98 protein-coding genes, 1 tRNA gene and 2 pseudogenes (2 of these 101 cut by a window edge) are annotated in these 113,698 nt (G+C 72.6%); 56 read left to right on the forward strand and 45 right to left on the reverse strand.

Annotated features, from left to right (window positions below):
* From trpC to lgt, 6 genes are all read left to right on the forward strand, one after another.
* Positions 1-317: the end of an indole-3-glycerol phosphate synthase TrpC gene (trpC, locus tag ACIG3E_RS12215; RefSeq protein WP_399614527.1), read on the forward strand. Its footprint begins 493 nt before the window's first position; 317 of the gene's 810 nt are visible here — the last part of the coding sequence; its start codon lies off the left edge, out of view; the stop codon is at positions 315-317.
* A gap of 8 nt (positions 318-325) precedes the next feature.
* Positions 326-508, forward strand: coding sequence for a tryptophan biosynthesis modulator TrpM (trpM, locus tag ACIG3E_RS12220; protein WP_399614530.1), 183 nt, complete (start codon positions 326-328; stop codon positions 506-508).
* A gap of 295 nt (positions 509-803) precedes the next feature.
* Positions 804-2,087, forward strand: coding sequence for a tryptophan synthase subunit beta (gene trpB, locus ACIG3E_RS12225; RefSeq protein ID WP_399614533.1), 1,284 nt, complete (start codon positions 804-806; stop codon positions 2,085-2,087).
* The gene (trpA, locus tag ACIG3E_RS12230) at positions 2,084-2,911 is read left to right on the forward strand and encodes a tryptophan synthase subunit alpha (RefSeq protein ID WP_399614535.1); all 828 of its coding nucleotides are present in this window, start codon (positions 2,084-2,086) and stop codon (positions 2,909-2,911) included. Before trpB ends, trpA begins: the two co-directional genes overlap by 4 nt.
* 63 nt (positions 2,912-2,974) lie before the next feature.
* Positions 2,975-3,757: a thioredoxin domain-containing protein gene (locus tag ACIG3E_RS12235; protein WP_399614538.1), complete on the forward strand. Its 783-nt coding sequence runs from the start codon at positions 2,975-2,977 to the stop codon at positions 3,755-3,757.
* Between the two features lie 114 nt (positions 3,758-3,871).
* Positions 3,872-4,828, forward strand: a complete 957-nt coding sequence (gene lgt, locus ACIG3E_RS12240) for a prolipoprotein diacylglyceryl transferase (protein ID WP_399614540.1) — start codon at positions 3,872-3,874, stop codon at positions 4,826-4,828.
* Between the two features lie 22 nt (positions 4,829-4,850).
* Here lgt and ACIG3E_RS12245 read toward each other — a convergent pair whose 3' ends face one another.
* The 6 genes and pseudogenes from ACIG3E_RS12245 to ACIG3E_RS12270 all read right to left on the reverse strand — a co-directional run.
* Entirely contained in the window at positions 4,851-5,684 is an 834-nt protein-coding gene (locus tag ACIG3E_RS12245; protein WP_399614543.1) for an HpcH/HpaI aldolase/citrate lyase family protein, read from the reverse strand.
* On the reverse strand, positions 5,681-6,871 hold the full coding sequence (locus ACIG3E_RS12250; protein WP_399614545.1) for a CaiB/BaiF CoA transferase family protein: 1,191 nt from the start codon (positions 6,869-6,871) through the stop codon (positions 5,681-5,683). Before ACIG3E_RS12250 ends, ACIG3E_RS12245 begins: the two co-directional genes overlap by 4 nt.
* Before the next feature lie 85 nt (positions 6,872-6,956).
* Entirely contained in the window at positions 6,957-8,315 is a 1,359-nt protein-coding gene (locus ACIG3E_RS12255; RefSeq protein WP_399614547.1) for an ADP-ribosylglycohydrolase family protein, read from the reverse strand.
* The gene (locus ACIG3E_RS12260) at positions 8,315-9,478 is read right to left on the reverse strand and encodes an ADP-ribosylglycohydrolase family protein (RefSeq protein WP_399614550.1); all 1,164 of its coding nucleotides are present in this window, start codon (positions 9,476-9,478) and stop codon (positions 8,315-8,317) included. The genes ACIG3E_RS12255 and ACIG3E_RS12260 overlap by 1 nt, the downstream gene beginning before the upstream one ends.
* A 24-nt stretch (positions 9,479-9,502) precedes the next feature.
* Positions 9,503-10,801 (reverse strand): ADP-ribosylglycohydrolase family protein, encoded by a 1,299-nt coding sequence (locus ACIG3E_RS12265; RefSeq protein ID WP_399614846.1) that lies wholly within the window; start codon positions 10,799-10,801, stop codon positions 9,503-9,505.
* A pseudogene (locus ACIG3E_RS12270) lies at positions 10,781-11,770 on the reverse strand (ADP-ribosylglycohydrolase family protein); the annotation flags it as partial. The pseudogene ACIG3E_RS12270 and the gene ACIG3E_RS12265, both read right to left, overlap by 21 nt.
* 282 nt (positions 11,771-12,052) lie before the next feature.
* Between ACIG3E_RS12270 and ACIG3E_RS12275 the strand changes: the two are divergent.
* From ACIG3E_RS12275 to ACIG3E_RS12300, 6 genes are all read left to right on the forward strand, one after another.
* The gene (locus ACIG3E_RS12275; RefSeq protein WP_399614552.1) at positions 12,053-12,784 is read left to right on the forward strand and encodes a VIT1/CCC1 transporter family protein; all 732 of its coding nucleotides are present in this window, start codon (positions 12,053-12,055) and stop codon (positions 12,782-12,784) included.
* A 376-nt stretch (positions 12,785-13,160) separates the two neighbouring features.
* Positions 13,161-17,672 (forward strand): glutamate synthase large subunit, encoded by a 4,512-nt coding sequence (gene gltB, locus ACIG3E_RS12280; RefSeq protein WP_399614848.1) that lies wholly within the window; start codon positions 13,161-13,163, stop codon positions 17,670-17,672.
* A complete protein-coding gene (locus ACIG3E_RS12285) occupies positions 17,665-19,125 on the forward strand; it encodes a glutamate synthase subunit beta (protein ID WP_399614554.1) in 1,461 nt (486 codons plus the stop codon). Before gltB ends, ACIG3E_RS12285 begins: the two co-directional genes overlap by 8 nt.
* Positions 19,126-20,449: 1,324 nt before the next feature.
* Positions 20,450-21,751, forward strand: coding sequence for a sugar ABC transporter substrate-binding protein (locus tag ACIG3E_RS12290; protein WP_399614557.1), 1,302 nt, complete (start codon positions 20,450-20,452; stop codon positions 21,749-21,751).
* Between the two features lie 19 nt (positions 21,752-21,770).
* The gene (locus tag ACIG3E_RS12295) at positions 21,771-22,763 is read left to right on the forward strand and encodes a carbohydrate ABC transporter permease (RefSeq protein WP_399614560.1); all 993 of its coding nucleotides are present in this window, start codon (positions 21,771-21,773) and stop codon (positions 22,761-22,763) included.
* On the forward strand, positions 22,760-23,593 hold the full coding sequence (locus ACIG3E_RS12300; protein WP_399614563.1) for a carbohydrate ABC transporter permease: 834 nt from the start codon (positions 22,760-22,762) through the stop codon (positions 23,591-23,593). The genes ACIG3E_RS12295 and ACIG3E_RS12300 overlap by 4 nt, the downstream gene beginning before the upstream one ends.
* Before the next feature lie 157 nt (positions 23,594-23,750).
* On the opposite strand, the gene ACIG3E_RS12305 is transcribed toward ACIG3E_RS12300, so the two are convergent.
* Positions 23,751-24,629: a chitosanase gene (locus ACIG3E_RS12305; RefSeq protein ID WP_399614565.1), complete on the reverse strand. Its 879-nt coding sequence runs from the start codon at positions 24,627-24,629 to the stop codon at positions 23,751-23,753.
* A gap of 124 nt (positions 24,630-24,753) precedes the next feature.
* On the opposite strand from ACIG3E_RS12305, the gene ACIG3E_RS12310 reads away from it, so the two are divergent.
* From ACIG3E_RS12310 to ACIG3E_RS12325, 4 genes are all read left to right on the forward strand, one after another.
* Positions 24,754-24,972: a hypothetical protein gene (locus ACIG3E_RS12310; protein ID WP_172385470.1), complete on the forward strand. Its 219-nt coding sequence runs from the start codon at positions 24,754-24,756 to the stop codon at positions 24,970-24,972.
* A 14-nt stretch (positions 24,973-24,986) separates the two neighbouring features.
* Positions 24,987-26,087: a hypothetical protein gene (locus tag ACIG3E_RS12315; RefSeq protein ID WP_399614850.1), complete on the forward strand. Its 1,101-nt coding sequence runs from the start codon at positions 24,987-24,989 to the stop codon at positions 26,085-26,087.
* Positions 26,088-26,152: 65 nt separating this feature from the next.
* Positions 26,153-27,037, forward strand: coding sequence for a 4,5:9,10-diseco-3-hydroxy-5,9,17-trioxoandrosta-1(10),2-diene-4-oate hydrolase (gene hsaD / locus ACIG3E_RS12320; protein ID WP_399614568.1), 885 nt, complete (start codon positions 26,153-26,155; stop codon positions 27,035-27,037).
* Positions 27,034-27,795 carry a VWA domain-containing protein gene (locus tag ACIG3E_RS12325; RefSeq protein WP_399614571.1) on the forward strand — a complete coding sequence of 254 codons (762 nt, stop codon included), beginning with the start codon at positions 27,034-27,036 and terminating at the stop codon, positions 27,793-27,795. Before hsaD ends, ACIG3E_RS12325 begins: the two co-directional genes overlap by 4 nt.
* Positions 27,796-27,820: 25 nt before the next feature.
* Here the strand turns inward: ACIG3E_RS12325 and ACIG3E_RS12330 are convergent, their stop codons facing one another.
* Positions 27,821-28,744, reverse strand: coding sequence for a tyrosine-protein phosphatase (locus ACIG3E_RS12330; RefSeq protein WP_399614573.1), 924 nt, complete (start codon positions 28,742-28,744; stop codon positions 27,821-27,823).
* Positions 28,745-28,871: 127 nt separating this feature from the next.
* Positions 28,872-29,768 carry a hypothetical protein gene (locus ACIG3E_RS12335; RefSeq protein WP_399614575.1) on the reverse strand — a complete coding sequence of 299 codons (897 nt, stop codon included), beginning with the start codon at positions 29,766-29,768 and terminating at the stop codon, positions 28,872-28,874.
* A 250-nt stretch (positions 29,769-30,018) separates the two neighbouring features.
* Here ACIG3E_RS12335 and ACIG3E_RS12340 point away from each other — a divergent pair, with 250 nt between their 5' ends.
* The 4 genes from ACIG3E_RS12340 to ACIG3E_RS12355 all read left to right on the forward strand — a co-directional run bounded on the left by ACIG3E_RS12340 (position 30,019) and on the right by ACIG3E_RS12355 (position 36,086).
* The gene (locus tag ACIG3E_RS12340; RefSeq protein WP_399614577.1) at positions 30,019-30,834 is read left to right on the forward strand and encodes a S1 family peptidase; all 816 of its coding nucleotides are present in this window, start codon (positions 30,019-30,021) and stop codon (positions 30,832-30,834) included.
* 186 nt (positions 30,835-31,020) lie between these two features.
* Positions 31,021-31,608 (forward strand): LuxR C-terminal-related transcriptional regulator, encoded by a 588-nt coding sequence (locus ACIG3E_RS12345; RefSeq protein WP_399614579.1) that lies wholly within the window; start codon positions 31,021-31,023, stop codon positions 31,606-31,608.
* A 7-nt stretch (positions 31,609-31,615) separates the two neighbouring features.
* A complete protein-coding gene (locus tag ACIG3E_RS12350; RefSeq protein WP_399614581.1) occupies positions 31,616-32,785 on the forward strand; it encodes a sensor histidine kinase in 1,170 nt (389 codons plus the stop codon).
* Positions 32,786-32,993: 208 nt separating this feature from the next.
* Positions 32,994-36,086 (forward strand): endo-alpha-N-acetylgalactosaminidase family protein, encoded by a 3,093-nt coding sequence (locus tag ACIG3E_RS12355; protein WP_399614584.1) that lies wholly within the window; start codon positions 32,994-32,996, stop codon positions 36,084-36,086.
* Positions 36,087-36,216: 130 nt separating this feature from the next.
* On the opposite strand, the gene ACIG3E_RS12360 is transcribed toward ACIG3E_RS12355, so the two are convergent.
* Positions 36,217-37,965, reverse strand: a complete 1,749-nt coding sequence (locus tag ACIG3E_RS12360; protein WP_399614587.1) for a beta-galactosidase family protein — start codon at positions 37,963-37,965, stop codon at positions 36,217-36,219.
* Positions 37,966-38,122: 157 nt separating this feature from the next.
* On the opposite strand from ACIG3E_RS12360, the gene ACIG3E_RS12365 reads away from it, so the two are divergent.
* From ACIG3E_RS12365 to ACIG3E_RS12390, 6 genes are all read left to right on the forward strand, one after another.
* Complete coding sequence (locus tag ACIG3E_RS12365) at positions 38,123-39,022, forward strand: helix-turn-helix domain-containing protein (RefSeq protein WP_399614590.1); 900 nt, start codon at positions 38,123-38,125, stop codon at positions 39,020-39,022.
* Between the two features lie 11 nt (positions 39,023-39,033).
* Positions 39,034-39,366, forward strand: coding sequence for a chorismate mutase (locus ACIG3E_RS12370; protein ID WP_399614591.1), 333 nt, complete (start codon positions 39,034-39,036; stop codon positions 39,364-39,366).
* A gap of 84 nt (positions 39,367-39,450) precedes the next feature.
* A complete protein-coding gene (pepN, locus tag ACIG3E_RS12375) occupies positions 39,451-41,952 on the forward strand; it encodes an aminopeptidase N (protein ID WP_399614594.1) in 2,502 nt (833 codons plus the stop codon).
* Between the two features lie 143 nt (positions 41,953-42,095).
* Positions 42,096-42,953, forward strand: a complete 858-nt coding sequence (locus tag ACIG3E_RS12380) for an SDR family oxidoreductase (protein WP_399614597.1) — start codon at positions 42,096-42,098, stop codon at positions 42,951-42,953.
* A 244-nt stretch (positions 42,954-43,197) separates the two neighbouring features.
* Positions 43,198-44,586, forward strand: coding sequence for a pyridoxal phosphate-dependent decarboxylase family protein (locus ACIG3E_RS12385; protein WP_399614600.1), 1,389 nt, complete (start codon positions 43,198-43,200; stop codon positions 44,584-44,586).
* Positions 44,583-46,028: a lysine N(6)-hydroxylase/L-ornithine N(5)-oxygenase family protein gene (locus ACIG3E_RS12390; protein ID WP_399614602.1), complete on the forward strand. Its 1,446-nt coding sequence runs from the start codon at positions 44,583-44,585 to the stop codon at positions 46,026-46,028. The genes ACIG3E_RS12385 and ACIG3E_RS12390 overlap by 4 nt, the downstream gene beginning before the upstream one ends.
* Before the next feature lie 18 nt (positions 46,029-46,046).
* On the opposite strand, the gene ACIG3E_RS12395 is transcribed toward ACIG3E_RS12390, so the two are convergent.
* Together ACIG3E_RS12395 and ACIG3E_RS12400 are read right to left on the reverse strand one after the other, a co-directional pair.
* Positions 46,047-46,439, reverse strand: a complete 393-nt coding sequence (locus tag ACIG3E_RS12395) for a hypothetical protein (RefSeq protein ID WP_399614604.1) — start codon at positions 46,437-46,439, stop codon at positions 46,047-46,049.
* Positions 46,440-46,468: 29 nt separating this feature from the next.
* Positions 46,469-48,268 carry a bifunctional metallophosphatase/5'-nucleotidase gene (locus ACIG3E_RS12400; protein WP_399614606.1) on the reverse strand — a complete coding sequence of 600 codons (1,800 nt, stop codon included), beginning with the start codon at positions 48,266-48,268 and terminating at the stop codon, positions 46,469-46,471.
* Between the two features lie 146 nt (positions 48,269-48,414).
* Between ACIG3E_RS12400 and ACIG3E_RS12405 the strand changes: the two genes are divergently transcribed.
* Positions 48,415-49,119: an SIMPL domain-containing protein gene (locus ACIG3E_RS12405; protein WP_399614608.1), complete on the forward strand. Its 705-nt coding sequence runs from the start codon at positions 48,415-48,417 to the stop codon at positions 49,117-49,119.
* Positions 49,120-49,271: 152 nt separating this feature from the next.
* Entirely contained in the window at positions 49,272-50,702 is a 1,431-nt protein-coding gene (gene pyk, locus ACIG3E_RS12410; protein WP_399614610.1) for a pyruvate kinase, read from the forward strand.
* A 12-nt stretch (positions 50,703-50,714) separates the two neighbouring features.
* Here the strand turns inward: pyk and ACIG3E_RS12415 are convergent.
* Positions 50,715-51,488, reverse strand: a pseudogene (locus ACIG3E_RS12415) (transcriptional regulator).
* 109 nt (positions 51,489-51,597) lie between these two features.
* Positions 51,598-51,671: transfer RNA gene (locus ACIG3E_RS12420), tRNA-Leu, on the reverse strand.
* Between the two features lie 102 nt (positions 51,672-51,773).
* On the opposite strand from ACIG3E_RS12420, the gene ACIG3E_RS12425 reads away from it, so the two are divergent.
* Positions 51,774-52,427 carry a response regulator gene (locus ACIG3E_RS12425; protein ID WP_366790698.1) on the forward strand — a complete coding sequence of 218 codons (654 nt, stop codon included), beginning with the start codon at positions 51,774-51,776 and terminating at the stop codon, positions 52,425-52,427.
* A 140-nt stretch (positions 52,428-52,567) separates the two neighbouring features.
* Here ACIG3E_RS12425 and ACIG3E_RS12430 read toward each other — a convergent pair whose 3' ends face one another.
* From ACIG3E_RS12430 to ACIG3E_RS12460, 7 genes are all read right to left on the reverse strand, one after another.
* Entirely contained in the window at positions 52,568-53,284 is a 717-nt protein-coding gene (locus tag ACIG3E_RS12430) for an ABC transporter ATP-binding protein (protein WP_399614613.1), read from the reverse strand.
* Positions 53,281-54,219 carry an ABC transporter ATP-binding protein gene (locus tag ACIG3E_RS12435; protein WP_399614616.1) on the reverse strand — a complete coding sequence of 313 codons (939 nt, stop codon included), beginning with the start codon at positions 54,217-54,219 and terminating at the stop codon, positions 53,281-53,283. Before ACIG3E_RS12435 ends, ACIG3E_RS12430 begins: the two co-directional genes overlap by 4 nt.
* Positions 54,216-56,039 (reverse strand): branched-chain amino acid ABC transporter permease, encoded by a 1,824-nt coding sequence (locus ACIG3E_RS12440; protein ID WP_399614618.1) that lies wholly within the window; start codon positions 56,037-56,039, stop codon positions 54,216-54,218. The genes ACIG3E_RS12435 and ACIG3E_RS12440 overlap by 4 nt, the downstream gene beginning before the upstream one ends.
* Positions 56,040-56,044: 5 nt before the next feature.
* Entirely contained in the window at positions 56,045-56,974 is a 930-nt protein-coding gene (locus ACIG3E_RS12445; protein WP_399614620.1) for a branched-chain amino acid ABC transporter permease, read from the reverse strand.
* A 205-nt stretch (positions 56,975-57,179) separates the two neighbouring features.
* Positions 57,180-58,415, reverse strand: a complete 1,236-nt coding sequence (locus ACIG3E_RS12450) for a branched-chain amino acid ABC transporter substrate-binding protein (protein ID WP_399614622.1) — start codon at positions 58,413-58,415, stop codon at positions 57,180-57,182.
* 1,182 nt (positions 58,416-59,597) lie between these two features.
* The gene (locus ACIG3E_RS12455; protein WP_399614624.1) at positions 59,598-60,071 is read right to left on the reverse strand and encodes a PaaI family thioesterase; all 474 of its coding nucleotides are present in this window, start codon (positions 60,069-60,071) and stop codon (positions 59,598-59,600) included.
* A 57-nt stretch (positions 60,072-60,128) separates the two neighbouring features.
* Positions 60,129-62,408 carry an FdhF/YdeP family oxidoreductase gene (locus ACIG3E_RS12460; RefSeq protein WP_399614626.1) on the reverse strand — a complete coding sequence of 760 codons (2,280 nt, stop codon included), beginning with the start codon at positions 62,406-62,408 and terminating at the stop codon, positions 60,129-60,131.
* Between the two features lie 183 nt (positions 62,409-62,591).
* On the opposite strand from ACIG3E_RS12460, the gene polA reads away from it, so the two are divergent.
* From polA to ACIG3E_RS12480, 4 genes are all read left to right on the forward strand, one after another.
* Positions 62,592-65,321, forward strand: a complete 2,730-nt coding sequence (gene polA / locus ACIG3E_RS12465) for a DNA polymerase I (RefSeq protein ID WP_399614629.1) — start codon at positions 62,592-62,594, stop codon at positions 65,319-65,321.
* 337 nt (positions 65,322-65,658) lie between these two features.
* Positions 65,659-67,440, forward strand: coding sequence for a lytic transglycosylase domain-containing protein (locus ACIG3E_RS12470; RefSeq protein WP_399614632.1), 1,782 nt, complete (start codon positions 65,659-65,661; stop codon positions 67,438-67,440).
* A gap of 258 nt (positions 67,441-67,698) precedes the next feature.
* A complete protein-coding gene (locus tag ACIG3E_RS12475) occupies positions 67,699-67,833 on the forward strand; it encodes an SPW_0924 family protein (protein ID WP_399614634.1) in 135 nt (44 codons plus the stop codon).
* Between the two features lie 11 nt (positions 67,834-67,844).
* The gene (locus ACIG3E_RS12480) at positions 67,845-68,843 is read left to right on the forward strand and encodes a DUF3068 domain-containing protein (RefSeq protein ID WP_399614636.1); all 999 of its coding nucleotides are present in this window, start codon (positions 67,845-67,847) and stop codon (positions 68,841-68,843) included.
* 3 nt (positions 68,844-68,846) lie between these two features.
* On the opposite strand, the gene hrpB is transcribed toward ACIG3E_RS12480, so the two are convergent.
* The gene (gene hrpB / locus ACIG3E_RS12485) at positions 68,847-71,387 is read right to left on the reverse strand and encodes an ATP-dependent helicase HrpB (RefSeq protein ID WP_399614638.1); all 2,541 of its coding nucleotides are present in this window, start codon (positions 71,385-71,387) and stop codon (positions 68,847-68,849) included.
* A gap of 89 nt (positions 71,388-71,476) precedes the next feature.
* Positions 71,477-72,373 carry a class I SAM-dependent methyltransferase gene (locus tag ACIG3E_RS12490; protein WP_399614641.1) on the reverse strand — a complete coding sequence of 299 codons (897 nt, stop codon included), beginning with the start codon at positions 72,371-72,373 and terminating at the stop codon, positions 71,477-71,479.
* A gap of 295 nt (positions 72,374-72,668) precedes the next feature.
* Between ACIG3E_RS12490 and rpsA the strand changes: the two genes are divergently transcribed.
* On the forward strand, positions 72,669-74,174 hold the full coding sequence (gene rpsA / locus ACIG3E_RS12495; protein WP_138959141.1) for a 30S ribosomal protein S1: 1,506 nt from the start codon (positions 72,669-72,671) through the stop codon (positions 74,172-74,174).
* A 169-nt stretch (positions 74,175-74,343) separates the two neighbouring features.
* On the opposite strand, the gene ACIG3E_RS12500 is transcribed toward rpsA, so the two are convergent.
* Positions 74,344-75,309, reverse strand: a complete 966-nt coding sequence (locus tag ACIG3E_RS12500) for a right-handed parallel beta-helix repeat-containing protein (RefSeq protein ID WP_399614645.1) — start codon at positions 75,307-75,309, stop codon at positions 74,344-74,346.
* A 240-nt stretch (positions 75,310-75,549) separates the two neighbouring features.
* Entirely contained in the window at positions 75,550-75,750 is a 201-nt protein-coding gene (locus ACIG3E_RS12505; RefSeq protein ID WP_399614648.1) for a type II toxin-antitoxin system VapB family antitoxin, read from the reverse strand.
* Positions 75,751-75,876: 126 nt separating this feature from the next.
* Between ACIG3E_RS12505 and ACIG3E_RS12510 the strand changes: the two genes are divergently transcribed.
* The 4 genes from ACIG3E_RS12510 to ACIG3E_RS12525 all read left to right on the forward strand — a co-directional run bounded on the left by ACIG3E_RS12510 (position 75,877) and on the right by ACIG3E_RS12525 (position 78,431).
* Positions 75,877-76,815: a PAC2 family protein gene (locus ACIG3E_RS12510; RefSeq protein ID WP_399614649.1), complete on the forward strand. Its 939-nt coding sequence runs from the start codon at positions 75,877-75,879 to the stop codon at positions 76,813-76,815.
* Positions 76,816-76,838: 23 nt separating this feature from the next.
* Positions 76,839-77,441 carry a dephospho-CoA kinase gene (coaE, locus tag ACIG3E_RS12515; RefSeq protein ID WP_399614652.1) on the forward strand — a complete coding sequence of 201 codons (603 nt, stop codon included), beginning with the start codon at positions 76,839-76,841 and terminating at the stop codon, positions 77,439-77,441.
* 114 nt (positions 77,442-77,555) lie between these two features.
* On the forward strand, positions 77,556-77,936 hold the full coding sequence (locus tag ACIG3E_RS12520) for a DUF3592 domain-containing protein (protein ID WP_399614654.1): 381 nt from the start codon (positions 77,556-77,558) through the stop codon (positions 77,934-77,936).
* A gap of 108 nt (positions 77,937-78,044) precedes the next feature.
* Positions 78,045-78,431, forward strand: coding sequence for a tetratricopeptide repeat protein (locus tag ACIG3E_RS12525; protein ID WP_242716612.1), 387 nt, complete (start codon positions 78,045-78,047; stop codon positions 78,429-78,431).
* Between the two features lie 27 nt (positions 78,432-78,458).
* Here ACIG3E_RS12525 and ACIG3E_RS12530 read toward each other — a convergent pair whose 3' ends face one another.
* Positions 78,459-78,716 (reverse strand): DUF6343 family protein, encoded by a 258-nt coding sequence (locus ACIG3E_RS12530; RefSeq protein ID WP_399614657.1) that lies wholly within the window; start codon positions 78,714-78,716, stop codon positions 78,459-78,461.
* Between the two features lie 76 nt (positions 78,717-78,792).
* On the opposite strand from ACIG3E_RS12530, the gene ACIG3E_RS12535 reads away from it, so the two are divergent.
* Complete coding sequence (locus tag ACIG3E_RS12535) at positions 78,793-79,794, forward strand: acyltransferase domain-containing protein (RefSeq protein WP_399614659.1); 1,002 nt, start codon at positions 78,793-78,795, stop codon at positions 79,792-79,794.
* Between the two features lie 149 nt (positions 79,795-79,943).
* Here the strand turns inward: ACIG3E_RS12535 and ACIG3E_RS12540 are convergent, their stop codons facing one another.
* On the reverse strand, positions 79,944-80,363 hold the full coding sequence (locus ACIG3E_RS12540) for an RNA-binding S4 domain-containing protein (protein ID WP_399614662.1): 420 nt from the start codon (positions 80,361-80,363) through the stop codon (positions 79,944-79,946).
* Positions 80,364-80,473: 110 nt separating this feature from the next.
* Between ACIG3E_RS12540 and ACIG3E_RS12545 the strand changes: the two genes are divergently transcribed.
* The 3 genes from ACIG3E_RS12545 to ACIG3E_RS12555 all read left to right on the forward strand — a co-directional run bounded on the left by ACIG3E_RS12545 (position 80,474) and on the right by ACIG3E_RS12555 (position 84,514).
* Complete coding sequence (locus ACIG3E_RS12545; protein WP_399614665.1) at positions 80,474-81,874, forward strand: M20/M25/M40 family metallo-hydrolase; 1,401 nt, start codon at positions 80,474-80,476, stop codon at positions 81,872-81,874.
* Complete coding sequence (locus ACIG3E_RS12550) at positions 81,871-83,418, forward strand: YfcC family protein (protein ID WP_399614667.1); 1,548 nt, start codon at positions 81,871-81,873, stop codon at positions 83,416-83,418. Before ACIG3E_RS12545 ends, ACIG3E_RS12550 begins: the two co-directional genes overlap by 4 nt.
* Before the next feature lie 124 nt (positions 83,419-83,542).
* Entirely contained in the window at positions 83,543-84,514 is a 972-nt protein-coding gene (locus ACIG3E_RS12555) for a glycoside hydrolase family 6 protein (protein ID WP_399614670.1), read from the forward strand.
* A 28-nt stretch (positions 84,515-84,542) separates the two neighbouring features.
* Here the strand turns inward: ACIG3E_RS12555 and ACIG3E_RS12560 are convergent, their stop codons facing one another.
* From ACIG3E_RS12560 to ACIG3E_RS12580, 5 genes are all read right to left on the reverse strand, one after another.
* Positions 84,543-84,986 carry a GNAT family N-acetyltransferase gene (locus ACIG3E_RS12560; protein WP_399614673.1) on the reverse strand — a complete coding sequence of 148 codons (444 nt, stop codon included), beginning with the start codon at positions 84,984-84,986 and terminating at the stop codon, positions 84,543-84,545.
* Positions 84,983-85,393 (reverse strand): RidA family protein, encoded by a 411-nt coding sequence (locus tag ACIG3E_RS12565; RefSeq protein ID WP_399614675.1) that lies wholly within the window; start codon positions 85,391-85,393, stop codon positions 84,983-84,985. The genes ACIG3E_RS12560 and ACIG3E_RS12565 overlap by 4 nt, the downstream gene beginning before the upstream one ends.
* 84 nt (positions 85,394-85,477) lie before the next feature.
* A complete protein-coding gene (locus tag ACIG3E_RS12570; RefSeq protein WP_399614678.1) occupies positions 85,478-86,488 on the reverse strand; it encodes a TolB family protein in 1,011 nt (336 codons plus the stop codon).
* Entirely contained in the window at positions 86,485-87,765 is a 1,281-nt protein-coding gene (locus tag ACIG3E_RS12575) for an MFS transporter (RefSeq protein WP_399614680.1), read from the reverse strand. The genes ACIG3E_RS12570 and ACIG3E_RS12575 overlap by 4 nt, the downstream gene beginning before the upstream one ends.
* 22 nt (positions 87,766-87,787) lie before the next feature.
* Complete coding sequence (locus ACIG3E_RS12580; protein WP_399614682.1) at positions 87,788-88,765, reverse strand: metallophosphoesterase family protein; 978 nt, start codon at positions 88,763-88,765, stop codon at positions 87,788-87,790.
* A 210-nt stretch (positions 88,766-88,975) separates the two neighbouring features.
* Between ACIG3E_RS12580 and ACIG3E_RS12585 the strand changes: the two genes are divergently transcribed.
* Complete coding sequence (locus ACIG3E_RS12585) at positions 88,976-89,392, forward strand: hypothetical protein (protein WP_399614684.1); 417 nt, start codon at positions 88,976-88,978, stop codon at positions 89,390-89,392.
* A 48-nt stretch (positions 89,393-89,440) separates the two neighbouring features.
* On the opposite strand, the gene ACIG3E_RS12590 is transcribed toward ACIG3E_RS12585, so the two are convergent.
* Entirely contained in the window at positions 89,441-89,917 is a 477-nt protein-coding gene (locus ACIG3E_RS12590) for a DUF3574 domain-containing protein (protein WP_399614687.1), read from the reverse strand.
* A 233-nt stretch (positions 89,918-90,150) separates the two neighbouring features.
* Between ACIG3E_RS12590 and ACIG3E_RS12595 the strand changes: the two genes are divergently transcribed.
* Positions 90,151-91,173, forward strand: a complete 1,023-nt coding sequence (locus tag ACIG3E_RS12595) for a phosphatidylinositol-specific phospholipase C domain-containing protein (protein WP_399614690.1) — start codon at positions 90,151-90,153, stop codon at positions 91,171-91,173.
* 27 nt (positions 91,174-91,200) lie between these two features.
* Here ACIG3E_RS12595 and ACIG3E_RS12600 read toward each other — a convergent pair whose 3' ends face one another.
* A complete protein-coding gene (locus ACIG3E_RS12600; RefSeq protein WP_399614692.1) occupies positions 91,201-92,166 on the reverse strand; it encodes an endonuclease/exonuclease/phosphatase family protein in 966 nt (321 codons plus the stop codon).
* Between the two features lie 130 nt (positions 92,167-92,296).
* Here ACIG3E_RS12600 and ACIG3E_RS12605 point away from each other — a divergent pair, with 130 nt between their 5' ends.
* From ACIG3E_RS12605 to ACIG3E_RS12620, 4 genes are all read left to right on the forward strand, one after another.
* Positions 92,297-93,658 (forward strand): amidohydrolase, encoded by a 1,362-nt coding sequence (locus ACIG3E_RS12605; protein ID WP_399614695.1) that lies wholly within the window; start codon positions 92,297-92,299, stop codon positions 93,656-93,658.
* Between the two features lie 46 nt (positions 93,659-93,704).
* Positions 93,705-94,916, forward strand: a complete 1,212-nt coding sequence (locus tag ACIG3E_RS12610) for a cytochrome P450 (RefSeq protein ID WP_399614697.1) — start codon at positions 93,705-93,707, stop codon at positions 94,914-94,916.
* A 135-nt stretch (positions 94,917-95,051) separates the two neighbouring features.
* Positions 95,052-95,753 carry a DUF899 domain-containing protein gene (locus ACIG3E_RS12615; protein ID WP_399614700.1) on the forward strand — a complete coding sequence of 234 codons (702 nt, stop codon included), beginning with the start codon at positions 95,052-95,054 and terminating at the stop codon, positions 95,751-95,753.
* A 137-nt stretch (positions 95,754-95,890) separates the two neighbouring features.
* Positions 95,891-96,103: a hypothetical protein gene (locus ACIG3E_RS12620; protein WP_399614851.1), complete on the forward strand. Its 213-nt coding sequence runs from the start codon at positions 95,891-95,893 to the stop codon at positions 96,101-96,103.
* 73 nt (positions 96,104-96,176) lie between these two features.
* Here ACIG3E_RS12620 and ACIG3E_RS12625 read toward each other — a convergent pair whose 3' ends face one another.
* Both ACIG3E_RS12625 and ACIG3E_RS12630 read right to left on the reverse strand, forming a co-directional pair.
* Positions 96,177-96,545 (reverse strand): hypothetical protein, encoded by a 369-nt coding sequence (locus tag ACIG3E_RS12625; protein WP_399614702.1) that lies wholly within the window; start codon positions 96,543-96,545, stop codon positions 96,177-96,179.
* A 136-nt stretch (positions 96,546-96,681) separates the two neighbouring features.
* A complete protein-coding gene (locus ACIG3E_RS12630; RefSeq protein ID WP_399614703.1) occupies positions 96,682-97,365 on the reverse strand; it encodes an ATP-binding protein in 684 nt (227 codons plus the stop codon).
* Between the two features lie 207 nt (positions 97,366-97,572).
* On the opposite strand from ACIG3E_RS12630, the gene ACIG3E_RS12635 reads away from it, so the two are divergent.
* The 3 genes from ACIG3E_RS12635 (at position 97,573) to ACIG3E_RS12645 (ending at position 99,761) form a co-directional block, all read left to right on the forward strand.
* A complete protein-coding gene (locus ACIG3E_RS12635; protein ID WP_399614705.1) occupies positions 97,573-98,433 on the forward strand; it encodes a helix-turn-helix domain-containing protein in 861 nt (286 codons plus the stop codon).
* 99 nt (positions 98,434-98,532) lie between these two features.
* On the forward strand, positions 98,533-98,748 hold the full coding sequence (locus ACIG3E_RS12640; RefSeq protein ID WP_399614855.1) for a DUF397 domain-containing protein: 216 nt from the start codon (positions 98,533-98,535) through the stop codon (positions 98,746-98,748).
* A gap of 167 nt (positions 98,749-98,915) precedes the next feature.
* Entirely contained in the window at positions 98,916-99,761 is an 846-nt protein-coding gene (locus ACIG3E_RS12645; protein ID WP_399614857.1) for an SAM-dependent methyltransferase, read from the forward strand.
* Here ACIG3E_RS12645 and ACIG3E_RS12650 read toward each other — a convergent pair.
* From ACIG3E_RS12650 to ACIG3E_RS12660, 3 genes are all read right to left on the reverse strand, one after another.
* Positions 99,751-101,238: a glutamate synthase subunit beta gene (locus tag ACIG3E_RS12650; protein WP_399614708.1), complete on the reverse strand. Its 1,488-nt coding sequence runs from the start codon at positions 101,236-101,238 to the stop codon at positions 99,751-99,753. The genes ACIG3E_RS12645 and ACIG3E_RS12650 overlap by 11 nt on opposite strands.
* A gap of 210 nt (positions 101,239-101,448) precedes the next feature.
* Complete coding sequence (locus tag ACIG3E_RS12655) at positions 101,449-101,928, reverse strand: DUF1772 domain-containing protein (protein WP_399614710.1); 480 nt, start codon at positions 101,926-101,928, stop codon at positions 101,449-101,451.
* 313 nt (positions 101,929-102,241) lie between these two features.
* Complete coding sequence (locus ACIG3E_RS12660) at positions 102,242-102,934, reverse strand: DUF2293 domain-containing protein (RefSeq protein ID WP_399614712.1); 693 nt, start codon at positions 102,932-102,934, stop codon at positions 102,242-102,244.
* 98 nt (positions 102,935-103,032) lie between these two features.
* Between ACIG3E_RS12660 and ACIG3E_RS12665 the strand changes: the two genes are divergently transcribed.
* Positions 103,033-103,665, forward strand: coding sequence for a uridine kinase (locus tag ACIG3E_RS12665; RefSeq protein WP_399614714.1), 633 nt, complete (start codon positions 103,033-103,035; stop codon positions 103,663-103,665).
* Between the two features lie 236 nt (positions 103,666-103,901).
* Positions 103,902-104,321, forward strand: coding sequence for a CBS domain-containing protein (locus tag ACIG3E_RS12670; RefSeq protein WP_399614716.1), 420 nt, complete (start codon positions 103,902-103,904; stop codon positions 104,319-104,321).
* 25 nt (positions 104,322-104,346) lie between these two features.
* On the opposite strand, the gene corA is transcribed toward ACIG3E_RS12670, so the two are convergent.
* The 3 genes from corA to ACIG3E_RS12685 all read right to left on the reverse strand — a co-directional run bounded on the left by corA (position 104,347) and on the right by ACIG3E_RS12685 (position 107,521).
* Entirely contained in the window at positions 104,347-105,501 is a 1,155-nt protein-coding gene (gene corA / locus ACIG3E_RS12675; protein ID WP_399614718.1) for a magnesium/cobalt transporter CorA, read from the reverse strand.
* A gap of 101 nt (positions 105,502-105,602) precedes the next feature.
* Positions 105,603-106,619, reverse strand: coding sequence for a carbohydrate kinase family protein (locus ACIG3E_RS12680; RefSeq protein ID WP_399614720.1), 1,017 nt, complete (start codon positions 106,617-106,619; stop codon positions 105,603-105,605).
* Positions 106,616-107,521, reverse strand: a complete 906-nt coding sequence (locus ACIG3E_RS12685) for a pseudouridine-5'-phosphate glycosidase (RefSeq protein ID WP_399614722.1) — start codon at positions 107,519-107,521, stop codon at positions 106,616-106,618. Before ACIG3E_RS12685 ends, ACIG3E_RS12680 begins: the two co-directional genes overlap by 4 nt.
* A gap of 126 nt (positions 107,522-107,647) precedes the next feature.
* Here ACIG3E_RS12685 and ACIG3E_RS12690 point away from each other — a divergent pair, with 126 nt between their 5' ends.
* Positions 107,648-108,016 (forward strand): cupin domain-containing protein, encoded by a 369-nt coding sequence (locus tag ACIG3E_RS12690; protein ID WP_399614725.1) that lies wholly within the window; start codon positions 107,648-107,650, stop codon positions 108,014-108,016.
* A 110-nt stretch (positions 108,017-108,126) separates the two neighbouring features.
* On the opposite strand, the gene ACIG3E_RS12695 is transcribed toward ACIG3E_RS12690, so the two are convergent.
* From ACIG3E_RS12695 to ACIG3E_RS12705, 3 genes are all read right to left on the reverse strand, one after another.
* Entirely contained in the window at positions 108,127-109,407 is a 1,281-nt protein-coding gene (locus ACIG3E_RS12695; RefSeq protein ID WP_399614727.1) for an MFS transporter, read from the reverse strand.
* A gap of 184 nt (positions 109,408-109,591) precedes the next feature.
* The gene (locus ACIG3E_RS12700; protein ID WP_399614729.1) at positions 109,592-110,170 is read right to left on the reverse strand and encodes a methylated-DNA--[protein]-cysteine S-methyltransferase; all 579 of its coding nucleotides are present in this window, start codon (positions 110,168-110,170) and stop codon (positions 109,592-109,594) included.
* Between the two features lie 78 nt (positions 110,171-110,248).
* Positions 110,249-111,151, reverse strand: a complete 903-nt coding sequence (locus tag ACIG3E_RS12705) for a glycerophosphodiester phosphodiesterase (protein ID WP_399614732.1) — start codon at positions 111,149-111,151, stop codon at positions 110,249-110,251.
* Positions 111,152-111,423: 272 nt separating this feature from the next.
* On the opposite strand from ACIG3E_RS12705, the gene ACIG3E_RS12710 reads away from it, so the two are divergent.
* Positions 111,424-112,311 carry an MHYT domain-containing protein gene (locus tag ACIG3E_RS12710; protein ID WP_399614734.1) on the forward strand — a complete coding sequence of 296 codons (888 nt, stop codon included), beginning with the start codon at positions 111,424-111,426 and terminating at the stop codon, positions 112,309-112,311.
* A gap of 51 nt (positions 112,312-112,362) precedes the next feature.
* Positions 112,363-113,698, forward strand: partial view of an excinuclease ABC subunit UvrB gene (gene uvrB / locus ACIG3E_RS12715; protein ID WP_399614736.1) — the 5' portion only. 809 nt of this gene lie beyond the right edge of the window; only the first 1,336 of its 2,145 coding nucleotides appear in the window; the start codon lies at positions 112,363-112,365; its stop codon lies beyond the right edge, outside the window.

The following is a 113,698-nucleotide window of genomic DNA, read 5'->3' on the forward strand; positions in this document are numbered from 1 at the left end:
AGGTCCACGACGAGGACGAGGCCGAGCGGGCCCTCGACGCGGGCGCCCGCGTCATCGGGGTGAACGCGCGCGACCTGAAGACCCTCAAGGTCGACCGCGCCACGTTCGAGCGCGTCGCGCCCGAGCTGCCCGACTCCGTGGTGAAGATCGCCGAGTCCGGCGTGCGCGGGCCGCACGACCTCATCGCCTACGCGAACGCGGGCGCCGACGCGGTGCTCGTGGGCGAGTCCCTCGTCACCGGCCGCGACCCGAGGGCCGCCGTGTCCGACCTGGTCGCGGCGGGCGCCCACCCGGCCCTGCGGCACGGCCGGAGCTGACACCCGCCATGTCCGCCGAACGCCTCGCCGCCACGCGCGACCCGTACGCCCGCCTCGCCCGCGGGTGTCGGCCGCGTGGCTGCCGGGCGCCTGCGCGGCGGGTGCACGGGCGGCGCGTGCGGTACATCATCGGGGACGAGCCCGGGCAGGTCAACGGCATGCGATGGCGCCCTCGCGGCGCGCGTCCCTGACCCCTGCGCGCGGCTGGTTCGGCACCGCCGGACCGGTCTGCCGGGGTTGCTCGCCGTCGCGGCGGAATCTCATTCCCCAAGCCCACCCCTTCCCGAGACCGGGGGCTCCGCCCCCTGGACCCCGGGGAGGGTGGGTGACTCGCGGTACCCGGAATCGCACCTCAGCCACGGGGCTTCGCCTCGTCGCCCGGGAGCAAACGGGTGGGCGGGTGGGAGAGATCCGCCGCGCAGCGGCGGTGCGGGCGTGCAGACGGATGGCCAGCGTTCACCCCAGCAGACATGAGGTATGCAGCACATGCCCAGCGAGTTCTTCATCCCCGACCCGGAGGGTCAAGTCCCCAGCGCCGAAGGCTACTTCGGCGCCTTCGGCGGCAAGTTCATCCCGGAGGCCCTGGTCGCGGCAGTCGACGAGGTGGCTGTCGAGTTCGACAAGGCGAAGGCCGACCCCGAGTTCGCCCGGGAGCTCGACGACCTGCTCGTGAACTACACGGGCCGCCCCAGCGCCCTCACCGAGGTGCCGAGGTTCGCCGAGCACGCCGGTGGCGCCCGCGTCTTCCTCAAGCGGGAGGACCTCAACCACACCGGCTCCCACAAGATCAACAACGTACTCGGGCAGGCCCTGCTCACCCGGCGGATGGGCAAGACCCGGGTGATCGCCGAGACCGGGGCGGGCCAGCACGGCGTCGCCACGGCGACGGCCTGCGCGCTGTTCGGCCTCGACTGCACCATCTACATGGGCGAGATCGACACCCAGCGCCAGGCGCTGAACGTCGCCCGCATGCGGATGCTCGGCGCCGAGGTCATCGCGGTGAAGTCCGGCAGCCGCACCCTGAAGGACGCCATCAACGAGGCCTTCCGCGACTGGGTCGCCAACGTGGACCACACCCACTACCTGTTCGGGACCGTGGCCGGGCCGCACCCCTTCCCCGCCATGGTGCGGGACTTCCACCGCGTCATCGGGGTCGAGGCTCGGCGGCAGATCCTGGAGCGGGCCGGACGCCTGCCCGACGCCGCGATCGCCTGCGTCGGCGGCGGCTCCAACGCCATCGGCCTCTTCCACGCCTTCATCCCGGACGCCGACGTCCGGCTCATCGGGTGCGAGCCCGCGGGCCACGGCGTGGAGACCGGCGAGCACGCGGCCACGCTGACCGCGGGCGAGCCGGGCATCCTGCACGGCTCGCGGTCCTACGTCCTCCAGGACGAGGAGGGCCAGATCACCGAGCCCTACTCCATCTCCGCGGGGCTCGACTACCCGGGCATCGGCCCCGAGCACGCCTTCCTCAAGGACAGCGGCCGCGGCGAGTACCGGGCCGTCACCGACGACGCCGCCATGCGGGCCCTGCGCCTGCTCTCCCGCACCGAGGGGATCATCCCGGCGATCGAGAGCGCCCACGCGCTCGCGGGCGCCCTGGAGGTCGGCCGGGAGCTCGGCAAGGACGGCCTGATCGTCGTCAACCTCTCCGGGCGCGGCGACAAGGACATGGACACGGCCGCGCGCTACTTCGGCCTGTACGAGACCGACGCCGAGGTCGCCGCGGACGCCGCGGGCACCGCCGAGATCGAGGAGGACGCCAAGTGAGCGGCAACGTCCAGCTGTTGAGCGACACCCTCGCCGCCGCCAGGGCCGAGGGCCGCGCGGCGCTCATCGCGTACCTGCCCGCGGGCTTCCCGACCGTGGACGGCGGCATCGAGGCGATCAAGGCCGTCTTCGACGGCGGGGCGGACGTCGTGGAGGTGGGCCTGCCGCACAGCGACCCCGTCCTCGACGGGCCGGTCATCCAGACCGCCGACGACATCGCCCTGCGCGGCGGCGTCAAGATCGCGGACGTCCTGCGCACGGTGCGCGAGGCCCACGCGGCGACGGGCAAGCCGGTCCTCGTCATGACGTACTGGAACCCCATCGACCGCTACGGCGTGGAGCGCTTCACCGCCGAGCTCGCCGAGGCGGGCGGCGCGGGCTGCATCCTGCCCGACCTGCCCGTCCAGGAGTCGGCGCTGTGGCGCGAGCACGCGGCCAAGCACGACCTGGCCACCGTCTTCGTCGTCGCGCCCAGCAGCAAGGACGAGCGGCTCGCCACCATCACGGCGGCGGGCTCCGGCTTCGTGTACGCCGCCTCCCTGATGGGCGTCACCGGCACCCGCGCCTCGGTCGGCGCGCAGGCCGCGGACCTGGTCCGGCGCACCCGCGCCAGCACCGACCTGCCGGTCTGCGTCGGCCTCGGCGTCTCGAACGCCGAGCAGGCCGCCGAGGTGGCGGGCTTCGCCGATGGCGTCATCGTCGGCTCGGCCTTCGTCCAGCGCATGCTCGACGCCGAGGACGAGACCGCGGGCCTGGCGGCGGTGCGCGACCTCGCGGGCGAGCTGGCCCGGGGCGTGCGCGAGGGCTTGTCGTACGGGCGGTAGCTCGTACGGGTGGACCTGGACCGGGGAGGCGCGCTCGCGCCTCCCCGGTTCGTTTGGTCCCGTATGAGCGAGAAGAACCGTGAGGGTAAGCGCACGGCCCGGGAGCGCCTGGCCGAGGAGCGCGAGCGGCAGAAGAGAAGCGACAAGCGGCGCCGCGCGCTGCTGGTGGGCGCCGCCGTCGTCGGCGTCCTGGCCCTGGCCACGGTCGGCGGCCTGCTCGCGGCCAACGCGGGGAAGGACGACAAGGAGAAGGACGCCTCGGGCCCCCTCGTCGCCCCCACGGGCGCGGCGGGCAAGGACAAGCTGGCCATCCAGTCGGGCAAGGACGGCGCCAAGTCCACCCTCACCGTCTGGGAGGACTTCCGCTGCCCGGCCTGCAAGCAGTTCGAGGACGGGTACCGCTCGACGATCAACGACCTCGTGGGCAAGGGCAGCCTGAAGGTCCAGTACCACCTCGCGACCCTCATCGACGACAACATGGGCGGCTCCGGCTCCCTGCGCGCCGCCAACGCCGCGGCCTGCGCCCAGGACGCGGGCAAGTTCGCGCCGTACCACGACGTGCTGTTCGAGAACCAGCCCATGGAGACCGACGACGCCTTCGCGGACAACGACAAGCTGATCGAGCTCGCGGGCAAGGTCGAGGGGCTCGACACCGCCCCCTTCAAGAAGTGCGTCACCGACGGCACGCACAACAGCTGGGTGACCAAGTCCGACAAGGCCTTCGAGGACGCGGGCCTGCGCGGCACGCCCACGGTCCTGCTCGACGGGAAGAACATCTTCGGGGACCAGAAGAACCCGCTGACCCCCGCCAAGCTCAAGGCCGCCGTGGAGAAGGCGAACGGCTAGCGGGCGCCCGCCCGGCGGCGAGAGGATCTTGACCCGCCGCCGGGCCCCTGTTACGGACCCGTTGTCGGGCTGGTTGCCGCCGCCCCCGCCCGGCAGGGTAGCGTCGACCTTGCCATGGAATTTGCCTACATCCCCAGTCCCTCGCGCGGAGTGGTCGACCTCGGCCCCATCCCGCTGCGCGGCTACGCGTTCTGCATCATCATCGGCGTGTTCGTCGCCGTGTGGCTCGGCAACAAGCGGTGGGTCGCCCGCGGTGGGCAGCCCGGCACCGTGGCCGACATCGCTGTCTGGGCGGTGCCCTTCGGCCTGGTCGGCGGCCGCCTCTACCACGTGATCACGGACTACCAGCTGTACTTCGGCGACGGCCGTGACTGGGTGGACGCCTTCAAGATCTGGGAAGGCGGCCTCGGCATCTGGGGCGCGATCGCGTTCGGCGCGGTCGGCGCCTGGATCGGCTGTCGCAGGCGCGGCATCCCGCTGCCCGCCTGGGCCGACGCCCTTGCCCCCGGCATCGCCTTCGCCCAGGCGATCGGCCGCTGGGGCAACTGGTTCAACCAGGAGCTGTACGGCAAGGCGACCGACGTCCCCTGGGCGCTGAAGATCACCAGCTCCGAGGACGGCCGCGTCCCTGGCACCTACCACCCGACGTTCCTGTACGAGTCGCTGTGGTGCGTCGGCGTCGGACTGCTCGTCATCTGGGCGGACCGGCGCTTCAAGCTGGGCCACGGCCGGGCCTTCGCGCTGTACGTCGCGTCGTACTGTGTAGGCCGCTTCTGGATCGAGTACATGCGTGTCGACGACGCGCACGAATTCCTCGGCCTGCGCCTGAACAACTGGACCGCGCTCCTGGTCTTCGTGCTCGCCGTGGTGTACCTCGTGCTGTCGGCCCGGCTGCGGCCGGGGCGCGAGGAGGTCGTCGAACCGCTTCCCGCCACCGGCGCCCCCGGCGGTGCCGAGGGCGAGCCCGTGGACGCCCTGACCAAGGCCGGTGCGCAGAAGACCGAGGTGGACAAGCCCGGGGCCGAGAAGGCCAAGTCCGACGGCGAGGCGGAGTCCGCCTCCAAGGGCTGAGGCGATTCCGCCGCGGGGGCGGCTACGGCGTGCGGTGGGCCAGGGCGAGCGTCCTGTGGGCCTGCTCCACCACCGCGCGGTCCACGAAGCGGCCGTCGGGGAGCGCCTGTGCCCCCTGCTCCGCGGCGGCCGCCTTGAGCACTTCCTCCGCCCGTTCGACCTCCTGCGGTGTCGGCAGATAGGCGCGCTCGATCACCGGCAGCTGGCGCGGGTGGATCGCCGCGCGGCCGAGCAGCCCCAGGGCGCGGCCGCGGGCGCAGGACGCCGTGAGGCCGTCCAGGTCGCGGACGTCGGGGTAGACCGACTGGGCGGGCGGCGGCAGTCCGGCCGCCCGGGCCGCCACGACCACGCGGGAGCGGCACCAGTCCAGACCCGCCTCGTCCCGTACGCCGAGGTCGGCGCGGAGGTCCGCCTCGCCGATGGACAGGCCGCGCAGCGCCGGGTGGGCGGTCGCGACGGCGAAGGCCCGCTCCACGCCCAGGGCCGACTCAAGGAGGGCGTACAGGGCGGGGGCGCCGCCGTCTCGGGGAGCGGCCCGTTCGGCGGTGCGGACCACGTCGGCGGCCGAGGCGACCTTGGGCAGCCGCAGGCCCGCGAGGCCGGGCAGCGGGGCAAGGGCCGCCAGATCGGCGTCGGACGGGGGAGTGCCGAGGGCGTTCACGCGGACGTGGACCGGCACGGGGCACGGCTCGGCGAGCAGCTCGGCGGTGGCCGCGCGGGCGTAGGCCTTGCGGCCTTGGGCCACCGCGTCCTCCAGGTCGACGATCACCACGTCCGCGCCCGCCACCAGCGCCTTGGCCACCACCTCGGGCCGGTCGCCGGGGACGTACAGCCAGGTCAGCGGGTGCGGTCTCACAGGGCGCCCGCCGTGCGCAGCGAGGCGATCTCCGCGGGCGTCAGGCCGAGCCCGGTGAGGATCTCGTCGGTGTCGGCGCCGTGCGGGCGGCCCGCCCAGCGGATCGCGCCGGGCGTCTCGGAGAGGCGGAACAGCACGTTCTGCATGCGCAGCGGGCCGAGCTCGGGGTCGGGGACCGTGGTGAGGGTGCCCAGGGCCGCGTACTGCGGGTCCGTCATCACGTCCCGTACGTCCTGGACCGGGGCCACCGCCGCCTCCGCCTTCTCGAAGGCTTCGATGACCTCGGCGCGGGTGTGCCGGGCGATCCAGGAGCCGACGGCCTCGTCGAGGACGTCCGCGTGCGCGGCGCGTCCGGCGCCCGTGGCGAACCACGGCTCGCCGGTCAGCTCGGGGCGGCCGACCAGGCGCAGGACGCGGTCCGCGATCGACTGGGCCGACGTGGATACCGCGACCCAGCCGCCGTCGGCCGTGCGGTAGGTGTTGCGGGGCGCGTTGTTCGTCGAGCGGTTGCCGGTGCGTGGCTGTACGTGGCCCAGCTGGTCGTACCAGAGCGGCTGCGGGCCGAGGACCGTGAGGATCGGCTCGATGATCGCCATGTCGACGACCTGGCCCCGGCCCGTGTGCTCGCGGGCCGCAAGGGCCGTCATCACCGCGTACGCCGTGGCGAGCCCCGCGATGGAGTCCGCGAGGCCGAACGGCGGCAGCGTGGGCGGCCCGTCGGGCTCGCCGGTCACCGCGGCGAAGCCGCTCATCGCCTCGGCGAGGGTGCCGAAGCCGGGGCGGCGGGCGTACGGGCCGAACTGCCCGAAGCCCGTGACGCGGGCCAGGACCAGGCGCGGGTTGGCCGCGCTCAGCTCCTCCCAGCCCAGGTCCCACTTCTCCAGGGTGCCCGGGCGGAAGTTCTCCACGAGCACGTCCGCGTCGGCGGCCAGGCGCAGCAGGGTGGCCCGGCCGCCGGGCGTCGACAGGTCGAGCGTCATCGTGCGCTTGTTGCGGCCGAGCAGCTTCCACCACAGGCCGACGCCGTCCTTCGCCGGGCCGTGGCCCCGTGATGGGTCGGGGCGCGTGGGGTGCTCGACCTTGACGACGTCCGCGCCGAAGTCGCCGAGGAAGGTGGCGGCCAGGGGCCCGGCGAAGAGCGTGGCGAGGTCGACGACGCGCAGGCCGTCCAGCGGCGGCCGCGTCACCGGTCCGCCGCCGCGTGCGGGGCCTCGGGCGCGTACGCGAGGAGGTCCATGGTGGTGCTGCCCAGGGCGACGATGTGGGGGGCCATCAGGGAGACGTCTCCTCTACGGGGTGATGGTGGGTCAGTTCGGTGGTCAGGTCGGCGAGTTCGTCGAAGCCGATGCCGTCGAAGGCGCCGACGGACGTGGCGAGGCGGTTCTTCAGCGGGGCGGTCCAGCGGGCCGGGAGCGCGTCCGGGTGCCCGGCGAGCAGGCCCGCGACCGAACCGGCCGTGGCGCCGTTGGAGTCCGTGTCCCAGCCGCCGGAGACCACGCGCGTGATGGAGCCGGTGAAGTCGCCGTCGGCGTGGGTGAGGGCGGCGGCGAGCAGGGCCGCGTTCGGCACGACGTGGACCCAGTGGTAGTGGCCGTACGCGGTGTGCAGGGCGTCGGCGACGTCGTCGAAGCGGCGTGTCGTACGGGCCAGTTCGATGCCGTGCCCGACCGCGCGGGCGAGGCGGGACTCCGGCGGGACCACCGTCAGGCCCGCCGCCAGGCAGTGGTGGACGTCGCCGCTCCCGGACGCGGCCCGCGCGATGGTGGCCGCCGCGAACATCGCGCCGTACACGCCGTTGCCGGTGTGGGTCAGGCACGCGTCGCGCCGGGCCTGTTCGGCGGCCGCCGCGGGGTCGCCGGGGTGGGTCCAGCCGTGCACGTCGGCGCGGATCAGGGCGCCGATCCACTCGCGGAACGGGTTGCGGTGCCGGGCCGTGCGGGGCGGTGCGACGCCGTTGAGGAGGTTGCGGTACGCGACGCGCTCGGCGGTGAAGGTGCGGGCGGCGGGGAGCTCGTCGAGCCAGAGCGCGGCCACGTCCGACGGGGTGAAGGCGGGGCCGTGGCGGCGCAGGAGCAGCAGGTTGAGGAGCGGGTAGTTGAGGTCGTCGTCCTCCGGCATGCCGTCGATGTTCTCGGCCAGGGAGGTGGGGGCGGAGCGCCGGTTCCAGGGGTGGCGGGCGATGAGCTCGGGCGGGACGCCTCTGGCCGTGAACCAGGTGTGCAGGGGCCAGTTGCCCGCGGCTTCGGCGAGGGCGCGGATGGCGTGCCGGGGGAGCTTCTCCACGGGTTTGCCCAGGAGGCAGCCTGCGGCTCTGCCGAGCCAGGCCGCGTGGACGCGGTCGCGGTGCCCACGCGGGGGCGCCCCGGGTTCATCGCGCTGCGCGCTCGTCCTCAAGCGCCGGACGGGCTGGATATCCGCTTCCGGGCCGTCCAGTTCCGCCAGGAGGTCTTCCGCCAGGGCCCGCAGGTGGGGCGGGGCCGGGTGGGGGGACGTGCCCGAGTGGGGTGGGGTCGGGTCGCCGCCCGCTGCCAGCCACCGAGCCCGGACCCCGGTGACGTCGCGGCCCTCCTCCTCCGCCTGGCGGAGTTCGTGGGCGATGAGGTCCTCGGGCTGGAGCCAGGTGAGGCGCATCAGGGGGTGTCGCCCGTCAGGGACGCGAACGCTTGCTCGTGGGCGCGGCGGCGGGCCCGGTCCTTGGCGAAGACCTCCTCGGCGACCGCCGTCAGGGCGCGGGCCGGGGCGTGCAGGTCCAGACGGCTGGCCTCGGCCACCCGCTTCGCCCAGTCGGGCGGGACGGCGGCCTCGCCGCGCAGGGCGCCCGCGAGCGCGCCGCTCATGGTGGCGATCGAGTCGCAGTCGCGGCCGTAGTTCACCGAGCCGAGCACGGTGGCGCGGTAGTCGCCGTCGCCGATCAGCAGCATGCCGAGCGCGACGGGGAGTTCCTCGATGGCGTGCAGCCGCGAGGGGCGGCGGGCGCCCAGGGACGGGGCGCGGTAGTCGGGGCCGACGGTGTCGAAGGGGGCGACCGCCGCGCGCAGCGGGCGCAGCGCCGTCTCATACGCGCGGTGGCGGGCCGCCGTGTCGGCCACCGCCTCGATCGCCGCCCGCGTGCCGTCCTTCGCCAGGGCCAGACAGGTGTCGATCACCGTGGTGGGCGTGGCTCCGGGGGCGCAGGCCGCCGCCACGGCCGCCGCGAAGACGCCCGCCGCCTCCCGCCCGTACGACGACTGGTGCGCGCCCGCCACGTCCAGGGCCTCGGCGTACGCGGCCTCGGGGTGGGCGGCGTTGACCAGGCCGACCGGCGCCATGTACATCGCCGCGCCGCAGTTGACGATGTTGCCGGTGCCCGCCTCGCGCGGGTCCACGTGGCCGTAGTGCAGTCGGGCGACGAGCCACTTCTCGGCGAGGAAGAGGCGGTGCAGGGGCAGGGTCTCGGCTTCGAGCTCCGGGATCCAGCGCGGGTTCGTCATCAGGTCGGGGACCAGGTGGTCGGCGACCGCGTACGCGTCCAAGTGGTCGCGTACGGCCGTGTACACGCGGACGAGCGCGTGCGTCATCAAGGTGTCGTCGGTGACGTGGCCGTCGCCCTTGTGGTACGGGGCCACGGGCCGGGCCGTGCGCCAGGCGTCGCCGTGCCAGGGGCCGACGACGCCGTGCACCGGGCCGCCGTGCCGGTCCGCGATCTGCTCGGGGGAGTAGCCCTCGACGGGGCCGCCGAGCGCGTCGCCGACGGCCGCGCCCACGAGGGCGCCGGTGACACGGTCCGCGAGCGGCGTCCTGTTCGGTGATGGCATGTCTGGATCGCCCTCCTGGGGTGGTCAGTTCGTACGGGTCAGATGTCCGGCCAGCTCCACCAGGTCGGTACCCGCGAGGCGGGGCAGGGCACAGCCCGACAGGGTGCGGCAGGACGCGCGCCAGCTGTCGGGGATCGCGGCGGCCGTGCCCAGGACGCCGGTCAGGGCACCGGCGAGCGCGGGCGCCGAGTCCGCCACGCGGGACAGGCAGGCGGCGGCGGGCACCGCCTCGCGGACCCGGCCGCGGGCCGCGGTGGCCAGGGCCAGGGCGACCGGGACGGTCTCGGCGGCGGCGATGCCGTAGCTGTAGACGTGGTCGACGATCTCGTGCTCCAGGAGCGGGACCAGGGCGAACGTGGCGTCGGCGGCGGGCGCGCGGGTGCGGGCGAGCTTCACGGCGTGCCGGGCGTTGCGCCCGATCTCGGTGTGCTCGGGGAGCTGGGCGAGGGCGGCGTCCACCGCGGCGTCGGGCCCGCCGCCGCCGAGGGCGGCCGCGACGGCCGCGGCCATCGCGCGGGCGCCGTGCACGCCGTCGCCGTCCTGGGTGTAGCGGGCGTCGAACTCGGCGAGCCCGGCGGCCCGTTCGGGGTCGCCGGGGTGGACGAGGGCGAGGACGCAGGCGCGTACGCAGGCCGCGTCGTCGAAGAAGTGCGGGTTGTCGTGGCCGGTGGCGGGCGGGGTGAGGCCCGCGGCCAGGTTGCCGAGGCCCGCGCGCACGGAGATGCGGGCGCGCAGGGGCAGGACGGCGGACTCCACCTCCGGGGCGCGCGCCGCGGCGGCGGCCACCTCGCTGGCGAGGGTGTTCCAGGACAGGGCGAGGGTGGCGCGGGTGCGGCGGTCCCTGGTGAGGGCGGGGTCGAGGGTGCCGTCGGCCGCGCGCAGGACGCATTCGGCGGTGAGCGCGGCCCATTCGGCGTCGTCCGAGGGGCCGAGGCGCAGGGGCTCCGGGGGCTGGTTGAGGGCGATGGGGACGGGGAGGGTGGTGGTGGCGTTGTGCTCGGCGAAGGTGTCCAGTTCTCGGGTGAGGCGGCGGGTCCAGTCGGGCATGCGGGTCGCCCTGTGCCGGGCTGAGGGCCAACCGGCGGCGTCGCCTGCGGCTAGGCCTAGGAGCAGGCCCTCGACCTGGGCTCCGTCCAGGGCCCGGCGTGCGGGGCTGCGCCCCGGGCCCCCCACCGTGCGGGCCGGTGGTGGGGCTGTGCCCACCCCTCCCCAAGCTCTCGGCTTCGCTCGAGCAGGGGATGCCCCACTCGCCCTCTGGGCGGACCAGTTGCCCACAGCCGGGGCGGGAGTGCTGTCGCAGTCCGGCGTCAGGAGTTCCGCCACCTCCAGTACGTGACGGCCGCTCATGGAGGGGAGGCAGGTGCCCCTTACCGGGCCGATTGCTGTGGCCCACTCCGGGGGGATCGCGGCCGCGCCGCAGGTCGCTCCGGCGAGGGCGCCCGCCACCGCGGCGGTCGTGTCGGCGTCACGGCCCATGTTGACCGCGGTGAGGACGGAGGTCGCGAAGTCGCCCTCGGCGGCCGCGTACGCGCCGAAGGCGAGGCCCACCGCCTCGGGGGCCAGGTCCGTCCAGGGGTAGCCGCCGATGACGACCGCCGAGCGGACCGCGCGTTCGCCCCGGTGGGCCACGGCGACGGCGCGGCGCAGGGAGCGCGCGGTCCAGGAGTCGTAGGGGATGACGGACAGGGCCGCCGCGACCACCGTCTCCACCGGGGCCCCGGCCATCGCCGCCGCGACGCCCGCCGCGACGGCCCGGCCGCCGTGGATGCCCTCGCCGTCGTGGCTGACGGTGCCGTCGACGGCGACCAGGCGGGCCGCCTCGGCGGGGCACCCCGCGGCGAAGACGCCGAAGGGCGCGGCCCGCATGGCGAGGCCGTCGCTCCAGGCGTGCCGGTGCTGGGCGGAGATGGGGGCGGCCAGGCCCCTGCGCAGGTTCTCCAGGGTGCCGCGTTCGCTGAACCCGGCGCCCCGGAAGGGGCCTTCGTCCAGGTCGGCGATCCACCGGTGCCAGGCGTGCTCGACGTGCGCGACGGTGAGGGCGGAGCCGTGCCGGGCGAGCAGCAGGCCGGAGAAGATCGCGTACTCGGTGTCGTCGGTGCCCGCCGGGTGCTCGGCGACGTACCCGGTGATGCGGCCCCAACGGCGGCGGATCTCGGACGGCTTCAGATTCTCGGCGGGCGCGCCGAGGGCGTCGCCGACGGCGAGGCCGAGCATCGCCCCGCGGGCCCGCTCGCGCAGGCCGCCCGCGCCGTCGGGCGCCGGGACCGGGGGAACACAGGCGATGGACGCCATGCCCTGCCTCCCATCGCGCTGAGTACCGCTGAGTCGTGCTGGGAGCATCCCTGCCACGCCGGGCCACTCATGTGAGCATGCGGGCGCTCAGTATCACTCCTTCGGCATGTCCGCGACGGCTCCACGCGGGCCGCCCGCGAGGGCTCACAGGGGTGTGTTTTCGCAGGTAAGTACGGCCTTCCTTGCTGGCGAGAGCGATTTTTCGCGCGTACTTTCGAGATCGCCGACGAGATGTCAGAGCGATGCCGAGACGTACAGAGCCAGTCCTGAGGGGGCCGCACCATGGCGATCATCGAGACCGAAGCGACGCTGCACGAGGCGCACCGTGACAACCACACCCACCGTGACGTCAACGGTGGCTGGCTGCGCCCGGCCGTCTTCGGGGCCATGGACGGCCTGGTGTCCAACCTCGCCCTGATGACGGGCGTCGCGGGCGGGGCCGTGTCGCAGCAGACCATCGTGATCACCGGGCTCTCCGGGCTCGCGGCCGGGGCGTTCTCCATGGCCGCGGGCGAGTACACGTCCGTCGCCTCGCAGCGCGAGCTGGTGCAGGCCGAACTGGACGTGGAGCGCCGCGAGTTGCGCAAGCACCCCAAGGACGAGGAGAAGGAGCTGGCCGCGCTCTACGAGTCCCGCGGCGTCGAGCCCGCGCTCGCCCGCGAGGTGGCGCGGCAGCTGTCGAAGGACCCCGAGCAGGCCCTGGAGATCCACGCCCGCGAGGAGCTCGGCATCGACCCGGGCGACCTGCCCTCGCCGGTCGTGGCGGCGGTCTCGTCCTTCGGGGCGTTCGCCCTCGGCGCGCTCCTGCCCGTGCTGCCGTATCTGCTGGGCGCCAGCGCGCTGTGGCCCGCGGTGCTGCTCGCGCTCGTCGGCCTGTTCGCGTGCGGCGCCGTCGTCGCCAAGGTGACCGCCCGCTCGTGGTGGTTCAGCGGGCTGCGGCAGCTCGTGCTCGGCGGGGCGGCGGCGGGTGTGACGTACGCCCTGGGCAGCCTGTTCGGGACGGCCGTAGGATGACCGGTCGCAGGGGTATGCGGAATGCCGTACAAGTATCCGTTTCCGGGCTGTTTCGATCCGGTGGCAGCCGGGCATGAGCCGTAAGCGCTGCGGGCAATGAGGCCTGTGGTCGCTCCCGGCCGACGGTCACCGATCTGCCTGTTCCGGCCCCCCTTCGCCGCTCTCCATCCCCAGGGCGCTGTCCAGATACTGGAATGAAGTATCCGCTTTTCGAGAAGCGGCCCATCATGTAACCTGCACGAAATTTCGCCAGGGCCAACGTCGTCCCTCGCCGCCCGCGCCCCCAGAGCCTGGGAGGTGCCCCACCACGACGACGGGAGTGCCGATGCGTTCCGACGCCTGGTCGCCCATGGACGGTCGCCCCGCCCCGCAGGGCATGTACGACCCCCGGAACGAACACGACGCCTGCGGCGTCGGCTTCGTGGCCACCCTCACCGGTGAGGCGAGCCACGAGCTCGTCGAGCAGGCGCTGACCGTACTGCGCAACCTGGAGCACCGCGGCGCCACCGGCTCCGAACCGGACTCCGGGGACGGCGCGGGCATCCTGCTCCAGGTCCCGGACGCGTTCCTGCGCGAGGCCGCGGGGTTCGAGCTGCCCGCCGCGGGCGCGTACGCCGTCGGCATCGCCTTCCTGCCCCCGCACGGCACGGACGAAGCCGTCTCACACATCGAGACGCTGGCCGCCGAGGAGGGCCTGACCGTCCTCGGCTGGCGCGAGGTGCCGGTCGCCCCGACGCTGCTCGGCGCCACCGCCCGCGCCACCATGCCGGTCTTCCGCCAGCTGTTCGTCACCGCCGGTGACAACACCGGGCTCGCCCTGGACCGCAAGGCCTTCGTCCTGCGCAAGCGGGCCGAGCGCGAGGCCGCCACCTACTTCCCCTCGCTCTCCGCGCGCACGATCGTCTACAAGGGCATGCTGACCACCGGCCAGCTGGAGCCCTTCTTCCCGGACCTGTCCGACCGCCGCTTCGCCACCGCGGTCGCCCTCGTCCACTCGCGCTTCTCCACGAACACCTTCCCGAGCTGGCCGCTCGCGCACCCCTACCGCTTCGTCGCCCACAACGGCGAGATCAACACCGTGCGGGGCAACCGCAACTGGATGCGGGCCCGGGAGTCGCAGCTGGTCAGCGAGCTGTTCGGCAGCCAGGAGCAGCTGGAGCGGACCTTCCCGGTGTGTACGCCGGACGCCTCCGACTCCGCGTCCTTCGACGAGGTCCTCGAACTGCTCCACCTCGGCGGCCGCTCCCTGCCGCACAGCGTGCTCATGATGATCCCGGAGGCGTGGGAGAACCACACCTCCATGGACCCCGCCCTGCGCGCCTTCTACCAGTACCACTCCACGATGATGGAGCCCTGGGACGGCCCCGCCTGCGTCACCTTCACCGACGGCACCCAGGTCGGCGCGGTCCTCGACCGCAACGGCCTGCGCCCCGGGCGCTACTGGGTCACCGACGACGGCCTCGTCGTCCTCGGTTCCGAGGTCGGCGTCCTCGACATCGACCCCGCCAAGGTCGTCCGCAAGGGCCGCCTCCAGCCCGGCCGGATGTTCCTCGTCGACACCGCCGAGCACCGCATCGTCGAGGACGACGAGATCAAGGCCCGGCTCGCCGCCGAGCTGCCGTACCAGGAGTGGCTGGAAGCCGGCGAGATCGAGCTCTCCGACCTGCCCGAGCGCGAGCACATCGTGCACACGCACGCCTCCGTCACCCGCCGCCAGCAGACCTTCGGCTACACCGAGGAAGAGCTGCGCGTGCTGCTCGCCCCGATGGCCAAGTCCGGCGCCGAGCCGATCGGCTCGATGGGCACGGACACGCCGATCGCGGCCCTCTCCGAGCGGCCCCGGCTGATCTTCGACTACTTCACGCAGCTGTTCGCCCAGGTCACCAACCCGCCCCTGGACGCCATCCGCGAGGAGCTCGTCACCTCCCTGCACTCCTCGCTCGGCCCGCAGGGCAACCTCCTGGAGCCGACCGCCGCCTCCTGCCGCTCGGTCACGCTGCCCTTCCCGGTCATCGACAACGACGAGCTGGCCAAGCTCATCCACATCAACGCCGACGGCGACATGCCCGGCATGAAGGCCGCGACCCTGTCCGGCCTGTACCGGGTGCACGGTGGCGGCGACGCCCTCGCCGCCCGCATCGAGGAGATCTGCGCCGAGGCCGACGCCGCCATCGAGGCCGGGGCCCGCCTGATCGTGCTCTCCGACCGGCACTCCGACGCCGAACACGCGCCGATCCCCTCCCTCCTGCTCACCGCGGCCGTCCACCACCACCTCATCCGCACCAAGCAGCGCACCCAGGTGGGCCTGCTCGTCGAGGCGGGCGACGTGCGCGAGGTCCACCACGTCGCGCTGCTCATCGGCTTCGGCGCCGCGGCCGTCAACCCCTACCTGGCGATGGAGTCCGTCGAGGACCTGGTGCGCGCGGGCACCTTCCTGCCCGGCATCGAGGCCGAGCAGGCCATCCGCAACCTCATCCACGCCCTCGGCAAGGGCGTCCTGAAGGTCATGTCCAAGATGGGCATCTCCACCGTCGCCTCGTACCGCGGCGCGCAGGTCTTCGAGGCCGTCGGCCTGGAGGAGTCCTTCGTCGAGAAGTACTTCAACGGCACCACCTCCAAGATCGGCGGCGTCGGCATCGACGTCGTCGCCCAGGAGGTCGCCGCCCGCCACGCCAAGGCCTACCCGGCCTCCGGCATCGCGCCCGCGCACCGCGCCCTGGACATCGGCGGCGAGTACCAGTGGCGCCGCGAGGGCGAGCCGCACCTGTTCGACCCCGAGACGGTCTTCCGCCTCCAGCACTCCACCCGCAACCGCCGCTACGACGTCTTCAAGCAGTACACGGACCGCGTGAACGAGCAGTCCGAGCGGCTGATGACGCTGCGCGGCCTGTTCGCCCTCAAGAGCGACCGGCAGCCCGTGCCCGTCGACGAGGTCGAGCCGGTCTCCGAGATCGTCAAGCGCTTCTCCACCGGCGCCATGTCGTACGGCTCCATCTCCCGCGAGGCGCACGAGACCCTCGCCATCGCCATGAACCAGCTCGGCGCCAAGTCCAACACCGGCGAGGGCGGCGAGGACCCGGAGCGCCTCTACGACCCGGCGCGCCGCTCCAGCATCAAGCAGGTCGCCTCCGGCCGCTTCGGCGTCACCTCCGAGTACCTGGTCAACGCCGACGACATCCAGATCAAGATGGCCCAGGGCGCCAAGCCCGGCGAGGGCGGCCAGCTGCCCGGACACAAGGTCTACCCGTGGGTCGCCAAGACCCGGCACTCCACGCCGGGCGTGGGCCTCATCTCCCCGCCGCCGCACCACGACATCTACTCCATCGAGGATCTCGCCCAGCTGATCCACGACCTCAAGAACGCCAACCCGGCGGCGCGCATCCACGTCAAGCTGGTCTCCGAGGTCGGCGTCGGCACCGTCGCCGCGGGCGTCTCCAAGGCGCACGCGGACGTCGTCCTCATCTCCGGCCACGACGGCGGCACCGGCGCGTCCCCGCTGACCTCCCTGAAGCACGCGGGCGGCCCCTGGGAGCTCGGCCTCGCCGAGACCCAGCAGACGCTGCTGCTCAACGGCCTGCGCGACCGCATCGTCGTACAGACCGACGGCCAGCTGAAGACCGGCCGCGACGTCGTCATCGCCGCGCTGCTCGGCGCCGAGGAGTTCGGCTTCGCCACCGCGCCGCTCGTCGTCTCCGGCTGCGTCATGATGCGCGTCTGCCACCTGGACACCTGCCCGGTCGGCATCGCCACGCAGAACCCCGCGCTGCGCGACCGCTTCAGCGGCAAGGCCGAGTACATCGTGAACTTCTTCGAGTTCATCGCCGAAGAGGTCCGCGAGCTCCTGGCCGAGCTCGGCTTCCGCTCCATCGAGGAGGCCGTCGGCCACGCCGAGCTCCTCGACACCACCCGGGCCGTCGACCACTGGAAGGCCCAGGGCCTCGACCTGGCGCCGCTGTTCCACGTCCCGGACCTGGCCGAGGGCGCGGTGCGCCACCAAGTCGTCGCGCAGGACCACGGCCTGGAGAAGGCGCTCGACAACGAGCTGATCCGGCTCGCCGCCGACGCGCTCTCCGCGCACTCCCAGGAGGACGCCCAGCCGGTCCGCGCCCAGGTCGCCATCCGCAACATCAACCGCACCGTCGGCACCATGCTCGGCCACGAGGTGACGAAGAAGTTCGGCGGCGCGGGCCTGCCCGACGACACCATCGACATCACCTTCACCGGCTCGGCGGGCCAGTCCTTCGGCGCCTTCCTGCCGCGCGGCGTCACGCTGCGCCTGGAGGGCGACGCCAACGACTACGTGGGCAAGGGCCTCTCCGGCGGCCGCGTGATCGTCCGCCCGGACCGGGGCGCCGACCACCTCGCCGAGTACTCCACCATCGCGGGCAACACCATCGCCTACGGCGCGACCGGCGGCGAGCTGTTCCTGCGCGGCCGCACCGGCGAACGCTTCTGCGTGCGCAACTCCGGCGCCACGGTGGTCTCCGAGGGCGTGGGCGACCACGGCTGCGAGTACATGACCGGCGGCCACGCCGTGGTCCTCGGCGAGACCGGCCGCAACTTCGCGGCGGGCATGTCGGGCGGCATCGCGTACGTGATCGACCTCGACCGCGCCAACGTCAACGCCGGGAACCTGGCGGCCGTCGAGCCCCTGGACGACACCGACAAGCAGTGGCTGCACGACGTCGTGCGCCGCCACCAGGAGGAGACCGGCTCCACGGTCGCCGAGAAGCTGCTCGCCCAGTGGGACGTGGCCGTGACCCGCTTCAGCAGGATCATCCCCAGCACGTACAAGGCAGTGCTCGCCGCCAAGGACGCCGCCGAGCGAGCCGGACTCTCCGAGTCCGAGATCACCGAGAAGATGATGGAGGCGGCGACCAATGGCTGATCCCAAGGGCTTTTTGAACCACGGCCGCGAGGTCGCCAAGACCCGCCCGGTCGGCGAGCGCGTGCAGGACTGGAACGAGGTCTACGTTCCCGGATCGCTCCTGCCGATCATCTCCACGCAGGCCTCGCGCTGCATGGACTGCGGCATCCCCTTCTGCCACAACGGCTGCCCGCTGGGGAACCTGATCCCCGAGTGGAACGACTACGCCTACCGCGAGGACTGGTCCGCCGCCTCCGAGCGGCTGCACGCCACGAACAACTTCCCGGAGTTCACCGGGCGGCTCTGCCCGGCCCCCTGCGAGGCGGCGTGCGTCCTCGGCATCAACCAGCCCGCCGTCACCATCAAGAACGTCGAAGTCTCGATCATCGACAAGGCGTGGGAGACCGGGGACGTGGCGCCGCAGGCGCCGGAGCGGCTGAGCGGCAAGACGGTCGCCGTCATCGGCTCGGGCCCGGCCGGTCTCGCCGCCGCCCAGCAGCTCACCCGGGCCGGTCACACCGTCGCCGTCTACGAACGCGCGGACCGCATCGGCGGCCTCCTGCGCTACGGCATCCCCGAGTTCAAGATGGAGAAGCGGCACATCAACCGGCGCATCGAGCAGATGCGCGCGGAGGGCACGAAGTTCCGCACCGGCGTGGAGGTCGGCCGCGACATCGACGCGGCGAAGCTGCGCAAGCGGTACGACGCCGTGGTCATCGCGGCGGGCGCCACGACGGCCCGCGACCTGCCGGTGCCAGGACGCGAGCTCAAGGGCATCTACCAGGCCATGGAGTACCTGCCGCTCGCCAACAAGGTCCAGGAGGGCGACTACGTCACCACGCCCGTCTCCGCCGAGGGCAAGCACGTCGTCGTCATCGGCGGCGGCGACACCGGGGCGGACTGCGTGGGCACCGCGCACCGCCAGGGCGCGGCGTCCGTGACCCAGCTGGAGATCATGCCCCGGCCCGGCGAGGAGCGGAGCGCGGGGCAGCCCTGGCCGACCTTCCCCATGCTGTACAAGGTGACCTCCGCCCACGAGGAGGGCGGCGAGCGCGTCTACTCCGTCTCCACGACCCACTTCGAGGGCGACGAGGACGGCAACGTGCAGTGGCTGCACCTGGTCGAGGTCGCCTTCGTGGACGGCAAGCTCACCCAGAAGCCGGGCACGGAGCGGCGCATTCCGGCGCAGCTCGTCACCCTCGCGATGGGCTTCACCGGTACGGACCGGGAGAACGGTCTGGTGGACCAGTTCGGCGTCGACCTGGACGAGCGTGGCAATATTGCCCGTGACGGTGACTTCCACACCAGCGTGCCCGGCGTCTTCGTCGCCGGTGACGCGGGCCGTGGCCAGTCCCTGATCGTCTGGGCGATCGCCGAGGGGCGCTCGGCCGCGCGGGGAGTGGACCGCTTCCTCACCGGTGCGAGTGACCTTCCGGCCCCGATCCGTCCCACGGACCGGTCCCTGACGGTCTGACCCTGATTGTCCCGTACAACGGCGTACGGAACTGAGTGCGGCGCCTGCCATGTCCCCGACCGGACCTATGGCAGGCGCCGCGCACCCTTCTCCGGGGCCGGGCCTGCCTCTGCCGGGGCGGTGGACAGGGCGCCGCGCTCCGCGCGCCTGACGCGGGCCCACCCACCCACCCGCCCTCACCAGGCACGGGCCCTGGCCCTACGGGAGCGCGGGCCCAGCTCAAGGCGCTGCCAGCACCTCACACCCGGCAGCCCCGGGGCAGCCCCCCGCCGGGTGACGCGTGAGGCCACGACCGAGGCACCGGCAACACCTCACACACGGGCTCCCGCGCTCCACCTCGGGCCGTGTTCCCTGCCGCGGGGCGGTCCCACCGCCCGCCCCCACCGGAGTGTGCCCAGGGAGGCAGCGTGGTGAGGGTGGGCCCGACGCCCGTCCCCGCTGGCTTTGGTTCGGAGGGGCCTGTAGAGGGCGGCAGACCGACCGGTTTCGGCCACTCCGCAACCTCGCCCTTGAGGGGACCATTTCCTGGAGGGTGATCTGCGCCGGACTCTTGCTTCGGCCGTTCGGCGGGCCACCTGTCCGGCGGTCACCTGGCACGGGCCGAGGTCCGCCCCAAGGGGCGTGTCCCCGTCGCGCCGTGATCCTCGGTGGCTGGATCACACCCCCGGCGCGGCAGCACCCATGCACCCGGCCACGCCGCTCCCCGCCGACCCCACGCTCCGTGCGTTCGGCGCGCCGGATGCTGTTCCCTGGCGAGGGCTGGGGGGAGGCCTGGCCGGGCGGGCCTGATGGACCCCAACTCGACCCAGGGCAGGGGCGGGTGGGTGGGGACACCCCCGGGATGGGCCCTACCCCCGGGCCCGGGCACCCCGGCGCCCCCGCCGAGCCCACCGTGGGTAACCCCATCGCCCGCCCCGCCCGGGCACAGGGCGCCCGGCCCGGCCCGCGACGGCCCCGTCGCGGCGCCCCGCGGCGGGCCCCGGCCCCGCAGGGCCGGGGCGCGGTGGGCGGGTGGGTGGGAAAGGACCCCGGCGCGGCCGTGCGTGAGGGATGCCGTCCGAGGCCAGCGGCCCGGTGGGGGTCGTGGGGTGGGGCGGGTCCGGAGGGGCCCGGTGTCGCCCGGCGGGCGGGAGATGTGGGGCAAACGGGTGGGACCGCGGAGCCGTTCCGCCGCACGGCGACACCGTAGGACACCGTCGAGGCACAGCGATAGCGCACCGCGCAACGGTGATTACGGTTCGGCCGCTTCCCCGAAAGGGTCTAGACCGCCAACACCCTGCGTGAGCACAATCGCTCCCACCACAGGAACCTGAAGGGGGCCGGCATGAAGCGACGTGTCATCGCGGCGGGTTGTATCGCCCTGACGCTCGGTCTGACCGCAACCGCGTGCGGCGATGACGGCGACGGGGACAACGGCGACAAGGCCGACGGCAAGGGCAAGACGCTCACCGTCTGGATCATGGAGGGGACCAACCCCGACCCCCGGCCCTTCTTCAAGGAGGTCGGCGCGGCCTTCGAGAAGAAGACCGGCGCCAAGATCAAGGTCGAGTACCAGCAGTGGGCCACCGCCCAGAAGAAGTTCACGACGGCCATCGAGGGCGGCGAGGACCAGGTCCCGGACGTCGCCGAGGTCGGCACGACGTGGGTGCCGCAGTTCGCCGAGACCGGCGCGCTCGTCGACGTCACCGACGACCTGAAGAAGTCGGGCCTGTCGAACGACCTGGTGGAGGGCCTGAAGGACGCGGGCACCCTGGACGGCAAGCAGTACGGCATGCCGTGGTACGCGGGCGTGCGGTCGATCGTGTACCGCAAGGACGTCTTCGAGAAGCACAAGCTGAAGCCGCCGACGACCTGGAAGGAGCTCCAGGAGACGGCGAAGACGCTCAAGGAGAAGGAGCCGGACAAGATCGCCTTCCCGGTGGCGGGCGGCGCGGAGATGTTCGCGACGGCCTTCGTCTGGGGCGCGGGCGGTGAACTCGCCACCCAGCAGGGCGACAAGTGGAAGTCCGCGATCAACTCGCCCGAGGCCGTGAAGGGCCTCACGTACTACACGGACCTGGCGAGGAAGGACAAGGTCTCCCCGGCCAAGGTCAACACCTGGACGGAGAAGGAGGTCGGCGACGCCTGGAACAAGGGCGAGATCTCCATGTCGGTCGGCGGCAACTGGACCCCCAAGGCCATCATCGAGGCGAACCCGAAGCTCAAGGGCAAGCTCGGCGCCGTGCCGATCCCCGGCCAGAACGGCGGCATGAGCAAGTCCTTCCTCGGCGGCTCGTACCTGTCCGCGTTCAACACGGACAAGAAGGAACTCGCCTGGGAGCTGGTCAAGTTGATGACCACCGGCGAGTTCGCCGCCAAGTGGGCCAAGCAGACCAACTACTTCCCCGGGCAGAACTCCGAGCTGAAGAAGATCGAGGCCCAGAAGGACCCGCTGGTCGAACCGTTCGCGAAGCAGATGATCGAGGCCGGGGCCACCGTTCCGAAGACGAAGGCGTACGGAGAGATCCAGGCCTCGCAGGTCATCACCGGCATGGTCCAGTCGATCCTCACGGGCAAGTCGTCCGTCCAGGAGGCCGCGGACAAGGCGGCGAAGGACATGGACGACATCTTCGCCAAGGACAAGTAAGCGAAAGACGAGTCACGCCGTGAAAGACACGCTCGTCAGCGACGGGCCGGAGGTCACGCCTTCGGTCCGCCCGCCATCCGACGACGGGGGCGCCGAAGTCGCGCGCCGCCGCAAGAAACTGGTTACTCTCACCCGGCCCTGGCTGCTGCTCACGCCCTCGCTGATCGTCCTCGTGGGGCTGCTCCTGTGGCCCCTGATCCAGGTCGGCAAGCTGTCGCTGCAGGACTACAAGGTCAAGTTCGGCGGTGGCGAGGGCACGTACATCGGGTTCGACCACTACAAGGACCTGCTGACCGGCGACCTGCTGTGGAAGACGGTCCTGCCGAACACGGTGTTCTTCGCGTTCGCCTGCGTCGGTCTGACCGTGGCGCTCGGGACGCTCGTGGCCCTGCTGCTCAACCGGCTCGGCCCGACGTGGAAGCTGATCTGCTCGGTGTCCATCCTGGCCGCGTGGGCGATGCCCGCGGTCACCGGAACGTATGTGTGGATCTGGCTGTTCCAGCCGCAGGACGGCATGGTCAGCCAGGTCGCGGACTCGCTCGGCCTGATCGACGCGGAGACCACCAACTGGTTCACCGAGCGGCTGCCGTTCTACGGGATCGCGACGATCAACGTCGTGCACCACGGCTTCCCGTTCGTCGCGATCACCGTGCTCGCCGGGCTGCTCACCATCCCGAAGGAGCTGTACGAGGCGGGCGAGATCGACGGCGCCAACGCCTGGCAGCGGTTCTGGAAGATCACCGTGCCGAGCATCAGGCCGGTCTTCCTGGTGGTGACCATCCTGTCCACCATCTGGGACTTCAAGGTCTTCACGCAGGTCTTCCTGATGCCGGGAGGCAGCGGCTCCAATCCGGACGTCTACAACCTCGGCGTCTACTCGTACATCGAGGCGTTCGCCAAGAACGACTACGGCACGGGCGCCGCGGCCGCGGTCCTGCTGACGGTGCTGCTTCTCGTGATCACCGTCATCTACATCCGTACGCTGTTCCGGCAGGGGGAGGAGGAACTGTGAGTGTCCGCCGTACCACGCTCGCTTCGCGCATCGGCCTGCCGGTCGCGGTCATCGCGCTCCTGGTCTTCACGCTGTTCCCCGTCTACTGGATGGTCTCCACGGCGCTGGACCCGAAGGCGCTCACGCGCGGCTCGGACCTGCTGCCGAGCGGCCTGACCTTCGACCACTTCGACTTCGTCTTCGACCGGGGCAACTTCGGCCAGTACCTGCTGAACTCGGCGATCGTCGGCGTCGCCACGATCGCCGCGGCGGCCGCGCTCTCGCTGTTCGCGGCGATCGCGGTGGCCCGGTTCAAGTTCAAGTTCCGCACCTCCGTGCTGATCATGGTCCTGATCGTGCAGATGGTGCCGCTGGAGGCGCTCGTCATCCCGCTGTTCATCCAGATGCGGGACTTCGAGATGCTCAACTCGCTGCTCGGCCTCTCGGTCGTGTACATCGCGCTCTCGCTGCCGTTCGCGATCTGGACCCTGCGCGGCTTCGTCGCGGCGGTGCCCAAGGAGGTCGAGGAGGCGGCGTACATCGACGGCGCGTCCTGGTTCCGCATGTTCTGGTCCGTGCTGCTTCCGCTGGTCGCGCCGGGCCTGGTGGCCACCTCGATCTTCGCCTTCATCACGGCGTGGAACGAGTTCGTGTTCGCGTACACCTTCATGAAGGGCAGCGACAAGTACACGGCGGCCGTGGGCATCTTCCAGTTCTTCGGTGAGAACACCACGTCCTGGGGGCCCGTCATGGCCAGCTCCACGCTGGTCACGCTGCCGGTGATGATCTTCTTCGTGATCGTGCACCGCCGCCTGGGCTCCGGCCTCGCGGCCGGGGCGGTCAAGGGCTGAGCCCCGCCTGTACGCCCGTCCCGGGCCCGGATTCCCGTGTGGGGTTCGGGCCCGTGGCGTGCCCGGCGCCGCTGGATGTGCCGCGTTGTGTCGTCGGGCGTCTGCGGGTTCGATGTGGCTTGTCGCGCAGTTCCCCGCGCCCCTTCGGGGCGCCTGCCTAGCGGGGGACCCGGTATGTCTCGCCGTACACCTGCCACGTCAACGGCGTGCGCAGGTCCAGGTTCCGCTCGCGGAGGAAGCGGCGCTGGGCTGTGTCTATGCGGGTGGTGTCGTGGTGGGACTTCTCGGTCTTCATCAGGGTGCGGCGTACGTCGAGGAAGGTGTCGAGGTACGTCTTCTCCGGGCCGCCGTCCGTGGGGGTGTTCGCCTTCTTGCGCGCGGCCTCGCGCAGGCCGTGGAAGGACGTCGGGCCGGTGCCGGGGCCGTGCATGACCATCGCGTCGTAGTACACGAACTGCCCGAGCGTGCCGAGCCCGTCGAGCTTGGCGAGGCGGACCGCCGGGTCGAAGTACAGGCGGTCGCGCACCGCGTCCTGGGCCCGCCGGAAGGCGGCCTGCCGGGCCTCCCGCGCCCACGCCCGGGTGAAGGGCCGCCCCAGGCCCGCGTGTGAGTCGCTGCCGTCGGCCGCGCGCAGGGCGGGCAGGAAACGGGCCAGGCCGTTGTCCGGGCGGGCCTTCGTGTAGTCCTCGACGAGCTCCAGGAGGTCGTGGGTGCCGGTGCAGAAGCCGATGATGCCCGCGGTGTAGCCGCGGCCGTCGCCTATGTCCTCGATGTAGCCGTACTGGTCGCGCCAGTCGAGCGTGGAGTTCTCCGCGCTCGCGACGAGCTGCATCGCGAGCTCCTTCTTCGCGGGCGCCGCGAGCCCCGGCGGCAGGTCCGCGAGCCGCTTGTCGTCCGTGCGCCGGTCGGCCGAGGAGCCGTCCTCGTCGTACGGCCGCGCGGCGGCGGGCCGGTCCTTCCCGGCGTCCTCGGAGCACGCGACCGCGGTGAAGGTGAGGGGGACGACCGCGAGAAGGAGCAGACCAGCGCGTTTCATTCGGCCAAGCGTACGGGTGCGGGCGTCGGCGGACGGCGGCCCGTCCCCGCTATTGACTATTATTCAATTCCGCTCCACGCTCGGGACGCGAACCCGCAGCAGCCGCGCGTCGTGGGAGGTCCCCGTGAGCACCCGAGCAGTGGAGCAGCTGAAGACGGAGCTGGGGGCCGAACCCCCGGAAGGCGTCGGGCGGTTGGCGCCCGAGCACATCGAGCGGCTCGCCACCGCGCTGCGCCGCGAGCGCGAACGCCGGGCCTCCGGGCTCGGCGAGGCGGCCGAGGAGGCCCTGAAGCTCGTGCCCGCCCTGGCCCGCGGCCCGGTCCGCCGGATCCTCTTCCGCTAGGGGGCGTGGACACCATGGACACGCTGCGCGCCAGGGCCGAGACCCTGAAGACCGCCCGCCTCCTCGACGTCGACCCCGCCGACCTCGCCTTCCTGGGGGAGCTGCCCGCCGACGACGTACGCCGCTTCCGCGCCGACTGCGTGGCCGCGCTCTTCGACCGGTCGCCGGAGATGCTCGACCGCATCGCCTCCGCGACCAAGCTGGTGCCCGCCGGGGTCGCCGCCGCCATCTCGCAGAAGGCGCTCGGGCCCCGGCTCGCCGCGGCCGTCGCCGGGCGCCTCGACCCGGCCCGCGCCGCCGACATCATCGACAAGCTCCCCGTCGCCTTCACGGCCGAGTCCTGCGGGCACCTCGACCCGCGGCGCATCAGCGGCATCGTCGACCGGCTCGACGAGGGCCTCGTCGTCCGCATCGCCCTCGAACTCGCCGGGCGCGAGGACCACCTCACCATGGGGCGGTTCGTCGGCCATCTGCGGGACTCCGCCCTGAGCCGCATCCTGCCGCAGGTCAGCGACGCGGCCGTGCTGCGCACCGGCTTCCTCGTCGACGAACCCGAACGCCTGGGCCGGATCGTGGAGTTGATGGGCGAGGAGCGGCTCGCGGCCGTCATCGACTCCGCCGCCGCGGACGGCCTGTGGCCCGAGGCGCTCGCCGTCGCCGGGACGGTCACCGGCGAGCAGCGCGGGCGGATCGCCTCGCTCGCGGCGGCGCAGCCCGCCGAGCACCTCGACGCGCTCGTCACGACCGTGGCCGCCGAGGGCCTGTGGGAGTCGCTGCTCCCGCTGGTCGCGCTGCTGTCCGAGGAGGAGCGGCGCACCGTCGCGGCCCTGCCCGCGCTCCGGGAGCCGGGCGTCCTCGAAGGCGTCGTGCCCGCCGTGGTCTCCACCGGCCTGTGGGCCGAGTTCCTGCCCCTCGTGGAGGTCCTGCCCGAGCCCTCGCGGCGCGTCGTCGCGGAGCGGGCCGGGGCCCTCGGTGACGAGGACCTCGACGGGCTCGCCCGGGAGGTCGACAAGCGCGACCTGTGGGACCTCGTGCTGCCCCTGGTCGAGCTGATGTCGGACGAGGCGAAGACCAGGATCTTCGCCCTGCCGTCGTTCCGCGACGCCACGCCCTGACCGTCCCGGCCGCCGCCACCCGTCCCGGTGCGGGGCGGGTCGGCGGGTGGGGGAGGATGGGGGGCGTGACGAGCGAGACGAGCGGGGCGGACCTCACGCGTGCAGGCACCTCGCGCGTGGCCGAGGCCAAGGGCCTGCGGCTGCGCTACCACGAAGCAGGCCCCCAGGACCCCGCCGCCCCCGTCCTGGTGATGCTGCACGGCGGCGGCCCCGGCGCCTCCGCCTGGTCGGCCTTCGGGCCGCTGCTGCCCGGCCTCGCCCGCCACTTCCGTACGCTCCTCGTCGACCAGCCCGGCTTCGGCGCCTCCGACAAGCCCGAGCTCGACCGGGACTTCTTCTCCTTCAGCGCCGCCGCCGTCGCCGCGCTCCTGGACGAACTGGGCATCGCCCGCGCCCACTTCGCTGGCACCTCGCTCGGCGGCGGCGCCTGCGTGCGCCTGGCCCTCGATCACCCGGACAAGGTCGACAGGCTGCTGCTCATGGCGCCCGGTGGCCTCTCCCTGAACGTCTTCTCCGCCGACCCGCCCGAAGGCGTACGACGGCTCATCGAGTTCGGCGCCGCGCCCGAGCCGACGCGCGAGGGGATGCGGGCGTTCCTGACGACCCTCGTCCACGACCCGTCGTACGTCACCGACGACCTCGTCGACGAGCGGTACGCCGCCGCCCTGGACCCGTGCGCACGGCGCGGCGCCCAGCACGTCGGCGCCGCGTTCGCCCGGTGGCCCGAGGGCGCGCTGCTGTGGCGCGAGGCGCACCGCGTCACCCGGCCGACGCTCCTGACCTGGGGGCGCGAGGACCGCGTGAACCCGCTCGACGGCGCGTTCGTCGCCCTGAAGGCCATGCCCGACGCGCGCCTGCACGTCTTCCCGCGCTGCGGCCACCTGGCCTTCGCCGAGCGGGCCGAGGAATTCCTGCGCCTGGCCGTCGACTTCCTCACGGGCCCGGCATGACCGCGGCGATCAGCCTCCGCAAGGTCGAGGAGACGGCACCCGCCCTCGTCAGCCTCTACAAGACGGCGGGCACCTCCGTGCGCGCCCACGGCCTGGCGGGCGAGCGGGCCGCCGTCTATCTGGTGCTCGACTACTCCGGCTCCATGCGGCCGTACTACAAGGACGGCAGCGTCCAGGCGCTCGCCGACCGCGTCCTTGGCCTGTCCGCGCACCTGGACGACGACGGCGTCGTGCCCACCGTGTTCTTCTCCACGGACGTGGACGCCGTCGCCGAGGTCGAACTGGCCCGCCACCAGGGCCGGATCGAGGAGATCGCCGCAGGCCTCGGCCACATGGGCAAGACCAACTACCACCTGGCCATGGACGCCGTCATCGACCACTACCTGGACGCGGTGGAGCACGCGCGGAGCACCGGCGGCGGCCCGCCCGCGCCCGCGCTCGTCGTCTTCCAGACCGACGGCGGGCCCCTGGACAAGGCCGCCGCCGAGCGGTACTTGTGCAAGGCCGCGAAGCTGCCGATGTTCTGGAAGTTCATCGGGTTCGGCGACCCCGGGAGCAGGCAGTTCGACTATCTGCGGCGCCTGGACGACCTGGCCGTGCCCCAGCGGCGGGCCGTCGACAACGCCGGGTTCTTCCACGCGGGCGAGAAGCCGCGCGCGGTGCCCGACGACGTCCTGTACGACCACCTGGTGGGGGAGTTCCCGCGGTGGCTGAAGGCGGCGCGGGAGCTCGGGATCGTCGCCCCGCGCGCGGCCTGACCGCCTGCCGGAGGCCCGCCGCCGCTCAGCCGACCAGGCGTTCGCGCAGGCCGAGCAGGGTGCGCGGGTCCAGGCCGAGGCCCCGGGTCAGATAGCCGCCGAAGCCGCCGTAGCGCCGGGTCGCCTCGGTGAGCGCCGCGTCCAGGTAGTCCGTACGGACCTCCTGGAGCGGGATGAGGAGCTCCGGCTTGAGCATGATGCCCGCCTGCTTGAGCGCCGCGCGCACCCCGGCGTCGTACGCGGCGCGGAAGGTGTTGGACGCCAAGTAGTCGTCCGTGGCGGTCCGTTCGGGCACGCCGACCGCGCGCAGCAGGACGTACGTCAGCCAGCCGGTGCGGTCCTTGCCCGCCGTGCAGTGGTAGAGGAGCGGCGCGGCGCCCGGGGCCGCGAGGTCGCGCAGCGTGGCCGCGAAGTGCGCGCGGCCCGTGGCGTCCGTGACGAACGCGCGGTACACGTCCCGCATGAAGGCCTCGGCCCTGCCGCCGCCGAGCAGCTCCTCCTGCCGGACCGGGTCGCGGGTGCCGAGCACGGTCATGAGCTGCCGGAAGAGGCCGTTGTCGGGCACCGGCCGCGCGGTGGCGGCGAGCCCGGCGGGGAGCCGGTCCGGGCCGTCGTAACGGACCTCGTCCGGGACGCGGAAGTCCACCACCGTGCGCAGCCCGAGCCCGGCAAGCACGGCGACGTCCGCGTCGGTGAGCCGGGTGAGGGCGTCGGCGCGGTAGACGAGGCCGCGGCGGACCCGCTCGCCGTCGTAGGTGCGGTGGCCGCCCACGTCACGGACGTTGACGGCGCCCTGGAGCGGGATCTGCCCGACCTCTGGGAGCTGCCAGGCCGCCGTCCGCGGCGGCGCGTGCGAGGAGTCCGCCGCGGGCGCCGCGGGCGCGGCGCCGAGGCCCAGTGCCACGACGACGGCCGTGGCCGCCGTGAGGGTGCGAGTGCTGCCGCGCATCGGTCCGCCTTCCGCCGCGCCGTGGCCGTCCGGTCGTGGCGGACGGTAGCGAGGGGGTCTTGAAGGGGGAAGGCGGACGGCCAGGGTTTTTGACGGGCTGTCAGCTATGCCCGCCGCGGAGCCGTGTTCAGGTGTCGCAGTCCAGGAGGGCGTGGCAGAGGGCGCAGCGCGCGCGGAGCCTGCCGCGGGCGGGGAGGCGGATCCGCTGGTGGCAGGTGGGGCAGGGGAATGAGACCCGCAGCGGGCCCGCCGCGTCGGGCCGGGAGAAGGAGTACGACCCCTCGGTCCGGGGCCCCGAGCCGTGGTCGAGGGCGTAGCGCCGGTCCTTGGCGTAGCGGCGTCGCCCCGCCCAGCCCGCCGCGGTCAGCGGGGGCTGCCGCTCGTCGCGGCGGGCCTGCGCCAGGCCCCGCGTGTACGCGGTGTACGCCTGCGGGCTGGTGAACCACGTCTCGGGCGCCTCGCCGAACGCGAGGGCCCGCTTGGCGAGCACGTAGCCGAACTCCTCCGGCGTGAGGTAGCCGAGCTTCTGCGAGGACGCGCCGTCCTCGCGGTAGGCGTCCAGGAGGAGCCAGCCCGCGCCGAGGTAGGTCGTCGCGGTGTCCGTGAGGATCTCGTTGGCGCGGGTGCCGGGGAAGGTCAGGCCGAGGCGGTGCAGGTAGACGTGCATCACCTCGTGCGCGAGGGCCGCGCCGACGTCCCGGCGATGGCGCCGGAAGCGGTCGTTCAGCTCGATGAAGTACTCCGGCCCCGCGGTCAGTTCGACGAACGCGGCGTGTTCCATCTCGCGGAACGACACGATCACGCGGGCGTCGGGGAGCCGCAGGTGCCGCACCAGCTCGCGGGCCACCCGCTGCGCGCCCAGATGCAGGTCGTCCTCGTCGCCGAAGGCCACGTCCGCGGGCGCCACGCTGGTGTCGAAGGAGTGGACGGTGTCGTACGAGAGCCGCTTGTACAGCGCGGTGACGGCCGCGCGGACCGTCTCCAGATGGGGGTAGCCGTGCTCCACGGGCCGGTCGTTGGCCACGTCGTCCCCCCTGGGCCGCGGCGGGATCCGCTGCCGGACCCCGCGTGGATCATCCCAACTCGTCCCTACTGTACGGGTGTTGTTCGCGGTCGTAAGCAGCCCGAAATCCAATGCCTGGCCGAAAACCGCCCCTTGTCGGCCGTGCGTGGGCCTCCTCATAATCCAACAACGCTTTGGCGGGCTCATGCCACGCAGCGCTCCGGCGCGTGCGGCGTGGGCCCGTCGCGCTGCGCAACCCCCCACACCTCCCATGAAGGGAATCACGTTGAAGACCGACAAGCTTCGTGGAGTCAAGAGAGCCGCCGTCCTCGGGTCGATCGCCCTCGCCGGGTTCAGCCTCCAGCCCGTCGCCGCCCAGGCGGCCCCGCACCCCGGCCCCACCCCCGGCCAGCAGGTCGTCGGCGGCACGCGCGCCGCGCAGGGTGAGTTCCCGTTCATGGTCCGCCTGTCGATGGGCTGTGGCGGCTCCCTGCTGAAGCAGGACGTCGTCCTCACCGCCGCGCACTGTGTCGACGGCTCCGGCGCCAACACCTCCATCACCGCCACCGGCGGCGTCGTCGACCTCCAGAGCCCCAGCGCCATCAAGGTCAAGTCCACCAAGGTCCTCCAGGCCCCCGGCTACAACGGCAGCGGCAAGGACTGGGCGCTCATCAAGCTCGCCAAGCCGATCAACCAGCCCACGCTGAAGATCGCCACGGACACCAAGTACAACAACGGCAACTTCACCATCGCGGGCTGGGGCGCCGCCCGCGAAGGCGGCGCGCAGCAGCGCTACCTGCTCAAGGCCACCGTGCCGTTCGTGAGCGACGCGGACTGCTCGCGCGCGTACAACGGCGAGATCATCCCCGGCGAGGAGATCTGCGCGGGCAAGCTCGGCGTCGGCGGCGTCGACACCTGCCAGGGCGACTCGGGCGGCCCCATGTTCCGCAAGGACGACGCGGGCCAGTACATCCAGGTCGGCATCGTCAGCTGGGGCAACGGCTGCGCCCGCCCGGCCTACCCCGGCGTCTACACCGAGGTGTCGACCTTCGCGGCCGACATCACCAAGTACGCCAGCCAGCTCTGACGCACCGCGCCGCCGCCGCGATGCGGACGCGGTGAGCGACGCGTGACGGAGCCGGGCCCCCACCGGGGCCCGGCTCTCCGCATGCCGTCACCGGGCCCCCGCCCGCCCGTACGGGAGTACGACCCCGACCGCGTACATATGGGACACTCGTCGCGTACGAGACAGGCGACGGCGAGGCAGCGGCACATGGCGATCACGGTGGTCATCGCGGACGACCAGGAGATGGTCCGCACCGGCTTCCGCATGATCCTGGAGAGCCAGCCCGACATCCCCGACGTCCTGCTCCTGGACATCCGCATGCCCCGTCTCGACGGCCTGGCGGCCACCCGCCGCCTCACCGCCCGCGGCAGCCGCCCCCGCATCGTCATCGTCACCACCTTCGACCTCGACGAATACGTCCACGCCGCCCTGCACGGCGGCGCCTGCGGGTTCCTCCTGAAGAACGCAAGCCCCGCCATGCTCGTCGAGGCCGTGCGGGCCGCCGCCGTCGGCGACGCCCTCGTCTCCCCCGCGATCACCGTGCGCCTGCTGCGCGAACTGGCCCCCCGCAAGGCGGCCCCCGGTCCCGCCGAACCCCTCACCCAGCGCGAGCGGGACGTCGTCCGCGCCCTCGCCCGCGGCCGCACCAACGCCGAGATCGCCGCCGAGCTGTACGTGTCCCTGTCCACGGTCAAGTCCCACCTCGCGAACGTCCAGGCCAAGCTGGCCGCCCGCAACCGCGTGGAGATCGCCGCCTGGGCCTGGGAGAGCGGACTCGCCACCAAGGCCCCGTGAGCCCGCCGTGCGCCCCGCCCTGAGACCACCCGCCCTCGACCGGCACCCCGCGCTGCGCCCCGCCGCCCGGCTGCTGCTCGCCGCCGCCCTCGTGCTCCTGGTCCTCGTCGAGAGCCTCACCCTCACCCGCAACCCCACCGAGCCGCGCGCCGCCCTGCTGACCGCGGGCGTCGTCACCTGCCTGTGCGCCGTGCCGTGGCCCCGCCCCTCGCTCACCGCCCGCGCCTGGACCGCCGCCGGAGTCTCCTGGGCCGCCACCCTGTACGTCTTCACCGGCGGACGGCCGCTCGCCGTCTGGGGCCTGGGCGAGGCCGTCGCCCTGCTCGTGCTGCTCACCGGCGTCCTGCTGCGGCTGCCCGCCCGGCGCGCCGCCGTGCTCGGGCCGCTGCTCGCGCTCGCCTGCGCGGCGGCACCCGTGCGCGACGCCGCGCCCGGCCGCTTCACGCTCCTGTTCTCCGCGCTCGCCGCCGTGGTGAGCGCCTTCTCGCTGCTGCTGCGCGGCACGGAGGCCCAGCGGGTGCGCGACACGAAGGCCGCGCGCGCCGCCGAACGCCTCGACCTCGCCCGGGAGCTGCACGACCTCGTCGCCCACCACGTCACCGGCATCGTCGTCCAGGCCCGCGCCGCCTCCTACACCGCGGGCACCGCGGGCCACGCGCCCGCCACCGCCGACACCTTCACCCGCATCGCGGACGCGGGCGACGCGGCCCTCGGTGCGATGCGCCGCCTGGTGCGCGTCCTGCGCGAGGGCGAGGCGCGCACGGCGCCCCTGCCGGGGCTCGCCGAGCTGCGCGCGCTCGCCCAGCCCGGTGCCGTCGCCGGGCCGCCCGTGACGGTTGAGGTGGAACACGGCCTGGAGGAACGCCTTCCGGCCGATCTCGCGGCCACGGCCCACCACGTGGTGCGCGAAGCGCTCACCAATGTACGCAAACACGCCGCCGGGGCTGGCGCCGTCCGCGTCACGGTTCGTTCGGCCGAGGGCGGCCTTGAGGTGCGGGTCGTCGACGACGGTGCCTTGCCCGCACCGGCGGGCCCCGGTGACCGGGGTGGGTTCGGTCTTGTCGGCCTGGGGGAGCGTGTGCGGGCCCTCGGGGGGCGGCTCACCGCGGGGCCGCGCCCGGACGGGGGCTGGGAGGTTCGCGCCGTACTGCCGTACGGGCAGGGGGAGGCGGCCTGACTCACGGGCTTGGCGTTTCGTCTGCGGGTCCGTTGTGGCGGGTCGCGCAGTTCCCCGCGCCCCTTCGGGGCGCTTCCGCTTTGGGGCGCTGCAGACGCTGAAGTCCCGCGCTTAGTCCAAGACCTTCCGCTTCTTTGTCCATGGGCGGCCCCCGCGGCCCCGGCGCATCGTGACCGTCACGGATTACCTCCCACCAAGGGGTGCGTTCATGCTGCCGTCACAGCCGTCCGGGCCGAGCCGCAGAGCCGTCGTCGCCACCGGAGCACTCGCCTCACTGGGCGCCGCCGTGGGCGCGACCACGGCGCACGCCGCGCACGCCGGGCCCGCCGCCGGTCCGCGCGCCGCCGAGGCGGTGCTGCGCTCGGCCGCCCTCGACGTCCGCGTCGCCACCGCCTTCCCCCGCGTCGTGTCGTACACCGACCGCGCGAGCGGCGCCGTGCTGCACGCACAGGCCGACCCCGTCACCACGCTCCTCATCGACGACAAGGAACACACCCCTCAGGTCACCGCGACGACCCGCGACGACCGCGCCGCCTACGTCCTCACCTTCGAGGGCGGCACCCGCATCGACGTGGAGATCTCCGTCGAGGGCCGCCACGTCCACTGGCGCGTCACCCGCATCCGGGACACCGCGGCCCTGCGCGTCGGCACCCTCCGCGTGCCCGGCCTCGCCCTGCTGTCCGTCCGCAGCGACCAGCCCGGCGCGACCCTCCTCGCCGCCCGCGTACAACTCGACAAGGCCAAGAGCGGCGACACCCTCGTCCGGCTCGCCGCGGACACCCCCGCCCAGGCACCCACGGGCTGCGCCTACGCCGTGCTCGCGCACGACCGGCTCGGCGGCGCCGTCGAGACCAACACCGGCTACGACAAGCCCACCGCCGAGACCAGCTGGGACAACGGCCGGCTGTGGCGCCAGACCCTCCGCGCCGACGGCCGCACCGAAGCCCGCCTCACCCCCGGCCAGTGGACCCACCGCGCCGCCACCGCGCCCCTCGACGCCACCGAACCCCTGCCCTACGCCACCGTCGTCATCACCGGCGACCGCAACGGCGACGGCACCGTCGACTGGCAGGACGCCGCGATCGCCTTCCGCGACATCATGGTGAACCCCCTCGGCGCCGACGAGCAGCACCTGCGCGTCGTCCCGCACATCCCCTTCAACTTCGCCTCGCAGGCCACCAACCCCTTCCTCGCCACCCTCGACGAGGTCAAACGCATCCACCTGGCCACCGACGGCCTGCGCCAGTACACCCTCCTCAAGGGCTACCAGTCCGAGGGCCACGACTCCGCCCACCCCGACTACGCGGGCAACTACAACACCCGCGCCGGCGGCCTCGACGACCTCAACACCCTGCTCCGCGAAGGCGCCGAGTGGAACAGCGACTTCGGCGTCCACGTCAACGCCACCGAGTCCTACCCCGTCGCCCGCGCCTTCTCCGAGAAGCTCGTCGACAAGACCAACCCGCAGTGGGACTGGCTCGACCAGAGCTACCGCATCGACCAGCGCCGCGACCTCGTCTCCGGCGACATCGTCCGCCGCTTCGCCGACCTGCGCCGCGAGACCCACCGGGCGCTCGACACCCTCTACATCGACGTGTTCCGCGAGTCCGGCTGGACCTCCGACCGGCTCCAGCGCGCCCTGCGCGAGCAGGGCTGGACCCTCACCACCGAATGGGGCCACGGCTTCGAACGCTCCGCCGTCTGGTCCCACTGGGCCACCGAGACCGACTACGGCCCCGACACCTCGCGCGGCATCAACTCCCAGCTGATCCGCTTCATCCGCCACCACCAGAAGGACGTCTTCGCCGACAAGTGGCCCACCCTCCTCGGCATCGCCCGCATGGGCAACTACGAGGGCTGGGTCGGCAAGACCGACTGGACCGCGTTCTACGACCTGATCTGGACCCACGCGCTGCCCGCCAAATACCTCCAGGCCCACCCCATCAGAACGTGGACCGACCACGAGATCACCTTCTTCGGCGCGGGCGCCACCTCCGTGACCGACACCGACGGCACCCGCCGCATCACCACCGACGGCCACCCGGTCTACGACGACGGCACCTACCTGCTGCCCTGGGAACCCCGCCGCGCCACCGACCCCGCGAAGCTCTACCACTACAACCCCCGCGGCGGCAGCAGCCGCTGGACCCTGCCGCGCGGCTGGGCGGGCACCCGCACGGTGCACCTGTACCGCCTCACCGACCAGGGCCGCGTCCACGAGCGCGCCCTGCCCGTCCGCGCCGGGCAGATCACCGTCGACGCCCGCGCCGCACAGCCCTACGTCGTCTACCGCACCCGCCCCCGCGCCCTGCCCGACCCCGACTGGGGCCAGGGCACCCCCCTGCGCGACCCCGGCTTCCACGCGGGCACCCTGGACGCCTGGCAGGTCACCGGGCCCGCCACCGTCGTCCGCAGCGCCCTGGGCGACCACGAACTGGTCATCGCCCCCGGCGCCGCCGCCCGCGTCACCCAGCGCCTGCGCCGCCTCGCCCCCGGCTCGTACGTCGCCTCCGTCCAGGTCGAGGTCGGCGAACGGGCGGGCGAGGAGCGCACCGCGACCCTGGAGGTCCGCACCGCCGACGGCGTCACCGCCGCGAACCACACCGCCACCTCCACCGCCGGGAACCACGTCGCCGCCGACCGCAAGCACGGCACCCGCTTCCAGCGCCTGTTCACCCCCTTCACCGTGCCCGAGGGCGGCGGGCCCGTACGGCTCGCGCTGCGCGCCGCCGCCGGGCGGGCCCGCGTCCGCTTCGACAACGTCCGCGTCGTGCCCGCCGCGCCCGGGCCCCGCCCTCCCCGAGGCGTCCTGTGCCGCGAGGACTTCGAGCACGTGCCCCAGGGCTGGGGGCCCTTCGTCAAGGGCGACGCCGGGGGCGTCACCGACCCGCGCACCCACATCGCGCAGCGGCACGCCCCCTTCACCCAGCGCGGCTGGAACGGCAAGGCCGTCGACGACGTCGTGGACGGCGGCCAGTCCCTCAAGTCCCGCGGCGAGAACGAGGGCCTCGTCTACCGCACCGTGCCGCACACGGTCCGCTTCGTCGCCGGGAAGCGGTACCGGGTGTCCTTCCGCTACGCGAACGAGACCGCGGGCCAGTACGCCTGGGTCACCGCCGTCGACACCCCCACCCCCCGCGAACTCTCCCGCGAGCCCCTCCCGGTGGCCCTCACCCCCACGACCCTCTCCTACGAGTTCACCGCGCCGGGGGAGGGCGAGGCCTGGGTGGGCCTCCGCAAGGTCGGCGACCACGGGACGGCGGAGTTCGTCCTGGACACCTTCGAGGTGCGGGAGGCCTGAAACGCCGGAGGGGCTGGATCTTTCAGCCCGTCCGGCGTTTGAGGACGAGGCGCGAAGCGCCGATCAAGCGGGGGCACGGGGGCGCAACCCCCGGACCGGGAAGGGGCGGGCCTGGGGCGTCCCACGCGGGCTACCGCAGCCGCACCTCCGCCGGACCCCCCACCCCCTCCACCTCAAGCACCCACACCGCGTTGCCCCCCTCCCGCAGCACCGGCCCCGGCACATACAGCCCCCGCTGCGGCCCTACCCCCCAATACCGCCCGAGACAGAAGCCGTTCACCCACACGAAGCCCCGCGTCCACCCCGGCAGCTCAAGCACCGCGTCCCCCGCCCCGGCCACCTCCACCACACCCCGGTACAGACCGGCCCGCCCCGCCCCCGCGCCGCCCCCGGCGGACGGCACCGAGGCTGCAGCGCCGAACGCGCCGAGCGGCACCCCCACCGCCCGCACCCCGTGCACGTACTGCCGCTCGTGCAGCACCCCACCCGTGAGCCCCTTCGCCTCCCCGAGCCGCGGCCCGTAGCTGACCCGCCCCAGCGACTCCACCCACAGCTCGACCCGCGCACCCCCGGGCACCGGGGCGGGCAGCGCGGGGGAGTCCTCGGTCAGCACCCCGGCCCGCACTCCGTCGACGTACACCACGGCCCGGTCCCGAAGGCCCGGCACGCTCAGCGGATACGGCCCGCGCGGCGCGGGCAGCGTGAAGGAGTAGCGCACAAGGCCCCGGTCGACCCCCAGCTCCTCGAACGTGGGCGGCACCGCGTACTCGGCCTCCGGCCCGCCGAGCCGGGCGGCCACCGCGTCCAGCGGAGCCCACGCGTCGAGCCGCGCCACGACGGGCGCGCCAAGGGCCGCGGGAGCGGGCGGCGGCTCGGGCGGCGGCTCGTCCGCGTACGCGGCGAGGACCTCGCGGAACAGCCAGAACTTCGCCGTGGGCCGCCCGCGCTCGTCGACCGGCGCGTCGTAGTCGTAGGACGTCACATCCGGCCGCAAGGCCCCGTCGTGCAGCGCGCCGCCGTCCCGGTTCGCCCCCGCCCACCCGGCGAAGCTCGTCCCGCCGTGCGCCATGTACAGGTTCACCGACGCCCCGCACTCCAGGATCTCCCGCAGCGCCCCGGCCGCGTCCCCCGGCTCGCGCACGACGTGCTCCGCACCCCAGTGGTCGAACCAGCCGCACCAGAACTCCATGCACATCAACGGCCCCACGGGCCGGTGCCGCCGCAGCACGTCGAAGCCCGCCCGCGCCCCCGAGCCGAAGTTCACCGTCGCCAGGACACCCGGCACGCTCCCGCCCGTCAGCATGTGGTCCTCCGGCCCGTCGGACGTGCACAGCTCCGCCGTGACCCCCAGGCCGCGCAGCAGCTCCGTGAGCGCGCGCAAGTACACCCCGTCCGAGCCGTAGCTGCCGTACTCGTTCTCGACCTGCACCAGGACCACCGGGCCGCCCCGGTCGTACTGACGCGCCACGACCTGCGGAAGCAGCCGCGCGAACCAGCGCTCCACCCGCGCCAGATAGCGCGCGTCCCGCGTGCGCACCCGCGCCCCCAGCTCCCCGGTCAGCCACGCCGGAAGCCCCCCGTTGTCCCACTCGGCACAGATGTACGGGCCCGGCCGCACGATCGCCCACAGGCCCTCGCGGTGCGCGGCGTCCAGGAACCGGCCGAGCGCCTCCACGTCGTCGAACTTCCCCGGACGCGGCTCGTGCACGTTCCACGGCACGTACGTCTCCACGCAGTTGAGCCCCATCGCCCGCAGCATCGCAAGCCGGTGCCCCCACTGCGCCTCGTGCACCCGGAAGTAGTGCAGCGCCCCGGACAGCAGCCGCACCGGCCGCCCGTCCACCTCGAAGCCGTCCTCGCCCACCCTGAAGCCGTTCACCCTGTCCCCTCCCGGTCCGCCGACAGCCGCCACGATTGCCTCTGGCGGGCGGCCCGGTCCATGGACAAAGATCGAGCCCGATTGGACTAGGCGCGCCCGGACGCGAACGGACCCCTCCGGACGCGGCCGGACACGACGGACCGGGAGGGCGGCAGGGATGTACCACACCTGGATGCGGTACTTCACCCCGAGCCCCGTCCACCACCGTCTCGGCCTGGTCTGCCTCGGCGTCGGCCTCCAGCACGGCACCCTGCCCACCGTCGGCCCGCGCACCCTCGACCACCACGTGGCCCTCGTCGTCAGCGCGGGCGGCGGCTGGTACGCCACCCCCGACGGGCACCGCACCCCCGTCACCGCGCCCGCCCTGATCTGGCTCGTGCCCGGCGTGCCCCACCACTACGGCGCCGACCCGCACACCGGCTGGGACGAGTGCTTCGTCGACTTCACCGGGCCCGCCACCGCCACCTACACCGAACTCGGCTACATCGAACCCCAGCGGCCCGTCGTCGCCCTGGCCGACCCCGCCGCCGCCCGCGCCGTCGTCGCCCGCGTCGCCCGCGCCGCCCGCCGCGGCAACCCGCTCCTTGAGGTCGAGACCGCCGCCGCCGTCCACGAACTCCTCGTCGCCTTGCGCCGCGCCCGCGCCGACCTCGCCCCCGACGGCGACCCCGTCCTGCAGGCCCTGGCCCGCGACGCCTTCCAGCCGCTCTCCATCGCCGAACACGCCGCCCGGCACGGCATGACCCCCGCCGAGCTGCGCACCGCCGTACGCCGCGGCGCCGGCTGCAGCCCCAAGGACTACCTCCTCGGCATCCGCCTCGGCCGCGCCAAGGAACTCCTCGCCGCCACCGAACTGCCCGTCGCCGCCGTCGCCCGCCGCGTCGGCTACGACGACCCCGCCTACTTCTCCCGGCTCTTCACCCGCCGCGTCGGCACGGCCCCGGTGCGCTTCCGCGCCCAGCAGGGCCGCACCGTGCCCGGCGGCTGGTCACGGCAGGTCCCCGACCCGGACGACCCGCCCATCCTCACCTCCGGCGGCCCCGGCACGGCAACGTAGGCTCCCATGCCATGACCACGAACCACCACGCCGACCACGCCGAGCCTGCCGACCCCGCCGTGCTCGCCGAGCTGAGCCGACTGCGCGACAGCATCGACAACATCGACGCCGCGGTCGTCCACATGCTCGCCGAACGCTTCAAGTGCACCCAGCAGGTCGGCCACCTCAAGGCCAACCACCAGTTGCCCCCCGCCGACCCGGCCCGCGAGTCCCGCCAGATCGCCCGCCTGCGCGAACTGGCCGAGAACGCCAAACTCGACCCCGCCTTCGCGGAGAAGTTCCTGAACTTCATCATCGCCGAGGTCATCCGCCACCACGAGACCATCGCGAACGAGAAGGCCTGAGCGGCGCACACCCCCGCGCACAAGCCCCTCCCCGGCCGGGCCACCCCCTGCCAGGTGCCCCGCCGCATCAGGCACCATGGCCAGATGCCCGCACTGACGCGCGACGAAGCGCAGACCCGAGCCCAGCTCCTCGACGTACAGCGGTACGAGATCGCCCTCGATCTCACCACCGGCGAGGAGACCTTCGACTCCCGCACGGCGATCACCTTCACCGCCGCCGCGGACGGCGACACGTTCGTCGAGTTGAAGCCCGCGCACCTGCGCTCCGTCACGCTCGACGGCACCCCCCTCGACCCGGGCACCCTGGTGGACAACAGGCTCCCCCTGACCGGCCTCACCGCGGGGGAGCACCGGCTCACCGTCGACGCCGCCATGCGCTACTCCCGCACCGGCGAGGGCCTGCACCGCTTCACCGACCCCACCGACGGCGAGACGTACGTCTACACCCAGCTCTTCCTCGACGACATCCAGCGCGTCTTCGCCGCCTTCGACCAGCCCGACCTGAAGGCCGTCTTCCAGCTGGCCGTCACCGCCCCCACGAGCTGGACCGTCCTCGCCAACAGCGTCACCGAGCACACCGGCGACGGCGCCTGGACGGCCGCCCCCACACCCCCGCTGCCCACCTACCTCGTCGCCGTCGCCGCGGGCCCCTGGCACTCCGTGCGCACCGAACACCGCGGCCTGCCCTTCGGCCTCCACTGCCGCCGCTCCCTCGCCCCCCACCTCGACGCCGACGCCGACGAACTCCTCGACGTCACCCGCGCCTGCTTCGACCGCTACCACGAGAAGTTCGCCGAGCCCTACCCCTTCGACTCCTACGACCAGGCGTTCGTCCCCGAGTTCAACGCCGGCGCCATGGAGAACCCCGGCCTCGTCACCTTCCGCGACGAATTCGTCTACCGCTCCGCCGTCACCGACACCCAGCGCCAGACCCGCGCCATGGTCGTCGCCCACGAGATGGCCCACATGTGGTTCGGCGACCTGGTGACCCTGAAGTGGTGGGACGACATCTGGCTCAACGAGTCCTTCGCCGAGTACATGGGCTACCAGACCCTCACCGAAGCCAGCCGCTTCAAAGACACCTGGGTCGACTTCGGCGTCGCCCGCAAGTCCTGGGGCTACGACGCCGACCAGCGCCCCTCCACCCACCCCGTCGCCCCCGCCCCCGACGCCGTGCCCGACACCGCCTCCGCCCTGCTCAACTTCGACGGCATCTCCTACGCCAAGGGCGCCAGCGCCCTGCGCCAGCTCGTCGCCTGGCTCGGCGAGAAGGACTTCCTCGCGGGCATCAACGCCCACTTCGCCCGCCACAAGTTCGCCAACGCCACCCTCGCCGACTTCATCGACAACCTCGCCTCCGCCACCGACCGCGACGTCCACGCCTGGGCCGAGGCCTGGCTGCGCACCACCGGCGTCGACACCTTCACCCCGACCGTCAGCCACAGCGGCCGCTCCTGGACCCTGCGCCTGGACCGCGACGGCAGCCGCCCCCACCGCGTCGCCGTCGGCGTCTACGACCGCGACCTCTCCGACGGCCGCCAGCTCGTCCTGCGCGAACGCTACGAGACCGACCTGCCCGAACAGTCCCCGCCCACCCCGCGCGACGGCGGCTGCCCCGCCCTCATCGTCCCCAACGACCACGACCTGACGTACGCCAAGATCCGTCTCGACCCGGTCTCCCAGGACACCGCCCTGCGCTCCCTGTCCAGCGTGCCCGACCCGCTCACCCGCGCCGTCCTGTGGAACGCGCTGCGCGACATGGTCCGCGACGGCGACCTCGAACCCGCCCTCTACCTCGACACCGCCCGCACCCACCTGCCCGCCGAGACCGACCTCGCCCTCGTCTCCGGCGTCCTCACCTTCGCGGGCACCGTCATCGCCGACCACTACACCCCCCGCGCCCGGCGCCCCGCCGCCCTCGCCACCCTCGACGCCCTGTGCCACGACATCGTCCGCCACACCGAGGACGGCTCCGACCCCGGCCTGCGCCTCATCGCCGTACGCGGCCTCATCGACGCCGCCACCCAGGCCGAGCCCCTGCACACCTGGCTCGCCCAGGGCGCCGTGCCCGGCGGCCCCGAACTCGACCCCGAGCTGCGCTGGCGCGCCCTCGCCCGCCTCGCCGTCCTCGGCGAGGCCGACGAGGACACCATCGCCGCCGAACTGCGCCGCGACCCCAGCGCCACCGGCCAGGAAGGCGCCGCCCGCTGCCGCGCCGCCCTGCCCCACCCCGACGCCAAACGCCGCGCCTGGGACGCCCTGTTCACCACCGACGCCCTGTCCAACTCCCTGTTCATCGCCACCGCCCAGGGCTTCTGGCAGCCCGAACAGGACGACCTCGTACGCCCCTACCTGGCCCGCTACTTCGACGACGCCGTCGACCTCGCCGCCCGGCGCGGCCCCGCCATCGCCGACGCCACCGGCCGCCACGCCTTCCCCTCCACCGCCGACGACGAGACGCTGCGCCTCGGTGAGGCCTGCCTGGCCCGCACCGACCTCACCCCGGCGCTGCGCCGCCGCCTCGCCGACCAGCTCGACGACCTGGCCCGGGCCCTGCGCGTGCGCCGCAAGGCCGAACAGGGCTGACCCCGCCGCTCGGCCTAGGACCGATGCCCTAGGCCGAGCTCCGCCCTCACGACGATCCGGAGAACCCCTCCGGTTGCCTAGGGTCGTGCACACAGCGGACCGGACCAACGGCCCGGCCCACCCGCACACCCCAGGAGCCCACCATGATCGTCGTCAGCGGAGCCACCGGAAACGTCGGCAGCGCCCTCGTCCACCAGCTCACCGCCACCGACACCCCCGTACGCGCCCTCGTCCGCGACCCGAACCGCGCCCACCTGCCCGCCACCGCCGAGCTCACCCGCCTCACCGTCAGCGCCGAACCCGCCGACATGACCGCCCAGTTCGACGGCGCCGACGCCCTCTTCCTGCACGCCTCCGTCACCGGCACCCACACCGCCGCGTTCCTCGCCGCCGCCCGCACCGCCGGTGTCCAGCACGTCACCGTCCTCTCCAGCATCGCCGTCGAGGACGCGCCCGACGAGCACGAGTCGTTCATCCACACCTGGCACCGCACCCTCGAACAGGACGTCCGAGACAGCGGCCTCGACTGGACCTTCCTGCGCCCCGGCGTCTTCGCCACCAACACCCTCCAGTGGGCCTGGCAGATCCACGCGGGCGACACCGTACGCGGCCCCTACGCCCGAGGCGTCAACTCGCCCATCCACGAAGCCGACATCGCCGCCGTCGCCCGCCACAGCCTCCTGGAACGCCACACCGGCGCCGTCCACGTCCTCACCGGCCCCGAAGCCATCACCACCGAGGAACAGATCGCCGCCCTCGGTCACGCCCTCGGCCGCCCGCTCACCTACACCGAGATACCGCCCCAGGACGTCGTCCCCGACATGTTCCCCCTCATCCCCGCCGACCTCGTCCCCGGCTTCGTCGCCTCCCTCGCCGCCACCGTCGACACCGCCCCGCCCCTGACCACCACCGTCCAGACCGTCACCGGCACCCCGGCCCGCACGTACGCCCAATGGGCCAAGGACCACGCGGACGACTTCCGTACGACGTCCGGCGTTTGAGAACGAGGCGCGCAGCGCCGACGGACGGGGAACCAGGGGGCGGAGCCCCCTGGTCCCGGGAAGGGGCGGGCTCGGGGAAGCCCCCGGCGAGGCCCGCCCCACCCCCTAGCATCTCCACCCCGCGCAGACACGATTTCCCCGCACAGCCGTACCCCTTTCGGGTTCCGAAACCCCCACCCCACCGCACACCCCACCCCCACCCACCAGGCTGGTGACCCCGTCCGCCCACCGGAGGTCACCACCCATGCGCACCCCGCCGCCCCTCGCCGGGGGCGCCCACGGCCCCGACGCCCTCCACCCCCTGCTCACCGTCGCCCTGGACGCCCTCCGCGACGGCGCGGCAGCCCGCGGCGGCCCCCTCCCGCCCGGCGGCCCCACCACCGTCGCCGCCCGTGTCCACGCCGCCGCCCACCCCCTGCTGCCCACCCACGGCACCGGCGCCCACACCGCCCTGCGCACCCTCGTCCACGCCACCGCCCACGGCGCCGCCGACCCCGCCGAACCCCTCTGCGCCGCCCACCTGCACTGCCCGCCGCTCGCCCTCGCCGCGGCCGCCGACCTCGCCGCCTCCGCGCTCAACCCCTCCCTCGACTCCTGGGACCAGGCCCCCGCCGCCTCCGCCCTCGAAGCCCTCCTCACCACCACCCTCGCCACCGAGGTCCACGGCCGCGGCGACGCCCTCATCACCACCGGCGGCACCGAGTCCAACCAACTCGCCCTGCTCCTCGCCCGCGAACGCGCCAGGGCCCACGGCCGCCCCCTGCGCATCCTCACCGGCGCCAACGCCCACCACTCCCTGCACCGCGCCGCCTGGCTCCTCGGCCTGCCCGCCCCCCACACCGTCCCCGCACCCACCGGCGTCCTCGACCCCGACGCCCTCGCCACGGCCCTCACCACACACGCCACCCACCCCACCGACCTCCTCGTCACCGCCACCGCGGGCACCACCGACGCCGGTCTCATCGACCCCCTCCCCGCCATCGCCGACCTGTGCGCCACCCACGGCGCCCGCCTCCACGTCGACGCCGCCTACGGCGCCGGACTCCTCTTCAGCGACACCCACCGCAGCAAACTCAACGGCCTCGACCGCGCCGACACCGTCACCCTCGACCTGCACAAACTCGGCTGGCAACCCGCCGCCGCCGGAATCCTCACCGTCCGCGACCCCGCCGACACCCACGCCCTCACCCACCGCGCCGACTACCTCAACGCCGACGACGACACCGAAGCAGGCCTGCCCGACCTCCTCGGCCGCTCCCTGCGCACCACCCGCCGCCCCGACGCACTCAAGATCGCCATCACCCTCAAGGCCCTCGGCCGCACCGGCCTCGGCGCCCTCGTCGACCACGTCTGCGCCCAAGCCCACCGCCTCGCCGACGCCATCGCCGCCCACCCCCGCTTCGACCTCTACGCCGCCCCCACCATCAGCACCGTCCTCTTCCGCCCCACCCACGCCAACGACGACCACATCGCCCACATCCGCCGCACCCTCCTCACCGACGGCACCGCCGTCCTCGGCCGCGCCCAACTCGACGGCCGCCGCTGGCTCAAAGCCACCCTCCTCAACCCCCACACCACCCCCGACGACCTCACCACCCTGCTCAAGCTCGTGGAAGGAACCACCCCCCGATGACCCCGACGCGCCCACCAGGCACCCCCGACCAGGCCCCCCAGCCACCCACCACCCCCGACAACCCCCACGACCTGGTCGGCATCGGCATCGGCCCCTTCAACCTCTCCCTCGCCGCCCTCGCCCAGCCCCTCGGCCTCGACGCCGCCTTCTACGAACAGCGCCCCGCCTTCCACTGGCACCCCGGCCTCCTCATCGACGGCGCCACCCTCCAAGTCCCCTTCCTCGCCGACCTCGTGACCCTCGCCGACCCCGCCAACCCCTGGTCATTCCTCAACTACCTCAAGACCCGCGAACGCCTCTACCCCTTCTACTTCGCCGAGCGCTTCCACATCCAGCGCGCCGAATACGACGCCTACTGCCGCTGGGTCAGCGACAACCTCCCCCAGCTCCACTACGGCCACCAGATCGACGCCGTCCGCTGGAACCCCGAACACGACCTGTTCGACGTCGACTTCACCCAACTCGACGCCGACGGCGAAGCCGAAGCCCTCGGCCGCACCCACGCCAAGAACATCGTCCTCGGCATCGGCACCGCCCCCCACGTCCCCGAACCCCTCAAGCCCCTCGCCGACGCCCCCACCGTCCCCGTCATCCACGCCGCCGACTACCTCCTGCACCGCGACCGCTTCCTCACCGCCGACCACATCACCGTCATCGGCTCAGGACAGTCCGGCGCCGAAGTCTTCCTCGACCTGCTCCGCCACCGCCCCCCGGGCGCCGAAAAGCTCCACTGGCTCGCCCGTACCCCCGCCTTCGCCCCCATGGAGTACTCCAAGCTCGGCCTCGAACACTTCACCCCCGACTACACCCGCTACTTCCACGCCCTGCCCGAAACCGTCCGCGACCAGCTCGTCCCCGGCCAGTGGCAACTCCACAAAGGCATCGACGCCGACACCATCGCCGCCATCCACGACGAGCTCTACCAGCGCACCCTCCACGGCGGCTGGCCCGACGCCGTCCTCACCCCCGGCGTCAACGTCCGCACCGCGGGACGCGTCGCCACCACCCGCGTCGAACTCCACCTCGAACACGTCGAACAAGGCACCCGCTCCCGCCTCACCACCGACGCCGTCATCCTCGCCACCGGCTACCGCGAACGCCCCCTCGACCGCCTCCTCGCCGGACTCACCCCCTACCTCCGCCGCGACTCCGCCGACCGCCCCCGCATCGACGAACACCACCGCCTCGCCCTCGACCCCTCCATCACCGGCACCATCTACGTACAGAACGCCGAACGCCACACCCACGGCGTCGGCGCCCCCGACCTCGGCCTCGCCGCCTGGCGCAGCGCCGGCATCCTCAACTCCCTCACCGGGAAAGAGCCCTACCCCCAGCCCCAACGCACCGCCTTCACCCACTTCGGACTCCACCAACCGACGCACCGCGCCACCCCCCGCCCCGGCGGAGAACAGCGCGGCACCCTCGTCCACCTGAAGAACTGACCCCAAAACCCCGGGCCCTCAGCCCCCGGCCACCTCCGCCAACGCCCCCACCGGCGCCACCACCCGCCCCGACCGCGGACACGACCACACCGCCACACTCCCGACCACCCGCGCACCCAACGGATGCCCCAGCGGATGGTCGGGACACTCCGGCCACGTCGCGGGCAACAACAACGCCGCCAACGCCTCCACCGCCCAGTCCCTCACCTGCTCCGCCAACTCCGCCACCTGCTCCGCAGGACCCACCCCCGCGGGCACCGAAACCCCCACCCCCGAACCATCCGCCTCATACAGCATCACCAGCGGATCCCCGTCGAAGTCCACCTCCTCACGGACGATCGGCTGCACCGCACACGTGGCCGACAGATCACGCCGCACCACCGCCAGCGCGGCCGCAAGATCCTCATGCATCGCGACACCCCCCCCACCTCAGAACACCCTCAGAACACCGGAATCCCCGCACGCGTCAACCGCCAGTCCACCCGCGCGAATTCCGCCGGGTCGACCGTGCCCTTCGCCTTCACCCACGCGATGATCGTGTTACGGATCTCATCCGAATGCGCCCACACCTGCTTCGCCCTCGCTACATGCGGGAAATTTCCACCCCCACTCGCCCGGTAGTTGTTCACCGCCAACACGAACTCGGCCGCCGGATCCACCGGCTTCCCCTCGAACCGCAACCCCACGATCCGCGAACCCACCGGCTGCGCGATGTCCACGTCGTACGCCACCCCGTACAACGCGTCGTAGTTGTAGTCCGGCACCCCCTCCGCGTTCGTCAGCCGCGCCGGATCCACCGGCGCCTCCGGCGCCGTCCGCACGTAATAGCGCGCCGAGAACTCCAGATAGTCCTTCAACTGCGCACCCGTCAGCACCCGCGCCTCCAGCGTGTTCTCGAACGGATACAGACCCGCCGCGTCCCGGATCGTCACCTCACCCGCCGGAATGCCCGCCGTACGCGAGAAGCACGACGCCTGCGACAGCACAGGAAGCTTCCCGTACGGACCACCCGCGAGCGCCGCCCGCACCGTCTCCGCCTGCACATGACTGATCAGATCAATGATCGGCACATCCTTGTACGGACCCTCCGCCGTACTCATCGCCGCCTTCGACGTACCAATGACCTGATTGACGTACGCCACGACCTTCCGGTGCTCACCCGCCAACAGCCGCGTAATCCGCTCGTCCTCCGCCACCGCGTTGGAGTTCAGGACCTTCGCCCCCACCTTCTCCACCCGCCAACGGCCCTTCGACCACACCACGTCGAAGTCGAACAACGTCAACCGCTGCCCCCACTTCAACGGCTCCGAAAGCACCACCTTCTTGCCCGTCGCCTTGTTCTCCACCCAGTACTCGGGAATCTCGGTGTGCGCGTGCCCCACCAGAATCGCGTCGACCCCCGGCACCTGCTCCGCCACCAACGCCGCCGCGTTCTCCACATACGGCAACTGATCCCCGTACGACGACGTGCCACTCGACCCCGAATGCGCCGACACGATCACCACGTCCGCACCCATCGAACGCAGCCGCGGCACCCACTTCGCCGCCTGCTCCTCAAGCCCCGGAAACGTCATCTTGCCCTGAACGTGCGCCTTGTCCCAGATCGCGATCCCCGGATTCGTCAGACCGAGCACCGCCACCCGCACATCCCGGCCGTGCGGCGTCCGCAACCGATGCATGCTGTACGGCGGGAAAGCAGGCCGCTGCGACTTCGCATCCAACGCGTTCGCCCCAAGGAGCGGGAAATCACACTGCTCCTGGAACTTCCGCAACACCGGAATCCCATAGTTGAACTCATGGTTCCCGAGCGCCGCCGCGTCATACCCGATCGCATTCATCGCCCGCGCCATCGGATGCACCGGACCCCGCGCCGCGGTGATCGGATCCACCTTCGCGTAGTAGTACGACAACTGCGTACCCTGAATCGTGTCACCCGCGTCGATCAACAGCGTATTGCGACGCCCCTTCTCCGCACGCACCCGCGACACCAACGTCGAGATCTTCGCCAGCCCCACATCATTGTGGTCCCTGTCGTCGAACTCCCGGTCCGTGAAGTAATCCCAGTTGAAGACGTTCCCGTGCAGATCCGTCGTCCCCATCACCGTGAACGCATACCGCCTCGGCTCCTTGCCCGGCCGCGCGGCGGGCGCCGCCTCGGCGGACACCGCGGGACCCGCGAGCGCCACCCCCGCACCCGCGGCGGCGGAACTCCCCAGGAAAGACCTTCTGTCGAGCGGCATGACGACTCCCTCATGAACCTTCGTGATCTACGCGCACGCTGGCGACGCGCGTAGATTCTGGCTCAGAAGCCCCCCACGACAACACCCCCACGAGGTTTCGATCCGATGACCACCCCACATCCCGCCCCAGTGCCACAGTGGAACCCATGACCACCCACGAACAGACACCCACCACCCCCTACGGCACCCCCGACGCACCCCGCCTAGCAGTCCGCGGCGAAGCCCGCCTCGAAGTCGACCCCGAAATCGCCCGCATCGGCATCACCGTCACCGCCCGCGGCACCGACCGCCGCGACGCCCTCACCCACCTCACCCGCCGCAACACCGACGTCATCACCCTCATCAAAACCTACGGCGAGGCCGTCGAACACATCGAAACAGGCGCCTTCTCCATCACCCCCGAACTCACCAAACGCGGCAAAGGCGAACGCGTCCGCACCTACCACGGCCGCGTCCACATCAGCGCCGAACTCGCCGACTTCACCGCCCTCGGCGAACTCACCACCCGCATCGCCGACCACGACCTCACCCACGTCGACGGCCCCTACTGGTCCCTGCGCCCCACCTCGCCCGCCCACCGCACCGCCCGCCAACAAGCCGTCAAAGAAGCCGTCCAACGCGCCCGCGAATACGCCGAAGCCCTCGGCACCACCCTCGACGCCCTCGTCGAACTCGCCGACATCGGCACCGACCACACCCCCGACTACGCCTACCCCGCACCCCCCGGAATGGCCCGCGCCGCCTTCGCCGGCGGCCCCGAAGCCACCCCCGCACTCGACCTCGAACCCCAACGCCAATCCGTCTACGCCCAAGTCAACGCACGCTTCACCATGAACCCCCCGCAACTGTGAGCCACCCACACCACTCCGACGACCCTTGAACATGCTCATCAGAGCAGGTCCGCGCACACTTCAACAGTTGTCAAAAGCCTTTCATCCAACGGTTGTTGAGTAGTCACGCCCAACCAATCCACTACCGACCAGTAAGGCCTACTGTCGAAGACATGCGCCGAGCGAAAATCGTTTGCACCCTGGGACCCGCCACCGACACCTACGACCAGATCAAGGCCCTGGTCGAAGCCGGAATGGACGTGGCACGCTTCAACCTCAGCCACGGCAGCTACGCCGACCACGAGGACCGCTACCAGCGCGTGCGCAAGGCCGCCGACGAGACCGGCCGCAGCGTCGGCATCCTCGCCGACCTTCAAGGCCCGAAGATCCGCCTCGGCCGCTTCACCGAAGGCCCCGTACTCCTCGAACGCGGCGACGAGTTCACCATCACCGTCGAACCCGACGTCCCCGGCGACCGCCACATCTGCGGCACCACCTACACCGGCCTCGCCGACGACGTCACCGCCGGCGAACGCATCCTCGTCGACGACGGCAAAGTCACCCTCGAAGTCACCGCCGTCGACGGCCCCCGCGTCACCACCACCGTCATCGAAGGCGGCATGGTCTCCGACAACAAGGGCCTCAACCTCCCCGGCGTCGCCGTCTCCGTCCCCGCCCTCTCCGACAAGGACGAAGCCGACCTCCGCTGGGCCCTGCACACCGGCTTCGACGTCATCGCCCTCTCCTTCGTCCGCAGCGGCCGCGACATCGACGACGTCCACCGCATCATGGACGAGGAGAACCGCCGCCTCCCCGTCATCGCCAAGGTCGAAAAGCCCCAGGCCGTCGATGCCATCGACGACATCGTCGCCGCCTTCGACGGCATCATGGTCGCCCGCGGCGACCTCGGCGTCGAAATGCCCCTGGAACAGGTCCCCATCGTCCAGAAGCGCGCCGTCAAACTCGCCAAGCGCAACGCCAAGCCCGTCATCGTCGCCACCCAGATGCTCGACTCGATGATCGACAACTCCCGGCCCACCCGCGCCGAGGCCAGCGACGTCGCCAACGCCGTCATCGACGGCACCGACGCCGTCATGCTCTCCGGCGAGACCAGCGTCGGCAAATACCCCATCGAGACCGTCCGTACCATGGCCCGCATCGTCGAAGCCGCCGAGGAAGACATCCTCGCCAAGGGCCTCCCGGCCCTGACCGAACGCAACAAGCCCCGCACCCAGGGCGGCGCCGTCGCCCGCGCCGCCGCCGAGATGGGCGACTTCCTCGGCGCCAAGTTCCTCGTCGCCTTCACCCAGTCCGGCGACACCGTCAAGCGCCTCTCGCGCTACCGCTCGCCGATCCCCCTCCTGGCCTTCACCCCCGACCCGGCCACCCGCTCCCAGCTCAACCTCACCTGGGGCGTCGAGACCTTCCTCGGCCCGCACGTCGACTCCACCGACGCGATGGTCGCCCAGGTCGACGAGCACCTCCTCAAGATCGGCCGCTGCCAGCCGGGCGACACGGTCATCATCACGGCGGGCTCCCCGCCCGGAGTCTCCGGCTCCACGAACCTGGTGCGCGTGCACCACATCGGTGAGCCCTCCCGCTGACCCCGGGCGGGTTCAGTACTTCGGCCCGACGTACGCGTCCATGAGGGCTACGGAGGCCTTGCGGGCGACGGAGACCGTCACGGCGGCGCGGCTCTGGTTCAGGGTCTTCCACTCCACGCCGAGCCGGTCGAGGGTGCCGGTGAAGAGCCCGACTATGTCGGTGGACGTGTTCGTGAAGAAGTACCGGGGGTACTCATAGCGCTTCCGCTCACCCGCGACGACCCGGGTCGTCCAGTTGGTGATCCGGCACCCGTCGGAGTGGATGAGCCCCCGGATGAATTCCCAGGGGTGAGCGTCGACGATGTCCTGTTGCCAGGATTCGAGAGCGATGGTTCGTTCGTGCTTCCTGCCGGGGCCGTGCTGCGGGAAGAGACACGGCCAGTGCTTGCTGTAACACGTGACGTTCTGGCAGCCCTGCCGCTGGGCGCGGAAGACCTTGTTGTCGGGGCGCAAGGTCTGCATGGCCTCGGCGCAGGCATCGATCAGCCCCGGTCAGGCGTCCGCGCAGGCGATACGCAGGAAGTAGACCCCGCGGTGAAGGTAGCTCAGGCAGCCGTCGCCGAGGTAGAGGCCGAGCAAATAGGAGTACGCGGCCTGGTCGGTCGGCTTGCCGGGAACGTCGTCGCATCTGGGGCAGGCGGCCGCTCGGCCTTTCAGCGGTTCGACGCGGGTCTGCCAGGAACGAATCGCTGCGCGCGAGATCCCGATTTCCTTGCTGACGGAGTTCAGACTCCGACCCTGCGCCACCAGCGCTAGCGCGCGCTTGCGTGTGCCCATGTCGTACATGCGGCTGATCCTGACGGCGCCGCGCACGGGGCGAGTGAATTCGAAGGCGCGTTCACTGCCAGGAGTGAAGATCGCCAATCGTGCTCACGCCTTCGATCTAAAGGCAAAGTGCCCCGGGTGGGATTCGAACCCACACTGAATACCTTTTGAGGGTATCGTCTCTACCGATTGGACTACCGGAGCTTCTTCGAACCGAAGGTTAGCTTACCCCCTCGGTGCCTCAAACATACAGGAGCTAGGTAGGCTCGGGGCAAGCAACAACTTGCCCCGTCCCGAGGAGCCCCCGTGACCCCGCCCGAGTCGCCCAAGGCCGTAGACGCGTCCGACGACCAGTCGCACGTCCCGCCCCTGACGACCCGCGTCGTCATCGCTGAGGACGAGGCACTCATCCGCCTCGACCTCAAGGAGATGCTGGAGGAGGAGGGCTACACGGTCGTCGGTGAGGCCGGTGACGGTGAGACCGCGATCGAGCTGGCCCGGGAGCACAAGCCGGACCTGGTGATCCTGGACGTGAAGATGCCCGTCCTGGACGGGATCTCCGCGGCGGAGAAGATCGCGGAGGAGTCGATCGCCCCGGTCCTGATGTTGACGGCGTTCTCGCAGCGGGACCTGGTGGAGCGCGCCCGGGACGCGGGCGCCATGGCGTACCTGGTGAAGCCGTTCAGCAAGAGTGACGTCGTACCGGCGATCGAGATGGCGGTGTCGCGGTTCACGGAGCTGAAGACGCTGGAGAAGGAGGTCGCGGACCTCACGCAGCGCCTGGAGACGCGGAAGCTGGTGGACCGGGCGAAGTCGATCTTGCAGACGGAGTACGGCCTGACGGAGCCCGCGGCGTTCCGGTGGATCCAGAAGACGTCGATGGACCGTCGGCTGTCGATGCAGCAGGTGGCGGAGGCGGTCATCGAGGACGCCGAGGAGAAGAAGGCGTCGAAGGGCTGAGGGGGGTGCCCCGTCAGGGGCGCGGGGAACTGCGCGAGCAATTCCCACCGGCGGGAAGCCGGACACGGAGCGGAGCGAGGAGGGCGGCCACCCTGATGGGGTGGCCGCCCTCCTCGCTGCGTCGGGCCCAGGGGCCAGGCCTAGTCCTCGCCGAGGTAGGCCTTGCGGACGGATTCGTCGTGGAGGAGGTCGCGCCCGGTGCCGGAGAGGGCGATGCGGCCGACTTCCATGACGTGGCCGTGGTCGGCGAGGGAGAGCGCGGCTTGGGCGTTCTGTTCGACGAGGAGAATGGTGGTGCCTTGGGCCTTGAGTTCGCTGATGGTCTGCATGATTTTCTGCATCATGATCGGGGAGAGGCCCATGGAGGGTTCGTCGAGCATGAGGAGTTTGGGGCGTGACATGAGGGCGCGGCCCATGGCGAGCATTTGTTGTTCGCCGCCGGAGAGGGTGCCTGCGGCTTGTTTGCGGCGTTCGCCGAGGATGGGGAAGAGTTCGTAGGCGCGTTGGATGTCTTTGTCGATTCCTTCTTTGTCGTCGCGGAGGTAGGCGCCGAGGAGGAGGTTTTCGACGATGGTGAGGCGGGGGAAGATGTGGCGGCCTTCGGGGGAGTGGGCGAGTCCGAGGGCGACGATTTTGTGTGCGGGGATTCCGTGGAGGGGTTGTCCGTCGAAGTTGATTTTTCCGGCGGAGGGTTTGAGGAGGCCGGAGAGGGTGCGCAGGGTGGTGGTTTTGCCTGCGCCGTTGGTGCCGATGAGGGTGACGATTTGGCCGGCTTCGACGGTGAAGGAGATGCCTTTGACGGCTTCGATCTTGCCGTAGGCGACTCTGAGGTCTTCGACCTCTAGGAGTGCGGTCACTTGGCTGTTCCTTCCGGGCCGGTGGCGCGGGGGGCGCTGTCTTCCTCGGTGTGGGGTGGGTCCGGCGGGGTGTCGCTGGGGGTGGTGGGGGCTTCTTGGTGGGCTTCGGCGGCTTCGACTTCGGCGATTTCGGCGGCGCCGGGTGCGCCTTCGAAGGGGGTGCCGAGGTAGGCGGCGATGACGCGTTCGTCGGCTTGGACGGTTGCGGAGGTGCCTTCGACGAGTTTTTCGCCTTGGACGAGGACGGCGACGCGGTCGCAGAGGTTGAAGATGAATCGCATGTCGTGCTCGATGACGAGGACGGCGATGCCTTGGTCGCGGATGGCGAAGACGAGTTCTTCGGCGGCGCGGGTTTCTTGGGGGTTCATGCCCGCGGTGGGTTCGTCGAGGAGGAGGAGTCCGGGTTCGCTGGCGAGGGCGCGGGCGATCTCCAGTTTCCTCTGTTCGCCGTAGGGGAGGTTGCGGGAGAGGTGGTCGGCTTTGTGGGCGAGGCCGATGAATTCGAGGAGTTCCATGGCTCTGGTGTGGGATGCGGCTTCGGCCTTTTTGAAGCCGGGGCCGCGTAGGAGTGCGGACCAGAGGCCTTCTTTGGTTCGGGTGTGGCGTCCGACGAGGACGTTTTCCAGGACGGTCATGTTGGCGAAGAGCCGGATGTTCTGGAAGGTGCGGGCGATGCCTGCGTCGGTGACGAGGTGGGGTTTGGAGGGCAGGACGGTGCCTTTGTAGGCGACGGTGCCTTCGGTGGGGACGTAGAGGCCGGTGAGGCAGTTGAAGAAGGTGGTTTTTCCGGCGCCGTTGGGTCCGATGAGGCCGACGATTTCGCCGGTGTTGACGGTGAGGTCGACGGAGCGTACGGCGGTGAGGCCGCCGAAGCGCATGGTGACGCCGGTGGCTTGGAGGACGGTGGTTGTGGTGGTGGTCGTCATGGTGGTCACGCCCCCGCCTTGCTGACGCCGACGGTGCCTTCGGGGAGTTTCTGCTGGTCGGGTACGTCGAGTTGGTCGGTCTCGTGGTACTCGAGCTGGGCGCGCTTGTTGGCGACGAGGCCTTCGGGCCGGAAGCGCATGAGCAGGATGAGGGCGAGGCCGAAGAGGAGGAGTTGGTAGTCCTCGAGGAACTGGAGTTTGGCGGGGATGAGGTAGAGGAGGGCGGCGCCGATGAGGGGGCCGCTGATGGTGCCCATGCCGCCGAGGATGACGGCGGCGAGGAGGAAGGCGGAGTTGGGTGGGACGGTGTTGGCGAAGAGGTATTGCTCGGGGGTGATGCTGTAGGAGACGTGGGCTTGGACGGTGCCCGCGAATCCGGCGAGGGTGGCGCCGAGGGCGAAGGCGATGAGTTTGACGCGGAAGCCGTTGATGCCCATGGCGGTGGCGGCGGTTTCGTCTTCGCGGATGGCGACCCAGGCGCGGCCGATGCGGGATTCGCCGCTGCGGCGGAAGACGAGGACGACGACGGCGGTGAAGAAGAGCATCAGCAGGTAGTAGTTGGCGGGTCTGCTGAGGGTGAAGCCGAGGATTTCGTGTTCGGTGCCGAGGTCCCAGCCGAGGATTTTGAGGTCGGGGATGTTGGGGATGCCTTGGGCGCCGTTGGTGAGGTCGGGGCCGGCGCTTCCGTTGAGGTTGTTCATGGTGATGCGGAAGATCTCGCCGAAGCCGAGGGTGACGATGGCGAGGTAGTCGCCGCGGAGGCGCAGGGTGGGGGCGCCGATGATGACGCCGAAGGTGAGGGAGACGGCGGCGCCGGTGAGGACGGCGGCCCAGAAGGGGAAGTGGACGTCGAAGGTGGAGGCGGGGGAGCCGGAGACGAGGGCCGCGGTGTAGGCGCCGACGCCGAGGAACGCGACGTAGCCGAGGTCGAGGAGTCCGGCGAGGCCGACGACGACGTTCAGGCCGAGGGCGACGGTGGCGAAGATGAGGATGTTGACGCCGATGAGGGCGTAGCTGGCGTCGCTCTGGGTGAAGGGGAAGAGGGCGGCGGCGATGATGGCGGCGGTGAGGGTGACGTTGCGGTGTTTGGTGGTGAGGGTGTTGAGGCGGGGGATGAGTCCGGCGCGGTGGAGTGCGGTGGCGCTGAATCCGGCGGTGATGAGGAAGCCGATGAAGAGTTCGGTGTAGGCCTCGATGCCGTAGGCGAGGACGTAGAGGCCGATGCCGAAGGAGGCGGCGATGATGAGGATTTCGATGGCTTCGGGGAGTGGTTTGGCGCGTTTGGGTGCGGGTGCTTTGAGGCTGTGGCGCAGGCGTTGCCAGGGGTTGGTGGTGTTGTCGGTGTCGGGGGTGTCGGAGGGGAGGCCGAGGGCGCCGATGGTGGCGATGAGGGCGCCGATGCCGGAGACCCAGGCGCCGGGTTCGAGGTTGACGATGCCGCCGAGGTGGTCGGAGATGGCGCCCATGGTGTAGCCGGTGGTGCCGAGGACGCCGAGGGTGAGGAGGAGGGTGGGGCTGTTGGTGCCGCCGGGGAGGAGCCAGTTGAGGCCGCGGATGCGGTAGGTGGCGAGGGTGAAGAGGAGGGTGAGGGCGGCGCCGGTGAGGGTGATGAGTTGGAGGCCGCCGGGGTAGCCGGTGACGGTGAGGTCGCCAGGGAAGTCGTCGGTCCAGGTCCAGGCGAGGAAGGTGCCGATGAGGGCTGCGGTGGAGCCGATGAGGACGAGGAGGCGGGCGAGGGGTTCGGGGAGGGGGAGGGTGGAGGTGGGGGCGCCGGTGTGGTTCTTGGCGAGCTGGGGGGCGTCCGGGGTGTTGGGGGTTTTGGTGGTCATGGGTATCACGCCCGATCCGCGACGCGTTCGCCTAGGAGCCCTTGGGGCCTGAGGAGGAGGACGAGGATGAGGAGGGCGAAGGCCCATACGTCCTTCCAGGCGCCGCCGCCGAACTGTTCCATGCCGGGTACGTCGCCCATGTAGCCGGTGGCGAGGGCTTCGGCGACGCCGAGGACGATGCCGCCGAGCATGGCGCCGTAGATGTTGCCGATGCCGCCGAGTACGGCTGCGGTGAAGGCTTTGAGGCCCATGATGAAGCCCATTTTGAAGCCGACTTGGCCGTTGTGGAGGCCGTATCCGACGGCGGCGATGGCGGCGAAGGCGGCGCCGATGGCGAAGGCCATGACGATGATGCGGTCGGTGTTGATGCCCATGAGCTTGGCGGTGTCGGGGTCTTGTGCGGTGGCCTGCATGCCGCGTCCGGAGCGGGTTTTGTTGACGTACCAGCCGAGGATGAGCATGCAGGCGGGGGCGGCGATGACGAGGAAGAAGTCGCCGCGTTGGATGTCGGCGCCGAAGACATGGACGGGGTCGCCGCTGAATTGCGGGAAGGAACGGTCCTTCTTGGCTTCGGGGTACCACTTCCATACGGCTTGTTGGAGCAGGATGGACAGGCCGATGGCGGTGATGAGGGGGGCGAGTCGTGGTGCTCCGCGCAGGGGGCGGTAGGCGAAGCGTTCGGCTGCGGTGCCGACGGCGACGGAGCAGATGATGCCGCCGATGATCATGATGGGGATCGCGGCGAGCAGGGAGAATCCGTCGGGGAGCCACAGGGAGACGGTGAGGGCGCCGAAGCCGCCGACCATGAAGATCTCGCCGTGGGCGAAGTTGATGAGCTGGACGATTCCGTAGACCATCGTGTAGCCGATCGCGATGAGACCGTACATCGCGCCGAGGATGAGTCCATTGGCCAGCTGTTGCGGCAGTTCGTTCACCGCAGGGCCTCCGTTGGATGGTTCGGATATGGCACCGCGCGGGAGCGCTGGTAGCGCGTCCCGCGCGGTCTTGGGTCAGTGGGGGGTGCTTAGGCAGGCACCCTGAAGTCCGCTGCGGTGGGGTAGCGCCCCGAAGGGGCGCGGGGAACTGCGCGACCAGCCACAGACGGCCCGCAGCTTCGGCACCGAGCGTCCGGCGGAGCGTTTAGCGGGGCTTGTAGGCGGCGCTGAACTTGGATTCCCACTTGTTGTCCTTGTTGACCTGGTAGGCGGTCATCATGGTGTTCGTGGTGTCGCCGTACTGGTCGAAGGAGACGTCGCCGGTGACGCCTTGGAACTTGACCTTGCTCATCGCTTCGAGGACCTTGACGCGGGCGTCGGAGGGGAGTTCTCCGTCGTTGTCGTCGACGGCGAGCTTTACCGCTTCGATGATGGACCAGGTGGCGTCGTAGGTGCCGCCGCCGTAGGTTTCCATGTTCTCTTTGTAGTTCTTGTTGTATTCCTCGATGAACTTCTTGGCGGAGGCCAGTTCTTCGACGGGCTTGCCGACGGAGGTGCCGAGGTCGCCGATGGCCTTCTTGTTGAGCTTGGGGAACTCTTCGCTCTTCATGCCGTCGCCGCCCATGAGGGGGATCTTGGCGCCGGATTCCTTGAGCTGCTGGCTGAGGGGGGCGGCGGCGGGGTATTCGCCGCCGTAGTAGACGGCTTCGGCGCCCTTGCCCTTGACCTGGGAGACGACGGACTTGAAGTCGCGGTCCTCGGGGTTGACGTGGTCCTGGCCGACGATCTTGCCGCCGAGGTCGGTGAAGGTGTCCTTGAAGGACGCGGCGAGGCCGGCGCCGTAGGTCTTCTGGTCGTCGAGCAGGTAGACCTTCTTGATCTTCGCCTTCTGGAACAGGTACTGGGCGGCGAACTGGCCCTGGACCTGGTCGGTGGTGGCGGTGCGGAAGAAGGTCTTGAACTGGCGCTTGCGGTCGCCCTTCTTCCAGCCGTCGCCCTGGGTGAGCTCGGTGCCGGTGTTGGCGGGCGAGATCTGGGTGAGGTCGGCGTCGTTGAAGGGCTTCTGCATCGACTGGGAGACGCTGGAGTTCAGCGGGCCGACGACGCCGAGGACGTCCTTGTCGCTGATGAACTTCTGGGCGTTCTGGCCGCCGACGGAGGGCTGGGCCTGGTCGTCGAGGGGCTGGAGCTTGAACTCGACCCCGTCGACGGTGTTCTCCTTGTTGGCCGTCTTGACGGCCAGTTCGGCGGAGTTGCGCATGCCGATGCCCAGGGCGGAGAGGTCGCCGGTGAGGGGGGCGTCGAAGCCGATGACGACGGTCTTCTTGTCTCCGCTGCTGTTGTCGTCGTCCTTGTCCTTGTCGCGCGACCCGCAGGCGGTGAGGGTGAGGGCGCCGGTGGTCAACACCGTGGTGAGGATGAGCGCGGAACGGTTTCGCACGAGTGGTCCTTTCCCCAGGCGCGGCCCTCTGCTGAGGTGCCGTGAAGATCGCCGGGCCGTACTGGTGGTGGTACAGGGCCGTGCAATTCAGTTCGCGCCCGGCGGCGCGGTGACTGGCCGTGACTCTAAGGGCGCATTTGATCCTGGAGGAGTGGTCGGACCTAGGCTGTGACGTTCTTGTTATGCCACGGAGTATTCCGCGCTGGAACGCAGGGGGTGGTTGTGGCGGAATCTGCACGCTTCGGCGCATCCGGGCGCGCGAGAAGGGGCAGGACTGTTTCCTGGTTTTACTCATGACGCCGGTGTTCGGGGGAGTGTGGGGCCCGGGCGCCCCGGAATGATCTCTTTCGCGGGCGGCGACGCTATTCGATCTTGATTTCAAGATCACGTCCGGATTACGGAGTGTTACGCGAAAGAAAGGGAGGCGGGCATTCCGTGGCATGTTTCCGCATACGCGAATGTGCGCGGTCAGGAGCGTTTTCGCGGAGCACACCTGTTTTTCCAGTGAAGACACCCCCCACCGAAGCCCTCACGGGACGCGACTGACCCCACCCCACCGCGTCCGCCGCGACGGGTCCCCCCGGCCGCCCGCCCCGCCGCGCGAAACACCCCGCCCACCCGCCCCCGACGGGGCGGATGGGCGGGGTGGTCGATCCCGCCGGTGCGGAGAGCCACGAACGGCGGGGCAGGGCACGGCATTTCAGCCTGCCCGGTGGTCGGTCCGGCCGGTGGCGGCGAGCGGCGAACGGCGGGTTCGGGCACGTCATTTCACCCCGTCCGGTGGCGGGCCCCGTCGGTGGCGTGGGGCCGCGAACGGCGGGATCGGGCACGGCATTTCGGTCCGTCGGGTGGTGGGTCTCGTTGGTGGTGGGGGGCGGTGAACGGCGGGGCAGGGCACGTCATCTCAGCCCGCCTGGTGGTCGGTCCCGTCGGTGGCGGGGAGCCGCGAACGGCGGGATCGGGCACGTCATCTCAGCCCGTCCGGCGGTCGATCCCGTCGGTGACGGAGAGCCGCAAGCGGCGGGATCGCGCACGGCATCCCAGCCCGTCCGGCGTTTGAGGACGAGGCCGGAGGCCGATGTGGTGACGGGCGGGAGGGGACGGCGCGTCCGCCGACCGAGGGCGGGGGCCGAAGGCCGACGAAGGGGCGGGTGGGCGGGGAGAAGAAGAGCCCAGCCGGAGTCAGGCCGCGGGCCCGGCCTCGGGGGCGTCCCGGAGCAGGCAGGTGAGCCGCGCACTGCACACCCGCTTCCCACTCTCCTCACTGACGACGACCTCAAACGTGGCCGTGGACCGCCCCAGATGCACCGGCGTGGCCACCCCCGTGACGAGCCCGGAGCGCACGCCCCGGTGGTGCGTGCAGTTCAGATCGACGCCCACGGCGATCTTCCGGCTGCCGCCGTGCAGCATCGCGCCGATGGACCCGAGCGTCTCCGCGAGCACCGCGGACGCGCCGCCGTGCAGCAGTCCGTACGGCTGGGTGTTGCCCTCCACGGGCATCGTGCCGACCACGCGCTCGGCGGAGGCCTCCAGGATCTGTACGCCCATGCGGTTGCCGAGGTTCCCGGCGGAGAACAGGGCACGCAGGTCGACGCCGAGTCCGGCGTACTCGTCGATGACCTCTTGCGGGAACTTCGTTGGCTGCTGCTCGCCCATGGGGCCGGGCTCCGTTCGTCGTCGACGTCTGAAGGACAGCTGTGGCTGAGCGAACGCTCAGTCGGTGATCGATTGTTCCAGGCGTACGACGACGGACTTGCTGGCGGGGGTGTTGCTGGTGTCGGCCGTGGCGTCCAGCGGCACGAGGACGTTGGTCTCCGGGTAGTACGCCGCCGCGCAGCCGCGGGCCGTGGGGTAGTGCACGACGCGGAAGCCGGGCGCGCGCCGCTCCACGCCGTCCTGCCACTCGCTGACGAGGTCCACGTAGGCGCCGTCGGCGACGCCGAGCGCCCGGGCGTCGGCGGCGTTGACGAGGACGACGCGGCGGCCGTTCTTGATGCCGCGGTAGCGGTCGTCGAGGCCGTAGATCGTGGTGTTGTACTGGTCGTGGGAGCGCAGGGTCTGGAGGAGCAGACGGCCCTTGGGCAGGGCCGGGTACTCCACGGGCGCGGCGGTGAAGTTGGCCTTGCCGGTGGCGGTGGGGAAGCGGCGCTCGTCGCGCGGGGCGTGCGGCAGGGTGAAGCCGCCGGGGGAGGCCACGCGCGCGTTGAAGTCCTCGAAGCCGGGGATCACGCGCGCGATGCGGTCGCGGATCGTGGCGTAGTCCTTCTCGAACTCTTCCCAGGGCGTGGCCGACGCAGGGCCGAGGACGCGGCGGGCCAGGCGGCACACGATGGCGGGCTCGGAGAGGAGGTCGGGGCTCGCGGGCTTGAGGCGGCCGCGGGAGGCGTGGACCATGCCCATGGAGTCCTCGACGGTCACGAACTGTTCGCCGCTGCCCTGGAGGTCGCGCTCGGTGCGGCCGAGCGTCGGCAGGATCAGGGCGCGTGCGCCGGTGACGACGTGCGAGCGGTTGAGCTTGGTGGAGACGTGCACGGTCAGGCGGGCGCGCCGCATGGCCGCTTCCGTGACGTCGGTGTCGGGGGAGGCGGAGACGAAGTTGCCGCCCATGGCGAAGAACACCTTCGCGTCGCCGTCGCGCAGCGCGCGGATGGCGCGGACGACGTCGAGGCCGTGGTGGCGCGGCGGTGCGAAGCCGAACTCCTTCTCCAGGGCGTCCAGGAAGGCGGGGGCGGGCCGTTCGAAGATGCCCATCGTGCGGTCGCCCTGCACGTTGGAGTGGCCGCGGACGGGGCAGACGCCGGCGCCGGGGCGGCCGATGTTGCCGCGCAGGAGCAGGAAGTTGACGACCTCGCGGATGGTGGGCACGGCGTGCTTGTGCTGGGTCAGGCCCATCGCCCAGCACACGACGGTCCGCTCGGAGGCGAGGACCATGCGCAGGGCCCGCTCGATGTCGGCGCGCTCCAGGCCGGTGGCGGCGAGCGTCTCGTCCCAGTCGGCGGCGCGCGCGGCGGCGGCGAAGTCCTCGTAGCCGTGGGTGTGTTCGCGTACGAAGGTCTCGTCGACGGCGCCTTCGGTCTCTAGAACGAGCTTGTTGAGGAGGCGGAAGAGGGCTTGGTCGCCGCCGAGGCGGATCTGGAGGAACAGGTCGGTGAGGGCGGTGCCCTTGAGCATGCCCTGGGGGGTCTGGGGGTTCTTGAAGCGCTCCAGGCCCGCTTCGGGCAGCGGGTTCACCGTGATGATCTTCGCGCCGCCCTGCTTGGCCTTCTCCAGGGCGGAGAGCATGCGCGGGTGGTTGGTGCCCGGGTTCTGCCCGGCGACGATGATCAGGTCGGCCTGGTAGAGGTCTTCCAGGAGGACGCTGCCCTTGCCGACGCCGAGGGTCTCGGTGAGGGCGGAGCCGGACGACTCGTGGCACATGTTCGAGCAGTCGGGGAGGTTGTTCGTGCCGAGTTCGCGGGCGAACAGCTGGTAGAGGAACGCCGCTTCGTTGCTGGTGCGGCCCGAGGTGTAGAAGACCGCCTCGTCGGGGGAGTCGAGGGCGGTGAGCTCCTCGGCGACGATGTCGAAGGCGTGCTCCCACGACACGGCTTCGTAGTGGTCGGCGCCGTCGGCCAGGTACATGGGGTGGGTGAGGCGGCCCTGCTGGCCCAGCCAGTACCCGCTGCGGGTGGCGAGGTCGGCGACGGGGTGCGCGGCGAAGAAGCCGGGGGTGACGCGGCGCAGGGTGGCTTCCTCGGCGACGGCCTTCGCGCCGTTCTCGCAGAACTCGGCCTTGTGGCGGTGGTCGGGCTCGGGCCAGGCGCAGCCGGGGCAGTCGAAGCCGTCCTTCTGGTTGACGCGCAGCAGGGTGAGGGCGGTGCGCCGCACGCCCATCTGCTGCTGTGCGATCCGCAGGGTGTGGCCGATGGCGGGCAGGCCGGCGGCGGCGTGCTGTGCGTCCGCGACCTGCGGGGCGTCCTGGACCGGGTCACCTTGGGGCGGCTTCGTCGCCATGGCCTGCTCCTCTTCGAGCGCATGTGCGTGCGGGTGTCTCCGATCCTCCCACGCGGTACCGACACCGCCGGTGCGCGGGGGGCGACCTGGGGAGGTGTCCCGCAGCCCGGTCGGGCCCGACACCGGGGCGGTCGGCGGCCGGGGCGGGGCCGAGTGTCAGTGGGGCGTGGCAGGATCGGGGGCGTGGCAGAGAAAGCATCGAAGAAGACCGAGAAGACGACCGCCGGCGATCGGCCGCGCCTGCTCCTGATGGACGGGCACTCCCTGGCCTACCGGGCGTTCTTCGCGCTGCCCGCGGAGAACTTCACGACGGCGACGGGCCAGCCGACGAACGCGATCTACGGCTTCGCGTCGATGCTGGCGAACACCCTGCGTGACGAGGCGCCCACGCACTTCGCGGTCGCCTTCGACGTGTCGCGCAAGACGTGGCGCTCGCAGGAGTTCGCGGAGTACAAGGCGAACCGCTCGAAGACCCCGGACGAGTTCAAGGGCCAGGTCGAGCTGATCGGCGAGCTCCTTGACGCGATGGGCGCGGTGCGCTTCGCGGTGGACGGCTTCGAGGCGGACGACGTCATCGCGACGCTCGCCACGCAGGCCGAGGCGGCGGGCTTCGAGGTCCTCATCGTCACCGGCGACCGGGACTCCTTCCAGCTGATCACCGACCACGTGACGGTGCTGTATCCGACGAAGGGCGTCTCGGAGCTGACCCGCTTCACCCCGGAGAAGGTCCAGGAGAAGTACGGCCTCACCCCGAGCCAGTACCCGGACTTCGCGGCGCTGCGCGGCGACCCTTCGGACAATCTGCCGGGCATCCCGGGCGTCGGCGAGAAGACGGCCGCGAAGTGGATCAACCAGTTCGGTTCCTTCGCGGAGCTCGTGGAGCGCGCCGACGAGGTCAAGGGCAAGGCCGGGCAGAACTTCCGCGACCACCTGGAGGCCGTGAAGCTGAACCGCCGGCTCACGGAGATGGTCCGGGACGTCGAGCTGTCCCGGACGGTCGCCGAGCTGGAGCGCGCTCCGTACGACCGCAAGGCCGTCGCGATGGTCCTGGACACCCTGGAGATCCGCAATCCGTCGCTGCGGGAGCGGCTGCTCGCGGTGGACCCGGGCGCGGAGGAGGCCGAGCAGGCCCCCGTCGCCGAGGGCGTGGCGGTGGACGGGGCGGTCCTCGGCACGGGCGAGGTGGCGCCGTGGCTCGCCGAGCACGGCAAGGCGGTCCTGGGGCTGGCGACGGTCGACTCGTGGCAGCTGGGCACGGGTTCGGTGACGGAGGTCGCGCTCGCGGCGGCCGGGGGCGCTGCCGCCTGGTTCGACCCGGCGCAGCTGGACGAGGCCGACGAGAAGGCGTTCGCGTCCTGGCTGGCCGACGCCACCAAGCCGAAGGTGCTGAACAACGCGAAGGCGGTCATGCGCGTCTTCGCCGAGCACGGCTGGAGCGTCGAGGGCGTCACCATGGACACCGCGCTCGCCGCGTATCTGGTGAAGCCGGGCCGCCGCTCCTTCGACCTGGAGGCGCTCGCGCTGGAGTATCTGGGCCGTGAGCTGGCGCCCGCCGCCGAGTCCGACGGTCAGCTGGCCTTCGGTACGGAGGACGACGAGCAGGCCGGTGCCGAGGCCCTGATGGTGCAGGCCCGCACGATCCTGGACCTGGGCACGGCGTTCGGCGAGAAGCTGCCGGAGGTCGGCGCGGCCGGGCTGCTCACCGACGTGGAGCTGCCGACGTCCGCGCTCCTGGCCCGTCTGGAGCGGCACGGCATCGCGGCGGACCGCGCGCATCTGGAGTCCATGGAGCAGCAGTTCGCGGGCGCCGTGCAGCAGGCGGTGAAGGAGGCGCACGCGGCGGCGGGCCACGAGTTCAACCTGGGCTCGCCCAAGCAGCTCCAGGAGGTCCTCTTCGGCGAGCTGGGCCTGCCCAAGACGAAGAAGACGAAGACCGGGTACACCACGGACGCCGACGCGCTCGCCTGGCTCGCCGCCCAGACGGACAACGAGCTGCCGGTGATCATGCTCCGCCACCGCGAGCAGGCGAAGCTGCGCGTCACCGTCGAGGGCCTGGTCAAGACGATCGCCGCGGACGGCCGCATCCACACGACGTACAACCAGACGGTGGCCGCCACCGGCCGTCTGTCGTCGACGGAGCCGAATCTGCAGAACATCCCGGTGCGCACGGACGAGGGCCGGGCGATCCGCCGCGGCTTCGTCGTCGGTGAGGGCTTCGAGTCCCTGATGACGGCGGACTACAGCCAGATCGAGCTGCGCGTGATGGCGCACCTGTCGGAGGACGAGGGCCTCATCGAGGCGTTCACGTCCGGCGAGGACCTGCACACGACGGTCGCCTCGCAGGTGTTCGGCGTGGCGGGCGCGGACGTGGACGCGGAGATGCGCCGCAAGATCAAGGCGATGTCGTACGGCCTGGCGTACGGCCTGTCGGCGTTCGGCCTCTCCCAGCAGCTGAACATCGAGGCGGCGGAGGCCCGCGCCCTGATGGACACGTACTTCGAGCGGTTCGGCGGGGTGCGCGACTATCTGCGCCGGGTCGTCGACGACGCCCGTGCCACGGGGTACACGGAGACGATGCTGGGCCGCCGCCGCTATCTGCCGGACCTCAACAGCGACAACCGGCAGCGCCGCGAGATGGCCGAGCGGATGGCGTTGAACGCGCCGATCCAGGGCACCGCCGCGGACATCGTCAAGGTCGCGATGCTGAACGTGGACCGGGCGCTGACCCAGGCGGAGCTGACCTCGCGGATGCTGCTCCAGGTCCACGACGAAATCGTCCTGGAGATCGCGCCGGGCGAGCGGGAGGCCGTCGAGGAGCTCGTGCGCCGCGAGATGGCCGGGGCGGTGTCGCTGCGGGCGCCGCTCGACGTGTCGGTGGGCGTGGGCCCCGACTGGGAGTCGGCCGCGCACTAGCCTCCCGGCTCGGGCTGCGGTTCATCGGCCTGCGGCCTCGTCCTCAAACGCCGGACGGGCTTCGAGACCCGTTCCGTCCGGCGTTCACGCCGTGCTGAGCGCCGGGCCGCAGGCAGGGGGCGGCTGCCGGGGCCGCCCCCGCTACGGGGAGGTGAACGGTCACGGGCCGGTAGGAGAACCGCCACAGGCCCGTGACTGGCCAATCAGACAAAAACGGACGCGAACAGGTGTCTCGGCTCCGAGAGTTGTCGTAGTGTCGCCTGAGCCGTCCCCTGAGGGCACGCGCGCGGGCGACGGGGCGGCACGAGCAGGTCGTCAAGGGGAGGGATTCACGGACATGGCGCCGGTATTCGGCAAGCGGCTGCGTAAGGCGACGGTGACCACCGCGGTCGCCGCCGCGGCGGTGGCGGCCCTGGCCGCCTCGCAGGCCCCGGGCGTGGCGACGACGGACCAGCCGCGTGACGAATGGGCCGCCGACTCCGCGCCGCCGCCGGACGGCGACTCCGCGACCGGCAACTCGCCGTACTACACGGACCTGCCGCCCCTCGAAAGCCCGGTGCCGCCCAGCGGCAAGCCCGGCGGCGGCGCCAAGGGCGACGCGGAGGCGGGCCTGCCCGCCACGGTCCTGGACGCGTACAAGAAGGCCGAGTCGGCCGTGCGCACGGCGAAGCCCGGCTGCAACCTCCCCTGGCAGCTGCTCGCCGCGATCGGCAAGGTCGAGTCGGGCCAGGCCCGCGGCGGCCGCGTCGACGACGACGGCACGACCCTCACGCCGATCCTCGGCCCGGTCCTCGACGGCAACGGCTTCGCGAAGATCACGGACACCGACCGCGGCGCCTTCGACGGCGACACCACGCACGACCGCGCCGTGGGCCCCATGCAGTTCATCCCCTCGACCTGGGCGTCCTCCGGCAAGGACGGCAACGGCGACGGCAAGAAGGACCCGAACAACATCTACGACGCCGCGCTCGCCGCCGCGCACTACCTGTGCGGGACCGACCGCGACCTGGCCGTCAAGGACGACCTGCACGCCGCGATCCTCAGCTACAACCGGTCCACGGAGTATCTGAACACGGTCCTGTCGTGGCTGGAGTACTACCGCAAGGGCACCCACGAGATCCCCGACGGCACCGGTCAGCTGCCCGGCGACCGCAGCGACAACGACCAGCCGCGGCGGCCCGGCCCCACCACGCCGTCCTCCCCGCGCCCCGGCACCACCCCGGTGGAGCGCGAGGGCACGTACACCCCGCCGCCCAGCGGTGGCGGCGAGCCGGGCGACGGCGGCTCGCAGAAGCCGCGGCCGCCCAAGCCCCGGCCCAAGCCGCCGTCCCCGCAGGAGCAGGTCTACGAGCTGAAGAACCGCGGCCCGGTCGAGCTCACCGCGACGGCGGGCGACGCCTTCGCCGAGCGCGTGCGGGTGTACGCCCAGACCGGTTCGGGGCGCGCGGTGGCCAAGGTGAAGATCCGGTTCACGATCAGCGGCAAGACGGACACGCGCTTCGAGGGCGGCGTCCGCAGCGTCACCGTCGCCACGGACTCCCGGGGCGACGCCGTCTCGCCGAAGCTGCGGGCGGGCGAGACGACGGGCGACTTCACCGTCCGCGCGCTGGTGGTGGGCCGCACCATCGACCCGGTCAAGGTGTCCGGCACCGTCACCGCCCGCAAGGCCGACGAAATCGTGCGCACCAGCGACAAGCCGCTGACGTGCGTGGCGGGGCAGGCCTTCGCCGAGCGGGTCGAGGTCAAGGCGACGTACAAGAACAAGCCCGCGGCCGGTGTCGCCGCGACCGCCACGATGATCAAGTCCAAGGACAGCCCGGTCGTCGCCGACAAGGGCCCCTACTTCAAGGGCACCGACGGCAAGCCGGTCCGCACCCTGAAGGGCCTCAAGACGGACGCCGACGGCAAGCTGCTGCTGCCGAAGATGTACGCCGGCGACGCGGCGGGCACGTATCTGCTGCGCATCGTCACCCAGGGCGGCGGCACGCTCCTCGTCGAGCTGGAGGTGACGGCACCCGTCACCGAGGAGCCCGAGGAGCCGGGCGAGCCGTCGTCGACCCCGTCCGGGACCGCGTCGCCGTCCGCGTCCACGTCGGCATCGGCGTCGCCGAGCACCTGACCGGCCCGCCCGGCATCCGCACCACCGAGACCGCCCCCGCGCCCCGTACGGCGCGGGGGCGGCCCGCGTTCACGGCAGCCCGCAGCCCGCAGCCCGCAGCCCGCAGCCCGCAGCCCGCAGCCCGCAGCCCGCAGCCCGTCTCCGCGCGATCTGTTCTCATCTCGTCCGGGCGTTGCTACGGTGCCCCGATCTGACGAATAGTCAGTTGCGGACGGGCGGTCAGGCGCGTCCGGCCCCGAGCCCGCCCGGGAGGCCCGTATGCGTGCCCTCATCGCCGCCGCCACCGGACTGGCCCTCGCCTTCGCCCTGGTCCTGACCGTCACGGCCATCGGTGCCCCGTCCGGCGAGACCTCGCCGAAACCGCTGCTCACCACCGTCCCCGAGCACCCCTAGGGAGGGCCGCGATGCGCCGCAAGGCCGGTCTGGTCCTGCTCGCCCTCGCCGTGTTCTTCGCGACCACGGCCCCGCTCCTTCGCTGGTACGCCTTCCCGCGCCTGGTCAAGATCCCGCCCGGCCGGTACGAGACGATGGTCCTGGAGGCGAAGCCCGCGACCCTCATCGACTACGGCACGATGAAGGCCAAGAAGGTCCCCAAGGTCACCATCGTGCAGACCCTCAAGGGCAACGTGGAGGCCTCCGAGAAGGTCGAGAAGAGCACCGACCGCGACGTCGTGGTCTGGGACGCGCTGTCGTACGTCCAGGGACCCGACGGCAAGATGGTCTCCAAGATCCCCGAGCGGTACATCTTCGACGCCCACAGCCAAGAACCCGTCCACGCCACCGGCGAGATGGTCGACGGCGACCGGGTGCGGCGCGAGGGCATCGAGTTCAAATGGCCCTTCCTGACGGAGAAGCGGGACTACGAGTACTTCGACGCGCAGGCCCGCGTCACCAAGCCCATCCACTACGGGGGCACCCGCACCTTCCGGGGCGTCGAGGTCTACTACTTCGAGCAGACCATCCCCTGGACCAAGGTCCCCATGCCCAAGGCGCTCCCGGTCAAGGGCCTCACGGCCGAGGCCATCGCCAAGACGGGCACGACGCGCTGGTACACCACGGTCCGCAGGTTCTGGATCGAGCCGACCACCGGGGCCCCCGTGTACGGCGAGGAGATCCACAAGGAGGAGCTGCGCGGCGGCACCCTGCTCGGCGACCGCGACAAGGTCACCGCGTTCTCCGGGCACGTGAAGATGCGCGAGGACTACATCCGCCACACCGTGGACCTGGTCAAGTCCCAGCGCGTCCTGGTCCTGCTCATGACCTCGTACCTGCCGTGGGGGTTCCTCGGCCTCGGCGTGCTCCTGCTGGCCCTCGCCCTGTGGCTGGAGGCACGCGGCCGCAGGCCCGGCGACCCGGAGCCGACGGGGGAGCCGGAACCCAGGCCGCAGCCCGTGAACGCCTGACCGTCAGGCCCGCTCGGCGCGCTCCTGGCGGGCCTTGGTGTGCCGCGTGGGCGTGGCCCGCGCCGGGTCCTCGGGCCACGGGTGCTTCGGATAGCGGCCGCGCAGCTCCGCCCGCACCGAGCGGTAGCCGTCCCGCCAGAACGAGGCCAGGTCCGCGGTGACCGCCGCCGGGCGCCCCGCGGGCGACAGGAGGTGCACGAGGAGCGGCACCCCGGCCACCCGGGGCGTGTCGTCGAGCCCGAACAGCTCCTGGAGCTTCACCGCCAGAACCGGCCGCTCCGGATCCGTGTAGTCCACCCGGACCCGGGAGCCGCTCGGCACCTCCACGCGCTCCGGCGCGAGCTCGTCCAGGCGCACCGCCTCGCCGCCCGCCCACGGAAGGAGTCGCGTCAGCGCCTGCCCCGCCTCGATCCGGGCCAGGTCCGCGCGGCGCCGGGCCCGGCCGAGCTCCGGTTCGAGCCAGGCGTCGGGCGCGGCGAGCAGCGCCGCGTCGGACACGTCGGGCCAGGGCTCGCCCAGGTGCAGCCGCAGGAAGCGCAGCCGGTCCCGCAGCGCGGCGGCGTCCTTGCTCCAGCGCAGCAGCGCCACGCCCTCCCGCCGCAGGCCGTCGAGCAGCGCGTCCCGTACGCGTCGGGGGTCGGGGTCCCGCAGGGGCCGCACCGCGAGCTCCACCGCGCCGAGCCGCGCCACGTGCCGCGCGACCACGTCCCCCTCTGCCCAGGCGACCTCGTCCCCTTCGGCGTACAGGGAGGAGGCGGCGGCCCGCGCGACCTCCTCGTCGACGACCGCGCCGAGCCGTACGCGCGCGTGCCCCGCGCCGACGGGCCGGTCGGCCACCGCCACGGCCACCCAGGGCGCCCCGCCGAGCCCGGAGCCCGGGCCCGCCTCGGCCCGGGTGCCGCCCGCCATCAGATACGTCCCGTCCGCCGCGCGCCGGGCGACGCGCTCGGGGAAGGCGAGGGCGGCCACGAGCCCGACGACGGCGTCGTCCCCCGGCGCCTTCGCCGCCGCGTCACCGGCGGGCGGCCGGGAAGCCCCGGAGCCCACGGCCGCCGTGAGCCGGGACACCTCCGTGCGCCACCGCCCTGCGTATCCGTCGCCCCCGCGCCGGGCGCCGCGCAGGGCCGCCGCGAGGTCGTCGCCGTACTCTCGGGGCGGCTCCTCGCTCAGCAGCGCCACCGCCTCCGCGGCCCGCCGGGCGCCGACCCGCGGCGCGGCGTCCAGGAGGGCGCGTGCGAGCCGGGGGTGGACCCCCATCCGGGAAAGCCGCAGGCCCCGCTCCGTGGCCCGGCCCGTGTCCGCGTCGACCGCCCCGACGGCGGTCAGGACCTCGCGGGCGGCCGCCATGGCGCCACCGGGCGGCGGGTCGAGCAGCGCGAGCCCCCCGGCGCCCGGGTCGCCCCAGCACGCCGCCTGGAGGGCGAACGCCGTCAGGTCCGCGACCTTGATCTCGGGGGCGGGGAACCGCGGCAGGCGCCCGTCCTCCGCCGGGGTCCAGCAGCGGTACACCGCGCCCGGCGCCTCGCGCCCGGCCCGCCCCGCCCGCTGGCGCCCGGCCGCCTGCGAGGCCCGTACCGTCGTCAGGGCGCTGAGCCCGCGCGCGTGGTCCACGCGCGGCTCGCGGGCCAGGCCCGAGTCGACCACGACCCGCACCCCCGGCACCGTCAGGGACGACTCGGCCACCGAGGTCGCGAGCACCACGCGCCGTCGCTCGCCCCCGGCGAGCACCGCGTCCTGCACCTCGGCCGGGGCGCGCCCGTGCACCTGGAGGACCTCCACGTCCGCGAGCCCGGCCAGCTGCCCGGCCACGCGGCCGATCTCGCCGACGCCCGGCAGGAAGCACAGCACGTCGCCCGCGCGCTCCCGCAGCGCCCGCCGCACCACCGCGGCGACGTGGGAGAGCAGCGCGGGGTCCACACGCAGCCCGTGCGGCGGCCGCACCGGGGTCGTCGGGGGCGCCCACACCACCTCCACGGGGTGGGCGACGCCCGCCGCCTCCACCACCGGCGCGTCCCCCAGGAGGCGGGCCCAGCCTTCGGCGTCCGTCGTCGCGGACGCCGCCACCAGCTTCAGCTCCGGGCGCAGCGCCTCGCGCACGTCGATCAGGAAGGCCGCCGCGGTGTCCGCGTCCAGGTGCCGCTCGTGGCACTCGTCCAGGACGACGACGTCCACGCCCGCCAGCTCCTGGTCCCGTTGCAGGCGCTGGAGCAGGACGCCGGTCGTGACGACCTCCACGCGCGTGTGGGGGCCGACCAGGCGCTCGCCGCGCACCGTGTAGCCGACGGTCCGGCCGACCTTCTCGCCGAGGAGCCACGCCATGCGCCGGGCGGCGGCGCGTGCCGCGATGCGCCGGGGCTCGGCGACGACCACGCGCCGTACCGGCCCTTCACCCTCCGTGAGGCCCGCGAGGGCCAGCGGCACCAGGGTGGTCTTGCCCGTGCCGGGCGGCGCGCACAGCACGGCGGCTCCGGGCCCGTCGAGGGCGGCGCGCAGCGCGGGCAGCGCCTCGCGCACGGGCAGGTTCAGGGCGGCGTCACGGATCACGCCCCCAGTGTCGTACGGACCCGGCGGCCGTCCGCTCCCCCCAGTGTCCTACGGGCCCGGCGGACGCCCACCGGGCCCCCGGTGGAACGTCAGTCCCGCTCGCACACGAAGATCGCGGTCCCCGGGATCAGGTTCCCGCGCAGCGGGGACCAGCCGCCCCACTCCTGGGTGTTCCACGCGGGCCACTCCGGCTCCACCAGGTCCACCAGGCGGAAACCGCCCGCGACCACGTCACGGACCCGGTCGCCGAGCGTCCTGTGGTGCTCGACGTAGACCGCGCGGCCGCTGTCGTCCTGCTCGACGTACGGCGTGCGGTCGAAGTACGAGGCAGCCACCGACAGGCCCTCGGGGCCCGGCTCGTCGGGGAACGCCCAGCGGATCGGGTGCGTCACGGAGAACACGAACCGCCCGCCGGGCCGCAGCACCCGCCGCACCTCCCGCAGCACCCGCACCGGCTCCGCGACGAACGGCAGCGCCCCGTACGCGGAGCAGGCCAGGTCGAAGGAGCCGTCCGCGAAGGGCAGCACGCCCGCGTCCGCCTCCACCAGCGGCACCCGGCCGCCGTCGATCCGCAGCGCGTGCTGGAGCTGGCGGTGGGAGAGGTCGAGCGCCACGGGCCGCGCGCCCTGACCGGCCAGCCAGCGCGAGCACTGGGCGGCGCCCGCGCCGATCTCCAGGACGTCCTTGCCCTTCAGGGCCTCCGCCGGGCCGAGCAGCTCCGCCTCGACCTCGTCGAGCCCCTCGGGGCCCCAGACGAAGCGGTCGTCACCGAGGAACGTGCCGTGCTCGATCTGGTACTCGTCGGCGTTCCGGTCCCACCAGCCCCGATTGGCGCGCACACTCTCGGTGACGCCGGAGTCGCGACGGGTGGCCTCGGGCTCGGACGTGTCGGGCTCTTGGATGATCTGCTCCCTCGTCGGTACGCTGCGGGCGCCGCCGTCCGGAAGGCGACGCGGCAGAGCGCGCTGCGGCCGGTGTGGCCTCATGGAACTGGATTTGTGCCGGGTATGCGGCGTTCCGCCCCGGGTGTGCGCCTTCGCGCATTGACCCTGTCGGGCGGCCCCCGTATGCTACAAGTTGCGCTGCGAGCTTGCGTTCCTCAGACATAGCAGGCTGCGCTCGCGTCTGTATGTATGTCCCCTCGGTTGTCGAGGCGCTTTCCGTTTCCTTCGGGATCCGGAAGCCAGCGTCTCCTAAGCTGTCCGGCTTCTGCAGAGCGAAACGGGCTCCGGCGTATGCAGTACCTACGACTTCAATGTCCGTACCGGAGCCCTTTCCCACATGACGAGCAGCACCGAGACCACCGCCACCACCCCGCAGGTTGCGGTCAACGACATCGGTAACGAGGAAGCCTTCCTCGCCGCGATCGACGAGACGATCAAGTACTTCAACGACGGCGACATCGTCGACGGCGTCATCGTGAAGGTCGACCGGGACGAGGTCCTGCTCGACATCGGTTACAAGACCGAAGGCGTCATCCCGAGCCGCGAGCTCTCCATCAAGCACGACGTCGACCCGAACGAGGTCGTCGCGGTTGGTGACGAGATCGAGGCCCTGGTTCTCCAGAAGGAGGACAAGGAAGGTCGCCTGATCCTCTCGAAGAAGCGCGCCCAGTACGAGCGTGCCTGGGGCACCATCGAGAAGATCAAGGAAGAAGACGGCATCGTCACCGGTACCGTCATCGAGGTCGTCAAGGGTGGTCTCATCCTCGACATCGGCCTCCGCGGCTTCCTCCCGGCCTCCCTGGTCGAGATGCGCCGTGTTCGCGACCTCCAGCCCTACGTGGGCAAGGAGCTCGAGGCGAAGATCATCGAGCTGGACAAGAACCGCAACAACGTGGTCCTGTCCCGCCGCGCCTGGCTGGAGCAGACCCAGAGCGAGGTCCGCCAGACCTTCCTCACCACCCTCCAGAAGGGTCAGGTGCGCTCCGGCGTCGTCTCCTCCATCGTCAACTTCGGTGCCTTCGTGGACCTGGGTGGCGTCGACGGTCTCGTCCACGTCTCCGAGCTGTCCTGGAAGCACATCGACCACCCCTCCGAGGTCGTCGAGGTCGGCCAGGAGGTCACGGTCGAGGTCCTGGACGTCGACATGGACCGCGAGCGCGTCTCCCTGTCGCTGAAGGCGACCCAGGAAGACCCGTGGCAGCAGTTCGCCCGCACCCACCAGATCGGCCAGGTCGTGCCCGGCAAGGTCACGAAGCTGGTTCCGTTCGGTGCGTTCGTCCGCGTGGACGAGGGCATCGAGGGTCTGGTCCACATCTCCGAGCTGGCCGAGCGCCACGTGGAGATCCCGGAGCAGGTCGTCCAGGTCAACGACGAGATCTTCGTCAAGGTCATCGACATCGACCTCGAGCGTCGCCGGATCTCGCTGTCCCTGAAGCAGGCCAACGAGTCCTTCGGTGCCGACCCGGCGTCGGTCGAGTTCGACCCGACCCTGTACGGCATGGCCGCGTCCTACGACGACCAGGGCAACTACATCTACCCCGAGGGCTTCGACCCGGAGACCAACGACTGGCTGGAGGGCTTCGACGCCCAGCGCGAGGCGTGGGAGACCCAGTACGCCGAGGCGCAGCAGCGCTTCGAGCAGCACCAGGCTCAGGTCATCAAGTCCCGCGAGGCCGACGCCCAGGCGGCGGCCGAGGGCGGCGACGCCGCGGCTGCGGCTCCGGCCGCCTCCGGTGGCGGCGGCGGTTCGTACTCCTCCGAGGGTGCGGACACCTCCGGCGCGCTGGCTTCGGACGAGGCGCTGGCCGCTCTTCGCGAGAAGCTTGCGGGTGGCCAGAGCTGAAGCTCTAGCTATCACTAGCTGAAACGGCGGGCCGTACCCCAACTTGGGGTGCGGCCCGCCGCGCGTTTTCCTCTGGCTGCCGGTCCGTTGGGGCTGGGCGCGCCCACGCGGCGGAGCCGCAGATCGTCACAGCCCCGCGCCCCTTCGGGCGCCTCCCTGAGGGGCGCTGTTACGGCGTGACCGGGACGTTGGTCAGGCCCTTGCCGCCCTTGACCGTGTTGCTGGCGTAGACCGTCGTCCGACAGGACCCGTTCTGGTTCGTCACGTTGATCGCCAGTTGCTTGTCGCCCGTCGCGCCGGTCAGGTCGGACTTGTTGGCGCGGAACACCGTGCCGCACCCCCAGCCGGACTGCTGCGTGTGCGTCTCGAAGCCGTTGTTCGTGGTGTTCTTGCCGGTGTTGTTCTCGATGACGTAGCCGTTGCCCTTCACGTCGATCCACGAGTCGTCGTAGTTGTTGCCGGTCAGGCCCCTGCCGTCGAACGTGTTGCCCGCGACGCGGCCGCCCCGTGTGCCCTCCTTCAGGTCGACGGCCTCGCCGCCCACGTCGGGGCCGATGACGTTGTCCAGGATCGACACGTTGTCGCTCCGGTCGGAGAGGGTGTTCGCGGAGCCCACGTACACGCCCTCGCCCATGCCCCGGCCGTCGTTGCCGGTGTCGTAGACGCGGGAGTTCTTGATGACGCCGTCGGGGCTCGACGTGCGGAAGTGCACGCCCTCCATGTCCAGGCCGTGGACCGTCACGCCGTCCACCACGACCCCGCGCGCGGAGTCGATCATGATGCCCTTCTGGCCGCCGGTGACGGTGACGCCCTTGACCGTCCAGTACGAGGCCCCGTCGAGGTGCAGACCGTAGCCGCCGCCCGCGGTCAGGACCGCCTTGGGGGAGCCGGTCAGGGTGATGCGGGCGTCGGAGCGCGCGGCGGTCGTGGACTTGAAGTTCCCGGAGTAGGTGCCGTCGGCGAGGTGGATCGTGTCGCCGGGTGCCGCGGCGGCGAGGGCCGCCTTGAGCTGGGCGGCCGTGGAGACCTCGATGGCCTGGGCGGGCGCCCCGGGCCGCGCGTGCGCGGTGAGGGCGAGGCCGCCCGTGGCGGTGACGGCGGCCAGGACGGAGGCGAGCAGGGAGCGCGTGCGCATGGGGGTCCCTTCCCGTGAACGGACGAAGCGGGTTCGTGTACATGAATGCTGGGCGGGATGCTGAACGCTGAACTGCTTCGAGACGGTAGAGGTGGGGCATGTGCGCGTCAAGGTCTGGGCCAAAGGTGGGTGAACTGGCGTGTGGGGACATGCGAAAGCCGTGAACTCGGCGCCTCCTGGGCCTAGTTCACGGATAGGAACATCGCGAGGTGTCGGGTCCGCCGCTCCGGCGGGGGCGCGTCAGCCCTGCTCTTCGCGCGCCCTCGGCTCCGCGTCGCGCAGGCTCTGGTCCGTGCGCCCGGTGCGCGCTTCCGTGCGGTGGCCCCGCGCGATGTAGTCGCGTACGACGGCCTCGACGGCGTCCTGTGGGGAGCCCACTCCGGCCAGGACCATCACCTCCACTACCAGTTCCGCGTCGAGACTGATGTTGACCTTGGCCACGGGTGCCCCCTTCGCTGCGTCGTACCCGGACCCTAACTGCTCAGGTGCGCACGCGATCGCCGACGGCGGGAATGCCCGCCCTCCACGGCGCGTTCTGCTCTATGAACACGAGGAGGAGCGGTCACTGTGCTTGATCCGCAGGGTTTGTACGCGTGGGAGCCCAAGGGGCTCGCGGTCGTCGACATGGCGCTTGCCCAGGAGTCGGCCGGTCTTGTCATGCTCTACCACTTCGACGGATACATCGACGCGGGCGAGACCGGCGACCAGATCGTCGAGCGGCTCGTGGACAACCTTCCCGGACAGGTCGTGGCCCGCTTCGACCACGACCGGCTCGTCGACTACCGCGCGCGGCGCCCGCTGCTCACCTTCCAGCGCGACAGGTGGAGCGACTACGAGGAGCCCACCCTCGACGTGCGGCTGCTCCAGGACGCCACCGGCGCGCCCTTCCTGCTGCTCTCCGGCCCCGAGCCGGACATCGAGTGGGAGCGCTTCGCCGCCGCCGTCAAGGAGATCGTCGAACGGCTCGGCGTGCGGCTCTCGGTGAACTTCCACGGCATCCCGATGGGCGTCCCGCACACCCGTCCCGTCGGCCTCACCCCGCACGGCAACCGCACCGACCTGGTGCCGGGCCACGCCAGCCCCTTCGACGAGGCGCAGGTGCCCGGCAGCGCGGAGGCGCTCGTCGAGTACCGCCTGTCGCAGGCGGGGCACGACGTGCTCGGCGTCGCCGCGCACGTGCCGCACTACGTGGCCCGGTCGGCGTACCCCGACGCGGCCCTGACCGTCCTGGAGGCGATCACCGCCGCCACCGGTCTCGTGCTGCCCTCGGCCGCGCACGCGCTGCGCACGGAGGCCCACCGCACCCAGACCGAGATCGACCGCCAGATCCAGGAGGGCGACGAGGAACTGGTCGCGCTCGTCCAGGGACTTGAGCACCAGTACGACGCCGCCGCGGGCGCGGAGTCGCGGGGCAACATGCTCGCCGAGCCCGTGGAGATCCCGTCGGCGGACGAGATCGGCCGCGAGTTCGAGCGCTTCCTCGCGGAGCGGGAGGGCGACGGCTGACGGCAGGGCCTAAGCTGCCGGTCATGCTGAAGGTGGGTTTGACCGGCGGTATCGGCGCCGGCAAGAGCGAGGTGTCGCGGCTGCTCGTCGCGTCCGGGGCCGTGTTGATCGACGCCGACCGCATCGCGCGCGAGGTGGTGGCGCCCGGCACGGACGGGCTCGCCGAGGTCGTGGAGGCCTTCGGCGCGGACGTCCTCGCCGCGGACGGTTCCCTGGACCGGCCCAAGCTCGGGGCGATCGTCTTCTCCGACGCCGCGAAGCTGGCCACGCTCAACGGCATCGTGCACCCCCGGGTGGGCGCGCGCTCGGCCGAGCTGGAGCGGGCGGCCGCCCCGGACGCGGTGGTGGTGCACGACGTGCCGCTGCTCACCGAGAACGGGCTCGCGCCGCTGTACGACCTGGTGATCGTCGTCGACGCGAGCCCCGCGACCCAGCTCGACCGCCTGGTACGGCTGCGCGGCATGACCGAGGACGACGCCCGCGCCCGGATGGCCGCCCAGGCCACACGCGAGAAGCGCCTGGAGATCGCCGACATCGTGATCAACAACGACGGCCCCCTGGACGCCCTGCCCCCACGCGTAACAGCCGTCTGGCAGGACCTTCAGAAACGCGCGCGGGTGGACTGAGCGCCCCGTAGGGACATGGAGCGGGCTGAGCGGGGGGAGCGCCCCGTAGGGGCGCGGGGAACTGCGCGACCAGCCACAACAGACCCGCAGACGATCGACGAAGGGCGGGTGGGCATGGCCGTATGGGCGGCGTTCACCGTAGTGGGCGGACTCGTGGCGCTGCTCGCAGGCGCGTACGGCCTGGACCGAACCCGCCGCGTCACCGAGGCGGGACAGGGGGCGGAGGCGCTCGTCAAGGCGGTGCGGCAGGGCGCCGACCGCCCCGCGCTCCAGTTCGAGACGGCGGACGGGCAGGTCGTGGAGGTCCCCTCGCCGGTGCCGGTGAGCCGCAGACGGCCCCTGCGGGCGGGGCAGCGGGTGCCGATCCTGTACGACGCCGACGACCCCCGCGAGGTGGTGGTCCTCGGGCGCGAACGGCGCGGCCTCGACTGGGCGTTCGTGGGGGCGGGCGCGGGCCTGGTGCTCGCGGGGCTCGTCCTCGCCGTCGTGGTGTAGGCGGCACGGCGGAGGCAGCTCGGGGCGCCGGGCCGTCGGTGCGATCGTAGGGGAATATGCGCACGCCCCCGGGGCGTTAACGCACAGAGGCGAGGGAAGGAGTCCGGCGTGCCCGAAAGCAGCCCGGAGAGCCATGTCATCGACTTCCGCGCGGCGGAGCAGCTCCTCGCCGCCCGGGATCCTCGGGGCGCGGTGAAGCTCCTCGACACGGTCATCGCCGCCCATCCGGAGAACACGGCGGCGCGTCTGCTGCGCGCCCGCGCCTTCTTCGCCTCCGCCCAACTGCGGGCGGCCGAGCTGGAGTTCAGCATCGTCCTGGAGCGCGAGCCGGACAACGCGTTCGCGCACTTCGCGCTCGCCCGCACCTATGAGCGCGCCCTGCGGCCCGACCAGGCACGCCGCCACTTCCGGCTCGCGGCGGCGCTCGACCCGCAGCCGGACTACCTGGCGGCGGCGCGGTTCGACGACACGGACGGCCCCGGCCGCGGCGCGTGAAGGACCCGGCGCGGGGCGCGGGTGCGCTCAGGTCCGCGGCGGCTCGTACGGCGGTACGTCGCGTCCGGGCTGGAAGTGCGGCCCCTGCCGGATGTGGCGCAGGACGAGCGCCATGTCCACGGTGACCACCACCCACAGCACGCCGCACGCCGCGGCCCAGCCGGGGCGCCCGGCGAGCGCGAAGGCCACCGTGCCCGCGGTGGCCCAGACCAGGCCCCATACGCTGAACCAGAAGCGCATGCGCAAGGGGCTGCGTGCCGTGACCGGTTCACTGCCTGTGCGCATCGGACGTCATCTCCTCCTTCCAGGGTCCTCCCGGCACGGGCGGAGCGGAAGGGGCGACCGAGGGGTAGGTGGGGCTGTGCTGGACGTGCTGCGGGCCGCGGCGGAGAGTGACGAGGGGCTCGCCGCGTGGCTGAAGGAGCTGGCGGACGCGGGGGAGCCGCGGGCCGCCGCCGTCCTGCCGGAGGGCGAGGAGCTGACGGAGGTCCTCTTCGACCTGGCCGTGCCCCACGAGGACGTCAACGAGATCGTGGCGCTGCGCGCGCACGTGCTCGGGCACGACGACACCCGGTGGCTCCTTCAGCGGTGCGTCGACGCGCTCGTGCGGGACCTGGGCGAGCCCGGGGCGCAGCCCCGCATGCCGGTGCTGCCCGAGGAGCTGGGCGAGTTGGGCAGCTGCTTCTACGTGTTCGTGTTCCTCGCCGCGCTGCCGTACGTGCGCGCGTACCACCGCCGTCGCGGCATACCCGAGGGCGTGGCCCGCCGCACCCTCGCCGACCTCGGGCGGCACATGGCCGTCCACCGCAGGGGGCACGGGGGCCGCGGCGTGCCGGTGCCCTCCTGGAACGCGCTGCACTTCCGGGGCGAGCTCTACCAGCTGGGGCGGCTGCAGTTCCAGCGGGCGCGGCTCGGCGCGCGCATGGGCGAGGCCGTCGCGCGGGCCGGTCTGGACCTCGGGCCCGGGGACCTGTGTCTGAGCGTGCACATACCGGACTTCCACGGTCCGCTGTCGCCCGAGGCCTGCGACCGCTCGGTGGCGCTCGCCCGGGAGTTCTTCCCGCGCCACTTCCCCCAGGAGCGCTACGAGGTCGCGGTGTGCCACTCGTGGCTGCTCGACCCGCAGTTGAAGCGGTATCTGCCCGCCGAGGCGAACATCGTGCGCTTCCAGGACCGCTTCCGGCACGCCACGACGTACGGAGACGAAGAGCCCGACGACACCGTGCCGATCGGCTTCGTCTTCGGCGACCGGGACCTGCCGGTGGCCGGGCTGCCGCGGCGGACCCGCCTGGAACGGGCCGTCGGCGACCATCTGCGGGCGGGCGGCCACTGGTACGGGGGCCACGGCTGGTTCCGGCTGTAGCTCCGGTGCCCGGCCGCCCCTTCATCGCGCTGGCGCGCTCGTCCTCCATCGCCGGACGGGCTTGACGCGTCCCGCAGCGGCATACCGGCGTGCGGGAGGAAGGGAGCCCGTCCGGCGATTGAGGACGAGGCGCGGAGCGCCGATGGGGGTCAGGGGCCCGGGGGCAGACCCGGGGCGCCGCGCAGGCGCTCCAGTTCGCGGCGGTCCCGCTTCGTGGGGCGCCCCGTGCCGCGGTCGCGGATGCCCGCCGGGGCCACCGCCTCGCGCGGCGGCGGGGGCGGGCTGTTGTCCACGTAGCACTCGACCGCCACGGGCGCGCCCACCCGCTTGCGGATCACGCGCTTGACGATCACGATCCGCTCGCGGCCCCCGGCCTGGCGAAGCCGGACCTCGTCGCCGGGCTTCACGCCGTGCGCGGGCTTCACGCGCTCGCCGTTGACCCGCACGTGACCGCCCTTGCAGGCGGCCGCACCCATCGAGCGGCTCTTGACCAGGCGTACCGACCAGATCCAGCTGTCGACGCGCACGGCGTTGCCCGTCGCGTCGCCTCCCGAAGTCTCCGAAGCCATGGGTCGACCTTAGTGCGGCATCGGTGCGGGCGGCCCGGGCGCACGGCGAGCCGTCCGGAATCCGCGAGCCACCGCACCCGATAATTCGGGATCATCACGGCAAATCACGCATGACAGCTGACCCCGAGGTGCTGCCCATGACGCCCGAAGAGCTCGCCACCACGGTCGACGGCCTGATGGACGGCTTGCACGCCGACCTCGTACGGCTGTCGTCGATCCCCTCGATCGCCTTCCCCGGGTTTCCGAGCGGGCCCGTGGAGGAGGCCCACGACCTGGTCGCCGCGCTGCTGCGGGACGCCGGTGTGCCCGCGGTCGAGCGCATCGACCTGCCCGACACCGCCCCGGTCGTCTACGGCGAGATCCCGCCGCCCGACCCCGGCGCCCCGACCGTCCTGCTGTACGGCCACTACGACGTGCAGCCGCCCGGCGACGAGAGGCTGTGGCGGTCGCCGCCCTTCGAGCCGACGCCCGTCGAGGGGGGCCTGCGTGCCCGGGGCATCGCCGACGACAAGTCCAACGTCATCGCGCACCTCGGGATGCTGCGCGCGTACGGGGGCCGCCCGCCCGTCGGGGTGAAGATCGTCGTCGAGGGCCAGGAGGAGTACGGCAGCGCCTTCGACGGCTATCCGCCCACCGACCCCGGCCGCTTCGCCTGCGACGCCATGGTCATCGCCGACCTCGGCAACCTCCGCCCCGGCACCCCCACCCTCACCACGGGCCTGCGCGGCGCCGCCGAGGTCGTCGTCGAGGTGCGCACCCTCGACGAGCCGCGCCACAGCGGCGAGTTCGGCGGCGCCGCGCCCGACGCGCTGCTCGTCCTGCTCAAGGCCCTGGCCACCCTCCACGACGTCCACGGCGACGTGGCCGTGGCGGGCCTGCGCCGCGAGGAGTGGACCGGGACCTCGTACACCGAGGAGGAGTTCCGCGACCTCGCGGGCGTGCGCGACGGCGTGCCGCTGATCGGCAGCGGCGGCCTCGGCGAGCGGCTGTGGAGCGGGCCCGCGATCACCGTGATCGGCCTGGACGCGCCCGGTGTGGAGCACGCCGCTTCGGCGGTCGTGCCGCACGCGAGGGCGAAGCTGAACCTGCGCTTCCATCCGCGCCAGGACCCGCGCGAGGCCCGGGACGCGCTCGTCGAGCACCTGCGGTCCCTCAGGCCCTTCGGCGTCCCGCTGACCGTCACGCCCGGCGACACCGGGCCCGGCTACGAGGCCACGACCGGCGGTCCCGCCTACCGCGCGGCGCTCGCCGCCCTCAAGGAGGCGTGGGGCGCGGACGCCTCGTACGTGGCGACGGGCGGCTCGATCCCGCTGGTCAACGGGCTCGCCGCGGCGGCGCCCGGCGCGGAGGTGCTCCTCTTCGGCGCGCAGGACAGCATGTGCAATCTGCACGCCCCGAACGAGCGCGTCCTCTTCTCCGAGCTGCGCAACACCGTCGTGGCCATGGGCGCCTTCGTGCGCGAGTACGCGGACGGCTTCCGCGCCGGTGACCGGACGGGAGGCACGGCATGACCGCGTCCCCGCCCGCGCCCCCGCCCGCCCCCGCGCCCGAAGAGCCCGCCAGGAAGCGGAAGTTCACCTTCCCCAGTGCCCTGACCGTGCTCGCCGTCGTCACCGTGGCGGTGTGGCTGCTCGCCTTCCTGATCCCGTCGGGCGAGTACGACCGCAACGCCAAGGGCGCCCCCGTCCAGGGCAGTTACCACCGCGTCGCGGGCGACCAGTCCTTCGTGGACCGCCTCAACGACCTGTTCCTCGCGCCCGTCAACGGCCTGTACGGCATCCAGGACACCGCGTCGGGGCAGGTCGGCCCGGATCTGACCGGCGATCTGTACGGCAGCGCGGGCGTGTTCCTCTTCGTGCTCGCGATCGGCGCGTTCATCACCGTCGTCTTCGCCACCGGCGCCCTGGACCGGGGCATCGGGCGGCTCGCCCACCGGCTGCGCGAGCGCGGCGCGCTGCTCATCGCGGGCGTCATGGTGGTGTTCTCCGTCCTCGGCACCGTCGAGGGCTTCGCCGAGGAGACGCTCGGCTTCTACGGCCTGATCGTGCCGCTGATGCTGGCCCTCGGCTACGACCGCATGACCGCTGTCGGCGCGATCATCCTGGGCGCGGGCGTCGGCGTGCTGTGCTCGACGGTCAACCCCTTCGCGACGGGCGTGGCCTCCTCGGCGGCGGACATCTCCCTCGGCGACGGCATCGTGCTGCGGTTCGCGATGTGGCTGGTGCTCACGGGGGTGACGGTCGCGTACGTCGTCTGGTACGCGCGGCGCGTGCGGCGCGACCCCGAGCGCTCGCTCAGCGGGTTCCTGCCGGGCGACCGCGAGCAGACTCAGGGCGCGGGGCGCACGGACGCCGAGGTGCCCGAGCTGACCGGGCTGCACAAGGCGATCCTGGTCGTCGTCGCCCTGGTCTTCGCTTTCATGATCTTCTCGGTGGTGCCGTGGTCGAGCGCGCTCACCGGGGACGCGGACGCGAAGCCGTACGGCTTCGAACTCGACTGGTCCTTCCCGCAGCTCGCCGCCCTGTTCCTGTGCGCGGCGGTGCTCGTGGGCCTGGTCGCGCGGATGGGCGAGCAGAAGCTCAGCGCGACCGTCATCCAGGGCGCGGCCGACTTCATCTCGCCCGCCCTGGTGATCGTCCTGGCCCGGGGCGTCACCGTGATCATGAACAACTCACGGGTCACGGACACCGTCCTGCACTCGATCGAGGGCGTGGTCAAGGGGACGTCGTCCGGGGTGTTCGCGGTGATCGTGTTCGTGGTGAACCTGCCGCTCGCGTTCCTGATCCCGTCCACGTCCGGGCACGCCACGCTCGCCATGCCGATCCTCGCGCCGCTCGCGGACTTCGCCGGGGTGTCGCGGTCGGTCGTCGTCACCGCCTGGGCGGCGGCCAGCGGGTGGATGAACCTGTGGGTGCCGACCACCGCGGTGACCATCGGCGGCGTCGCCCTGGCGAAGGTGGGCTACGACCGGTACCTGCGGTTCGTGTGGCCGCTGCTCGCGATCCTGTTGGTGCTGATCTGCGGGTTCGTTGCGTTGGGGGCGGCGGTGACGTGACGGGGCCTCTCTCCCCCAACCCGCCCCTTCCCGAAGCCGGGGGCTTCGCCCCCTGGACCCCGTTCGTCGGCCTTCGGCCTCGTCCTCACACGCCGGACGGGCTGAATCTCTCCCGGGAGCCCGGATGCCGTCCCAGGCCATCGTCCGCAGTGTCCTCGCCGCCGTGCTCGGCCTGTGCGCACTGGCCGCCGTCCCGCCGCCCGACGCCGGGGCGCCGCGCGCCGACGTCTCCTTCTGGGTGAACCCGGACACCAGCGCCGCGCGGCAGGCCAGCGCGTGGCTGCGGCAGGGGCGGTTCTCCGACGCCTGGGCGATGTCCCGGATCGCGGTGCGGCCGCAGGCCGAGTGGCTGAGCAAGGACGGGCCCGAGCCGGTGGTGCGGTCGTTCGTGGAGCGGGCCGCCGCGGCGGGGCGCACCGCGGTGCTCGTCACGTACTTCATCCCGGACCGCGACTGCGGCGCCTACTCCGCCGGTGGCGCGCGCGACGCGGCCCACTACCGGGCGTGGATCGACCGCTTCGCGGCCGGGCTCGGGTCGCACGGCGCGTACGTGATCGTCGAACCCGACGCCGTGGCCCTCGCGGTGGCGGGCTGCGTGGGCGCCGACACCGACGAGCGGTACGGACTGCTCGCCTACGCGGTGGACCGGCTCAAGCGGCAGCCGGGCACCAAGGTGTACGTCGACGCGGGCAACGCCACCTGGATCCCGCAGGTGCGGCGGCTCGTCGCCCCGCTGCGGCGGGCGGGCGTGGACCGCGCCGACGGCTTCGCCCTGAACGTGTCCAACTTCCAGACCGACGCGGTCAGCGCGGAGTACGGGCACCGGCTCGCGCGGGCGCTCGGCGGCGACCCGCACTTCGTCATCGACTCCAGCCGCAACGGCAACGGCCCGTACGCGGGCGTCGAGCCGTGGTGCAACCCGCCGGGGCGCGCCCTCGGCACCGCCCCCACCACCCGCACCGGCGTCCCCGCCGTCGACGCCTATCTGTGGGTGAAGCGCCCCGGCGAGTCCGACGGGATCTGCCGGGGCGGGCCCGTGGCCGGGGGCTGGTGGCCGAGGTACGCGCTGGAACTCGCGCGGAACTCCCGCATCTGACGGCGCGGCGCGGCCCGGGCGCGCGGGGTCAGGGCCGCCAGTCGTAGCGCACGTCCGGCTCGCCCTCCTCGTTGTCACCGTCGGTCCACTGGGCGGCGGTGAAGCCGTGGCGTTCGTAGAACCTCCGGGCGGGCGCGTTGACCTGGAAGGTCCAGAGGGTCAGGCCGCCCGGGCTGCGCTCCTTGGCGAGGGCGACGAAGCGGTCGCCGATGCCCCGGCCGCGCCAGGCGGGGTCGAGGTAGAGCTGGCCGAGCTGCTCGCCGTCCAGGACCATCATCCCGACGACCGAGCCCGCCGCCTCGGCCACCCACGTGGTGCCGCGCGGTATCACCACGTGCCGGATGTACGCCCGCACCTCGTCGTCGGTGTGGGCGCGGCGCACGGTCGGCAGGGCGGTGTCGTACGAGCGCAGATAGACCTCCGCCACGGCGGCGCCGTCCTCGGCGGTGGCGGCCCGCAGGGTGGCGGTCACGCGTCGGGCACCACCGCGGTGGCGGTGATCTCCACGAGCTGGCCCGGATAGCCGAGGACGGTCACGCCGAGCAGCGTGGACGTGTGCGGCTCGGTGCTGAGCAGGCCCGAGGCGCGGACGACCTCCCAGGCCTCGGTCAGCACGCCGGGCTCGTGCCCGACGACGTACACGGTGCTCGCGACGACCTGCGACAGGTCGCTGCCGATGGCGCGCAGGGCCTCGTCGAGGTTGGCGACGACCTGCCGGGTCTGCGCGGCGACGTCGCCTTCGCCGATCAGGGCGCCCTCGGCGTCCAGGGGCACGGAGCCCGCCATGAAGGCGAGCCGCGTACCGGCTTCGACGACGACGGAGTGGGCGTATCCGGGGGGTGGGAAGAGGGACGGTACGACGGTGCGGTGTGGGGTCATGGGGGCATCGTGCGAGGTGCGCGGGGGCGCGCGCACCTCAATTTCCGCGGGACCGCGGCGCTTCGGGCTGTCGCGTACGCGGTCTCAGCGCACCGCCGCGGGGGAACTGCCGCCCGGGACGCGCAGTTCGGGGCGGCCCGAGCCGTCGGCGGGAACGGTCCAGATGTCCTGTTTGCGCCCCTCGCGGCCCGGCAGGGCGTAGGCCAGGGTGCCGTCGTCGAGCCACGCCGCCTGGTCGTCGACGGAGCGGCGCTCGGCGAGCGGGTGCTCGCGCAGGGTGCGCAGGTCCAGGACGTACAGGCGCCACGGGTCCGAGGTGCCCCCGCGCACCCGCTTCTTGAAGGCCAGGCGCGTGTTGTCGGGGGACAGCGACGGGCACTCGACGTTCTCGCGCAGCGCCTCGGCGGCCCATTTTCGCATGTCGCCGCGGACGAGGTACGTCTTGCCCTTCGTCGAGACGGTGGCGTAGAAGCGGTTGTCGTCGCGGGCGAACGTGACGCCCCAGTAGTTGACGTCGGGGGAGTGGTAGCGGCGGCCGTCGAGGGTGAGCGGGATCTCCTCCATGTTCTTGATCAGATAGCCGGTGCGGGTGTCCAGGATCGAGGTGCGCGTGGAGAAGGAGCCGCCCCCGCCCGAGTACGAGTCGCCGGTGGCGAACATGGTCCAGGACAGCATCCGCCCCGACGCCGAGACGCGCGCCCGGTTCGGGATGCCGGTCAGGGCGATGCGCCGCTTCTCGCGCAGCTCGCTGTCGAGGACGACGGCGTACGCCTTGGGCGGGATGCCCGGGCGGCGCAGGAGGCACAGGCCGGTGCCCCCGGCCGCGTAGAAGCGCTCGCACGTCGGCCCGCCGGTGGTGCGCGGGCCCCGGCCCGCGAGCGGGAGCCGGGCGACGCGGCCCGCTCCCGCCTGGGTCGAGCGGAAGTACAACTGGCCCTGGTCCAGGGCGAACTCGGAGGTGGTGACGGCGGGTTCGGCCTCGCGCGCGGCCCGTACGGTGTAGGTGACGGCGACGGTGGCGAGGACGGCGGCGGCCAGGGCGACGGCGAGGACGCGGGGCCGGGTGGACAGGGTCAGCGGGCGCGGGCGGGTCATGGTCGGGTCGTCCTCCGTCGGGGCGTGCCGTGGGGGTCGTCGGCGCGGGGCAGCAGCGCGGCCGCGCCCGCGATCGCCGCCGTGAGGGCGAGCGCCGCGCAGGTCAGCGCGGTGCCGATGCCCCACAGCGTCCACGCGGCGCCGAAGCCCGCGGCGGCGACGAGCCTGCTGAGCGCCTGGCCGGTCTGTACGACGGCCATGCCGCTGGCCCGCTGGTCCGGCTCCACGAAGGGGGTCACGAGCGCCATGAGCACGCCGTCGGTGGCGGCGTAGAACACGCCGAGGGCGAGCAGCACGCCCACGAGCAGCGGCCGTCCGCCGGTCGGCAGGAGCAGCAGGGCGTACGCGGCGAGGAGCGCGCCGTGGCCCGCGAGGAAGGGCCCGCGCCGCCCGAACCGGTCGGCGAGCCTTCCCACGGGCACGGCGAGCAGCAGATAGACGGCGGCGGTGCCGAGCGGGAGCAGCGGGAACCAGCTCTCCGCGAAGTCGAGCCGCCGCTGGAGCAGCAGGTACAGGAAGGCGTCGCCGACCGTCGCGGCCCCCAGCAGCGCGGCGGCGCCGCAGACCCGCCGGAAGCCCGAGTGGCGCAGGAGCGCGAGGGCGAGGCGCGGCGCCGAGGGGCCGCGCGCCCGGCGGGCGGCCGGGGGCGGCGCCTCCCGGCCGGGCACGAACGCGACGAGCAGCAGCACCCCGAAGAGCCCGCAGCAGAAGCTGACCATGAACACGGCGTCGTAGGCGTCCGCCGTGACCCACAGCAGCGCGAACGCCGCGAGCGGGCCGAGCAGCGCACCCGTGGTGTCCATCGCCCGGTGCACGCCGAAGGCGCGGCCGAGCTGGTCCGGCGGGCTGTGCAGGGAGATCAGCGCGTCGCGCGGGGCGGTGCGCACGCCCTTGCCGAGCCGGTCCGCCGCGATGGCGGCGCCGATCCCCGCGGTGGCCCCGCCCGCGAGCAGCAGGCCGAGCCGGGACAGGGCCGACAGGAGGTAGCCGGAGCCGGCGACGAGCTTGTGCCGCTCGCGCCGGTCGGCGACGTACCCGCCCACGAGGCGGACCACGGCGGTGACGCCGTTGTAGAGCCCGTCGAGGAAGCCGAACTGGAGCGGTGAGAGCCCCAGGCCCAGGACGAAGTACAGCGGCAGCACGGCCGCGACCATCTCCGAGGAGATGTCGGTGACGAGGCTGACGGCGCCGAGCGCGAGCACGGGGCCGGTGACGCGGCCGCGGGCGCGGCGGCCGTCCGCGGCCGTGGCGACCGCGTCGGTGGTGGCCAGATACATGGGCGTGGCACCAGGTCCGGCGTCAGTGGCAGGAGTAGGCGGGGCTGCTGTCCTTCGTGGACCCGTCCGTCGCGATGAGCTTCCACGAGAACCCGTCGTCGGCGAAGTCGATCTTCACCACGCCGTAGGTGTTGGTGATCCGCTTCTGGCTGTGCGGCTGCACCTCCTCGATCTTGTACGGGTTGGCGCCGCCGGTCCCGGCGATGACCTCGACGATCCCGTTCGAGGCGTCGGCGTCCCCGTCCGCGTCCTGCGGCGCGAACCGCTCGTAGTGGTGGTCGTGGCCGCCGAGCACCAGCTCCGTCTTCGCGCCCTGGAGGAGCTTCCAGACGGGCTTGCTGACCGGGTTGTTGCCGTGCTCGCCGGAGGAGAACAGCGGGTGGTGGAAGTAGGCCGCCACGCACTTCTTGCCGTTGGCGGCGAGGTCGCGCTTGAGCCAGTCGATCTGCGCCCGGTCGTCGAAGCTGTTGGAGTCCAGGGCGACGAAGTGCCAGTTGCCCTGGTCGAAGCTGTAGTAGCTCTTGCCGTCGGGGTAGGCGACGGATCCGAAGTAGGACTTGTAGCCCTTGAGCGCGCCCGCCGGGTCGTACGTCTCGTGGTTGCCCGGCACCGGCTTCGTCTTGTTCTTGAAGGCGCCCCAGGTGGTCGCGTAGTACTTCTGGAAGTCCTTCAGGCGGGCGTCGTCGTACTGGTTGTCGCCCATGGTCATCACGAAGCTCGGGTTGAGTTGCTGCACCAGGGCCGCGGTCTTCGGGTGCGCGCACTTGCTGTCGCTCTTGGTGCACTGCTCGGCGATGTCGCCCACGGCGACGGCGGAGAACGCGGCCCGCCCGACGCCCTCCTTCTCGGCCGCGTCGGCGGGCGAGAAGAGGAGCAGGCCGCCGGTGGTGGCGAGGGCGGTGGCGGCGGCCGCGGGCACGAGCCAACGGGCCCGTCCGGTGCGGCGGTCGGCGTTCCGGGTGGTGTCGTTCCGGTTTTCGGCATGGGGTGTCTGCGGCATGTCCGTCTCCTGGCGGGTGGGGGGTGTGGGAGGGGCCGTGCCAGGAATGGTGGCGACGTGGACATGAGCGCGTCAATATCGCGGCAGGGAATTGTTAGGAAACTTTCCTACTGAAGGTGGCGGCCTGGCGATGACCAACTCCCGTGCCCTCGGCTACCGTTGACGCTCAAGTCGAGGGGCACACCTCCGGACCGTCACGAAGGAGACCCGATGGACGCAGAGTTGGCCGCCCTCGCCGGGGCCGGGGCCACCGCGCTCGTGCAGGCGATGGTGGGGGACGGGTGGGCCGCCGCGCGGGGGCGGGTCGTGGCCTTCCTCGGGCGGCGGCGCGGAGCGGACGAGGACCAGGTGAGCGGCGCGCTCGACGAGACCCGCGACGACCTGCTGGCCGCGCGCGCCGCGGGCGACGCCGACGCCGAGGCCGACGCGCGGGCCGAGTGGCGCAACCGGATGCGCCGGGCCCTGCGCGCGGACCCGGGCGCGGCGGCGGAGCTGCGCCTGCTCCTCGACGACCTGGGCCACGGCGGCGACCACCGCGGCGGGGTCGTGCACAACACCATCAGCGGCGGCGTGCAGCGCGGGAACGTCATCCAGGCCCACACCGTGGGGGACGTGCACCTGGGGTAGGCGAGGGTGCCGGGCCCCCGGCACCAGGTCGGCCGAGGGCTCAGCGGTTCAGAAGTCGACCCGCGCCCGGTCGTCGAGGCGGCCCACCGAGTCCTGGGCGAACTTCTTCTCGTAGTCGGAGCGGATCTCCTCGATCAGCTTGTCGTTCTTCTTCGCGTCGGCCGTCGGGTACAGCAGGATCAGCTCGTAGCTGCGCTCGCGCTCGATCTTGCCGTTGCTGTCCTTCCACTGGCCGCGGCCCTGCTGGACGGTCAGGCCGTCGGGGAAGCCGGGCGTCACCTCGGTGTCGATGAACCTCATGAACTGCTTGTCCGTCACGGCCGGGCCGCCGTCGGGGCGTTCGGTGCCGAAGAACAGATGGGTCTCGACGAAGGGCTTGCCGCGCTCCGCCGCCGTCGGGGCGGCGGGCGTCCGCGCCGGGTCGCCGTCCAGGGCCGCGTACGCCGTCGGAGCGCCGATCGCGAGGACCGCGGCCGCCGCGGCCACGGCCAGGCGGGGGCCGGTGAGCGTGAGGGTGAGCGCCATGTGAGGGTGCCTTTCGTGGCAGGGCGGGGCCGGACGTGGCCGTCGGGCCCGATCTTCGACGGTCGACAAGATTAGGGGGCCGAAGGCGCCCGCGCGGCAGCGCCACGAGGTGTGGCCGTAAGTCGCCGTCTTCCGCCACGTCACATGAATCCCGTACGTTTCCCCGGACTTGACCGGTGCGGTGGAAGGGGACAGCGGTGCGCGTGGTGGCGGTGCGGAAGGCGATACGCGGGATGGTGACGGGGAGCGTCCTCGTCGCGGCCTCGCTCGCGGGGACGGCGGTGGCCACGGAGCCCGCGGCCACCGGGAGCGACACCTCGTACGGCGCCACCACCGGCGTCGGCGTCCACAACGCGTACGAGAAGGCGAAGTACCCCTACTTCGCCGACGCGCTCGACTCCGGCGCCGCCATGCTCGAACTCGACGTGTGGACGAACGTCTTCGGCGGCGGCTGGCGCGTCTCGCACAGCAACCCGATCGGCAACGACAACAACTGCGAGAACGCCCAGCGCCCGGAGGAACTGCGCACCAAGGCGCGCGACCAGCGCCTCGACGGCTGCCTCGCCGACCTGAAGGCCTGGCACGACGCGCACCCCGGACACCGGCCCGTGCTCCTCAAGGTCGAGCTGAAGGACGGCTTCCAGGCGCGGGGCGGCCGCGGGCCCGCCGACCTCGACGCCCTCCTCACGGCGAAGCTCGGCGGCGCCCTGTACCGGCCCGGCGACCTCGCGACCGGCGGGGCCACGCTCGACGAGGCCGTCCGCGCCAAGGGCTGGCCCGGCAGGGCCGCGCTCGCCGGGAAGTTCGTCGTCGAGCTGATCCCCGGCACCGTCGAGCAGAACAACCCCGTCGACACCCTGTGGACCGACCGCGAGTACGCGACGCATCTGCGCGACTTGGCCGCCGCGGGCAGGCTCGGCGACGCCGCCGCCTTCCCCGCCGTGCTCGGCGCCGCGCCCGGCGACCCGCGCACGCGGTACGCGGACGCCTCGATCCGGCCGTGGTTCGTGCTCTTCGACGGCGACGCCTCGGTCTACGCGGGCGGCTCCGTCGACACCAAGTGGTACGCCGACCGGGGCTATCTGCTCGTCATGACCGACGCCCACAAGGTGGCGCCCGCCATCGACGGCACCCGGCCCACCGAGGCCCAGGCCCGCGACCGGGCCGCGCTGCTCGCGGGGCGGCACGCCAGCGTCGTATCGGCGGACTGGTATCCGCTGCCGCAGGTCCTGTCGACGGTGCTGCCGCGCGGCTAGGGCCTGTCGGGGGCCCGGCGGCGCGCGTTACGGCCGGAACCGCACCCACACCGGCGCGTGGTCCGAGCCCGCCGCGCCCTTCCGGTCGCCGGGGTCCGCCCCCACCGACGGCAGTTCGAGGACGCCGGACGCGTCGGGAAGGCCCGTGCCCGCGCCGCCGTCGGTGGTGACGCGGCGCAGCAGGCGGTGGCTCAGGAGCACGTGGTCGATCAGCTCGCGGCGGCCGGAGGTGACGCGCGAGTAGCGGCGCTCGGGCGGGATCAGCGGCGCCACGTTCCACAGCCGCGCCGCATCGCCCCGGTCCGGCGTCGCGTGGCCCGGCGTGCCCAGCTCGGAGCCGGGCGGGCCGAGCAGGAGCTGCGTCGTCGCGGCGGCCACCTCGTCGTTGAGGTCGCCGAGCACCACGACGTCCCGGGTCCGGCCGTCGCCCGCGAGGAGCCGGTCGGCGAGCGCCCGCAGCGTCGTCGCCTCCGCCGTGCGGCGGTACAGCGCGTAGGCGCCGACGCGCGCCCGCTCGCCCTCGTCCCGGGGCTGGAACCGCCCGCCGGGGTAGGAGAGGAGCTTCGACTTGAGGTGGCACACGGCCGCGTCCACGGCGATGGCCCGGCTCACGATCCGCACCGCGAACAGGCCGCGCCCCGCCGCCGCGACCCGCGCCCCGGCGTCGTCCTTCTGCACGGGCAGCAGCCGCGCCGGGAACGCCGCCTCGTCGGCGAGCACCTGCGGCTCCAGGCGGCTGAGGAACCCCACCCGGATGCCCCGGTCGTCCGCGTGCCGCGACACGGCCGTGTGCCAGGTGCCGTCGAGCAGCCCGGCCAGGTCCTCCAGGGCCGCCGGGTCGCCGACCTCCTGCACCCCGAGCAGGCTCGGGTCGAGGGCGCGGACCGTCGCCGCGAGCGCGGACAGCTTCGCCTCGTACGCCGCCTCGTCCTTGGGGCCGAACGGCGTGCCGGGGCGGTAGAGGTTCTCCAGGTTCCAGGTGCCGAGGAGCATGACGGGCTCCCTCCGCGGTTCGGGCGGCGATCGGTTCCCGCCAAGCGGTCGCTTCACGCCAGCGTGGTCCCGGAATTCCCGCGTCGGCAGAGTCCCCGCGCGGATGCGTGGGCGAACGTACCGTGAACGCATGACAGCGCCTGTCGCACCCGGCCCCGCCGACCTCGTCATCAGCGGCTGCGCCGCCCTCGTCCACGACGCCGCCGGGCAGGTCGGCTTCGCCGAGGACGCCGCGATCGTCGTACGCGACGGAGCGATCGCCGAGGTGACCACCGCGGCCGCCGCCCGGGACCTGGCCGCCGCCGAACGCCTCGACGCGCGCGGCCAGGCCGCCCTGCCCGGCCTGATCAACTGCCATACGCACGCCCCGATGGTGGCCCTGCGCGGCATCGCCGAGGACGTGCCGGTGGAGGAGTGGTTCAACGACCACGTGTGGCCCATCGAGGCCAACCTCCAGGCGCGGGACGTGGAGCTGGGCGCGCGGCTCGCCTGCGCCGAGCTGATCCGCGGCGGCGTCACCACCTTCGCCGACCACTACTTCGCCATGGACACCGTCGCCGACGTCGTCGCCGAGTCCGGCCTGCGCGCCCTGCTCGGCCAGGCGTACTTCTCCTCGCAGGGGCCCGGAGGGCGGGAGGCGTCCCTGGACTTCGCGCTCCGCAGGGCGGGCGACGCCGACGGCCGCGTCACCACCTGCCTCGCCCCGCACGCCCCGTACACCGTCGACGACGCCGACCTCGCCGCGACCGCGGGACTCGCGCGGGACCACGGTCTCCTGGTGCACCTGCACGCCGCCGAGAGCCGCGCCCAGACCGAGCACAGCGTCGCCCGGCACGGCTGCACGCCCATCGAGGTGCTGCGCCGCGCGGGCCTGCTCGACGTCGACGTCCTCATCGCCCACGGCACCGGCATCCTGGAGTCCGACGCCGCCGCCCTGCGCGCCGCCACCGGCCGGGTCGCCGTCGCCAGCGCGCCGCGCGGCTATCTGAAGTTCGCCTGGGACCCCACGCCCGTACGGCTGCTCGCGGACCTCGGCATTCCGGTGGGGCTCGCCACCGACGGCGCGGCCTCCAACAACTCCCTGGACGTGTGGGAGTCCATGGCGCTCACCGCGCTCGTCCAGAAGTCCGCCACCGGCGACCCCCGCTGGCTGACCTCCCGTCAGGCCCTGCACCACGCCACGCTGCAGAGCGCGCGGGCCGTCGGCCTCGGCGAGTCGATCGGCAGCCTCGCCCCGGGCCGCCGGGCCGACATCGTCCTCGTCGACCTCACCGGGCCGCACACCCAGCCCGTGCACGACCTCGCCGCGACCCTGGTGCACAGCGCCCGCAGCGGCGACGTCCGTACGACGATCGTCGACGGGCGCGTCCTCATGCGCGACCGGGAGCTGCTGACCGTCGACGTCCCGGCGGTGACGCGGGAGTTGGCGCGGCGGCTGCCCGCACTCGTCGCCCGCGGCCACGGCAGGCGGATCCAGGAGTACGACGCCTGACGGCCCGCCCGGCACCCGCGGGACGGCACTCCTTAGGCTGAACCCCATGGCGACCCCCGCGACCCCCGCGACTCCCGAAGTGCTCGACGGCCTCATCGACGACCCGTACGCCACGTACGCCCTGCTGCGCGAGAGCGCGCCCGTGCGCCGCGTCACCGGCACCGACGGCAACGCGGCCTGGCTCGTCACCCGCTACGCCGACGTCCGCGAGGCCCTCGCCGACCCGCGCCTGTCCCTGGACAAGGCGCACGCCCTGCCCGGCAACTACCGGGGCTTCTCGCTGCCGCCCGCCCTGGACGCCAACCTCCTCAACATGGACCCGCCGGACCACACCCGGGTCCGGCGCCTGGTCGCCAAGGCGTTCACGCCCGGCCGGACGGAACGGCTGCGCGAGCCGGTGCGGCGGGCCGCCGACGAACTCCTCGACGCCCTGGCGGAGGCGGGCGGCGGCGACCTAGTGGCCGCGTACGCCGCCCCGCTGCCCATCGCCGTCATCTGCGACCTCCTCGGCGTCCCCGCCACCCGCAGGCCCGACTTCCGCACCTGGACCGACGCGCTCGTCGCCCCCGACCCGGCGCGGCCCCACCTCGCCAAGGAGGCGGTCGCGGGGCTGCTCGGCTACTTCACCGGGCTCATCGCTCAGAAGCGCGCACGGCCCGGCGACGACCTGCTGTCCGACCTGATCGCCGTGCGGGACGACGACGGCGGCGACGGCGGACGCCTCAGCGAGGACGAGCTGATGTCGCTCGCCTTCCTGATCCTGTTCGCCGGGTACGAGAACGTGGTGCAGCTCATCGGCACCGCCGTCCTCGGCCTGCTCAGCCACCCCGAGCAGCTCGCCGCGGTGCGCGCTGACCCGGGCCTGCTGCCCGGCGCCGTCGAGGAGTTCCTGCGCCACGAGGGCCCGGTCCTTCTCGCCATCCGCCGCTTCCCCCTGGAGGACGTCACGATCGGCGGCGTCCGCGTGCCCAAGGGGGAGACCGTGCTGGTCTCGACCGGCTCCGCGGGCCGTGACCCCGAGCGGTTCGCCGACCCCGACCGGCTCGACGTCACGCGCGACGCGAGCGGCCACCTCGCGCTCGGCCACGGCATCCACTACTGCCTGGGCGCGCCGCTCGCCCGCATGGAGACGGCCACGGCGCTCGCCGCGCTCATCGAGCGCTTCCCGGACCTGGCGCTCGCCGTGCCCGTGGAGGAGCTGCGGTGGCGCCCCTCGATGCGGGCCCGTGGCCTGCTCGAACTCCCGGTCGTGTGCTGACGGGCGAGCGGTCGTGTGCTGACGGGCGAGAAAGTTCCAGAAATCCCGGCCGCGACCGATGAGTTCCGCCGCGGCCCCCGGTCCACCCTCCTGAGAACGCCCGAGAACCGTGGATCGCGACCGGAGGAAAGCGCCATGGGACTTCCGCACATCGTCACGCGCGCGGAGTGGCAGGCCGCGCGCGAGGAGCTGCTCGCCAAGGAGAAGGCCGCGACGCGCGCCCGCGACGCGCTGAACGCCGAGCGGCGCGAGCTCCCGATGGTGGAGATCGACAAGGAGTACGTGTTCGACGGCGCCGACGGCAAGGCGACGCTGCTCGACCTGTTCGCCGGACGCGCCCAGCTCATCGTCTACCACTTCATGTTCGCCCCCGAGTGGGACGCGGGCTGCCCCAGCTGCTCGGCCTTCCTCGACCAGATCGGGCACCTCGCCCATCTGCACGCCCGGGGCACCACGTTCGTCGCGGCATCGCGCGCCCCCTTCACCCGCATCCTGCCGTTCAAGGCCCGCATGGGCTGGGTGGTGCCCTGGTACTCCACGTGCGGGCCGGAGTTCAACCGCGACTTCGCCGCGTCGTACCCGGATCCGGCCGGGCGCCTCCTGGACCGCCCGGGCATCAGCTGCTTCCTGCGGGACGGCGACCGCGTCTTCCACACGTACGCGACGTTCGACCGCGGCCTCGACGGCCTCGGCTCCACGACGAGCCTGCTCGACCTCACCGCGCTCGGCCGCCAGGAGGAGTGGGAGGAGCCCAAGGGCCGCGCCTCGGAGCTCGGCGCGCCCGCGGGGAGCGCCCGGGTGCGGTACCACGACGAGTACGACGAATACGCCTACTGAGCCTGGACGGCGGGGGCCCGAATGCCCCAACTCGGTGTCAGATCGGTCACGTTGCGAGTCCTCGCGGGCGCTCCGTGCGTTGTTATCGGTGCGGAGCCAATCGCTCTGCACCGAGCACACGGGGGAACACGGACATGATGAACGAACGAGTGGTGCTGCAGCGCTTTCCCGCGGGCGGACCGCGTGGATCGTGGCCCGCGGAGGAGTTCGCGCACGCGCGGCGCAGCGAGGGTCAGTGCGCGGAGGTCGTGATGGACCTGGCGACCGACGCCTTCCTGGTGATCGTGCGGGAGGGGCTGGAGCGGGACGCCGACGCGTGCCGCCCCCGGGGCGAACACGCCGCCGCCTGAGTGGACTCCGGGCCGGGGCCAGCTGCTCCCGGCCCGGCGCTGAAGGGGGCCGGGCCCCGCGCGCGTCCGGGCCCTAGGCCCGGACCGGTCCGGCCCACGCGGGGGCGGCCCCGGACATCCGGCACAGGGCCAGATACAGCGGAATGGGCGGCGTATAGGGGACCGGCGCCTCCGGGCGGTGGACGAGGACCGGCTCACGCGCCGTGTCGGGCAGCAGCGCGCCCGGCGAGTAGAACGCCGACGGCGGCCACTGAAGGGCCACGTCGGAGTCGGCGGGCACGATCCACCACCAGCGCGGTCCGTCCTCGTACACGCATCCTGCCCGGGGCAGCCGGTCGAGGAGCCGCGGACCGAACTCCGCGGGCATCGCCACCGCGTCGCAGCCGAGGGGCTGCCCCATTCCGGCGGGGACGGCGAGCCGTGCCACTGGCTGCACACTCACGGCTCGCCGTCCGACCGCCCGCTCCCGCTCGCGCGAGAGCCGTACCAAGGTGTCAAGGCCGAACAGTCGTGACGTCCCCGCGCTCACATATCCCCCGACCGCATCGCTGTCGCACTCGCATCTCCGTCACGGCGGCCTAAAGGCCGCCGGTGGCGCTCTGGTCCATCCGGTGGCGGGTGTCGCCGGTCAGGCCCCTGCCGTGGCCTTCCGTGACGACATCGCCGTGGTCGTCGAAGTTGTCCAAATCCAGTCCCATGCCGCCGAACGCGGCGGCGCCGAAGGCCGGTCCCGCCCGGTCGCGGCCGTCGACCTCGTCCCCGAGGCCGCCGAACGCGCTCCCGCCGGGCGGGCAACCGGTCGTCGGTAGCTCCGCCCACACCGAAAGGCCGGTACCGGAGTCCTGGACACCCCATGCGTTGCTCACGGCGCTCACGAGAAGCAACCCCCTCCCGTGCTCCTCGTCAGGCCCGCGCAGGCCGGTCGGGCGTGGAACCCCCGAACCACAGCCCTCGTCGCGGATGGCGATCCGCACGGTGTCGGCTTCCGTGCGGATCTCGCAGACGACGGTCCGGCTAGCGGTGTGCACGATGGCGTTGGTGACCAGCTCCGATACGACGAGCGCCGCGGTGTCGCAGGCGTCGTCGCCGACCGCGAGGGAACTGAGCCGGTCACGCGTCAACCGCCTGGCGCGGCCGACGGAACTCGGCAGCGCGGCCAGGGTGAAGGTGACGCAGGGCTCGGCGGCCGCCGCCCGGTCCTCGGCGCGGACGCCAAGTCGGTGATCGGTGGCTTCAGTTCCTAACGATGCGGGCGGAGTCACGCTCTCCACTATCGCCCCGGCGCGAACACCTTGGCAAGGGCCACTCTGAAAAGTGCACAGTGACATGTTCCTTTGAGACGCCGCATGGCACACTTCTCGCAACGCCTCACCTAGTGGCGTGAGTTGGTGCGATGAGTGACTACGCAGAGTAACGTGAAGTGGCAAGATCCGATACAGAGAGTGACGCGTAGTGGGTGGAGGTAGGACGTGAGCGAACCGCGGTCGGCGCCGACCGTCGGACAGGTCGTTCTCGGTCGTCGCCTGCAGGACCTGCGTGAGCGTGCGGGGCTCAAGCGTGACGAGGCCGCACGGATCCTGCGTGTGGCCCCGGCCACGGTGCGCCGCATGGAGACCGCCGAGGTCGCGCTGAAGATTCCGTATCTGCAACTGCTCCTCAAGGCGTACGGCGTCGCGGACGAAGAGGCCGAGTCGTTCATCGCCCTCGCCGAGGAAGCCAACAAGCCGGGCTGGTGGCAGCGCTTCCACGACATCCTGCCGGGCTGGTTCAGCATGTACGTCAGCCTGGAGGGCGCCGCGAGCCTCATCAGGTCGTACGAACCGCACTTCATGCCCGGTCTGCTGCAGACCGAGGACTACGCGCGCGGCGTCCTGCTCTCCGGAGCCATCGGCCAGACCCGGCCCGAGGACATCGAGCGCTACGTCGCCCTGCGCATGGAGCGCCAGACGCTGCTGAGCCGCGAGGACGCGCCGCGCCTGTGGGTCGTGATGGACGAGACGGCCCTGCGCCGCCCCGTCGGCGGGCCCGACATCATGCGTGCGCAGATCGACCGGTTGCTTGAGGCCACCGAAATGCCTCGGGTGACGTTGCAGGTCGCGCCGTTCGCGGCGGGCCCGCACCCGGGCACGTTCGGACCGTTCGTGCTCTTCCGCTTCGCCATGGCGGAGCTGCCGGACATGGTCTACAGCGAGTACCTCACCGGTGCCGTCTATCTGGACGCGCGTGCCGAGGTGGCGACGCATCTGGAGGTCATGGACCGCATGGCGGCCCAGGCCGCGACCGCACAACGCACGAAGGAGATCCTCCGGGATGTCCGCAAGGAGCTGTGAATGGACCGAGATCGACACCGAGCGGGCACGGGCCCCTCGTCACGGCCCGACACCCGCGCCGATTCCCGGCCCCCCGGGTCCTCCCGGATCTACAACGGCATGCCCGCCCGCGAGCTCGGCAACGAGGGCTGGCACAAGCCGTGGAGCGGCGGCAACGGCGGCAACTGCCTGGAAGCCATGAAGCTGGACGACGGGCGCGTCGCCGTGCGCCAGTCATCCGACCCGGACGGCCCCGCGCTCATCTACACGGACGGCGAGATCAGGGCGTTCATACAGGGAGCGAAGGCCGGGGAGGCCGACTTCCTCCTGTCGTGACGCGCGTAGCGACTACAGGCCGCCACGCGCGCGGAATCTGGCGCGATTCGTACGTTGCCGAACTGGCGAGGGAGCCGTAGTTGACCGGGACCGGAACGGGCAGCCGGGGGGCGGCGGGGGAGTCCGCGTCGTTGTACGGGGAGTCCGCGTCGCCCCGCGGGGAGTCCGTGTCGTCTTACGGCGAGTCCGCGTCGCCTTACATAGACACCAGCAAGCCGCATCCGGCGCGGATGTACGACTGGTGGCTGGGCGGCAAGGACAACTACCCGGTCGACGAGGAGATGGGCCGTCAGCTCGTCGCCATGGACCCGCGGATCCCGGGCATCGCGCGGGCCAACCGGGCGTTCATGCAGCGCGCCACGCGGTGGCTCGCGGCGTCCGGGGTCCGCCAGTTCCTCGACGTCGGCTCCGGCATCCCGACCGAGCCCAACCTGCACCAGATCGCCCAGGGCGTCGCACCCGACGCCCGCGTGGTGTACTGCGACAACGACCCGATCGTACTCGCCCACGCGGAGGCGCTGCTGCGCTCGACGCCCCAGGGCGCCACCGCGTACATCCAAGCGGACGTACGGGAACCCGCCGCGATCCTCGAACAGGCGCGCAAGACCCTCGACTTCAGCAGGCCCGTCGCCCTCTCCCTGATCGCCCTGCTGCACTTCGTCCCCGACGAGAGCGACCCGTACGACCTGGTGGACCGGCTGATGTCCGCGCTGCCGCCCGGCAGCTGGCTGATGTTGTCGCACGGCACCGGCGAGTTCACCCCCGACCGGGCCCGCGCGGCGGGCGACCTCTACGCGTCCCGCGCCCTCAACCTCGCCCTGCGCGACCGCGCGGACGTCCTGCGCTTCTTCACCGGCCTCGACCTCGCGGCCCCGGGCGTGACGACGGTCGACACCTGGCATCCGGAACTGGGCGAGCGCGTTCCCGTGGCGGGGGAGGGGCCGGTGCCGATCTTCGGCGGGGTGGCGCGCAAGGGGCCCCTTCGGGCAGGCCCGGGCGTGGTCACGCCGTGAGGGGTCGGGTGTGGGCGCCCAGCGGGGAGGGCAGGTGCGTGGTGCCCATCAGCCAGCGGTCCACGGCCGCCGCCACGGCCCGGCCCTCCGCGATCGCCCACACCACCAAGGACTGGCCGCGGCCCGCGTCCCCGGCGACGAACACCCCCGGGACGTCCGTCGCGTAGGCGTCGTCACGCGCCACGACCCCGCTCGGCGTCACGGACACGCCCAGCTCCGCGATCGGGCCCCCGGCCACCTCCGGCCCCCGGAACCCCAGCGCGAGCAGCACCAGATCGGCGCGCAGCAGCCGCTCCGCGCCGGGCACCGGCCGCCGCTCCCCGTCCACCCCGGACAGGCGCACGGCCCGCACCCGCCCCGCCGCGTCCCCGGAGAACCGCAGCGTGGCCGCCGCAAAGAGCCGCGCGTCCGCGTCGGGACGCTGCCCGAACCCCAGCTCCCCGGCCTCCTCGTGCGCGGGGGACACGCGGTACACGTGCGGGTACGTCGGCCAGGGCTCGGCCGCCGGGTCCCGCTCGGCGCCCGGCAGCGGGCGGATGTCGACCTGCGTCACCGACGCCGCGCCCTCCCGCACCGCCGTGCCCAGGCAGTCCGCGCCGGTGTCGCCGCCGCCCACGATCACCACGTGCTTCCCGGCCGCCGACAGGGGCGAGGCGTCGAGGTCCCCCTCGCACACGCGGTTGGCGAGCGGCAGGTACTCCATCGCCTGCCGGACCCCGGCCAGCTCCCGCCCCGGCACCGCGAGTTCCCGCCACGCCGTGGCCCCCACCGCGAGGACCAGCGCGTCGTGCCGGGCGCGCAGCGCCGCCGCGCCCACGTCCCGCCCGACGTGCGTCGACGTACGGAACGTGGTGCCCTCGGCGGTCAGTTGCGCGAGCCGCCGTTCAAGATGCCGCTTCTCCATCTTGAACGCGGGGATCCCGTACCGCAGCAGCCCGCCCGCGCGGTCCTCGCGCTCGTACACCACGACCGTGTGCCCCGCACGCGTCAGCTGCTGCGCCGCCGCGAGGCCCGCCGGGCCCGAGCCGATGACGCCGACGCTTTTGCCGGTGAGCCGCTCCGGCGGCCGCGGCGGCGCGAGGCCGTCCGCCCAGACGCGGTCGGCGATGGCGGCCTCGACGTTCTTGATCGTCACCGCGGGCTGGTTGATCGCGAGGACGCAGCCCGCCTCGCACGGGGCGGGACACAGCCGCCCGGTGAACTCGGGGAAGTTGTTCGTCGCGTGCAGCCGCTCCGCCGCCGCGCGCCAGTCGGCGCGCGAGACGAGCTCGTTCCACTCCGGGACGAGGTTCCCCAGCGGGCACGCCTCGTGGCAGAACGGCACCCCGCAGTCCATGCACCGGTCCGCCTGCCGCTCCACCAGCGGAAGCAGCGCGTCCGGCTCGTACACCTCGTCCCAGTCCTTGACCCGGTCGCCGACCGCCCGCCGCGGCCACTCCTCGCGCGCCACCCTGAGGAACCCTTTGGGGTCGGCCATGGCCGTCTCCCTACGTCTCCCCGCCCGCGATACGCGTCCTTCGAGCCACGGTACGTCGCGGGGGCGGGGCGGGCATGCCGGGCGGCCCGGGCCGGTCGGGGCAGGTGGTCCGGCCGGTCAGGTCAGGTGCCGGGCCGGTCGGGCGGTCCGGGCCGGTCGGGCGGTCCGGGCCGGTCAGGCGGTCCGGGCCGGTCAGGCGGTCCGGGCCGGTCAGGTCAGGCCGAGGACGAAGGCCGCCGAGGCCGCGGTGGCCGCCGCGGCGCGCACGTGGTTCCACATCGTCCACTCCGTCACATACGTGCGCCAGTACGCGGCCCCGCGCTCCGAGCCCGCGTCGACCTCCGCCAGTGCGTCGTTGCGCGGCACGTTCGCCGCCACGGTGACGCCGAAGCAGCCCACGAGATACAGCGCGCAGCCGAGCAGCAGCTCCACCCTGCCCTCTTCCGGCCACAGCACGAACGTGACCACGGCGAGCACCGCGCACAGGCCCGTCGCCCCCATGAACACGGCCATGAACGCCGGAGTGACCGCCGTGACATTGATCGCGTTCATCGCGGCGATGCCCTGGGCCGGGGGCAGCGCGGCGAGACCCTTCATCACGAACGTGGAGAAGCCGATGAACACCCCCGCGACCAGGCCGCAGGAGATCGCCCCGAGGACGGTGAGCACGAAGTACGGTCCCTCGATCATGGCAACTCCCTGAGTGGGTCCGGCCTCTGGACGATCGGCTCGCGGGGTGCTTGCCCACGGGGGACCGGGCCTGGGGACGGTCGGCGCGCCGCGCAAGATCCTGCACGGTGTGGTGTGTCTACGACAAGTCAAATGCCACGACGCGCCCCCGGCCATACGCCGTTCCCGCACCTCCATGCGCCACCGTCTCGCCACCGGCGCGCGCCGCCCCTTTCACTGAGGGGTGCCGGGGTGCCGGGGTGCCGGGGTGCCGGGGCGTCGGGGTGCCGGGGGCGCCGGGGGCGCCGGGGCGTCGGGGTGCCGGGGGTGCCCCTCAGCCCGTCCCGTGCCCCCACGCGCGCAGCGCCTCCTCGACGCCGCGCGCGATGCGGCGCCTGGCCTCGCCCCGGGGGATGCCCCGCATCAGCAGGGCGTCGTACTCCGTCTCCGTGTGGCGCACCGCCGCGATCACGGCCGCCGTCACCGCGCGCGGGGTGAGCGCCCGCCCGGCCGCGCTGCGGCCCACCCGGCCGCTGCCGCGCACCGAGGCGTGCGCGGCGATCCGCCGGGCCCGCTCCGGCGGACACCGGGGAAAGAGCCGCAGGATCTCCTCGGCGAACGCCGCCGCGAACCGCTCGTCCCCCGCCGCCCGTCGCACGGCGTCCCGCGCGCGCCGCCGCGCCCTGGCCTCCGCGTCGGCCAGGCACCGCTGCTCGGCCAGCGCGAGCGCCGCCTCCTCGACCAGGACGCCCTGGCGCTCGTACCGGCTCTTGCGCCGGTTGAAGCGGACCACCACCGCCGACAGCGCGCTGCCTTCCCGCGACCGCCTGGTGAGCGCGGTGTCGCCGCGCGGGAGATACACGAGGTGCCCGAGGTCGGCGCAGTCCAGGCACCGCGGCCTGCCCTCCTCCAGGACGAGCAGCGCCAACGGCCCGGCCCCGCACTCCCCGCAGCGCTTGTGCTTGAGGGGCTGGAAGACGACAAGGCGGCCATCGACGGCGGGAGTCGGAGAGCGGGGGAGCGCCATACGGGTATCTTCCCGCCCGACGGCGTGCCGTACGCGGACCGCGCCCCCGTGCCCACCCGCACCGCCGCGCGCCCCCGGCGTGCGGGCATCATGGCCCCGTGCGACTCGAAGCGATCACCTGGGAACGGCTCACCGACACCCTCGCCGACCGGCTCCTCAAGCTGGCGCCCGCGGACGGCGGCGACTGGCCCCGCGTCGCCTTCGACGGCGCCCCCGCGGCCCGGCCCGGTGACCTCGCCCAGCGGGTCGCCGACGCGCTGCGCGTGCGCGGGCGGCCCGCGCTCGTCGTCGCCGCCCAGGGGTTCCTGCGGCCCGCCTCGCTGCGGTTCGAGTACGGCCACGAGGACGTCGAGGCCTACTACAGCGGCTGGTTCGACACGGGTGCTCTCTGGCGCGAGGTCTTCGGTCCGCTGGACCCCGGCGGCACCGGCCGGATCCTGCCCGACCTGTGGGACCCGGCCACCGACCGTGCCACGCGCAGCCCCTATGTCCAGCTCCCGCCGGGAGGGCTGCTGTTGCTGCACGGCCCCCTGCTGCTCGGTCATTGGTTCCCCTTCGATTTGACGGTGCACATGCGGCTCTCCCCGGGCGCCCTGCACCGGCGCACGGCCCCCGAGGAGCAGTGGACGCTCCCGGCCTTCGAGCGCTACGAGGCCGAGCGCGACCCGACGGCCGCCGCCGACGTGACCGTACGGGCCGACGACCCCCGACACCCGGCGTGGAACGGCTGACCTGCCGCGGCACCGCTCGCCGTGACACCGCCCGCGCCGTGACACCGCCCCCGCCGCGGCGCTGATCCGCCGTGGGGCCGCCCCGTCCCGGCGCCGCCGTGGGGCGCTGACCGGCTGCGGGTGCAGCCGTCCAGCGCGGCGGTGACAATGAGGTCGTCGGGGCTGAACGAGGCCGTCGGTACCAGCGGTGCCCCCGCGCCGCGCCGCGCCGGTCGTCCGGCACCGGGAGGTACGTCATGACCACCGCCGCAGACATCATGCACCGCGGGGCCCAGTGGATCCCCGCCCACGAGACCCTGGACCGCGCCGCGCAGCTGATGCGCCAGCTGGACGTGGGCGCCCTGCCCATCAGCGACGAGAACGAGCGGCTGTGCGGCATCCTCACCGACCGCGACATCGTCGTCCGCTGCGTGGCGATGGGGCACGACCCGGCCAAGGTCACCGCGGGCGAACTCGCCCAGGGCACCCCGCGCTGGATCGCCTCGGACGCCGACGTCGACGCCGTACTCGAGGAGATGCAGGGCCACCAGATCCGCAGGCTCCCCGTGATCGACAACAAGCGCCTCGTCGGCATGATCAGCGAGGCCGACCTCGCCAAGCACCTGACGGAGGAGCAGCTCGCGGCCTGGTGCGAGAGCGTCTACGCCAAGGGCTGACGTCGCCCTTGCCGCGGGCGGCGCCTCACAGCCAGCCGTTGCGCCGGAAGCCCCGGTACAGCACGACGCACCCCGTGGCGATCACCCCCATCACGAGCGCGTAGCCGAACCGCCAGTGCAGCTCGGGCATGTGGTCGAAGTTCATGCCGTAGATGCCGCAGATCATCGTGGGGACGGCCACGATGGCGGCCCATGCCGTGATCTTCCGGGTGGCGTCGTTCTGCGCGACCGTCACTTGGGCGAGGTGGGCCTGGAGGATCGAGTTGAGGAGTTCGTCGAAGGCGGCTATCTGCTCGGCGACCCGCTTGAGGTGGTCGTCCACATCGCGGAAGTACGCCTGTATCTCGGGGGCGATGACACGGATCGGCTGGGTGGCGAGGACCTGGAGGGGGCGGCCGAGGGGCACCACCGCGCGCTTCAGCTCAAGCAGCTCCCGCTTGAGCTGGTAGATGCGGCCGGGGTCGGCCGTGCGTGCCCCGGTGGCGGAGAAGACCTCCGACTCGACCGCGTCGATGTCCTCCTGCACCGCCTCCGTCACGTCGAGGTAGTCGTCGACGACCTGGTCCGCGATCGCGTGCAGCACCGCGGCCGGTCCCTGCGCGAGCTGCTCGGGCGTCGCCTCGAGCTGCTCGCGCAGCGGGCCGAGGGAGCCGTGCCTGCCGTGCCGCACGGTGATCACGAACTCGCGGCCGACGAAGACCATGATCTCGCCGGTGTCCACCACCTCACTGGTCGCGGTCAGTTCGGCGTGCTCGACGTAGCAGACGGTCTTGAACACGGCGAACAGCGTCTGGTCATAGCGCTCGACCTTCGGCCGCTGATGGGCGTGGACCGCGTCCTCGACCGCCAGCGGATGCAGGCCGAACAACTCGGCGATGTCGGCGAACTCCGGCTCCGTGGGCTCGTGCAGACCGAGCCAGACGAACCCGTCGTCGTCCTTGCGGACCTGGGCCACGGCCTCGACGAGGTCACCGTCGCGCGCCGCGGTCTGCCGCACCCCCTTTCTGTACGTCACGCACTTCACGACCGAGGAGCCCAGGGGGGAGCGGGCGGGGTGGCTCAGATCGACGCGCGGGCCGCGCCGGGTCAGGCGGGCGACCTTCTGCAGGCCGCGCACGCTCCTCAGGTTCCCGACCTTGCGGAGGCCGCTCACCTTCCGCAAGTTGCTCCCCATCGACATGTGCGGCTCCTCGCGCTGGACTTGATGGACAAGTCTGCCAGTCCGACCCACACCGCGTTGGGGCCTGTGGGATCGGAGGGTTCCGCTCCGGGCCGTCGCCGTTACGCCTGCCCACCGCCGTGCCGCGGAACCCTCGGCGCGGGCCGCGCCGAGGGCGGGAGCAGGGGCCGCGCCTCTGGCGGCGGCGAGGACCGTGGCTCTGGTGGAGGTGCGGGCCGCGCCCCCACCCGCGACACCGCCCGCGCCCCGGCCCCGCAGCCCTCGGCCACCGCGTCGCACAGCTTCGCGCCCGCGAGCCGCGAGGCGATGAACGCGCCGGTGAACGCGTCGCCCGCGCCCGTGGAGTCCCGGGCCTCCACCCGTTCCGCGGGCACGCGCACCCGCACCTCGCCGTCCCGCGCGGCCAGCGCGCCCGCGCGGCCCGACTTGACGACCACCGTGGGGAAGTGGCGGCTCAGGGCCCGCGCCGCGTCCGCCGCCCGCGGCTGGCCCGTGAGCAGCTCCGCCTCGTCCCGGCTCGGCAGCAGCACGTCCACGCCGCCGCACCACGCCAGGAAGCGGTCCGGGCCGTGCCGCGCGAGGAAGCCCGCCGACGCCGGGTCCACGCTCACCGTGACCCCGCGTGCCCGCGCCGCCCCGAGCGCCGCCCGCGCGGCCGCCCGGCTGGCGTCGGCGAAGAACAAGTAGCCGGACAGATGCAGCCAGCCCACGCCGTCGAGCAGTTCCGGCGCCCAGTCGGCGGGGGCCAGGCGCAGCGCCGCACCGCTGTCCGTGAGGAAGGTCCGCTCCGCCGCGCCGCCACCCGTGTCCACCAGGCTGATGACGGTGCCGGTGGGGGCGTCGGGGTCGACGACGAGATGGGGGAGCACGCCCACCCGGGTCAGGTTCTCCTCGTGCCAGGCCGCCGCGTCGGCGCCCACGCGCCCCAGGAAGCGCACGTCCCAGTGCCCCCAACAGGCGGCCCAGCACGCGACGTTGGCGCCCGCGCCGCCCGGTACCGTGCGGATCGCGGCCTCCGTGTCGGTGCCGGGCACCAAGGGAGTGCGATGCCGGGCGACGATGTCCGTGACGACGTCCCCGACGACCAGCAGGCCCTGGCGGCGGCTTCCGCCCGTCATCCCTCGGCCCACGCGGCCGCGATCCGCGCCGCCAGACGTACGTTGCCCCGTACCGCCGCCAAGTTCGCCTCCAGGGAGGCCCCTTCGGTGTGCCGCACCAGGTGGTCGAGGAGGAACGGCGTCACGGCCTGACCCGTCACGCCCCGTGCGTCGCACTCCCGTAGCGCCTGATCGAGTACGCGCGCGTGGAGCGCGGGATCGAGCTGCTCCTCCTGGGGCACGGGGTTCGCCACGACGAGCGCCGCCTCGGGACCGCCCAGCGCGTCCTGCGCTCGCATCACCCCCGCCACCTCGTCCGGCGTACGCAGCGTCCAGTCCACGGGGTGCCCGGAGTCGGCGAGGTAGAAGCCGGGGAAGCGCTCCGTCCGGTACCCGGCGACCGCGACGCCCAGCGTCTCCAGGCGCTGCAGGGTGGCCGCCACGTCCAGGATCGACTTCACCCCCGCGCACACCACGGTGATCCGGGTGCGCGCGAGCAGCCCGAGGTCGGCGGACTCGTCCTGGGTCGTCGTCCACTCCCGGTGCACCCCGCCGAGCCCGCCCGTGGCGAACACCCGCAGGCCCGCGCGGGCGGCGAGCAGCGCGGTCGCCGACACCGTCGTGGCCCCGCAGGCGCCCGTGGCGACGGCCAGGGGCAGATCGCGGTGGCCCAGCTTCCGGATGCCGTCCTGCCCCGCGACCCGTTCCAGCCGCTCCTTGTCGAGACCGACGTGGGGGCGGCCGTCCAGGACGGCGATCGTCGCGGGGACGGCACCCTCCTCGCGCACGGCCGCTTCCAGTTCGAGCGCCACCCGCAGATTGCGTGGGCGCGGCAGGCCGTGCGCGATGATCGTGGACTCCAGGGCCACGACCGGCCGCCGTCGTGCGAGAGCCGTCTGTACCTCGTCGGACACCACCAACACGGGCCTGCCTCCTGCCAGTCGGGTCGCCTTCGCTCCTGGGGCCGTCCCCTGGTTCATCCCTGGCGGGTCCCCTGGTTCATCCCTGGCGGGCGGTGCGCCGCGGCAAACCCATTAGGGTGACCGGCCATGACCACGAATGATCAGAGTGTTGCCTCATTTGCCGTGCACATTGCGGATGTCGACCTGGAGGAGGAGCCGCTGGATCCGGAGCAGATCGTCTCCGGTACCCCGGTGGTCACCGGCAAGGTCCTGTGGGAGTCCGCCGACGGCAAGCAGCTGCGCGGCATCTGGCAGATCACGCCGGGCGTGGTGACCGACACCGAGGCCAACGAGCTGTTCGTGGTCGTCAGTGGGCGCGCCACCATCGAGGTGGAGGGCGGCGACGTCATCGAGGTCGGCCCCGGCGACGCGGCCTTCCTGCGCGAGGGCGACCGCACGACGTGGACCGTCCACGAGACGCTGCGCAAGGCGTACCACATCACGCTGGGCGACTAGGGCCTGATCAGCACGCCGGGCGACCGGGCGGCCGAGCCCGCCCGGCGGCGGGGCGCCCGCCACGCGGCGGCCAGGGCGCCGCGCGCGGTCGGCGGCCCGCCCTCCCGGCCTCACGCCGTGGGCTCCGCCGTCCGCACTCCCCGGCCGAACAGGGCGAGGGCCGCCAGCGGCAGGAGCAGGAGCGCCGCCGCGAGGTTGAGCCAGCCGTAGCTCGCCCGCGCGACCACGAGTCCCGCGACCGCGCCGCCGACGCCCGCCGCCGCGTTCATCGTCAGGTCCGACAGGCCCTGCGCGGCGGCGCGCGCGGCGGGCGGCACGGAGTCGGTGAGCAGCGCGGAGCCGGACACCAGGCCCGCCGACCAGCCGAGGCCGAGCAGGAACAGGCCCGCCGCGGTCTGCGCGTGGTTGCCGCCCGCGGTGCCCGCGAGCAGCGCGGAGACGGCGAGCAGCCCCACGCACAGGCCGATGACGCTGAGCCGCCCGAGCCGGTCCGCGAGCCGCCCCATCACCGGTGAGAACGCGTACATGCCCGCGATGTGCCCGCTGATCACCAGGCCGATCAGATCGATGCTCGCCCCGTGGTGACCGAGGTCGACGGGGGTCATCGACATGATCGAGACCATCGCGGTGTGCGCGATCACGAGCGTCGCCAGGGCGAGCCTGGCCCGCCCGGACGCGGCGACGGCGGCGGCGCCGGCCCGCAGCCCCCCGCTGGCCTTCGTGGTGTCCGTGTCGGGGGCCAGGGCGCGCGCGGTCAGGAGCGGGTCCGGGCGCAGCAGCACGGCCACGACGACCGCCGAGATCAGGAACACCCCGGCCGCCCACACGAACGCCCCCGAGGCCTTGGGGATGCCGAGCGCGGACACGCTGTGCCCCGCGGGCGCGGCGAGGTTCGGGCCGATCACCGCGCCGATCGTCGTGGCCCACACGACGTTCGAGATGGCCCGGGCCCTGGCGCTCGGCTCGGCCAGGTCGGCGGCCGCGAACCGCGCCTGGAGGTTCGCCGCGGAGGCCGCGCCGAACGCGGCCATGCCCACGAGGAGCAGCGGAAAGCTCTCGACGGCCGCGGCCACCACGACGACCGCGGCACCCAACGCGCCGATCAGGTACGCCAGGACGAGACCGGCACGGCGCCCCCGTGCCGTCATCAGCGAAGCCAGCGGCACTGAGAGGAGGGCCGTCCCCGCGACGGTCGCGGTGGGCGCGAGGCCGGACAGCGACTCGGTGCCGCTGACCTCCTTGGCGAGCACGGCGGCGAGCGCGACGCCGGTGGCGATGCCGAGCCCGCCGAGGATCTGGCTGGTGACCAGGACCGCGGCGACGCGGCGGCGCAGGGCGGGCAGGTCCGCCACGGCGACGGACCCCACGGTCGCCCGCTCGGTCGCGGTCATCGCTCGCCCGCCGGGGCCGTGGCCGACGGGGTGCCTGTACGCGGTTTCTGTGCCGGGTGCGGCACACCTCTCCGGAGGGGCGGGGGACACGGGGATATGGAGGATCTGGTCACGCGCGCAGTGTGTCAGCAGGCACGGATCCACCGACACGGCTCGTCCCGTCGGCGCGGTCGCCCGCCCGGCCTCAGAACAGTGGCTCGGGCAGGACCCCCTCCAGGGCCAGCAGCCGCCGCTTGGTCTCCAGGCCGCCGCCGAAGCCTCCGATGCCGCCGTCGCTCTCGACCACGCGGTGGCAGGGCACCACGACCGGCAGCGGGTTGGAGCCCATCGCCATGCCCACGGCCTGGGCCGCTCCGGGCTGGCCGACCCGGCGGGCGAGGTCTCCATAGCCCACGACCGCCCCGTACGGGACGCCCGCCGCCAGCTCGCGCAGCACCTGCCGGTTGAAGCCGGAGATCAGCGACCAGTCCAGCGGCAGCTCGAAGTCGCGCCGCCGCCCGGCGAAATAGGCCTCCAGCTGGCGTATGGGCTCCGCGAGCAGCGGGGAGGAGGGCGCCTCGACCGGCTCGGCGCTAAGCCGGGAGCCGAGCCGGTCGAGGGCCTTGTCCCGCACGTCGTCGGTGGCGTGGAAGACGACGTTGACCAGGCCGGTCTCCGTCGCGGCGAGCAGCAGCGGGCCGATGTCGCTGGCGACGACGGCCCAGACCGGGCCCGGCCGCCCGTCCTGCCGCTGCTCCTGCTGGGTGTGCCCCGTGGCGTTCATGGACACCACCGTACGACCGGGCACTGACAACGCCGCCCGGCCGGTGCCGCTCCGGGCGGCACCGGCCGGGCGAGCCGGTCAGTCGCGGAGCGCCGCGCGCACCACGTCGGGCTTGTTGGTGATGATGCCGTTCACCCCGAAGTCCGCGACCCGCCGCGCGGCCGCGGCCTCGTCGACGGTCCAGGTGAAGATCTCCAGCGGCTTGCCGTGCGGACCCTTGAGGTCCTGGATCTCGCCCACGTAGTCGTCGGAGATGGACGTGTGCGTGGAGTTGATCTGGTCGGCGAACCGCGCGTACGTCGGCAGGTCCGCGACGGCGGGCGTCCCCAGGAAGCCGGTCTTGATGTCCGGGCGCTGCGCGTGCACCTGCCGGACGCTGTCCGCGCTGAAGCTCTGGACGACCAGCTCGTGCTTCACGTGGTGGCGGTCGAGCCAGCCCGTCTCGCGCAGCACCCGCAGGGTCTCGCGCTCGATGCCGGGATACAGCTCCGGCTTCTTGATCTCCAGGACGAGCCGCTGGCCGTTCTCCGTGAGGCGGTTCATGTACTGCGTGAGGGTCGGCACGCGCGCGCCCTTGTACTTGGCGCTGAACCAGCTGCCCGCGTCGAGCTTGGCGATCTCCTTGGCGGTGAAGTCCTTGACCTTCCAGGGGGCGCGGTCGGGGAAGACCTCCTCGACGTTCGTCGTCCGCTTCAGGTTGTCGTCGTGCACGATGACGAGCACGCCGTCCTTGGTGCGCTGCACGTCGTTCTCGACCCAGCGGAAGCCGAGCTCGTCGGCCTTGTCGATGGCGGCGAGCGTGTTCTCGGGGGCGTAGGCGGAGGCCCCGCGGTGGGCGACGACCAGCGGCCCGTGGTGCGCGGCGGCGGCCTGGACGCGGGTCTCCTGGGCGGATGTCTCGGCGGCGGCGGTGGAGGGGAGTACCAGGGCGCCCGCCCCCAGGAGGGCGGCGGTCGTGGCGGCGGCTGCGCGTGCGGGCACGGCTTCTCCTCGCGTAGAGCTCGGGGGACCCCGAGAGCGTGACAGTGCACGGCCAACTACGGACAGGTGCAGGATGGCCACAGGCTGAACACCAGCCCCCCATGTGGGGACCCCGCGCGCGGAAGCCGTGTTTCTTTGCCGGAAAATCGTTCGTACGTTCCTGGAAGGGCCCTACCCTCGCCTCAGCCGACGCTCCGTCACCCGGCGGTCGACCGGGGGCGGACGGGGTGTTCCGGGACATTGGCGTACGACAGGCGGAAGGGCTAGCGCTCATGGAGGGCACGGTCGACGGCTTCAGCTACGGGCTGGTCACACCCGTGGTCGCGTACCTCATGGCCTGTCTCGGCGGGGCGCTCGGCCTGCGCTGCACCACGAGGTCGCTGCTCGTCGCCCACTCCTGGCGGCCGGGCTGGCTCGCCCTCGGCTCCGCCGCGATCGGCTCCGGCATCTGGACCATGCACTTCATCGCCATGATGGGATTCACCGTCAAGGAGACCCCCATCACCTACGACCGGCTGACGACCTTCGCCAGCCTCGCCGTCGCCGTCGTCATGGTCGGCGTCGGGATCTTCATCGTCGGCTACCGGGGCGCCAAGGGGACGGCCCTGTTCACCGGGGGCACCATCACGGGCCTGGGCATCGCGTCGATGCACTACCTGGGAATGGCCGGGATGCGCCTTGGCGGCAGGCTCCAGTACAACACCTTCACCGTCGCCGCCTCCGTGGTGATCGCCGTGGTCGCGGCCACCGCCGCCCTGTGGGCCGCCGGACAGGTCAGGGGCTTCCTGTGGAGCCTCGGCGCCAGCCTGGTCATGGGCCTCGCCGTCAGCGGCATGCACTACACCGGCATGGCCGCCGTCAGCGTCCACCTGCACAGCACCCCGAGCCCCTCGCCTGGAGGCTCGTCGGCCGAGCTGCTCGCGCCCCTCATGATCGGCCCGCTGGCCTTCCTGCTGCTCGCGGGCGTGGTCATGATGGTCGACCCGCTGATGATGCTTGGCAAGGCCGACCTGAAGGCCGCCGCACGGCCGCGCACCCCCGCCTACCCCGTGCCGCGCTCGGGCGACCGCCAGTACGGGCACGTCGGCCGCAGATCACCGGCGCGGCCGGGCCGCCGGAGCCGCCGCAGGCCCGGGGCGCGCGCCCCGCAGAAGTGGTGAGCGCACCGCGAGGAAGCGGCATTGTCAGTGCGGAGTCGTACGGTGGATCCCATGCGGCCCGTATCGAAGATCGAACGCACGGTGGCGCCTTTCGAGGTCGTCAGCCCGTTCCAGCCCAGTGGCGACCAGCCGACCGCCATCGCCGAGCTGGAGAAGCGCATCCGCGCAGGTGAGAAGGATGTCGTCCTGCTCGGCGCGACCGGCACCGGCAAGTCGGCCACCACCGCGTGGATGATCGAGAAGCTCCAGCGCCCGACGCTCGTCATGGCGCCGAACAAAACCCTGGCCGCCCAGCTGGCGAACGAGTTCCGAGAGCTCCTGCCGAACAACGCGGTGGAGTACTTCGTCTCCTACTACGACTACTACCAGCCCGAGGCGTACGTCCCGCAGTCGGACACGTACATCGAGAAGGACTCCTCGATCAACGAGGAGGTGGAGCGCCTGCGCCACTCCGCGACGAACTCGCTGCTCACCCGCCGCGACGTCGTCGTGGTCGCCTCCGTCTCCTGCATCTACGGCCTCGGCACCCCGCAGGAGTACGTGGACCGCATGGTGCCGCTCAAGGTCGGTGAGGAGATCGACCGCGACCAGCTCCTGCGCCGCTTCGTCGACATCCAGTACACGCGCAACGACCTCGCCTTCACCCGGGGCACGTTCCGCGTCCGCGGCGACACCATCGAGATCTTCCCGGTCTACGAGGAACTGGCCGTGCGCATCGAGATGTTCGGCGACGAGATCGAGGCGCTGTCCACGCTCCACCCGCTCACCGGCGAGGTCATCAGCGACGACGACCACCTCTACGTCTTCCCCGCCTCGCACTACGTGGCGGGCCCGGAGCGCATGGCGAAGGCGGTCGACGGCATCGAGAAGGAGCTCGCCGAGCGCCTCGCGGAGCTGGAGAAGCAGGGCAAGATGCTGGAGGCCCAGCGGCTGCGCATGCGCACGACGTACGACCTGGAGATGCTCCGCCAGATCGGCTCCTGCTCCGGCGTCGAGAACTACTCGATGCACTTCGACGGCCGCGACCCCGGCACCCCGCCGCACACCCTGCTCGACTACTTCCCGGACGACTTCCTGCTCGTCCTCGACGAGTCGCACGTCACCGTCCCCCAGATCGGCGCCATGTACGAGGGCGACGCCTCCCGCAAGCGCACCCTCGTCGACCACGGCTTCCGGCTCCCCTCCGCGCTGGACAACCGCCCCCTGAAGTGGGAGGAGTTCCAGGAGCGCATCGGGCAGACCGTCTATCTGTCGGCGACCCCGGGCGCGTACGAGCTGTCCCGCTCGGACGGACACGTGGAGCAGATCATCCGCCCCACCGGACTCGTCGACCCGGAGGTCGTCGTCAAGTCCACCGAGGGGCAGATCGACGACCTGGTGCACGAGA

This window comes from Streptomyces sp. NPDC053474 (assembly GCF_044544845.1).
Classification (GTDB): domain Bacteria; phylum Actinomycetota; class Actinomycetes; order Streptomycetales; family Streptomycetaceae; genus Streptomyces.

Coding starts and splice junctions, on each gene's coding strand:
- ACIG3E_RS12330 (WP_399614573.1), bottom strand. CDS start 28,744: ATGCGCGGCAGCACTCGCACCCTCACGGCGGCCACGGCCGTCGTCGTG.
- ACIG3E_RS12680 (WP_399614720.1), bottom strand. CDS start 106,619: ATGACGGGCGGAAGCCGCCGCCAGGGCCTGCTGGTCGTCGGGGACGTC.
- ACIG3E_RS12325 (WP_399614571.1), top strand. CDS start 27,034: ATGACCGCGGCGATCAGCCTCCGCAAGGTCGAGGAGACGGCACCCGCC.
- ACIG3E_RS12545 (WP_399614665.1), top strand. CDS start 80,474: ATGACAGCTGACCCCGAGGTGCTGCCCATGACGCCCGAAGAGCTCGCC.
- ACIG3E_RS12610 (WP_399614697.1), top strand. CDS start 93,705: ATGGCGACCCCCGCGACCCCCGCGACTCCCGAAGTGCTCGACGGCCTC.
- ACIG3E_RS12285 (WP_399614554.1), top strand. CDS start 17,665: ATGGCTGATCCCAAGGGCTTTTTGAACCACGGCCGCGAGGTCGCCAAG.
- ACIG3E_RS12695 (WP_399614727.1), bottom strand. CDS start 109,407: ATGACCGCGACCGAGCGGGCGACCGTGGGGTCCGTCGCCGTGGCGGAC.
- ACIG3E_RS12605 (WP_399614695.1), top strand. CDS start 92,297: ATGACAGCGCCTGTCGCACCCGGCCCCGCCGACCTCGTCATCAGCGGC.
- ACIG3E_RS12470 (WP_399614632.1), top strand. CDS start 65,659: ATGGCGCCGGTATTCGGCAAGCGGCTGCGTAAGGCGACGGTGACCACC.
- ACIG3E_RS12345 (WP_399614579.1), top strand. CDS start 31,021: ATGGCGATCACGGTGGTCATCGCGGACGACCAGGAGATGGTCCGCACC.
- pyk (WP_399614610.1), top strand. CDS start 49,272: ATGCGCCGAGCGAAAATCGTTTGCACCCTGGGACCCGCCACCGACACC.
- ACIG3E_RS12540 (WP_399614662.1), bottom strand. CDS start 80,363: ATGGCTTCGGAGACTTCGGGAGGCGACGCGACGGGCAACGCCGTGCGC.
- ACIG3E_RS12600 (WP_399614692.1), bottom strand. CDS start 92,166: ATGCTCCTCGGCACCTGGAACCTGGAGAACCTCTACCGCCCCGGCACG.
- pepN (WP_399614594.1), top strand. CDS start 39,451: ATGCCCGCACTGACGCGCGACGAAGCGCAGACCCGAGCCCAGCTCCTC.
- ACIG3E_RS12305 (WP_399614565.1), bottom strand. CDS start 24,629: ATGAAACGCGCTGGTCTGCTCCTTCTCGCGGTCGTCCCCCTCACCTTC.
- ACIG3E_RS12530 (WP_399614657.1), bottom strand. CDS start 78,716: ATGCGCACAGGCAGTGAACCGGTCACGGCACGCAGCCCCTTGCGCATG.
- ACIG3E_RS12595 (WP_399614690.1), top strand. CDS start 90,151: ATGGTGACGGGGAGCGTCCTCGTCGCGGCCTCGCTCGCGGGGACGGCG.
- ACIG3E_RS12555 (WP_399614670.1), top strand. CDS start 83,543: ATGCCGTCCCAGGCCATCGTCCGCAGTGTCCTCGCCGCCGTGCTCGGC.
- ACIG3E_RS12400 (WP_399614606.1), bottom strand. CDS start 48,268: ATGCCGCTCGACAGAAGGTCTTTCCTGGGGAGTTCCGCCGCCGCGGGT.
- ACIG3E_RS12490 (WP_399614641.1), bottom strand. CDS start 72,373: ATGAGGCCACACCGGCCGCAGCGCGCTCTGCCGCGTCGCCTTCCGGAC.
- lgt (WP_399614540.1), top strand. CDS start 3,872: ATGGAATTTGCCTACATCCCCAGTCCCTCGCGCGGAGTGGTCGACCTC.
- gltB (WP_399614848.1), top strand. CDS start 13,161: ATGTACGACCCCCGGAACGAACACGACGCCTGCGGCGTCGGCTTCGTG.
- ACIG3E_RS12370 (WP_399614591.1), top strand. CDS start 39,034: ATGACCACGAACCACCACGCCGACCACGCCGAGCCTGCCGACCCCGCC.
- ACIG3E_RS12480 (WP_399614636.1), top strand. CDS start 67,845: ATGCGCCGCAAGGCCGGTCTGGTCCTGCTCGCCCTCGCCGTGTTCTTC.
- ACIG3E_RS12670 (WP_399614716.1), top strand. CDS start 103,902: ATGACCACCGCCGCAGACATCATGCACCGCGGGGCCCAGTGGATCCCC.
- ACIG3E_RS12475 (WP_399614634.1), top strand. CDS start 67,699: ATGCGTGCCCTCATCGCCGCCGCCACCGGACTGGCCCTCGCCTTCGCC.
- ACIG3E_RS12660 (WP_399614712.1), bottom strand. CDS start 102,934: ATGGCGCTCCCCCGCTCTCCGACTCCCGCCGTCGATGGCCGCCTTGTC.
- ACIG3E_RS12550 (WP_399614667.1), top strand. CDS start 81,871: ATGACCGCGTCCCCGCCCGCGCCCCCGCCCGCCCCCGCGCCCGAAGAG.
- ACIG3E_RS12390 (WP_399614602.1), top strand. CDS start 44,583: ATGACCCCGACGCGCCCACCAGGCACCCCCGACCAGGCCCCCCAGCCA.
- ACIG3E_RS12380 (WP_399614597.1), top strand. CDS start 42,096: ATGATCGTCGTCAGCGGAGCCACCGGAAACGTCGGCAGCGCCCTCGTC.
- ACIG3E_RS12690 (WP_399614725.1), top strand. CDS start 107,648: ATGACCACGAATGATCAGAGTGTTGCCTCATTTGCCGTGCACATTGCG.
- ACIG3E_RS12590 (WP_399614687.1), bottom strand. CDS start 89,917: ATGGCGCTCACCCTCACGCTCACCGGCCCCCGCCTGGCCGTGGCCGCG.
- corA (WP_399614718.1), bottom strand. CDS start 105,501: ATGTCGATGGGGAGCAACTTGCGGAAGGTGAGCGGCCTCCGCAAGGTC.
- trpM (WP_399614530.1), top strand. CDS start 326: ATGTCCGCCGAACGCCTCGCCGCCACGCGCGACCCGTACGCCCGCCTC.
- ACIG3E_RS12585 (WP_399614684.1), top strand. CDS start 88,976: ATGGACGCAGAGTTGGCCGCCCTCGCCGGGGCCGGGGCCACCGCGCTC.
- coaE (WP_399614652.1), top strand. CDS start 76,839: ATGCTGAAGGTGGGTTTGACCGGCGGTATCGGCGCCGGCAAGAGCGAG.
- ACIG3E_RS12405 (WP_399614608.1), top strand. CDS start 48,415: ATGACCACCCACGAACAGACACCCACCACCCCCTACGGCACCCCCGAC.
- ACIG3E_RS12580 (WP_399614682.1), bottom strand. CDS start 88,765: ATGCCGCAGACACCCCATGCCGAAAACCGGAACGACACCACCCGGAAC.
- ACIG3E_RS12710 (WP_399614734.1), top strand. CDS start 111,424: ATGGAGGGCACGGTCGACGGCTTCAGCTACGGGCTGGTCACACCCGTG.
- ACIG3E_RS12385 (WP_399614600.1), top strand. CDS start 43,198: ATGCGCACCCCGCCGCCCCTCGCCGGGGGCGCCCACGGCCCCGACGCC.
- ACIG3E_RS12355 (WP_399614584.1), top strand. CDS start 32,994: ATGCTGCCGTCACAGCCGTCCGGGCCGAGCCGCAGAGCCGTCGTCGCC.
- ACIG3E_RS12460 (WP_399614626.1), bottom strand. CDS start 62,408: ATGGCGACGAAGCCGCCCCAAGGTGACCCGGTCCAGGACGCCCCGCAG.
- ACIG3E_RS12520 (WP_399614654.1), top strand. CDS start 77,556: ATGGCCGTATGGGCGGCGTTCACCGTAGTGGGCGGACTCGTGGCGCTG.
- ACIG3E_RS12615 (WP_399614700.1), top strand. CDS start 95,052: ATGGGACTTCCGCACATCGTCACGCGCGCGGAGTGGCAGGCCGCGCGC.
- ACIG3E_RS12500 (WP_399614645.1), bottom strand. CDS start 75,309: ATGCGCACGCGCTCCCTGCTCGCCTCCGTCCTGGCCGCCGTCACCGCC.
- ACIG3E_RS12655 (WP_399614710.1), bottom strand. CDS start 101,928: ATGATCGAGGGACCGTACTTCGTGCTCACCGTCCTCGGGGCGATCTCC.
- ACIG3E_RS12565 (WP_399614675.1), bottom strand. CDS start 85,393: ATGACCCCACACCGCACCGTCGTACCGTCCCTCTTCCCACCCCCCGGA.
- ACIG3E_RS12440 (WP_399614618.1), bottom strand. CDS start 56,039: ATGACCACCAAAACCCCCAACACCCCGGACGCCCCCCAGCTCGCCAAG.
- ACIG3E_RS12395 (WP_399614604.1), bottom strand. CDS start 46,439: ATGCATGAGGATCTTGCGGCCGCGCTGGCGGTGGTGCGGCGTGATCTG.
- ACIG3E_RS12235 (WP_399614538.1), top strand. CDS start 2,975: ATGAGCGAGAAGAACCGTGAGGGTAAGCGCACGGCCCGGGAGCGCCTG.
- rpsA (WP_138959141.1), top strand. CDS start 72,669: ATGACGAGCAGCACCGAGACCACCGCCACCACCCCGCAGGTTGCGGTC.
- ACIG3E_RS12620 (WP_399614851.1), top strand. CDS start 95,891: ATGAACGAACGAGTGGTGCTGCAGCGCTTTCCCGCGGGCGGACCGCGT.
- ACIG3E_RS12700 (WP_399614729.1), bottom strand. CDS start 110,170: ATGAACGCCACGGGGCACACCCAGCAGGAGCAGCGGCAGGACGGGCGG.
- ACIG3E_RS12260 (WP_399614550.1), bottom strand. CDS start 9,478: ATGCCATCACCGAACAGGACGCCGCTCGCGGACCGTGTCACCGGCGCC.
- ACIG3E_RS12575 (WP_399614680.1), bottom strand. CDS start 87,765: ATGTATCTGGCCACCACCGACGCGGTCGCCACGGCCGCGGACGGCCGC.
- ACIG3E_RS12255 (WP_399614547.1), bottom strand. CDS start 8,315: ATGCGCCTCACCTGGCTCCAGCCCGAGGACCTCATCGCCCACGAACTC.
- ACIG3E_RS12570 (WP_399614678.1), bottom strand. CDS start 86,488: ATGACCCGCCCGCGCCCGCTGACCCTGTCCACCCGGCCCCGCGTCCTC.
- ACIG3E_RS12275 (WP_399614552.1), top strand. CDS start 12,053: ATGGCGATCATCGAGACCGAAGCGACGCTGCACGAGGCGCACCGTGAC.
- ACIG3E_RS12455 (WP_399614624.1), bottom strand. CDS start 60,071: ATGGGCGAGCAGCAGCCAACGAAGTTCCCGCAAGAGGTCATCGACGAG.
- ACIG3E_RS12365 (WP_399614590.1), top strand. CDS start 38,123: ATGTACCACACCTGGATGCGGTACTTCACCCCGAGCCCCGTCCACCAC.
- ACIG3E_RS12290 (WP_399614557.1), top strand. CDS start 20,450: ATGAAGCGACGTGTCATCGCGGCGGGTTGTATCGCCCTGACGCTCGGT.
- ACIG3E_RS12650 (WP_399614708.1), bottom strand. CDS start 101,238: ATGGCCGACCCCAAAGGGTTCCTCAGGGTGGCGCGCGAGGAGTGGCCG.
- ACIG3E_RS12315 (WP_399614850.1), top strand. CDS start 24,987: ATGGACACGCTGCGCGCCAGGGCCGAGACCCTGAAGACCGCCCGCCTC.
- ACIG3E_RS12340 (WP_399614577.1), top strand. CDS start 30,019: ATGAAGGGAATCACGTTGAAGACCGACAAGCTTCGTGGAGTCAAGAGA.
- trpB (WP_399614533.1), top strand. CDS start 804: ATGCCCAGCGAGTTCTTCATCCCCGACCCGGAGGGTCAAGTCCCCAGC.
- ACIG3E_RS12640 (WP_399614855.1), top strand. CDS start 98,533: ATGCCCGCCCGCGAGCTCGGCAACGAGGGCTGGCACAAGCCGTGGAGC.